At 69.3% G+C, this 93,209-nt stretch carries 104 protein-coding genes, 1 tRNA gene and 1 pseudogene; 59 read left to right on the forward strand and 47 right to left on the reverse strand.

Features of this window, described 5'->3' with window-relative positions; genetic code table 11:
• Positions 1 to 477, forward strand: a 477-nt coding sequence (locus Q8L83_RS02295; protein ID WP_305284531.1) for an elongation factor P, incomplete at its 5' end; no start/stop codon positions are given.
• Positions 478 to 482: 5 nt separating this feature from the next.
• On the opposite strand, the gene Q8L83_RS02300 is transcribed toward Q8L83_RS02295, so the two are convergent.
• Together Q8L83_RS02300 and Q8L83_RS02305 are read right to left on the reverse strand one after the other, a co-directional pair.
• A complete protein-coding gene (locus Q8L83_RS02300; RefSeq protein WP_305284532.1) occupies positions 483 to 1,340 on the reverse strand; it encodes a Ku protein in 858 nt (285 codons plus the stop codon).
• 214 nt (positions 1,341 to 1,554) lie between these two features.
• On the reverse strand, positions 1,555 to 3,075 hold the full coding sequence (locus Q8L83_RS02305) for a carboxylesterase/lipase family protein (protein ID WP_305284533.1): 1,521 nt from the start codon (positions 3,073 to 3,075) through the stop codon (positions 1,555 to 1,557).
• 240 nt (positions 3,076 to 3,315) lie between these two features.
• Here Q8L83_RS02305 and Q8L83_RS02310 point away from each other — a divergent pair, with 240 nt between their 5' ends.
• From Q8L83_RS02310 to Q8L83_RS02325, 4 genes are all read left to right on the forward strand, one after another.
• On the forward strand, positions 3,316 to 4,143 hold the full coding sequence (locus Q8L83_RS02310) for an outer membrane protein (protein WP_305284534.1): 828 nt from the start codon (positions 3,316 to 3,318) through the stop codon (positions 4,141 to 4,143).
• Positions 4,144 to 4,553: 410 nt separating this feature from the next.
• Positions 4,554 to 5,120, forward strand: coding sequence for a shikimate kinase (locus Q8L83_RS02315; RefSeq protein ID WP_305284535.1), 567 nt, complete (start codon positions 4,554 to 4,556; stop codon positions 5,118 to 5,120).
• A 124-nt stretch (positions 5,121 to 5,244) separates the two neighbouring features.
• A complete protein-coding gene (locus tag Q8L83_RS02320; protein WP_305284536.1) occupies positions 5,245 to 5,592 on the forward strand; it encodes a hypothetical protein in 348 nt (115 codons plus the stop codon).
• 62 nt (positions 5,593 to 5,654) lie between these two features.
• Positions 5,655 to 6,251 (forward strand): hypothetical protein, encoded by a 597-nt coding sequence (locus Q8L83_RS02325; RefSeq protein WP_305284537.1) that lies wholly within the window; start codon positions 5,655 to 5,657, stop codon positions 6,249 to 6,251.
• A gap of 74 nt (positions 6,252 to 6,325) precedes the next feature.
• On the opposite strand, the gene recQ is transcribed toward Q8L83_RS02325, so the two are convergent.
• From recQ to Q8L83_RS02340, 3 genes are read right to left on the reverse strand one after another with little or no spacing between them, the layout of a single operon-like run.
• Positions 6,326 to 8,152, reverse strand: a complete 1,827-nt coding sequence (gene recQ / locus Q8L83_RS02330; RefSeq protein WP_305284538.1) for a DNA helicase RecQ — start codon at positions 8,150 to 8,152, stop codon at positions 6,326 to 6,328.
• Positions 8,153 to 8,208: 56 nt separating this feature from the next.
• Positions 8,209 to 8,697 carry a BLUF domain-containing protein gene (locus Q8L83_RS02335; protein ID WP_305284539.1) on the reverse strand — a complete coding sequence of 163 codons (489 nt, stop codon included), beginning with the start codon at positions 8,695 to 8,697 and terminating at the stop codon, positions 8,209 to 8,211.
• A gap of 57 nt (positions 8,698 to 8,754) precedes the next feature.
• Entirely contained in the window at positions 8,755 to 10,494 is a 1,740-nt protein-coding gene (locus Q8L83_RS02340; RefSeq protein WP_305284540.1) for an amidohydrolase family protein, read from the reverse strand.
• Between the two features lie 153 nt (positions 10,495 to 10,647).
• Here Q8L83_RS02340 and modA point away from each other — a divergent pair, with 153 nt between their 5' ends.
• From modA to Q8L83_RS02355, 3 genes are read left to right on the forward strand one after another with little or no spacing between them, the layout of a single operon-like run.
• Positions 10,648 to 11,457, forward strand: a complete 810-nt coding sequence (gene modA / locus Q8L83_RS02345) for a molybdate ABC transporter substrate-binding protein (protein WP_305284541.1) — start codon at positions 10,648 to 10,650, stop codon at positions 11,455 to 11,457.
• Entirely contained in the window at positions 11,457 to 12,125 is a 669-nt protein-coding gene (gene modB / locus Q8L83_RS02350; protein WP_305284542.1) for a molybdate ABC transporter permease subunit, read from the forward strand. Before modA ends, modB begins: the two co-directional genes overlap by 1 nt.
• The gene (locus Q8L83_RS02355) at positions 12,118 to 12,861 is read left to right on the forward strand and encodes an ABC transporter ATP-binding protein (RefSeq protein WP_305284543.1); all 744 of its coding nucleotides are present in this window, start codon (positions 12,118 to 12,120) and stop codon (positions 12,859 to 12,861) included. Before modB ends, Q8L83_RS02355 begins: the two co-directional genes overlap by 8 nt.
• A gap of 3 nt (positions 12,862 to 12,864) precedes the next feature.
• On the opposite strand, the gene Q8L83_RS02360 is transcribed toward Q8L83_RS02355, so the two are convergent.
• Together Q8L83_RS02360 and Q8L83_RS02365 are read right to left on the reverse strand one after the other, a co-directional pair.
• Positions 12,865 to 13,212, reverse strand: coding sequence for a winged helix-turn-helix domain-containing protein (locus Q8L83_RS02360; RefSeq protein ID WP_305284544.1), 348 nt, complete (start codon positions 13,210 to 13,212; stop codon positions 12,865 to 12,867).
• A gap of 22 nt (positions 13,213 to 13,234) precedes the next feature.
• A complete protein-coding gene (locus tag Q8L83_RS02365; protein ID WP_305284545.1) occupies positions 13,235 to 13,732 on the reverse strand; it encodes a hypothetical protein in 498 nt (165 codons plus the stop codon).
• Positions 13,733 to 13,779: 47 nt separating this feature from the next.
• On the opposite strand from Q8L83_RS02365, the gene Q8L83_RS02370 reads away from it, so the two are divergent.
• The 4 genes from Q8L83_RS02370 (at position 13,780) to Q8L83_RS02385 (ending at position 16,815) form a co-directional block, all read left to right on the forward strand.
• Positions 13,780 to 14,922, forward strand: a complete 1,143-nt coding sequence (locus tag Q8L83_RS02370; protein ID WP_305284546.1) for a DNA cytosine methyltransferase — start codon at positions 13,780 to 13,782, stop codon at positions 14,920 to 14,922.
• Between the two features lie 75 nt (positions 14,923 to 14,997).
• Positions 14,998 to 15,987 carry a cysteine synthase A gene (gene cysK, locus Q8L83_RS02375; protein ID WP_305284547.1) on the forward strand — a complete coding sequence of 330 codons (990 nt, stop codon included), beginning with the start codon at positions 14,998 to 15,000 and terminating at the stop codon, positions 15,985 to 15,987.
• Positions 15,988 to 16,023: 36 nt separating this feature from the next.
• Positions 16,024 to 16,449, forward strand: coding sequence for a very short patch repair endonuclease (locus Q8L83_RS02380; RefSeq protein ID WP_305284548.1), 426 nt, complete (start codon positions 16,024 to 16,026; stop codon positions 16,447 to 16,449).
• 75 nt (positions 16,450 to 16,524) lie between these two features.
• Positions 16,525 to 16,815: a hypothetical protein gene (locus Q8L83_RS02385; protein ID WP_305284549.1), complete on the forward strand. Its 291-nt coding sequence runs from the start codon at positions 16,525 to 16,527 to the stop codon at positions 16,813 to 16,815.
• Here the strand turns inward: Q8L83_RS02385 and Q8L83_RS02390 are convergent.
• Entirely contained in the window at positions 16,812 to 17,285 is a 474-nt protein-coding gene (locus tag Q8L83_RS02390; protein ID WP_305284550.1) for a DUF2244 domain-containing protein, read from the reverse strand. The genes Q8L83_RS02385 and Q8L83_RS02390 overlap by 4 nt on opposite strands.
• 65 nt (positions 17,286 to 17,350) lie before the next feature.
• Here Q8L83_RS02390 and nth point away from each other — a divergent pair.
• A pseudogene (gene nth / locus Q8L83_RS02395) lies at positions 17,351 to 18,051 on the forward strand (endonuclease III).
• 307 nt (positions 18,052 to 18,358) lie between these two features.
• Here nth and Q8L83_RS02400 read toward each other — a convergent pair.
• Together Q8L83_RS02400 and Q8L83_RS02405 are read right to left on the reverse strand one after the other, a co-directional pair.
• Positions 18,359 to 19,171 (reverse strand): peptidylprolyl isomerase, encoded by an 813-nt coding sequence (locus tag Q8L83_RS02400; protein WP_305284551.1) that lies wholly within the window; start codon positions 19,169 to 19,171, stop codon positions 18,359 to 18,361.
• The gene (locus tag Q8L83_RS02405) at positions 19,168 to 19,725 is read right to left on the reverse strand and encodes a DUF6886 family protein (RefSeq protein WP_305284552.1); all 558 of its coding nucleotides are present in this window, start codon (positions 19,723 to 19,725) and stop codon (positions 19,168 to 19,170) included. Before Q8L83_RS02405 ends, Q8L83_RS02400 begins: the two co-directional genes overlap by 4 nt.
• Before the next feature lie 140 nt (positions 19,726 to 19,865).
• Between Q8L83_RS02405 and Q8L83_RS02410 the strand changes: the two genes are divergently transcribed.
• From Q8L83_RS02410 to Q8L83_RS02435, 6 genes are read left to right on the forward strand one after another with little or no spacing between them, the layout of a single operon-like run.
• Positions 19,866 to 20,855 (forward strand): adenosine kinase, encoded by a 990-nt coding sequence (locus tag Q8L83_RS02410; protein ID WP_305284553.1) that lies wholly within the window; start codon positions 19,866 to 19,868, stop codon positions 20,853 to 20,855.
• Between the two features lie 5 nt (positions 20,856 to 20,860).
• A complete protein-coding gene (gene hisB / locus Q8L83_RS02415) occupies positions 20,861 to 21,451 on the forward strand; it encodes an imidazoleglycerol-phosphate dehydratase HisB (protein ID WP_305284554.1) in 591 nt (196 codons plus the stop codon).
• 27 nt (positions 21,452 to 21,478) lie between these two features.
• Positions 21,479 to 22,123 (forward strand): imidazole glycerol phosphate synthase subunit HisH, encoded by a 645-nt coding sequence (hisH, locus tag Q8L83_RS02420; protein WP_305284555.1) that lies wholly within the window; start codon positions 21,479 to 21,481, stop codon positions 22,121 to 22,123.
• Entirely contained in the window at positions 22,120 to 22,842 is a 723-nt protein-coding gene (hisA, locus tag Q8L83_RS02425) for a 1-(5-phosphoribosyl)-5-[(5-phosphoribosylamino)methylideneamino]imidazole-4-carboxamide isomerase (protein WP_305284556.1), read from the forward strand. Before hisH ends, hisA begins: the two co-directional genes overlap by 4 nt.
• Positions 22,842 to 23,642, forward strand: coding sequence for an imidazole glycerol phosphate synthase subunit HisF (gene hisF / locus Q8L83_RS02430; protein WP_305284557.1), 801 nt, complete (start codon positions 22,842 to 22,844; stop codon positions 23,640 to 23,642). Before hisA ends, hisF begins: the two co-directional genes overlap by 1 nt.
• A complete protein-coding gene (locus Q8L83_RS02435; RefSeq protein ID WP_305284558.1) occupies positions 23,639 to 23,962 on the forward strand; it encodes a phosphoribosyl-ATP diphosphatase in 324 nt (107 codons plus the stop codon). Before hisF ends, Q8L83_RS02435 begins: the two co-directional genes overlap by 4 nt.
• Here Q8L83_RS02435 and Q8L83_RS02440 read toward each other — a convergent pair.
• From Q8L83_RS02440 to timA, 4 genes are read right to left on the reverse strand one after another with little or no spacing between them, the layout of a single operon-like run.
• The gene (locus Q8L83_RS02440) at positions 23,959 to 24,282 is read right to left on the reverse strand and encodes a polyhydroxyalkanoic acid system family protein (RefSeq protein WP_305284559.1); all 324 of its coding nucleotides are present in this window, start codon (positions 24,280 to 24,282) and stop codon (positions 23,959 to 23,961) included. The genes Q8L83_RS02435 and Q8L83_RS02440 overlap by 4 nt on opposite strands.
• Before the next feature lie 52 nt (positions 24,283 to 24,334).
• Positions 24,335 to 24,886 (reverse strand): Smr/MutS family protein, encoded by a 552-nt coding sequence (locus Q8L83_RS02445; RefSeq protein ID WP_305284560.1) that lies wholly within the window; start codon positions 24,884 to 24,886, stop codon positions 24,335 to 24,337.
• Complete coding sequence (locus Q8L83_RS02450) at positions 24,883 to 25,980, reverse strand: MltA domain-containing protein (RefSeq protein WP_370868344.1); 1,098 nt, start codon at positions 25,978 to 25,980, stop codon at positions 24,883 to 24,885. The genes Q8L83_RS02445 and Q8L83_RS02450 overlap by 4 nt, the downstream gene beginning before the upstream one ends.
• Before the next feature lie 8 nt (positions 25,981 to 25,988).
• Complete coding sequence (gene timA, locus Q8L83_RS02455; RefSeq protein WP_305284562.1) at positions 25,989 to 26,609, reverse strand: TIM44-related membrane protein TimA; 621 nt, start codon at positions 26,607 to 26,609, stop codon at positions 25,989 to 25,991.
• Between the two features lie 210 nt (positions 26,610 to 26,819).
• On the opposite strand from timA, the gene secB reads away from it, so the two are divergent.
• Complete coding sequence (gene secB / locus Q8L83_RS02460; RefSeq protein WP_305284563.1) at positions 26,820 to 27,335, forward strand: protein-export chaperone SecB; 516 nt, start codon at positions 26,820 to 26,822, stop codon at positions 27,333 to 27,335.
• 31 nt (positions 27,336 to 27,366) lie between these two features.
• On the opposite strand, the gene dnaQ is transcribed toward secB, so the two are convergent.
• Genes dnaQ through Q8L83_RS02485 form a run of 5 tightly spaced genes read right to left on the reverse strand, consistent with a single transcriptional unit; the run spans position 27,367 to position 31,030 of the window.
• Complete coding sequence (gene dnaQ, locus Q8L83_RS02465; RefSeq protein WP_305284564.1) at positions 27,367 to 28,071, reverse strand: DNA polymerase III subunit epsilon; 705 nt, start codon at positions 28,069 to 28,071, stop codon at positions 27,367 to 27,369.
• 6 nt (positions 28,072 to 28,077) lie between these two features.
• Positions 28,078 to 28,728: a dephospho-CoA kinase gene (gene coaE, locus Q8L83_RS02470; protein ID WP_305284565.1), complete on the reverse strand. Its 651-nt coding sequence runs from the start codon at positions 28,726 to 28,728 to the stop codon at positions 28,078 to 28,080.
• Between the two features lie 6 nt (positions 28,729 to 28,734).
• Positions 28,735 to 29,601, reverse strand: a complete 867-nt coding sequence (gene aroE, locus Q8L83_RS02475; protein ID WP_305284566.1) for a shikimate dehydrogenase — start codon at positions 29,599 to 29,601, stop codon at positions 28,735 to 28,737.
• Complete coding sequence (locus Q8L83_RS02480; protein WP_305284567.1) at positions 29,598 to 30,191, reverse strand: nucleoside triphosphate pyrophosphatase; 594 nt, start codon at positions 30,189 to 30,191, stop codon at positions 29,598 to 29,600. The genes aroE and Q8L83_RS02480 overlap by 4 nt, the downstream gene beginning before the upstream one ends.
• A complete protein-coding gene (locus Q8L83_RS02485) occupies positions 30,188 to 31,030 on the reverse strand; it encodes a pyruvate, water dikinase regulatory protein (RefSeq protein ID WP_305284568.1) in 843 nt (280 codons plus the stop codon). The genes Q8L83_RS02480 and Q8L83_RS02485 overlap by 4 nt, the downstream gene beginning before the upstream one ends.
• Before the next feature lie 536 nt (positions 31,031 to 31,566).
• Between Q8L83_RS02485 and hemE the strand changes: the two genes are divergently transcribed.
• From hemE to rho, 4 genes are all read left to right on the forward strand, one after another.
• The gene (hemE, locus tag Q8L83_RS02490) at positions 31,567 to 32,598 is read left to right on the forward strand and encodes a uroporphyrinogen decarboxylase (protein ID WP_305284569.1); all 1,032 of its coding nucleotides are present in this window, start codon (positions 31,567 to 31,569) and stop codon (positions 32,596 to 32,598) included.
• On the forward strand, positions 32,595 to 33,635 hold the full coding sequence (hemH, locus tag Q8L83_RS02495) for a ferrochelatase (protein ID WP_305284629.1): 1,041 nt from the start codon (positions 32,595 to 32,597) through the stop codon (positions 33,633 to 33,635). Before hemE ends, hemH begins: the two co-directional genes overlap by 4 nt.
• The gene (locus Q8L83_RS02500; protein ID WP_305284570.1) at positions 33,632 to 34,093 is read left to right on the forward strand and encodes a CopD family protein; all 462 of its coding nucleotides are present in this window, start codon (positions 33,632 to 33,634) and stop codon (positions 34,091 to 34,093) included. Before hemH ends, Q8L83_RS02500 begins: the two co-directional genes overlap by 4 nt.
• A 242-nt stretch (positions 34,094 to 34,335) precedes the next feature.
• On the forward strand, positions 34,336 to 35,712 hold the full coding sequence (gene rho, locus Q8L83_RS02505) for a transcription termination factor Rho (RefSeq protein ID WP_305284571.1): 1,377 nt from the start codon (positions 34,336 to 34,338) through the stop codon (positions 35,710 to 35,712).
• Positions 35,713 to 36,042: 330 nt separating this feature from the next.
• On the opposite strand, the gene Q8L83_RS02510 is transcribed toward rho, so the two are convergent.
• The 3 genes from Q8L83_RS02510 to Q8L83_RS02520 are packed head-to-tail and all read right to left on the reverse strand — an operon-like array spanning position 36,043 to position 37,940.
• Positions 36,043 to 36,246 (reverse strand): hypothetical protein, encoded by a 204-nt coding sequence (locus Q8L83_RS02510; RefSeq protein WP_305284572.1) that lies wholly within the window; start codon positions 36,244 to 36,246, stop codon positions 36,043 to 36,045.
• Positions 36,247 to 36,270: 24 nt separating this feature from the next.
• The gene (locus Q8L83_RS02515; RefSeq protein WP_305284573.1) at positions 36,271 to 37,242 is read right to left on the reverse strand and encodes a quinone oxidoreductase; all 972 of its coding nucleotides are present in this window, start codon (positions 37,240 to 37,242) and stop codon (positions 36,271 to 36,273) included.
• Positions 37,242 to 37,940, reverse strand: a complete 699-nt coding sequence (locus tag Q8L83_RS02520; RefSeq protein WP_305284574.1) for a dienelactone hydrolase family protein — start codon at positions 37,938 to 37,940, stop codon at positions 37,242 to 37,244. The genes Q8L83_RS02515 and Q8L83_RS02520 overlap by 1 nt, the downstream gene beginning before the upstream one ends.
• A gap of 171 nt (positions 37,941 to 38,111) precedes the next feature.
• Here Q8L83_RS02520 and Q8L83_RS02525 point away from each other — a divergent pair, with 171 nt between their 5' ends.
• The 6 genes from Q8L83_RS02525 (at position 38,112) to Q8L83_RS02550 (ending at position 44,228) form a co-directional block, all read left to right on the forward strand.
• Entirely contained in the window at positions 38,112 to 38,366 is a 255-nt protein-coding gene (locus Q8L83_RS02525; protein WP_305284575.1) for a DUF6489 family protein, read from the forward strand.
• On the forward strand, positions 38,363 to 39,664 hold the full coding sequence (gene mnmE / locus Q8L83_RS02530; protein WP_305284576.1) for a tRNA uridine-5-carboxymethylaminomethyl(34) synthesis GTPase MnmE: 1,302 nt from the start codon (positions 38,363 to 38,365) through the stop codon (positions 39,662 to 39,664). The genes Q8L83_RS02525 and mnmE overlap by 4 nt, the downstream gene beginning before the upstream one ends.
• Positions 39,665 to 39,800: 136 nt before the next feature.
• Positions 39,801 to 41,750 (forward strand): tRNA uridine-5-carboxymethylaminomethyl(34) synthesis enzyme MnmG, encoded by a 1,950-nt coding sequence (gene mnmG, locus Q8L83_RS02535; RefSeq protein ID WP_370868341.1) that lies wholly within the window; start codon positions 39,801 to 39,803, stop codon positions 41,748 to 41,750.
• A gap of 65 nt (positions 41,751 to 41,815) precedes the next feature.
• Positions 41,816 to 42,460: a 16S rRNA (guanine(527)-N(7))-methyltransferase RsmG gene (rsmG, locus tag Q8L83_RS02540; protein ID WP_370868345.1), complete on the forward strand. Its 645-nt coding sequence runs from the start codon at positions 41,816 to 41,818 to the stop codon at positions 42,458 to 42,460.
• Complete coding sequence (locus Q8L83_RS02545; protein ID WP_305284577.1) at positions 42,444 to 43,295, forward strand: ParA family protein; 852 nt, start codon at positions 42,444 to 42,446, stop codon at positions 43,293 to 43,295. The genes rsmG and Q8L83_RS02545 overlap by 17 nt, the downstream gene beginning before the upstream one ends.
• An 18-nt stretch (positions 43,296 to 43,313) precedes the next feature.
• Complete coding sequence (locus tag Q8L83_RS02550; RefSeq protein WP_305284578.1) at positions 43,314 to 44,228, forward strand: ParB/RepB/Spo0J family partition protein; 915 nt, start codon at positions 43,314 to 43,316, stop codon at positions 44,226 to 44,228.
• A 270-nt stretch (positions 44,229 to 44,498) separates the two neighbouring features.
• On the opposite strand, the gene holA is transcribed toward Q8L83_RS02550, so the two are convergent.
• The 4 genes from holA to Q8L83_RS02570 all read right to left on the reverse strand — a co-directional run bounded on the left by holA (position 44,499) and on the right by Q8L83_RS02570 (position 49,249).
• Complete coding sequence (holA, locus tag Q8L83_RS02555) at positions 44,499 to 45,551, reverse strand: DNA polymerase III subunit delta (protein ID WP_305284579.1); 1,053 nt, start codon at positions 45,549 to 45,551, stop codon at positions 44,499 to 44,501.
• A gap of 12 nt (positions 45,552 to 45,563) precedes the next feature.
• Positions 45,564 to 46,067, reverse strand: a complete 504-nt coding sequence (gene lptE, locus Q8L83_RS02560) for an LPS assembly lipoprotein LptE (protein ID WP_305284580.1) — start codon at positions 46,065 to 46,067, stop codon at positions 45,564 to 45,566.
• A gap of 3 nt (positions 46,068 to 46,070) precedes the next feature.
• On the reverse strand, positions 46,071 to 48,650 hold the full coding sequence (gene leuS, locus Q8L83_RS02565; protein WP_305284581.1) for a leucine--tRNA ligase: 2,580 nt from the start codon (positions 48,648 to 48,650) through the stop codon (positions 46,071 to 46,073).
• A gap of 116 nt (positions 48,651 to 48,766) precedes the next feature.
• The gene (locus Q8L83_RS02570; protein WP_305284582.1) at positions 48,767 to 49,249 is read right to left on the reverse strand and encodes a DUF3576 domain-containing protein; all 483 of its coding nucleotides are present in this window, start codon (positions 49,247 to 49,249) and stop codon (positions 48,767 to 48,769) included.
• A gap of 327 nt (positions 49,250 to 49,576) precedes the next feature.
• Here Q8L83_RS02570 and Q8L83_RS02575 point away from each other — a divergent pair, with 327 nt between their 5' ends.
• Positions 49,577 to 49,891 carry an NtrZ family periplasmic regulatory protein gene (locus Q8L83_RS02575; RefSeq protein WP_305284583.1) on the forward strand — a complete coding sequence of 105 codons (315 nt, stop codon included), beginning with the start codon at positions 49,577 to 49,579 and terminating at the stop codon, positions 49,889 to 49,891.
• Between the two features lie 13 nt (positions 49,892 to 49,904).
• Here the strand turns inward: Q8L83_RS02575 and Q8L83_RS02580 are convergent, their stop codons facing one another.
• Positions 49,905 to 50,528, reverse strand: coding sequence for a thiamine phosphate synthase (locus Q8L83_RS02580; protein WP_305284584.1), 624 nt, complete (start codon positions 50,526 to 50,528; stop codon positions 49,905 to 49,907).
• On the opposite strand from Q8L83_RS02580, the gene Q8L83_RS02585 reads away from it, so the two are divergent.
• Positions 50,527 to 51,198, forward strand: coding sequence for a YggS family pyridoxal phosphate-dependent enzyme (locus Q8L83_RS02585; RefSeq protein WP_305284585.1), 672 nt, complete (start codon positions 50,527 to 50,529; stop codon positions 51,196 to 51,198). The genes Q8L83_RS02580 and Q8L83_RS02585 overlap by 2 nt on opposite strands.
• Before the next feature lie 156 nt (positions 51,199 to 51,354).
• Here Q8L83_RS02585 and Q8L83_RS02590 read toward each other — a convergent pair whose 3' ends face one another.
• A complete protein-coding gene (locus tag Q8L83_RS02590; RefSeq protein ID WP_305284586.1) occupies positions 51,355 to 51,858 on the reverse strand; it encodes a L,D-transpeptidase in 504 nt (167 codons plus the stop codon).
• 58 nt (positions 51,859 to 51,916) lie between these two features.
• Between Q8L83_RS02590 and Q8L83_RS02595 the strand changes: the two genes are divergently transcribed.
• Positions 51,917 to 52,603 carry a response regulator transcription factor gene (locus Q8L83_RS02595; protein ID WP_304714222.1) on the forward strand — a complete coding sequence of 229 codons (687 nt, stop codon included), beginning with the start codon at positions 51,917 to 51,919 and terminating at the stop codon, positions 52,601 to 52,603.
• A gap of 161 nt (positions 52,604 to 52,764) precedes the next feature.
• Here Q8L83_RS02595 and xth read toward each other — a convergent pair whose 3' ends face one another.
• Both xth and Q8L83_RS02605 read right to left on the reverse strand, forming a co-directional pair.
• Positions 52,765 to 53,571, reverse strand: coding sequence for an exodeoxyribonuclease III (gene xth / locus Q8L83_RS02600; RefSeq protein WP_305284587.1), 807 nt, complete (start codon positions 53,569 to 53,571; stop codon positions 52,765 to 52,767).
• 304 nt (positions 53,572 to 53,875) lie between these two features.
• Positions 53,876 to 54,532: an outer-membrane lipoprotein carrier protein LolA gene (locus Q8L83_RS02605; protein WP_305284588.1), complete on the reverse strand. Its 657-nt coding sequence runs from the start codon at positions 54,530 to 54,532 to the stop codon at positions 53,876 to 53,878.
• Positions 54,533 to 54,776: 244 nt separating this feature from the next.
• On the opposite strand from Q8L83_RS02605, the gene Q8L83_RS02610 reads away from it, so the two are divergent.
• Positions 54,777 to 55,850: a PLP-dependent cysteine synthase family protein gene (locus Q8L83_RS02610; RefSeq protein ID WP_305284589.1), complete on the forward strand. Its 1,074-nt coding sequence runs from the start codon at positions 54,777 to 54,779 to the stop codon at positions 55,848 to 55,850.
• Here the strand turns inward: Q8L83_RS02610 and Q8L83_RS02615 are convergent.
• Together Q8L83_RS02615 and Q8L83_RS02620 are read right to left on the reverse strand one after the other, a co-directional pair.
• Entirely contained in the window at positions 55,847 to 57,193 is a 1,347-nt protein-coding gene (locus tag Q8L83_RS02615; RefSeq protein ID WP_305284590.1) for an amidohydrolase family protein, read from the reverse strand. The genes Q8L83_RS02610 and Q8L83_RS02615 overlap by 4 nt on opposite strands.
• A 94-nt stretch (positions 57,194 to 57,287) precedes the next feature.
• Positions 57,288 to 57,938, reverse strand: a complete 651-nt coding sequence (locus Q8L83_RS02620) for a DUF6655 family protein (RefSeq protein ID WP_305284591.1) — start codon at positions 57,936 to 57,938, stop codon at positions 57,288 to 57,290.
• A gap of 208 nt (positions 57,939 to 58,146) precedes the next feature.
• Here Q8L83_RS02620 and Q8L83_RS02625 point away from each other — a divergent pair, with 208 nt between their 5' ends.
• Complete coding sequence (locus Q8L83_RS02625; RefSeq protein WP_305284592.1) at positions 58,147 to 58,620, forward strand: hypothetical protein; 474 nt, start codon at positions 58,147 to 58,149, stop codon at positions 58,618 to 58,620.
• Here the strand turns inward: Q8L83_RS02625 and Q8L83_RS02630 are convergent.
• Entirely contained in the window at positions 58,613 to 59,383 is a 771-nt protein-coding gene (locus Q8L83_RS02630; protein ID WP_305284593.1) for a TylF/MycF/NovP-related O-methyltransferase, read from the reverse strand. The genes Q8L83_RS02625 and Q8L83_RS02630 overlap by 8 nt on opposite strands.
• A 79-nt stretch (positions 59,384 to 59,462) precedes the next feature.
• Entirely contained in the window at positions 59,463 to 59,792 is a 330-nt protein-coding gene (locus Q8L83_RS02635; RefSeq protein WP_305284594.1) for a hypothetical protein, read from the reverse strand.
• A gap of 344 nt (positions 59,793 to 60,136) precedes the next feature.
• Between Q8L83_RS02635 and Q8L83_RS02640 the strand changes: the two genes are divergently transcribed.
• The 3 genes from Q8L83_RS02640 (at position 60,137) to Q8L83_RS02650 (ending at position 61,501) form a co-directional block, all read left to right on the forward strand.
• Complete coding sequence (locus Q8L83_RS02640; RefSeq protein ID WP_305284595.1) at positions 60,137 to 60,265, forward strand: hypothetical protein; 129 nt, start codon at positions 60,137 to 60,139, stop codon at positions 60,263 to 60,265.
• A 17-nt stretch (positions 60,266 to 60,282) separates the two neighbouring features.
• Entirely contained in the window at positions 60,283 to 61,140 is an 858-nt protein-coding gene (locus Q8L83_RS02645; RefSeq protein WP_305284596.1) for a transglutaminase family protein, read from the forward strand.
• 70 nt (positions 61,141 to 61,210) lie between these two features.
• The gene (locus Q8L83_RS02650; protein WP_305284597.1) at positions 61,211 to 61,501 is read left to right on the forward strand and encodes a hypothetical protein; all 291 of its coding nucleotides are present in this window, start codon (positions 61,211 to 61,213) and stop codon (positions 61,499 to 61,501) included.
• Here the strand turns inward: Q8L83_RS02650 and Q8L83_RS02655 are convergent.
• Both Q8L83_RS02655 and Q8L83_RS02660 read right to left on the reverse strand, forming a co-directional pair.
• Positions 61,482 to 62,591 (reverse strand): serine hydrolase, encoded by a 1,110-nt coding sequence (locus Q8L83_RS02655; RefSeq protein ID WP_305284598.1) that lies wholly within the window; start codon positions 62,589 to 62,591, stop codon positions 61,482 to 61,484. The genes Q8L83_RS02650 and Q8L83_RS02655 overlap by 20 nt on opposite strands.
• Before the next feature lie 213 nt (positions 62,592 to 62,804).
• Positions 62,805 to 63,188: a DUF805 domain-containing protein gene (locus Q8L83_RS02660; RefSeq protein ID WP_305284599.1), complete on the reverse strand. Its 384-nt coding sequence runs from the start codon at positions 63,186 to 63,188 to the stop codon at positions 62,805 to 62,807.
• A 180-nt stretch (positions 63,189 to 63,368) separates the two neighbouring features.
• On the opposite strand from Q8L83_RS02660, the gene Q8L83_RS02665 reads away from it, so the two are divergent.
• On the forward strand, positions 63,369 to 63,932 hold the full coding sequence (locus Q8L83_RS02665; RefSeq protein ID WP_305284600.1) for a DUF1003 domain-containing protein: 564 nt from the start codon (positions 63,369 to 63,371) through the stop codon (positions 63,930 to 63,932).
• A gap of 31 nt (positions 63,933 to 63,963) precedes the next feature.
• Here the strand turns inward: Q8L83_RS02665 and Q8L83_RS02670 are convergent, their stop codons facing one another.
• Positions 63,964 to 65,787 carry a PAS domain-containing sensor histidine kinase gene (locus Q8L83_RS02670; protein ID WP_305284601.1) on the reverse strand — a complete coding sequence of 608 codons (1,824 nt, stop codon included), beginning with the start codon at positions 65,785 to 65,787 and terminating at the stop codon, positions 63,964 to 63,966.
• A 244-nt stretch (positions 65,788 to 66,031) separates the two neighbouring features.
• On the opposite strand from Q8L83_RS02670, the gene Q8L83_RS02675 reads away from it, so the two are divergent.
• The 8 genes from Q8L83_RS02675 to Q8L83_RS02710 are packed head-to-tail and all read left to right on the forward strand — an operon-like array spanning position 66,032 to position 73,504.
• Positions 66,032 to 66,337, forward strand: a complete 306-nt coding sequence (locus Q8L83_RS02675) for an STAS domain-containing protein (protein WP_305284602.1) — start codon at positions 66,032 to 66,034, stop codon at positions 66,335 to 66,337.
• On the forward strand, positions 66,334 to 66,702 hold the full coding sequence (locus Q8L83_RS02680; RefSeq protein ID WP_305284603.1) for a response regulator: 369 nt from the start codon (positions 66,334 to 66,336) through the stop codon (positions 66,700 to 66,702). The genes Q8L83_RS02675 and Q8L83_RS02680 overlap by 4 nt, the downstream gene beginning before the upstream one ends.
• A complete protein-coding gene (locus tag Q8L83_RS02685; RefSeq protein ID WP_305284604.1) occupies positions 66,699 to 68,696 on the forward strand; it encodes a chemotaxis protein CheA in 1,998 nt (665 codons plus the stop codon). Before Q8L83_RS02680 ends, Q8L83_RS02685 begins: the two co-directional genes overlap by 4 nt.
• Positions 68,693 to 69,223 (forward strand): chemotaxis protein CheW, encoded by a 531-nt coding sequence (locus Q8L83_RS02690; RefSeq protein ID WP_305284605.1) that lies wholly within the window; start codon positions 68,693 to 68,695, stop codon positions 69,221 to 69,223. Before Q8L83_RS02685 ends, Q8L83_RS02690 begins: the two co-directional genes overlap by 4 nt.
• A gap of 20 nt (positions 69,224 to 69,243) precedes the next feature.
• Positions 69,244 to 71,049, forward strand: a complete 1,806-nt coding sequence (locus Q8L83_RS02695) for a methyl-accepting chemotaxis protein (RefSeq protein ID WP_305284606.1) — start codon at positions 69,244 to 69,246, stop codon at positions 71,047 to 71,049.
• The gene (locus Q8L83_RS02700) at positions 71,049 to 71,534 is read left to right on the forward strand and encodes a chemotaxis protein CheW (RefSeq protein ID WP_305284607.1); all 486 of its coding nucleotides are present in this window, start codon (positions 71,049 to 71,051) and stop codon (positions 71,532 to 71,534) included. Before Q8L83_RS02695 ends, Q8L83_RS02700 begins: the two co-directional genes overlap by 1 nt.
• Positions 71,535 to 71,588: 54 nt before the next feature.
• Positions 71,589 to 72,419 carry a protein-glutamate O-methyltransferase CheR gene (locus Q8L83_RS02705; protein WP_305284608.1) on the forward strand — a complete coding sequence of 277 codons (831 nt, stop codon included), beginning with the start codon at positions 71,589 to 71,591 and terminating at the stop codon, positions 72,417 to 72,419.
• A gap of 8 nt (positions 72,420 to 72,427) precedes the next feature.
• Positions 72,428 to 73,504, forward strand: coding sequence for a chemotaxis response regulator protein-glutamate methylesterase (locus Q8L83_RS02710; RefSeq protein ID WP_305284609.1), 1,077 nt, complete (start codon positions 72,428 to 72,430; stop codon positions 73,502 to 73,504).
• A gap of 69 nt (positions 73,505 to 73,573) precedes the next feature.
• On the opposite strand, the gene Q8L83_RS02715 is transcribed toward Q8L83_RS02710, so the two are convergent.
• The 4 genes from Q8L83_RS02715 to Q8L83_RS02730 form a co-directional block, all read right to left on the reverse strand.
• Positions 73,574 to 75,304 (reverse strand): hypothetical protein, encoded by a 1,731-nt coding sequence (locus tag Q8L83_RS02715; protein ID WP_305284610.1) that lies wholly within the window; start codon positions 75,302 to 75,304, stop codon positions 73,574 to 73,576.
• A gap of 172 nt (positions 75,305 to 75,476) precedes the next feature.
• Positions 75,477 to 76,007: a dihydrofolate reductase family protein gene (locus tag Q8L83_RS02720; RefSeq protein WP_305284611.1), complete on the reverse strand. Its 531-nt coding sequence runs from the start codon at positions 76,005 to 76,007 to the stop codon at positions 75,477 to 75,479.
• 357 nt (positions 76,008 to 76,364) lie between these two features.
• Positions 76,365 to 76,454: transfer RNA gene (locus Q8L83_RS02725), tRNA-Ser, on the reverse strand.
• 92 nt (positions 76,455 to 76,546) lie between these two features.
• Positions 76,547 to 78,664, reverse strand: coding sequence for a prolyl oligopeptidase family protein (locus Q8L83_RS02730; RefSeq protein ID WP_305284612.1), 2,118 nt, complete (start codon positions 78,662 to 78,664; stop codon positions 76,547 to 76,549).
• 94 nt (positions 78,665 to 78,758) lie between these two features.
• Here Q8L83_RS02730 and dapF point away from each other — a divergent pair, with 94 nt between their 5' ends.
• Positions 78,759 to 79,589 carry a diaminopimelate epimerase gene (dapF, locus tag Q8L83_RS02735; RefSeq protein ID WP_305284632.1) on the forward strand — a complete coding sequence of 277 codons (831 nt, stop codon included), beginning with the start codon at positions 78,759 to 78,761 and terminating at the stop codon, positions 79,587 to 79,589.
• A complete protein-coding gene (gene mtaB, locus Q8L83_RS02740; protein WP_370868342.1) occupies positions 79,586 to 80,866 on the forward strand; it encodes a tRNA (N(6)-L-threonylcarbamoyladenosine(37)-C(2))-methylthiotransferase MtaB in 1,281 nt (426 codons plus the stop codon). Before dapF ends, mtaB begins: the two co-directional genes overlap by 4 nt.
• 451 nt (positions 80,867 to 81,317) lie before the next feature.
• On the opposite strand, the gene Q8L83_RS02745 is transcribed toward mtaB, so the two are convergent.
• Positions 81,318 to 81,950, reverse strand: a complete 633-nt coding sequence (locus Q8L83_RS02745; protein WP_305284613.1) for a trimeric intracellular cation channel family protein — start codon at positions 81,948 to 81,950, stop codon at positions 81,318 to 81,320.
• Between the two features lie 95 nt (positions 81,951 to 82,045).
• Between Q8L83_RS02745 and ftsY the strand changes: the two genes are divergently transcribed.
• The 3 genes from ftsY to Q8L83_RS02760 all read left to right on the forward strand — a co-directional run bounded on the left by ftsY (position 82,046) and on the right by Q8L83_RS02760 (position 84,270).
• Entirely contained in the window at positions 82,046 to 82,981 is a 936-nt protein-coding gene (gene ftsY, locus Q8L83_RS02750; RefSeq protein ID WP_305284614.1) for a signal recognition particle-docking protein FtsY, read from the forward strand.
• Positions 82,978 to 83,568 carry an inner membrane-spanning protein YciB gene (locus tag Q8L83_RS02755; RefSeq protein ID WP_305284615.1) on the forward strand — a complete coding sequence of 197 codons (591 nt, stop codon included), beginning with the start codon at positions 82,978 to 82,980 and terminating at the stop codon, positions 83,566 to 83,568. Before ftsY ends, Q8L83_RS02755 begins: the two co-directional genes overlap by 4 nt.
• A 108-nt stretch (positions 83,569 to 83,676) precedes the next feature.
• Positions 83,677 to 84,270 carry a MarR family winged helix-turn-helix transcriptional regulator gene (locus Q8L83_RS02760; protein ID WP_305284616.1) on the forward strand — a complete coding sequence of 198 codons (594 nt, stop codon included), beginning with the start codon at positions 83,677 to 83,679 and terminating at the stop codon, positions 84,268 to 84,270.
• Between the two features lie 97 nt (positions 84,271 to 84,367).
• Here the strand turns inward: Q8L83_RS02760 and Q8L83_RS02765 are convergent, their stop codons facing one another.
• Positions 84,368 to 85,120, reverse strand: a complete 753-nt coding sequence (locus tag Q8L83_RS02765; protein ID WP_305284617.1) for a Bax inhibitor-1/YccA family protein — start codon at positions 85,118 to 85,120, stop codon at positions 84,368 to 84,370.
• 177 nt (positions 85,121 to 85,297) lie between these two features.
• On the opposite strand from Q8L83_RS02765, the gene thpR reads away from it, so the two are divergent.
• The gene (gene thpR / locus Q8L83_RS02770) at positions 85,298 to 85,834 is read left to right on the forward strand and encodes an RNA 2',3'-cyclic phosphodiesterase (RefSeq protein ID WP_305284618.1); all 537 of its coding nucleotides are present in this window, start codon (positions 85,298 to 85,300) and stop codon (positions 85,832 to 85,834) included.
• A 6-nt stretch (positions 85,835 to 85,840) separates the two neighbouring features.
• Here the strand turns inward: thpR and Q8L83_RS02775 are convergent, their stop codons facing one another.
• On the reverse strand, positions 85,841 to 86,224 hold the full coding sequence (locus Q8L83_RS02775; protein ID WP_305284619.1) for a DUF2237 family protein: 384 nt from the start codon (positions 86,222 to 86,224) through the stop codon (positions 85,841 to 85,843).
• A gap of 51 nt (positions 86,225 to 86,275) precedes the next feature.
• Between Q8L83_RS02775 and Q8L83_RS02780 the strand changes: the two genes are divergently transcribed.
• Together Q8L83_RS02780 and Q8L83_RS02785 are read left to right on the forward strand one after the other, a co-directional pair.
• Positions 86,276 to 87,196, forward strand: coding sequence for a CoA ester lyase (locus tag Q8L83_RS02780; RefSeq protein ID WP_305284620.1), 921 nt, complete (start codon positions 86,276 to 86,278; stop codon positions 87,194 to 87,196).
• Between the two features lie 46 nt (positions 87,197 to 87,242).
• Positions 87,243 to 88,004 (forward strand): hypothetical protein, encoded by a 762-nt coding sequence (locus tag Q8L83_RS02785; RefSeq protein WP_305284621.1) that lies wholly within the window; start codon positions 87,243 to 87,245, stop codon positions 88,002 to 88,004.
• On the opposite strand, the gene Q8L83_RS02790 is transcribed toward Q8L83_RS02785, so the two are convergent.
• A complete protein-coding gene (locus Q8L83_RS02790) occupies positions 88,001 to 88,423 on the reverse strand; it encodes an HIT domain-containing protein (RefSeq protein ID WP_305284622.1) in 423 nt (140 codons plus the stop codon). The two genes, Q8L83_RS02785 and Q8L83_RS02790, sit on opposite strands and share 4 nt — an antisense overlap.
• Before the next feature lie 110 nt (positions 88,424 to 88,533).
• Between Q8L83_RS02790 and Q8L83_RS02795 the strand changes: the two genes are divergently transcribed.
• Positions 88,534 to 89,523: a malate dehydrogenase gene (locus Q8L83_RS02795; RefSeq protein WP_305284623.1), complete on the forward strand. Its 990-nt coding sequence runs from the start codon at positions 88,534 to 88,536 to the stop codon at positions 89,521 to 89,523.
• A gap of 173 nt (positions 89,524 to 89,696) precedes the next feature.
• Here the strand turns inward: Q8L83_RS02795 and Q8L83_RS02800 are convergent, their stop codons facing one another.
• Positions 89,697 to 90,431: a lysozyme inhibitor LprI family protein gene (locus tag Q8L83_RS02800; RefSeq protein ID WP_305284624.1), complete on the reverse strand. Its 735-nt coding sequence runs from the start codon at positions 90,429 to 90,431 to the stop codon at positions 89,697 to 89,699.
• A gap of 94 nt (positions 90,432 to 90,525) precedes the next feature.
• Between Q8L83_RS02800 and Q8L83_RS02805 the strand changes: the two genes are divergently transcribed.
• A complete protein-coding gene (locus tag Q8L83_RS02805; RefSeq protein ID WP_370868343.1) occupies positions 90,526 to 91,086 on the forward strand; it encodes a GNAT family N-acetyltransferase in 561 nt (186 codons plus the stop codon).
• A gap of 6 nt (positions 91,087 to 91,092) precedes the next feature.
• On the opposite strand, the gene Q8L83_RS02810 is transcribed toward Q8L83_RS02805, so the two are convergent.
• Positions 91,093 to 91,956 carry a LytTR family DNA-binding domain-containing protein gene (locus tag Q8L83_RS02810; protein ID WP_305284626.1) on the reverse strand — a complete coding sequence of 288 codons (864 nt, stop codon included), beginning with the start codon at positions 91,954 to 91,956 and terminating at the stop codon, positions 91,093 to 91,095.
• A gap of 64 nt (positions 91,957 to 92,020) precedes the next feature.
• On the opposite strand from Q8L83_RS02810, the gene Q8L83_RS02815 reads away from it, so the two are divergent.
• Together Q8L83_RS02815 and Q8L83_RS02820 are read left to right on the forward strand one after the other, a co-directional pair.
• Positions 92,021 to 92,578: a DUF2306 domain-containing protein gene (locus Q8L83_RS02815; RefSeq protein ID WP_305284627.1), complete on the forward strand. Its 558-nt coding sequence runs from the start codon at positions 92,021 to 92,023 to the stop codon at positions 92,576 to 92,578.
• 127 nt (positions 92,579 to 92,705) lie between these two features.
• Positions 92,706 to 93,209, forward strand: a 504-nt coding sequence (locus tag Q8L83_RS02820; RefSeq protein WP_305284628.1) for an ATP-grasp domain-containing protein, incomplete at its 3' end; no start/stop codon positions are given.

Genomic DNA, 93,209 nt, shown 5'->3' on the forward strand with positions numbered 1-93,209 from the left:
CCCGGCAAGGGCACGCCCGTGACCCAGCTGAACATGCGCCGCATCTCCGACGGGGTGAAGGTGTCGGAACGCTACCGCACCACCGAGCAGGTGGAGCGGGCCTTCGTCGAGGAGCGGGAGCACACCTTCCTGTACCAGGACGGTGAGGGCTATCACTTCATGAACCCGGAAAACTTCGACCAGCTGGTCGCCCCGGAAGACGTGATCGGCGACGCCAAGGTCTATCTGCAGGACGGCATGGCCGTGCAACTGTCGACCCATGAGGGCGTGCCCATCGCCATCTCCCTGCCCTCGCGGGTGACCGTCGAGATCACCGAGACCGAGCCGGCCATGAAGGGCCAGACGGCCTCGTCCTCCTACAAGCCGGCCATGACCGATGCAGGCCTGCGGGTGATGATCCCGCCCTACATTACCGTCGGCACCCGCATCGTCGTCCTCACCGAGGACGGCACCTATGTGGAACGCGCCAAGGACTGAGCGTCTTAGGCGCTCTTCTTCCGGGTTGATTTGGCCGGGCCGCGCCCCGCCTTGGCGCCGGCGCGGCTGGCGGGCTTGCGCCGGGCGCCGCCGGTGTCGCCCAGGCTTCGCTTGAGCTGCTCCATCAGGTCGCTGACCTCCAGGTCCTTGGGCGCCTCGGGGGCCTCGATGGTGTGGCCCTCCTCCTTTTCGGCGATCAGGGCGCGTAGGGCCTCTTCATAGCGGTCGGCGAACATGGCCGGGTCGAAGTCGCCCTCCTGCTGCTCGATGATCTTGGTGGCGATCTCGACCATCTTCTTGTCCGGCTTGACGTCGGGAATGTCCTCGAAGGCGTCGTCGGCGCTGCGCACCTCGTCGGCCGAGCGCAGGGTGTAGGCGAGGATGCCCAGGCCGCGGGGTTCGAGCGCCATGACCCGCTCGCGCTGGTGCATGGCCAGCCGCCCCAGCGCCACCTTGCCCGAGGCCTCCATGGCCGAGCGGATCACCGTATAGGCCTCCACCGCCATGTCCCCGTCGGGCACCAGGAAGTAGGGGGCGTTCCAGTAGAGCCGGTCGATATCGGTCTCGTCGACGAACCGCTCGATATCCAGGCTGCGGGTGGTCTCCAGCTTGACGTTGTTGATCTCGTCCTGGGTCAGGACGACATAGCGCCCCTTCTCGATCTCATAGCCCTTGACGATATCGGCCCGGTCCACCGGCCCGCTGTCGGGGTCGGTGGGGATCATGCGGATGCGGTTGTGGGTGTCCTTGTGCAGCATGTTGAAGCTGACATCGCCCGACCGGCTGGTGGCCGTATAGAGCGCCACCGGGCAGCTCACGAGGGACAGGCGCAGATAACCCTGCCAGGTGGGACGGGCGGCCATGGGGTCGTTCTCCGGCGTTTTCTTGAGTCTCCTCAACGCCTTGGCCGGTGATTCGTTCGGAGACCCTGGAGTCTAAAGAGGGGACACAAAGAACACGAAGACAGCCAAGGACACGAAGGGGTCGGCGGCCGGGTCTTTGTGTCCTTCGCGCCTCCTTTGTGTCCTTCGTGTCACCCTCTTTTAAAGCGCCTGCGGCGCGCAGAGTGGAGATCGCCTAAGGCGCCGGCAGGGCCAGGGTCGGCAGGGCGAACTGTTCGACGGCGTCCAGTTGGCGGCGGCCGAAGCCCTGGCGCAGGCCGGTGTCCGCGCCGAACTCCAGGAGCTGGTCGGAGACCGGATCATAGGCCGGCCAGGCCTGGTCCTCGCAGGCCGGCGCGCCCGAGCGGGCGAAGCTCACCCAGCAGCCGTGCATCAGGCTCGCCATGGCCCGGTCCTCGTCGCTGACCACGCTGTCGGGGGTCCGCCGGCCCCAGTATTCGAAGACGTACTGGATCTCGGCCGCATGGTGGGCGCGGTCCAGCACCTGTCGGTAGCGGTCGCCCACATAGGAGAAGTGGTAGAGGAAGGTCGGCGCCCCGTCGGCGGCCTGGCCGGCGATCCAGCGGGCCGGCGCGCCGAACACCCGGTCGGTGAAGACCGCCCGGCCCAGGGCCTCGTCGCCTTCGGCGGCGGCGTCTTCATAGAAGGCCTTGGCCATGGGCGGCAGGCTGGCGGCGAACCGCGCCCCGCCGCCGGGACCGCCCAGCAGGCTGTCCTCCCCATTGTTCCAGCCGACGATCATCGGCACGTCGATCTCGGCGCCCGCGGCGAAGGCCTGGCTGGCGGTGCGCGGCAGGAGCCGGCCGTCGGAAAAGGGGCCGAACTCGCCGTCCACCGTCTCGATCAGCGTGTCGACGGGCACGGCGCGCAGCTGGGCGACCGTGGCCTTGGCCGGCAGGCGGAGCTTCTCGGCGGCGGCGACCCCGGCCTGTTCCTGGTCTTTCAGGCTGTCGGGCGGAAACCAGCCGCCGCCCGACTGGACGATGGCCTTGTGGAACAGCCCCTTGGCGTCGGGCGTGGCCAGCAGGGCGAGCGTGCTCATGCCCCCGGCCGATTCCCCGAACACCGTCACATTGTTCGGATCGCCGCCGAAGACGGCGATATTGCGCTGAACCCATTTCAGCGCCGCCACCTGATCCATCAGCCCATAGGAGCCGAGCGGCCCCTTGGCACCGGCCGCCTTGGTCAAGGCCGGATGGGCGAAATAGCCCAGCGGACCCAGGCGATAATTGATCGACACCAGCACCACCCCGTCGCGGGCGAAGTTCTGGCCGTCATAGACCCAGCCGGCGCCGGTGCGGTGCGAGCCGCCGTGGATCCAGACCATCACCGGGGCCGGCTTCGCGCCCGGCTGCGCAAGGGGGGCGAAGACATTGAGCTGCAGGCAATCCTCGCTCATCGGCCCGTTGGCGCCGCCGGCGTTGGGGGCGCCGTCCTCGCGCATGGGCTGGGGACAGGAGGGACCGGCCTCCACCGCCGACCGCGCGCCTGTCCAGGGCAGGGCCGGCTGGGGCGGCGCCCAGCGCAGGGCCCCCACCGGCGGCGCGGCATAGGGGATGTTGCGGAAGATGCGCGCCCGGTCGGTGGCCTCGCCGGTCAGGGTTCCGGACTCCACGCGGAGGGTGGCGGGCGCGGCGAAGGCGGTGGTGGCGAACAGGCCGCAGGCCGCGGCGATCAGGCTGATCCAGGGCTTCATGGTCCCCTCCCTTTTTTGTCTGCTGCGAGCAGAGGCCAAGGCGCTCGGAGCGGTCAAGCCAAGGTTTGGCGACGGGCCGGCGCCTGCGCTCTGGCCGCACACACCCCTGTCACCCAAGAGCCACACATCGTCCGCCATCGGAAGCTTGACCGGGGTTGGGGCGCATCCGCCGGGGTCGCGACCGCGTTGCTGCTATCCGAGGCCTGAGGGGGCTCTCGCAGTACGACAAGGATTAACAGTATGAAGACTATGCTTTGCGCCGCCGCCGCCATTGGCGCCCTGACCGCGGCCTCCGCCGCCCAGGCCCAGACCGTCGGCGACTGGAGCGGCGCCTATATCGGCGGCGTCGCCGGTTACGGCTGGCAGGCCGAGAACGACGACGAGTCCATCGTCTTCGACACCAATCTTGACGGGACCTTTGGCGACACCGTCCGCACCGGAACCGGCGCCGACGCCTTCGCGGCCGGCTTCTGCGACGGCCGCACCTACAACCCGACCCGCGCCAGCGCCTGTGGCGGCGATGAGGGCGGTCCGGAATTCGGCGTCCGCGCCGGCTATGACTGGCAGTTCGGCAATATCGTCGTCGGCGTCCTGGGCGAAGCCGTCCGCACCGATGTGAAGGACAGCGTCACCGCCTTCTCCGGCACGCCCGCCTCCTACACCATGGCCCGTGAGCTCGACGGCCTGCTCGCCGCCCGCGCCCGCGTCGGTTATGCGGTCGGGAACACCCTGCCCTATGTCACCGGCGGCTACGCCATGGGCGACATCCAGCACAGCTTCTCCACCACCAACGCCGCCAACACCTTCACCGACGTCTCGGAAGACGACGACAAGGCTCATGGCTGGCAACTGGGCGGCGGCGTCGAGCACAAGATCACCAACGATGTGAGCCTTGGCCTGGAATATCTCTACACCCGCCTGGATGACGACAACTACGCCATCCGCGCCAGCGGCGGCCCGGCCGGCGGCCCCTTCACCTCGGTGAATGGCTCGGGCACGGACTTCCGGCGCACCAGCGACGAGTTCAACATCCACTCGGTGCGGTTCACCGCCGCCTACCGCTTCTGATTGATCGCGTAGTCTGAAACGACGGCCCGAGCCTCTCGCAGGTTCGGGCCGTTTTTAGTTGGGGGTGGGCGCTCCAGGCGCGCACGCCTCCGCCCCGGCCTGGCCCGGCTTGACCGGACCATCCATGAACGCCGTCGTCCGGCCGTGCGCATGGGCCCTCGGATCAAGTCCAGGAATTTCACCACGACGATCACGAAGGACACAAAGGCGCCGCACCTCCCTTAGTGATCTTCGTGGTCTTCGTGGTTTCTCTAAAATGGCCCCTGCGCTTCAACCCGTCCTGGCCCGGCTTGACCGGGCCATCCATGAACACCTTCATCTGGCCGTGCGCATGGCCCTCGGATCAAGTCCGAGGGCGACGGCGTATGGGGTGGGCGCATAGACTCGGCCGCGCCAGAACGGAGGGCGTCATGAAGCTGATCTTTCTCTATGGGCCGGCGGCCTGCGGCAAGCTGACGGTGGCCAAGGCCCTGGCGGCCCTGACCAACTATCCCCTGTTCCCCAACCATCTGGCGCTGGACGCCGTGACCGCGGTCTTCCCGTTCGGCAGCGCGCCCGCCATCCGGCTTCGCAGCCTCTACTGGCTCTCGATGTTCGAAGAGGCCGCCCGCCAGGACCGCCCGCTGATCTTCACCTTCGCCCCGGAACGCACCGTGCCCGAGAGCTTCATCGCCGAGACCCGCGCCGCGGTCGAAGCCCATGGCGGCGAGGTCGTCTTCGTCGAACTCGCCGTCTCGCCCGAGGAACAGATGCGCCGGGTCGAAAACCCCGACCGCAAGGCCTCAAAGAAGATCCATTCCCGCGAGGTCCTCCAGAAGTTCCGCGACGGCGGCGGCGCGGCCTACCCGCCCATCCCCGCCGACCTGGTCATCGACACCGAGGCCCTGAGCCCAGAGGCGGCGGCGCGACGGATTGTGGAAGCCCTGGCCCTGGAGCCCCTGCCCGAACCGCACGTGATGTATCCGGATCCGGCGTGAGGCCCTTGGCTGCCGCGGACGGCCCTTGGTCGCTGGGTGGCCCGGCAGTGTCCAAACTCGGCCAAGAAGGCAGCTTCCGCTCCCGACCCGTAGCGATCTTTGGGAATGTCGGTAATCTGGACCCATGGATGGTGCAGCCTTCAACGTCGTTTGGTTCGGTTGGGCTTTCGCCTGTGCGCTCGGTGTGCGTCTGGGTTTCACCCATCTGTTCAGGCCAAGACTGGGGCATTCGGCGCAGTTTGCCGCCTACGGAATGTGGTTCGTTCTTGTGCTGGTCGGCTTGGCGGTTGTGAGCATCAGCGGGATGCAAATGTATGGCATCGACGGCAACGACCCGCGCCAAATGGCGGGTTACATCACCCTGCTATACTCGCCCCTTGGGTTGCCGACTGCATTTGGGGCGCCTGCGGTTCTCGCGCTCGACCTACTAGTGGTGGCGGCGACATTGATGAAGAAACGTCGGGCGGTCTGAGTCCGCTTCCCACCCTGAACTAGAAGGTCTTGCCGTCATCCGGTTCGGGCTAGGTTGTGTGAATGATCGATCTTGAGGAACGGATAGAGATGATGACGCGCAACGTCATCATGGCCGCCATCCATCACGATCTCTGGTCCCTCCACATCCATAAGAGTGCGTGGGACATCACAGAGGTCTATCGCGAAACAATGATGGATCTTTGGGCGGCTAACAGCTTGGCTCACCGCTATTCATTCTATGTGAGGACAGCGGCGGCCTACGCGCAAGGGCCTAAGGTCAACGGCATCCCTAGGCTTATGCGGGAGTGCTCGGAAAAGCTGACCCGCGAAGGTGCAGCCCGGCTGACAGCGCTGTTCAATGAAGCCAAGCCGCTCGCCGACAAAATCGAAAGACTGAGGAACACTGTCTATGCCCATCAATCAGCGCGTATGCGAGTTGAAGATGCGTATACCGACGCGAAGATCAACTTGGATATGGCTCAACGGCTGATGGTGATTTCCATCGACATCATAAACGAGCTGCGAGCCGCTGTGGGCCTGGGCGCAACCGAGATCAGCAGGTTGCACATCGATCAGTTCGAGCGGACGATGACGGCCATCGGCCAATCTCATCAGGACTGCTCACCACCCTTCGGTGGTGCCTTTCTTGGCGCTTAAGCGTCCGCTTTCTACGTCAGCGCCAGTATCCCTCCCCACCCTTCGCTGATCTTATCGATGTCTGCTTTTCCACCTCACCCCTCAAACCCTCGCACCACCGCGAGCACCGCCTCGCCGTAGCGGGCGAGTTTGCCTTCGCCGACGCCGGAGATGGCGCCGAGCGCCCGCTGGGCGGCGGGTCTGGCCTGGGCGATCTCGGCCAGGGTGCGGTCGTGGAAGATGACATAGGGGGGCACGTGCTGGCGGGCGGCTTCCTCGCGGCGCCAGGCGCGCAGGGCTTCGAACAGGCCCTGGTCGGCCGGCGGCAGGGCCAGGTCGCTCGCGCCGCCACGGCGACGGCCCGCGGTCTTGCGCTCGGCGCCGGGGGCGACCTTGCGCATCCGCACCTGCCGCTCGCCCCGATAGACGGCGCGCACGCCCTCGGCCTCGCCCAGCGCGATCAGCGGGCGGTTGTCGTTGGGGTCCTCCCGCAGCAGGCCCTCGAACAGCAGCTGGTCGATCAGGTCCCGCCAGCCCGGCGCGGCCAGCTCCTGGCCGACCCCGAAGGTGGAGAGGCCGGCCTCGAAGTCGGACGGGTCCTTGGTCTTGCCCAGCAGGTGGTCGACCAGCCGGCCCCGGCCGAACCGGCCGCCCATCCGGTGGACCGCCGAGAGCGCCTTCTGGGCGGCCTGGGTCGCGTCCTGGGTCTCCGGCGGGCTTAGGCAGACGTCGCACTGGCCGCAGGGCTCCACGCCCTCCTCGCCGAAATAGCGGCGGACGGCGGCGGCCCGGCAGCCGGCGCCCTCCAGCATGGCGTAGAGCTGGCGAACTTTTCGCACCTGCACCTGCTTGACGCTGTCGTCCATCTCGCGGCTGTCGATGCGCCGCAGGGCCCAGGCGAGGTCCGAGGCGCCATAGAGGGTGATGCCCTCGGCCGGGTCGCCGTCGCGGCCGGCCCGGCCGATCTCCTGCCAATAGGCCTCGATGGAGCCCGGCGGATCGGCGTGGATGACGAAGCGGACGTCGGGCTTGTCCACCCCCATGCCAAAGGCGATGGTCGCCACCATCACCGCATCCTCGGCCTCGAGAAAGGCCTCCAGCCGGTTGGCGCGCACATGCTTGTCCAGGCCCGCATGATAGGCCTGGGCGTCGACGCCGGCCTGGCGCAGGGCCTCGGCGATCCGCTCGGTCCCGTCGCGGGAGCCGGCATAGACCACGCCTGACCTGCCCCGCCGCTCGGCCACCAGCTCCAGCACCCGCTTCTGGGCGGGGCCGGACTTGCGCTCGGCGAACAGGGCGAGCTCGGGCCGGGCGAAGCTGGCGACGAACTCAAGCGCGTCTTCCAGGCGCAGTTCGGCGCGGATGTCGTCCCGGGTCCGGGCATCGGCGGTGGCGGTCACCGCCAGGCGCGGCACGTCGGGGAAGAGGTCGGCGAGGCGGCCGAGCGTGCGGTAGTCGGGGCGGAAGTCGTGGCCCCACTGGCTGACGCAGTGGGCCTCGTCGATGGCGATGAGGGCCAGCGGCGTGCGCCGCAGCCGCTCCATCATATGCGGCGCCATCAGCCCCTCGGGCGACACATAGAGCAGGTCGAGCTCGCCGGCCTCGACCCGCCGCCAGGTCTGCGCCCGCTCCTCCGGCTCGATGGCCGAATCCAGGCGGGCGGCCGCCACGCCCGACTGCTGCAGGGCGGCGACCTGGTCGGTCATCAGCGCGATCAGCGGCGAGACCACGAGGCCGAGGCCTGGCCGCAGCATGCTGGGGATCTGGTAGCAGAGGCTCTTGCCGCCGCCGGTGGGCAGGACGGCCAGGGCGCTGCGCCCGGCCAGGGCCTCAGTGATCACCTCGCCCTGAAGGCCCCGGAAATCTGTGTGTCCGAAGGTGCGGCGCAGGACCTCCCGCGCCTCGGCGAGCGAAGCGGTCATGGGCCGCCTTATGGGCTGTATCGGCGGCGCGGTTGAAGGAAAAACTGAGTTGATCCTCAGCCGAATCCGGCGCGGCCCTGGATATCGCGCACCGCCTTCAGCAGGCGCAGGGCGGAGCGGGCGTCCAGGCGGTCGGGGGAAAAGGCCTGCCGCTGTTCAAGCTCGTCCAGCAGGGCCTCATCGGCGTCCGACAGGGTGCGGGCGCACATGTTCCAGTCGCCGAAGGCCCGCCCGCTGGCCGGCTCGATCTCCAGCACCTTGGGATCGGCGTGGCGCGGGTCGCCGGCGATGCGCTCGAAACGTTCCTGCACGGCGGCGGCGGGTCCCTCCAGGGCCTGGACGAACCAGCCCCCGTGGACCAGCAGCAGGCCGGTGATCGACTGCTCGCGGTTGTTGCGGATCGAGGCCCGGATGATGTCGCTCACCACCTCATCGAGGGGCGCGCCATCGGGCAGGTTCTGGCGGCTGGCGTAGATCAGCCGTTGAAGGCCCCCGGGACGAGGATTGGAACGGGCGGGTGCGGGGCTGGGGTCGGGAGATGTCATGCCCTCGCCCAAATGGCGAAACCGCCGGAAGGTTCAACCAAATCGGCCGCCCAAACCCTATTCTGCGGCCATCGCCATCGGACTGGGCTGGGCGCCGCGCAGCAGGCGGCCAGGCAGGGCGCCGGTGGGCTCGCCGTCCCTCTGGGTCACCTGGCCCGCCACCAGGGTGGCGACATAGCCGTGCGCCCGCTGGATCAGCCGCCGACCGCCGGCCGGCAGGTCATAGGCGACCTTGGGCGCCTCCAGCCGCAGATTGGGGTAGTCGATCAGGTTGAGGTCGGCCCGGTAGCCGGGTGCGAGGACGCCGCGATCGTACAGGCCCACGGCGCGGGCGGTGTCGCGGGTCTGCATCCGCACCATGGCCTCCAGGTCGAACCGCGGCCCCCGGCTGCGGTCCCGGGTCCAGTGGGTGAGGTTCGATGTGGGAAACGACCCGTCGCAGATCATGCCCACATGGGCGCCGCCGTCCGACAGGCCGGGCACCGCGTCGGGATGGCCCAGCATCTCATAGCTGGGGGCCAGCGAACCCTCGGCATAGTTGAGGAAGGGCAGGTAGAGCATGCCCCGGCCGTCGTTCGACAACAGGTGGTCCAGGGCCACCACCTCGGGCTTCACCCCGCGGGCCAGCGCCAGGGCGGCGATGGTCTGGCGGGGGCCGGGCTCATAGTCCGGGGTCTCGCCCATCAGATACATGTTGGCCCAGTTGCGCGGCGTCGAGGCCGCAAAGCCCTGCTCGGCGGTGGTCGCTTCAGTCAGCAGGGCCTCGCGCACCAGGGGATCGCGCAGCCGCGCGACCCGCTCAAGCAAGGGCAGCCCCGCCATGGCCCGATAGGTCGGGTGATGGGAGAAGGGGTTCAGGGTCAGCTCGAAACCGAACAGGATGCCCACCGGCCGGCCGCAGACCTGGGCCTTCATGGGCAGGCCAGCGTCGGTGGCCTCGGTCAGGGCGTCCAGCAGCAGGCGCCAGGCCTGGGGCGCCTTGGGGGCTTGAGTCAGGGAAAACGACAGGGGCCGACCCGAGGCCTCGACGATCCGCCGCAGCATGGCGAACTCGGCCTCCGGATCGGCGAAGTCCGACACCACCTGCAACACCCCGGCGCCGGCCCGGGCCAAGCCCATGGCGATGCCGGTCAGCTCGTCCTCGCCCGCCGTCAGGGTCGGCGTCGGCTGGCCGTCGCTGGTGCGGTGATTGAGCGTGCGGGAGGTGGAGAAGCCGAGCGCGCCGGCGGCCACCGCCTGCTGCGCCAGGGTCGCCATGGCGGCGATATCGGCGGCCGTCGCCGGCTCGCGATTGGCCCCGCGCTCGCCCATGACGAAGACCCGCAGGGCCGCATGCGGCAGCTGGGCGGCGATATCGACGTCGAAGGCCCGGCTGGCGAGGGCGTCCAGATAGTCGGGGAAGCTCTCCCAGTTCCAGGCCAGGCCCTGGGTCAGGACGGGGAAGGGAATGTCCTCCACCCCTTCCATCAGGCGGATCAGCCGGTCGTGGTCGGCGGGCCGGCAAGGGGCGAAGCCGACCCCGCAATTGCCCATGACCACGCTGGTCACCCCGTGCCAGGACGAGGGCTGCATGTGGGTGTCCCAGGTGGCCTGGCCGTCATAATGGGTGTGGATGTCGACAAAGCCCGGGGTGACCAGCAGCCCCTTGGCGTCGATCTCCTCGGCGCCGCGGCCCCGGACCTCGCCGACGGCGGCGATCCGTCCGTTCTTGATCGCCACATCGGCCTCATAGGTGGCCGCGCCCGTGCCATCGGCCAGGGTCCCGCCGCGCACGACGAGGTCATATGCCCGTTCCAAATTCGCCGCCTCCCTGGCGTCAGCAGGTCTTGATCGCCTGCCGTTTTCCCAATTAGCGCCCCGCGACAGCCCTTGCGTCAAGCGCGCTGTCGAGTCGTGACAGGACCTGCGCCTGCGCTATATCTGGCCAGATATTGCGGATGGAGCCCGGCCTTGCCCCAAGGCGTGACCCGATCGGAGCTGCTGCGGGGCCTCGCCGCCGTCGTTGGCGCAAGCGCTGCGGCCAGTTGCGCCCCAGCCGCAGACCGCGGGGGTCCGGCGGTGGCCGCCGCCGCCGACCTGCAGTTCGCCCTGCCCCAGGTTCTTGCGGCGTTCCAGGCCCAGGGCGGCGGGCCCCTGCGCCTGGTGTTCGGCTCGTCCGGCGCCTTCACCCGCCAGATCGAGCAGGGCGCGCCGTTCGAGATCTTTATGTCCGCCGACCGGGCCTATGTGCGGCGCCTGGCCGAGGGCGGCCTGACCGAGGGCGACGGCCAGCCCTATGCCCGCGGGCGGATCGTCCTGTTCGCGCCTCACGGCTCGGCCCTGGCGGTCGATGCCGATCTGGCCGATCTGGCCGCGGCCCTGTCCGATGGCCGCGTGAGCCGGTTGGCCATGGCCAATCCCGATCACGCCCCCTATGGCCGCGCCGCCCGCGAGGCCCTGATCCACGCGGGCCTCTGGGACCTCGCCCAACCCCGGCTGGTGCTCGGCGAGAACGCCGCCCAGGCCGCCCAGTTCGCCGCCAGCGGCTCGGCCCAGGGCGGACTGATCGCCTATGCGCTGGCTCTGGCGCCGGAATTCGCAGGGCGAGGCGCCTTCGCCCTCGTCCCGGAGTCCTTCCACCAACCGCTGGACCAGCAGATGACGCTGCTGAAGGGCGCCGGCGCCCCGGCCCGGGCCTTCTACGGCTTCCTGCAAGGCGCCGCGGCCCGTGACATCCTGGCGCGCCACGGCTTTGTCCTGCCGCAGGCGGCGTCCAGCTGATGGACTGGCCCGCGCTCATCCTGTCGCTGAAGCTCGCCGGGGCCACGACCCTGGTCCTGCTGCCCGTGGGCGTCATCCTGGGGCGCCTGCTGGCCTTCCATGCGTTTCGCGGCAAGCGCTGGGTCGAAGCCGCCATCACCCTGCCCCTGGTCCTGCCCCCGACCGTGCTCGGCTATTACCTGCTGATCGCGCTCGGCGTCGCCAGCCCGATCGGCCAGGCCTGGCAGGCCCTGACCGGCCAGACCCTGGTGTTCAGCTTTTCGGGCCTGCTGATCGCCTCGGTGGTGTTCAACCTGCCCTTCGCCATCCAGCCCCTGCAGCGGGCCTTCGAGGGCGTCGGCCAGGACCTGCGCCACGCCGCCTGGGTCGGCGGGCTGTCGCCCTTGGCCACCTTCCGCAAGGTGGAGCTGCCGCTCGCCTGGCCGGGCCTGCTCAGCGCCCTGGTGCTGACCTTCACCCATACGCTGGGCGAATTCGGCGTGGTGCTGATGGTCGGCGGCGCCATCCCCGGCGAGACCCGCACCATCGCCATCAGCATCTATGACCGGGTGCAGGCCTTCGACACCGCGGCGGCCGGCATCATGTCGGCCTTCCTGCTGCTTTCGGCCTTCCTGGCCATCGCCGTGGTCTATGGGGTCGGCGCCCGAGCGGTTCGCCTGCGTGGCTGAGATCGCGGAAACCTTGGGCGCAGGCCTGCGGGTGCGGCTGGCCCAGGCAGGACCGATCCCCCTGGATGTGGACCTCGCCTGCCCGCCCGGCCAACTCCACGCCATTGTCGGGCCATCGGGGGCCGGCAAGACCACTCTGCTCAAGGCCATCGCCGGCCTCTATCGGCCGCAGGCGGGCCAGATCACATCCGACGGGATGGTCTGGTTCGATTCAGCCGCCGGAACCTGGCTCGCCCCCCAGGCCCGCCGCGTGGGTCTGGTCTTCCAGGCCTATGCCCTGTTCCCGCATATGAGCGCCCAGGCCAATGTGGAGACCAGCCTGGCCGCCCAGCCTCGGGCCGCGCGCGCCGCCCGGGCGCTCGCCCTGCTGACCCAAGTGGGGCTGGCCGACAAGGCCCATCGTCGCCCCGCCGACCTGTCCGGCGGCGAGCAGCAGCGGGTGGCCCTGGCCCGCGCCCTGGCGCGGTCGCCCGACGTCCTGCTGCTGGACGAGCCCTTCGCCGCCGTGGATCGGCGCACCCGAAGGCGGCTGCAACAGGATCTCGCCACCCTGCGGGAGAGCCTGAAAATCCCGATCCTGCTGGTCACCCACGACCTGGACGAGGCCTGCGCCCTGGCCGACCAGATGAGCGTGCTGCACGAGGGCCGGGTGCTTCAGACCGGCGCGCCGGATCAGGTGATGGCCCGCCCCGCCAGCCCCCTGGTGGCCGAGCTTCTCGATCTGAACCCCGGCTGAGCCTCAATCGTCCGCCGGGCGAAGCGCGGCCTCGAGCGCCGCCAGGTCCTCGGCGGCGGCTGCGGCGGTCTTGGCCTGCAGGGCGCGATAATGGCGCACGAGGGTTTCGCCGAAGGGGGTGAGGGTGGCGGCCCCGCCGCCGCGGCCGCCCATCTGGGTCACCACGGCGGGCTCGACGAACATATGGTTGACCCGGTCGATCAACAGCCAGGCCCGCCGATAGCTCATGCCCATGGCCCGACCCGCCGCGGCGATGGAGCCCTGCGCGCGCACCTGTTCCAGCAGGTCCACCTTGCCCGGCCCCAGGCGCTCGCCATTGGCGAAGTCGAATTTCAGGCTGATCCGGGTCACCGGGAAGGGTCCGCCGCGCGCCTCATCCCCCTTCACGGGGCATGGCGTCGGCCTTGCCGGCGCAGCCGGACAGGGTCTTGTCCCCCAGCTGGACCCGCGCCTGATAGGCGTAGGCCAGGTCCGACATGCCGTCGGAGCAGGCCTCCTCCCACAGGGTCACCACGAGCGCGTCGCCCCCGGCGGTGGTGGTGCGCCAGATGGTCTGCGCCCCGCTCTCCTCAGAGCCTTGATTGGGACCCTTGGCGGAGGGCTCGCCCAACTGTTCCAGGGTGATTTCGGTCTCGTGGATCCGCAGGCCCCAGAAGGGCTCGGTTCCCACGGCCATGATCTCGCCGGCGAAGGCGGCGGCGGACGCCGGGATGTCCTCCGACGCGTCGGCCGGAGGCGGCGCTTCGGCCCCGTCGGGCGCCTGCGGCTGGCAGGCGATCAGCCCCAAGGCGAGGACGGGCGCGAGGACGGGCGCAGCCAGCCCCAACAGGCGGCGGCCGCCGAAAAGTCGGCCCGGGACAATGGCGCGCATGGCATGGGTCCTTCCCGTTGAGCCGGGACAGGCTAGACTCATCGGCCATGAGTCGAAATCCCCGCCCCACCTTCTATGAGTTCTTCGCCGGCGGCGGCATGGCCAGGCTTGGCCTGGGCGAGGCCTGGGAATGCGCCTTCGCCAACGATTTCGACCCGGTCAAGGCCCGCGCCTACCGGGCCAACTTCCCCGACGCCGAGGCCCATTTCCACGAGGGCGATGTCTGGAAGCTGTCGGCCGACGCCCTGCCCGGCCAGGCCGACCTCGCCTGGGCCTCATCCCCCTGCCAGGACTTCAGCCTGGCCGGCGCCCGGGCGGGTCTGGCCGGCGGACGCTCCTCGGCCTTCTTCGGCTTCTGGAAGCTGGTCCAGGACCTGAACGCCCAGGGCCGTGCGCCCCGCACCATCGTCATCGAGAATGTGGTCGGCCTGCTGACCTCGCACGGGGGCGCCGATTTTCAGGCGCTCTGCCAGGCCCTGGCGGACGAGGGCTATCACTTCGGCGCCCTGGAGATCGACGCCGCCCGCTTCGTGCCCCAGTCTCGGCCCCGGGTGTTCGTGGTGGCTACCAGGGCTGCGCCGCCAGCGTCCCTGGTGGGCGAGAGCGCCTTCCACAGCCGCGCCCTGACTGAGGCCCACGGCCGCCTGCCGGCCGAGCTGGCGGCCCGCTGGGTCTGGTGGCGCCTGCCCGCGCCGCCCGCGCGCAACACCGAGCTTTCCAGCCTGCTGGAGGATGACGGCGAGGTCGTCTGGCGAACGCCTGCCCAGACGCAGCTGCTGCTGGACCAGATGTCGCCCCTGCACCGGCGCCGGTTCGAGGCCGAGCGGGCCGCCAAGGGCCGGGCGGTGGGCGCCGCCTACCGGCGGATCCGCACCGAGAATGGTGTTCGGGTGCAGCGGGCCGAGGTGCGGCTGGATGGCTTGGCCGGGTGCCTGCGCACGCCCACCGGCGGCTCCTCGCGCCAGATGCTGCTGATCGCCGACGAGGGGGGCCTGCGCTCGCGCCTGGTCTCGCCGCGGGAATCGGCCCGGCTGATGGGCCTGCCGGAGACCTACGCCCTGCCGGCCTCGGCCAATGGCGCCCTGCATGTGACCGGCGACGGGGTAGCGGTTCCGGTGGTGGCCTGGCTGGCGGAAAACCTGCTCGGCGCCCTGGTGGAGTCCGAGCCCCGGCCCATCGCCGCCGAATGACCGGCTTACATTTGGCGCCTGAACCCCTAAGTTTGCGTTCAAAGGGCACGACACGCGAATTTTGAAGGCAGGTCCATGGACGCCAATTCCGACAAGACCTACGACGCCGAAGGCCTCCGCCGGGCGGGCCGGGGCCGGGTATTCGACTCGATCATCGACACCATGGGCGACACCCCCCTGGTGCGCCTGCCGCGGCTGACCGCAGCGCTGAAGCCCAAGGGCGAGGTGCTGGCCAAGCTGGAATTCTTCAATCCGATCGCCTCGGTGAAGGACCGGATCGGCGTGGCCATGATCGAGGCCCTGGAGGCCCAGGGCATCCTCAAGCCCGGCTCCACCATCGTCGAACCCACCAGCGGCAACACCGGCATTGCGCTGGCCTTCGTGGCCGCGGCCAAGGGCTATCCCCTGACCCTGGTCATGCCCGAGAGCATGTCCATCGAGCGCCGCAAGATGCTGGCCCTGATGGGCGCCAAGCTTGAGCTCACGCCAGCCGAGCGCGGCATGGCCGGCGCGGTGGCCCGTGCCCGTGAGATCGTCGAGGCGACGCCGGGCGCCGTCATGCCCCAGCAGTTCGACAATGGGGCCAACCCCCTGGTCCACCGGGTCTCCACCGCCGAGGAGATCTGGAACGACACCGACGGCAAGGTCGATGCGGTGATTTCCGGCGTCGGCACCGGCGGCACCATCACCGGGGTCGGCCAGGTGCTGAAGGCCCGCAAGGCGTCGGTGAAGATGATCGCCGTCGAGCCCGAGGCCTCCCCGATCCTGTCCGGCGGCCAGCCCGGTCCGCACAAGATCCAGGGCATCGGGGCGGGCTTCGTGCCCTCCATCCTCGACCGCAGCGTCATCGACGAGGTGGTCCAGGTCTCCAATGACGACAGCTTCGCCATGGCCCGTCGGGTGGCCCGGGAAGAAGGCATTCCGGTGGGGATTTCGTCCGGCGCGGCCCTGACGGCGGCCTTCCATGTGGCGGCCCGCGACGAGATGGCCGGCAAGACCATCGTCGTCATCATCCCGAGCTTCGCCGAGCGCTACCTGTCGACCGCCCTGTTCGAAGGGCTTTAGGCGCCAGAGGCGGCCGGGCCTCGGTGTTGGGACGTCATGACCGACGTCTATGACGCGGAAAAGCGCTCGGCCGTCATGCGGCAGGTCAAGGGCTCCGGCACGGGCCCTGAGCGCACCCTGCGCCGCCTGCTGACCAGGCTGGGCGCCCGCTACCGCCTGAACCGCAAGGACCTGCCGGGCTCGCCGGACATCGTCCTGCCCGGCCGCCGGCTGGTCATCTTTGCGCATGGGTGCTTCTGGCACGGCCATGACTGCGCCCGAGGGGCCCGCGTGCCCAAGACCAACCGCGACTACTGGCTGGCCAAGGTCGGGCGCAATCGCGCGCGGGACGCCACCACCGCCCAGGCCCTGTCGGCGGCCGGCTGGCGCGTCGAGGTGGTCTGGGAATGCGAGATGAAGGACGAGGCCGCCCTGACCGCTCGCCTCGCCGCCCTGCTGGCTGTGAAGACCCCTGGCCTTTAGACGTCGTTAACCATAAATTCAGCGCAAGAGCCCCATTTTGGGGTCGATTTCAGCCCCTAAACGCCGGTTTTCGCCTTGAGCGCGATTCGACCTCCTTTCCCGAACGCTCTGCCGGCGGCCCCGCAGGGGGTCACGCCCCAGCCGCGTAGCGCCGCCCAGAAGGCCTTCTTCGAAGCCGCCCTCGGCCGCGCTGCGCCGACCCAGGCCCCGGCCCCGGCTCAGGTCCCGACGAAGGCCGCAGCGCCGTCCGCGTCGATCCAGCCGCACGCCACGGCGGTTCGCGAGGTTCCACTTCAGGTCCGCGCTGGCGACGAGCCGCCGCAGAAGATCCTGCGGCCCGGCTCCCTGCTGGATATTCGCGTCTAGAACCGGTTAGAGCGGGCCTGCCAGATGGCGGTCTGCAGGGCGCGGGCGAAATCGGCCCGTTCGCCGGGCGACAGCGCCGCGGCCACCTGGGCGAACTTGCCCGACAGCCTCAGCTTCACGCCCACCGTGCGCTCGTCCTCCACCTCCACATCGACCCGGGTGAAGGCGGTGGGCGAGGTCCAGACCAGGGCCTGGGCCTGGGGCGTCTGGCGCAGCACGCGCACCTCCCGGGCGGTGACCTGCACCCGCTCCACCTGGCGGGCGGCCTGGAAGCTGACCAGGAAGGCCAGCGCAATGGCGCCCACATCCATGGCCAGGAAGATCGGCACCAGGGTCGCGCCCATCGACATGAAGACCGCCGCCGAGGCGCAGTTCAAAACCGTGACGATGGATATAAGGATCACGAACCCTCGCTGGGACAGCGAGCGGTTGGGGGTGATGACCGCATCCATGTAATAGGGGCCGTCCATCGTGGGGCGATATTAGCCGCCCGCGCGGACTTGGCGAGGGCCTTTGCGCAGGGCATCAAGCCCCCATGGTCGCGCCGCCCAAACCCCCGCCCCGCAAGCCTGCTGCGAAAAAGTCCCCCCGGCGGCTCTCGCCGGCCGAGCGGGCGCGCATCGCCACCCTGTTCGAGCGGTTCGAGGACGCGGAGTCCGACCCCCGCACCGAGCTCAACTATGACAGCCCCTATACCCTGGTGACGGCGGTCGCCCTGTCGGCCCAGGCCACCGATGTCTCGGTCAACAAGGCTACGGCCCGACTGTTCGAGGTGGCCGACACCCCGGAGAAGATGCTGGCGCTGGGGGAGGAAGGGCTGATCCCCTACATCGCCTCCATCGGCCTGTTCCGCACCAAGGCGAAGAACGTCATCGCCGCGGCCCGCATCCTGATCGAGCAGCACGGCGGCGAGGTGCCCCTGGAACGCGAGGCCCTCCAGGCCCTGCCCGGCGTCGGGCGCAAGACCGCCAGCGTGGTGCTGAACGAGCTGCGCGTGGAGCCGGCCATCGCCGTCGACACCCACGTCTTCCGCGTCGCCCATCGGCTGAAGCTCGCCTTCGGCAAGACGCCCGACCAGGTGGAGGCCGAGCTGATGGCGGTGATCCCGAGCCCTACCTGGTCCGCGCCCACCACTGGCTGATCCTGCATGGCCGCTATGTGTGCGTGGCCCGCAAGCCCAAATGCGACGAATGCCCCGTCGCCGACCTCTGCCCCTCCCGCGCGCTGTTCACCTAGGCGCGCACCCCCACCAGCGTCACCCTGGGCCCTGTGCCCAGGGTCCCTCTCGACGCTTGCGCCCGCCCTCGACAGGGACCCTCGGGACGAGCCCGAGGGTGACGGGAACGAGAGGCCTTGCGTCCTTCGAGGCTCGCTTCGCTCGCACCTCAGGATGAGGGAGGAGGGTGCGGGCGTCTGCAGTCCGTCCTCATCCTGAGGCGCCCTGCGCTAGCAGGGCCTCGAAGGACGAGGACGGCGCGCAGTCCATCCACCCCACCGCCGTCACTCTCGGGACAAGCCCCAAGGGTGACGGCTTGCTTGGGTGTCAGCGCACCAGGATCTCCACATCGCAGAGGGTGAAGTCGGCGCCTTTTTCGGCGCGCAGGGCGGCCACCTTGGCCTGGAAGGCCGCGCCCCTCGGATCGGCGACCTCGAGCTGCGGGCGCTCGTCCTGCGGCAGGTCGGCGGCGAGCGTGACGCGGACCATCTGGTCGGGCGCGGCCGGCGGCTCGCCCACCGCCAGGGACCGGGCCACATCCAGGCCGGCGATCACCCGACCGAACGGGGTGTAGTCGCGATCCAGCCTGCGGGCGGCCTCCAGCATGACGAAGATTTCGCTGTTGGCGCTGCCGGGATGGGCCTGGCGGCCCATGCCGAAGACGCCGGGGCAATAGGCGCCCCAGGCCCGGGGCCGGCCGCTGCGGCTCGCTTCGCCGGCCGAGACCGCCGCGAGCGGCATGGACCGCAGGAAACCGGTGCGCCCATCGCTGGCCTGGGTGACCATCACCACCTCGGCCGCCAGGTCCGGCGTCAGAAGAAGGCTGAACTCCGGCTCAAGGTCCGGATGCTCGGAGGTTCCGCCGTCCCGATTGTTCGGATTGCCGGTCTGGGCGACGAAGCCTGCGATCACCCGGTGAAACTGCAGGCCGTCATAGACGCCTTCCCGGGCCAGCTGCTTGACCCGGGCCACCGCCAGGGGCGCGACCTCGGGCGCCAGCTCCACCACCATGCGGCCCCGGGTGGTGTCGATCACCAGGGTCTGCGCCGGGTCAGGCGTGCGCCAGTCGCCAGGCTCGGCGGCCACAGCGGCCAGGGGCAGGAGGGCGGCGATCAGGCTCGCCACGAGAGGGCTCTTCATGTCCAGTCCTTGGCGTTGCGCAGCCGGACGCCGCTGGCGTGCAGGGTGGTGTCCCAGACCGGCCGCAGGTGGGTCAGGGTCTCGGTGAGGCGCAGCTCGACCCCGGCCGCGCGCAGGGCGGCGGGCAGGTCGGTCAGCACATCCCGGCTGACCGGCGTCACGGTGTCGCGCGACACCCACATGCCGGCGTCGTCCAGGCTTTCGAAGGGTTCGGCCGGCAACACGTAGCGATAGAGGGTCTCGGCCCGCAGCCGCTCGAACCAGTCCCGCTCCATATAGGCGATGGCCTGGGCCGGACTGTCGCCGAACCAGGCCGCGCGATCGGCCGCGGCGCTGTCGTCCTTCGCCCAGACCACGATCCGCGGGCAGTCGCGGGGGAACAGGTACATGGCCTGGCGGGCCTCTTCGATGGCCCAGACCAGGGGCCCGTTCAGCCAGTCACGGCCCGGCCCTCGCTCGGAGGGGACGCGGACGGGGCGGGGCTCGAACACCGCGATGCCCGGATCGTCGCTGAAGTGGTAGAGCTGCATATCGCCGGGATAGCGCCCGATCATGACGGCCTGTGCAAGGCCGGGGCGCCGTCATCTTTGGCCCGGCCGCGGCCTTGCTTCACATTGCCCCGACTGTGCTTTCCCTGTAATCGGCGCCCGTTCCCCAATCATCGCCGCCCAACGAGAAGAGAAAACCTCCCGCAATGACCGAGCTTTACGACGTCGCCGCCATCGGCAACGCCATTGTCGACGTGATCGCCCCGGCCGCCGAGGAGTTCCTTGGCGCCGAAGGCCTGTCCAAGGGCGCGATGATGCTGATCGACGAAGCCCGCGGGGTCGATCTCTACAGCCGCATGGCGCCGGGCGTCGAAACCTCCGGCGGTTCGGCTGGCAACACCGTGGCCGGCGTGGCCAGCTTCGGCGGCCGGGCGGCCTATCTGGGCAAGGTGGCCAAGGACCAGCTGGGCGACGTCTTCGCCCACGACATGCGCGCCCAAGGGGTCCGGTTCGACGTGACGCCGCTGGCGGCCGGCCCCGCCACCGCCCGCTGCCTGATCAATGTGACGCCGGACGGCCAGCGAACCATGTGCACCTATCTGGGCGCCTCGACCGAGCTGACCGCCGACGATGTCGACCCGGCGATCATCGAGGCCTCCAAGATCGTCTATCTCGAAGGCTATCTGTTCGACCCCCATGAGGCCCGCCGCGCCTTCGCCAAGGCCGCAGGGCTGGCCCGGGCCAACGGGCGCAAGATCGCGCTGACCCTGTCGGACGCCTTTGTGGTCGAGCGCCATCGCGGCGCCCTGATGGAGTTCATCGACACCCAGGTGGACATCGTCTTCGCCAACGAAGCCGAGGTCTGCGCTCTGTTCGAAACGCCGGACTTCGACGCCGCCGTCAGCGCCCTGGCCGCCCGCACCGCCATGGCTGCGGTGACCCGCAGCGAAAAGGGCTCGGTGATCGCCGCTGGCGAGGCCCGCCACGAAATCTGGGCCGCGGCTGTGGACAAGGTGGTCGACACCACCGGCGCGGGGGATCAATACGCCGCCGGCTTCCTATATGGATTGGCGCATGACCGCTCGCTTCCGGTCTGCGGTCAGCTTGGCGCCCTGGCGGCGGCCGAGGTGATCTCCCATTACGGCCCGCGGCCGCAGGTCTCGCTCAAGGACCTGGCCGCTTCGAGAGGACTTTGAAGACCATGGCGCGCACGGCCGAGGTGGTCCGCAACACCAAGGAAACCCAGATCAGCGTCAGCGTCGATCTGGACGGGACCGGCGTGTCCGACGTCGAGACCGGCGTCGGCTTCTTCGACCACATGCTCGACGCCTTCGCCCGCCACGGCGGCATCGACCTGAAGGTCCGCACCAAGGGCGACCTGCACATCGACTTCCACCACACGGTGGAAGACACCGGCATCGTGCTGGGCCAGGCCATCCATAAGGCGCTGGACGGGTTCAAGGGCATCCGCCGGTTCGGCGACGCCTATATCCCCATGGACGAGACCCTGACCCGCTGCGCGCTCGATCTGTCCAACCGGCCCTATCTGATCTGGAAGGTGGCCTTCCGCACGCCGAAGATCGGCGAGATGGACACCGAGCTGTTCAAGGAATTCCACCACGCCTTCGCCATGAATTGCGGCGCCTGCGTGCACCTGGAGACCCTGTACGGCGAGAACAGCCACCATATCGCCGAGAGCGGGTTCAAGGCCTTGGCCCGCGCCCTGCGCACGGCCATTGAGATCGACCCCAAGACGGGCGGCCAGGCCCCCTCCACAAAGGGCGTGCTCTAGGGCGCCCCAAGGGTCTAAGGAACCGCTATGCAGACCGTCGCCCTGATCGACTACGGGTCGGGCAATCTCCGTTCGGCGCAGAACGCCCTCGAAAAGGCCGCCGGCTCCGCGCCCGGGGCTGCGGAGATTCGCGTCACCTCCGACCCCGAGACGGTGGCCGCCGCCGATCGCATCGTCCTGCCCGGCGTCGGCGCCTTCGCCGCCTGCCGCCAGGCGCTGATGGCGCGGGCCGGTCTCGTCGAAGCGATCACCGAGGCGGTGCAGGGCCGGGGCGTTCCGTTCCTGGGCGTCTGCGTGGGCATGCAGCTGCTGGCCAGCCGCGGCCTGGAGTTCGGCGAGACCCCCGGTCTCGACTGGATTCCCGGCGAGGTTCGGCGTCTCGCCCCTGACAGCCCGGCCTGCAAGGTGCCGCACATGGGCTGGAACAGTCTGGACGACATCAGCCCCGCAGGTCAGGCCCTGGGCCTCGCCGCCGACGGCGCCATGTATTTCACCCACTCCTTCGCCTTCCACGCGGCCGATCCCGCCGACGTGGCCGCCTTCACCGATCACGGGGGCCGGTTCGCCGCCGCCGTGGCGCGGGGCAATGTGGCGGGGGTTCAATTTCACCCGGAGAAATCGCAGTCTGCCGGGCTTTCTCTCCTCGCGCGCTTTCTGGAGTGGCGACCTTGATCCTCTACCCGGCCATCGACCTCAAGGACGGCCAGTGCGTGCGCGTGCTGCACGGCGTCCTCGACACCGCCACCGTGTTCAACACCTCGCCGGCCGACCAGGCCCAGCAATGGGCTAATGCCGGCTTCCCCTGGATCCATGTGGTGGACCTGAACGGGGCGGTGGAAGGCAAGGCGGTGAACGCCAACGCCGTCCAGGCCATCCTGGAGTCGGTCTCGGTGCCGGTGCAACTGGGCGGCGGCATCCGCAGCCTGGCCGATATCGAGGGCTGGATCGAGGCTGGCGTCAGCCGGGTGATCCTCGGCACGCTCGCCGTACGTGAGCCGCAAGTGGTGGTGGAAGCCGCCCGCCTCTGGCCCGAACAGATCGCCGTCAGCGTCGATGTCCGCGGCGGCAAGGTGGCCGTCCAGGGGTGGACCGAGGATTCCGATCTCGACGCCGTCACCGTCGCCAGGCGGTTCGAGGACGCCGGGGTCAGCGCCCTGATCATCACCGACATCGACCGCGACGGCGCCCTGACCGGCTTCAATGTGGACGTGTTCGGGGCCATGGCCGATGCGGTGGACATTCCGGTCATCGCCGCCGGCGGCCTGGCCAGCGTCGAGGACATCCATCGCCTGCGCGCCCGCAAGGGCCGTCCGATCGCCGGCGCCGTCCTGGGCCGCGCCCTCTATACCGGGGCCATCAAGGCGCCCGAAGCCATCAAGGCGGCGGCCTGATGCTGAACCTGCGCGTCATTCCCTGCCTGGACGTCAAGGACGGCCGCGTGGTCAAGGGCGTGCAGTTCCTCTCCCTGCGCGACGCCGGCGATCCGGTGGAGCAGGCCAGCGCCTATGACGCGGCCGGCGCCGACGAGCTGATGTTCCTGGACATCACCGCCAGCCACGAGGGCCGCGGCGCCATCCTCGACGTCATCGCCCGCACCGCCGATGTCTGCTTCATGCCGCTCAGCGTCGGCGGCGGCATCCGTGCTGTCGAGGATGCGCGACGCCTGCTGCTGGCCGGGGCCGACAAGATCAGCGTCAACACCGCGGCGGTGGAGAACCCCGACCTGATCAGCGCCTGCGCCGACGCCTTCGGCTCCCAGGCCGTGGTCGCCGCCATCGACGCCAAGCGGACCGAGGACGGCGCCTGGCGGGTGTTCATCTATGGCGGCCGCAAGGACACCGGCCTGGACGTCATCGACTATGCCCGCCTGGCGGTGGAGAAGGGGGCCGGCGAAATCCTGCTGACCTCCATGGATCGCGACGGCGCCAAGTCCGGCTATGACATCGAACTGCTGCGCGCCATCACCTCGGCCGTCAGCGTGCCGGTGATCGCTTCGGGCGGCGCAGGCTCGGCCGCCCACATCGTCGAGGCCGCCACCCAAGGGGGCGCCGATGCGGTGCTGGCCGCCTCCATCTTCCACTTCGGCGAGGTCTCCATCGGCGAGGTCAAGCAGGCCATGGTGGCCGCCGGCCTGCCCGCGCGCCTGACCGGGGCGGAGATGCGCCGCGACGCCGCCGAGGCCTTCTCATGAGCCGCCTGGCCGAGGTTCTGACCCGTCTCTCTGCGGTGATCGAAAGCCGCAAGGGCGGAGATCCGGCCGCCTCCTATACCGCCCGCCTGCTGGCCGATCCCGACCTGTCGGCCAAGAAGCTCGGCGAGGAGGCCGTCGAGACGGTGATCGCCGCGGTGAAGGGCGATCAGGGCGCCCTGGCCGCCGAAAGCGCGGACCTGCTCTATCACTGGCTGGTGACCCTGGCCGGCGCCGGGGTGTCCCTGGACGATGTGGCCGCCCGGCTCGAGGCCCGCGAGGGCGTGTCCGGCCACGACGAGAAGGCCAGCCGTCCGCGCTAAGCCTTGGGCGGCGGCGTCTTGTTCTCCAGCAGGATCTGACCCTGCTTCTGCACCCGACCCTTGATCTTGCCGGCCATCAGGGCGAGCACATTGGGCAGGTTGATCTTCATCCGCACCGCGTCGGGCAGCACCTCCAGGTCGCCGGTGATGGTCTGGCCCATGACGGTGGCCGAAAAGGCCATCACGTCGCCGGTCCATTGGCGGGTCAGCTTGGCGCTCCCCCCGAACTGGCTGACGATCTTGTCGAAGCCCTCTTCCAGGCGCCGGCGGGCCTCGATCGGACCCAGGCTGTGGGGGAGGTCGATGGTGATCGGTTTCATGGGCGATCCTCGCTGATCAGGGTCCCTTTAACGCACGAACGGCGCAGGTCGGTCATCCCCGCGGCTTGCGCTTCAGCGCCACATAGAGCGCGCCGCCGCCGCCGTGGCGGCGATGGGCCTCGGAGATCCCCGCCACCATCGCGCGCAGGTGTGGCGCGGCCAGCCATTCCGGCGCGGCCCGGCGCAGGGCGCCGTCGCCGCGGTTTCCCTTGCCAGTGATCACCAGCACCGAGCGGTGGCCCTCGTCCCAGGCCCGATGCAGAAACGCCTCCAGGGCGCTGCGGGCGGTGTCATAGGTCAGGCCGTGCAGGTCCAGGCGCGCGGCGATGGGGTCGCGCTCGCGCACGATCCGGTGGTGACGATTGGGCTCGATCAGTTCCGGCCCCGGCCAGGGGGTCGGCGCCTTGGGCTTCGCCGGAACGGCAGGCGCCTGGGCCGGGGCCTGCCGCGCGCGGGTCTTGGCGATCGGCATGTCTTCGGCCGGTAAGGTCTCCGGGGGCGGCTTGTCCGCAGGCCGCGGCGTCGCCCGGCCGGGCAGGGGATGCACCGTGGCCGCCACCACCGACCAGAGCTTCTGCTCGTCAGGTCGGAGCGGCCGCTTCATGGGGTCGGGTCGGGGCCTATCCGAGGGACGAGGCGCACCATTCGCAGGGTGTGGCGCACCCGGCCGGCCTCGACGCCGGCCTCAGGGCCTGAACCCAGATAGAGGTCGGCCCGCACCTCGCCCTTGATCGCGCCGCCGGTGTCCAGGGCCATGGCCAGGTTGCGATAGGTGGGGAATGCGCCGGTCAGGATCGGAGCCTCGGCGTCGATCCAGAACAGCTGGCCCAGCCTGTGGCGGGTCAGGTCCACGGCGATGGCGTGGTCCGGGGGCAGGGGCACGCCGGCCGCGCCCACCGGATGCAGGCCGTCGTCGGCCTCGAAACGGAACCAGACATAGCGGCGGTTGAGCCGCATGATGGCGTCGGCCTCGGGGCCGCGATGGTCGGCCAGCCAGGCGCGGATCGCCTCGCCCGAGGTGTTGTCGGCCCGCAGCAGGCCTCGGTCGCGCATGGGATTGGCGATCCCCGAGAACGGCAGGTCGTTATGGGCGGCGAACAGCGCCTTGACTCGCGCCCCATCGGGAAAGGTCAGGACGCCCGAGCCCTGGATCTGCAGGAAGAACAGCTCCTCGGGCCGCATCCAGGCCAGCACCTCGGTAGCCGGGGCGCTTTCGATGCTCGCCCGATCTACGCGGCCGGACAATTCGGCATGGTTGGCGGGCTTGGGCCGGACCGGAGCGCTGTACTCGGCGTCGCGGGTCAGGCGAGCGGTGTATTCCGGCGCATAATAGGCGGTGAGCACGCCTTCGCCCGGAACGGGCTCCAGGCGGAAGTTGGCCTCGAAGAAGGCCTTGGCGACCGAAGCGTCCAACTGCTCGTAGGTTCGCGCGCGGCGGCAGATCTCGGCCTCGGCCGGGGTCTTGGCCACGCCGCAGGTCGCCCGATAGGCGGCGAAGGCGGCGGCATGGTCAGCCTGCGCCCAGCCCCGGAGCTCGGAAAAATTACCCGGCGCATAGGCCCCGGGCGAAGGGGTCGCCGGCTGGGACGGCCCGGAGGACGAGGGCGGTCCGCCCGGACCAGGAGTCTCCTGCGGCGCGCGCGCGGTGGCGCAGGCCGACAGAAGGAGGGCGCCGCACAGGGCGCCGACCAGACGCATATTCACGACTAGGCCTCCGCGGCGTCGACGTGAACGAGGGTCCAGTTGGGATCGCGGCTCTTGAGGTTGCGCTCGAAGGTCCACAGCTCGGCCGTGCGGCGGTCGTCCACCGCTTCGCCCAGGGCGTCCTTGGTGCGGCTGCGGATCTCGGCCAGGAAGCGGACCGTGACGCGGGCGTGGTCGCCGGCCATTTCGGCCTTGTCCATATCGGCCCGGGGTCCGTGCAGGAACTCCACCGTTTCGGTGCGATCCTCGGCCTCGCGGCCGGTGATCGCCGCCTCGAACGAGGCGTAGACATCGTCGGACAACAGATTGCGCAGGGTGTCGCGATCGCCCTTGGCGAAGGCGTTGACCGTCAGCTCGTAAGCCGACTTGGCCCCCTGCAGGAAGTGGTTCAGGTCAAAGGACGGGTCGCGGGCGCGGATGGCGGCCAGGCCCGACAGGGCGACGCCATCGGGTTCGTCCACCGGCTCGAGGGCGCGCTCCGGCGCGCGGTGGGCGGGATTGGCGGCTTCGGCCTGGGCCTGGTCCTCGGGCTGTCGTCCGACACGCCGTCCCAGCACAGAATAGAGCTGGTAGAGGACAATGGCCGCCAGGGCGGCGAAGATGATCAGCTCCAATAGGGGCAACGCGGCTCTCGTAGGCTTCAATGGGTCGGCAGGCCGGAAATCTGGCCCCTTGATCTCTATATAGTCTGCCTGAACGCCCGCGTCAGGAGCGACGTTGCATCAGGCAGGGGGCCATGTTAGCAGCCCGCGCCAGGAACGGGCGGTTATTCCGGCCTCTTGATGGGCCTGCGCATGCGTCGGCCCGGCAATTCCAGAACGGACAGATTTTTCATGACCGACACTGACGCGGCCGACACCGCCGGCCAGCCGAACGGCGCCGAAGCTTTTGTGCCCGGCGTTCGCATCCTGGCCCAGTTCATCCGCGACCTGTCGTTTGAAAACCCGCGGGCGCCCGACGCCCTGCGCGCAGCCGGCCCCCAGCCTCAGATCGACCTCGGGGTGGAAATGAACGCCCGCGGCCGCGAAGATGGCCTGTTCGAGGTGGACCTGAAGCTCTCGGCCCGGGCGGCCCGCGAAGACGGTCCCGTCTTCCATGTGGAGCTGGTCTATGGCGGCGTCTTCCAGATCAACGGCGTGGCGCCGGACGATCTGGAGCCGGTGCTGCTGGTGGAATGCCCGCGCTTCCTGTTCCCGTTCGCCCGCCGGGTGATCGCCGACGTGACCTCGGACGGCGGCTTCCCGCCCTTCCTGCTGGACCCCATCGACTTCGCCGGCGTCTATGCGACGCGCAAGGCGCAGGCCCAGGGCGCTGAACTTTCCGAAGGTCCGGTCGTCGGCAACGCCTGATCACGGACGGCTCTGAGGCGCCTGGGCGGCCTCAGAGTCCGTGCTTGCGCCACAGGTCCTCGGACTTCACCACCTCGCGCACGAAGGCGGCGTGCCGGTCGCGCTCATCGGCCGTCGAGCGCGCGGCCAGGGGCCGGGGCCTTGCGCCATAGCTTGCCTGGCGCGCCGCGCCGACCGCCTGGGCGATAACCGCCGGGGTCAGCTCCAGCCGGCGCTCGCGGCCGCCCTTCAGCTCCAGATAGACATCGGCCAGCAGCCGGGCGTCGATCAGCGCCCCGTGCTTCTCCCGGTCGGCCAGGGAGATCTTGAAGCGCCGGCACAGGGCGTCGAGGGAATTGGCCATGCCGGGGAACCGCGCCCGGGCCAGCACCAGGGTGTCGACCCAGCGGTGCTCGATGATCTCCACCCGCCCGCACAGGCCAAGCTCGTGATTGACGAAGGTGCGGTCGAAGGCGGCGTTGTGGGCGACGATCGGCGCATCGCCGACGAAGTCGAGGAAGGCGTCCACCACCTCCGGCGCCTGGAACTTGGGCTTGCCCCGCAGGAAGTCGGCCGACAGGCCGTGAACCTTCTGGGCCTCGGGCGGCATGTCCCGCTCAGGGTCGATATAGCAGTGGAAGGTGCGCCCGGTCGGGATGAAGTCCTCGATCTCCAGGCAGGCCAGCTCCACCAGCCGGTGGCCTTCCCGGGGTTCGAAGCCGGTGGTTTCGGTATCGAGAACAATCTCACGCGCCATGGGGGTTCAATGCCCCGGTTTGGCGCCGTCTTCAACCGGGGCGGCGCCCGCCGGGACCTCTCGTCGCGGCGCGTCCCGCAGGGCCTTGACGATGTCGGCCACCTGGGCGCGGGCGTGGTCCAGCCCCTGGCCGGTATCGACCACATAGTGGGCGCGGGCGCGTTTTTCGGCGTCGGCCATCTGCTGGGCGAGGATGGCGTCGAAGCGGTCGGGCGTCATGCCGGGCCTGGCCAGCACCCGCTCGCGCTGCATCCGGGCCGGCGCGCTGACCACCACCACGGCGTCCATTCGCGCATCGCCGCCGGTCTCATAGAGCAGGGGAATGTCCAGCACGACGAGGTCGGCCCCCTTGGCCTGCGCTTCGGCGAAGAAGCCCAGCCGGTCCTGGCCCACCAGGGGATGGACGATGGCGTTCAGCCGCTTCAGCGCCTCGGGGTCGCCCAGCACGCGCTGGCGGAGCAGTTCGCGGTCCACCGCGCCCCCCTGGACCACGCCGGGAAAGGCCTCGCCCACGGGACCGACGGCGGCGCCGCCCACATCATAGAGGTCGTGCACCGCCGCGTCGGCGTCATAGACCGGGACGCCGTGCTCGCGGAACATGGCCGCGGTGGTGGATTTTCCCATGCCGATGGAGCCGGTCAGGCCGATGAGCCGCATGTCGCCTCAAATCCTCTCGCTGAGGCCCAGAGTCTTCAGCGCCAGGGCGCGGACGTCCACCCCTGACGGCGGGGAAATCCCGAAGAAGGCCGTGAATGACGGGACCGCCTGGCCGATCAACATGGCCAGGCCATCGACGATGCGCCGGCCCTCGGTCTCGGCCTCCACCAGGAAGGGCGTGCGAAGCGGCTTGTAGACCATGTCCATGACCACGCAGTCGGCGGGCGTCGCGGCCAGCGGCACATCGAGCACACCCTCGCCCGACAGACCCGCCGAGGTGGCGTTGATCACCGCACCGGCGCCGGCGAAGGCCGCTTCGGCCTGGTCGAGGCCAAGGGCGGTCACCCGATCGCCCAGACGCGCGGCGATGGCCTCGGCCCGGGCCACGGTGCGGTTCAGGATCCGCACCTGCGGCGCGCCGGCCGCCAGAAAGGCTGCGGCCGCGCCCCGGGCCGCCCCACCGGCCCCCAGTATGACCACCGGGGCGACGGCGGGATCGAAGCCCGGCGCCTGCTGGGCAAAGGCCGCCAACAGGCCTGCGCCATCGGTGTTGTCGGCGACGATGCGGCCATCTTCATTGAACAGCAGCAGATTGGCTGCGCCGGCGGCTTGCGCTGCGGCGCTGGGGGCGTCGGCCAGGGCCAGGGCCTCTTCCTTGAAGGGCAGGGTGACGTTGAGGCCGCAGATGGCCCCGCCGCGAAAACCCTCCACGAGGGCCTTGAACCCGGTCTCCGAAGGACTGAACGGCACATAGGCCGCATCGAGGCCCGCGGCCGAAATCCAGGCGTTGTGGATCAGCGGGCTGAGCGAATGGCGAACCGGCGCGCCGACCACGCCCGCCACCCGCCCGGCGCCCGTCAGACTCTGGCTCATGGGACAAGGGCTCCGCGTTGGCGAAGTTGATCGAGCAGGCCGATGAGCGGCAGGCCCAGTATGGCGAAGTAGTCCCCCTCGATGGCGGCGAACAGCTGGGCGCCGGGGCCTTCCAGCCGGTAGCAGCCCACCGAGCCCAGCAGGTCGTCACCCTCCAGGTCGAGATAGTGGTCCAGGAAGGCGTCGGAAAAGTCGCGCAGGGTGAGCGTGGCGCAGGCGATCTCCGACCACAGGACCTCGCCGTCCTGAGCCAGCGCCACGGCCGAATGCAGGAAGTGCGGCTTGCCGCGCAGGGCCAGCAGGCGCGACCGGGCCTCAGCGCGGTCGACCGCCTTGTCATAGAGCGCGCCTTCGAACTCCAGGGTCTGGTCGGCGCCGATGACGAGGCCAGGCTCCGCGGCCGACACCGTCACCGCCTTGATCTCGGCCAGGGCCTGGGCCACGGCCCGGGGACTGCCGCCGTCGGTCTGGATGCGCGTCTTGACCAGATCCTCATCCACCCCGGACACGATCTTGTCGAAGGTCACGCCGGCCCCGGCCAGGACCTGACTGCGGGCGGCGCTCTGCGAGGCGAGGATGACCCGGCTCATCCGAGGATATCCACCTGGCGGCCGGCGGTGAGCAGGTTCATCACCGCCGCGGCCGTCTCCTCCACCGAGCGGCGGGTGACGTCGATCACCGGCCAGCCCTGACGCTCATAGAGCCTTCGGGCCTGCACGATCTCCTCGCGCACATTGTCCACATCGATATAGGCCGAGGTGCGGTTCTCCTTCAGGCTCAGCAGCCGGTTGCGACGGATCTGGATCAGCCGGTCGGGCGAGATGGTCAGCCCCACCACCAGGGTGTTCTTGAGCTGCAACAGCTTGTCGGGGATCGGCCGCGACGGGACCAGGGGGACGTTGGCCGCCCGCACGCCCCGGTGGGCCAGATAGATGCAGGTCGGCGTCTTGGAGGTCCGCGACACGCCCACCAGCACCACGTCGGCCTGTTCGAGATCCTGGCCGCCCTGGCCGTCGTCATGGCCGATGGCGTAGTTGAGCGCGTCCATCCGGTTGAAATAGTCGTGGTCCAGGGCGTGCTGGGCGCCGACCCTTGTGGTGGTGTTGACCCCCAGATAGCGCGACACCGCCGAGACCAGCGGGTCCAGCGCAGGGATGCAGGCCATTTCCAGCCGCCGGCAGCCCTCCTCCAGGGCTGCGCGCAGTTCGGCGTCGACGATGGTGTGAATGACCAGGCCGGGCGCGGACTCGATATCCGACAGGGCGCGGTCCAGCTGCCGCTGGGAGCGGACCAGGGCGTAGATGTGTTCGATCGGCAGGACGTCGTCGAACCGGGCGCAGACCGCGCGCGCCATGGCGTTCAGGGTCTCGCCGGTGGAGTCCGACACCAGGTGGACATGGAAATAGGTTGCGATGCGCGGGTTAGTCATTCCGAGGGGGGCGCCTGCGACAAAATGCTCTTGGGGACCAAGGAGTCGATAAGTCTCTTAAAGGAGGCCGGCGAACTTGGGGATAGGCCTCGACTTATCCGCCGCCGCCGATCGCGAGACGGGCCAGGCTGTAAGGATCGGACATTGGGGGTCCAGGCGTCCACCGGTTCAGCCGATGGGGAAAGTCTTAACGAAAGGTAAACACAGGGCCTGCGCCAGAGCGCGGGTCATCCTCAGGCCCGGCGCCCGTGAGCCTCGGCGCGGCCGGCTCCGGTTCTTAAGGTTTCGTTAAGGAATGTGGCGACGCTCAGCCCCCGGCGCCCGCAATTCACAGGGGCTCTTCCTGCCTTGGGACAAGCCAGGCGCCGGCTGTGGGCGAAGGCGGTATGGCGTCGGCAAGGGCCGGTTTTCCCCGGGTCTGACCGGCCCTACCTCAACCTCATCCTCAAACAGATCTTTCTTTCAGGAAGAGGGGTGGGGACCTGTGTCCACCTCGCCCCTTGAGCAGGCGGGCCGGAGCGGCTTTAAGGCTTGGCATGAACGACACGACCCAGCCCCGCCTCCTTCGCGCCCTGGCCGGCGAAACCCTCGACCGCCCGCCGGTCTGGTTCATGCGTCAGGCGGGCCGGTCCCTGCCGGAATATCGCGAGCTGCGCACCAAGGCGCCGGACTTCATCGCCTTCTGCCACAATCCGCAGATGGCGGCCGAGGCGACCCTGCAGCCCATGCGCCGCTTCCCCCTGGATGCGGCCATCGTATTCGCCGACATCCTGCTGCTGCCCAAGGCGCTGGGCCAGAAGGTCTGGTTCGAGACGGGCGAAGGTCCCAGGCTTGGCGAACTGCCGGCGCTTTCGGCCATGGAGGCCGAGATCGAGGCCTCGACCGGCAGGCTTTCCGAGATCGGCGAAACCCTGACCCGGGTGCGCGCTGAACTGGAGCCGGAGCGGGCCCTGATCGGGTTCGCCGGCGCCCCCTGGACCGTGGCCACCTATATGATCGAGGGCCGCGGCTCCGATCGCTCCGGCGCGCGGACCTACGCCTATCAGAACCCCGAGGATCTGGACCGGCTGCTGGACATCCTGGTGGAGTCCACCGCCCGCTACCTGGTGATGCAGGCCAAGGCCGGCGCCCAGGCGCTGAAGCTGTTCGAGAGCTGGGCCGAGGGCCTGGCCGAGGACGTGTTCGAACGCATCGTCATCCGCCCCCATGCCGCGATCATCGAGAAGGTCCGCGCCGCCGGGATCGACACCCCCTTCATCGGCTTCCCCCGCGGCGCCGGCGCCCTGGTGGAAAACTACGCCGCCGCCGTGCCGGTCCAGGCTGTGGCCCTCGACACCCAGGCCAGCGCCGCCATGGGCCGCAAGATCCAGTCGGGCGGCAAGGCGATCCAGGGCGCGCTCGACAACCTGCTGCTGCGGGCCGGCGGCCCGGCCATGGACGCCCGCATCGACGCCCTGATCGACCAGTGGGGGCAGGGGCCCTACATCTTCAATCTGGGCCACGGGGTTCTGCCCGACACCCCGGTGGAAAACATCGAGCGCGCGGTTCGCCGCGTGACGGGGACCTGATGAAAAAGCTCGCGGTCGTCCTCTTCAACCTGGGGGGACCCGACGACCAGGATTCGGTCCAGCCCTTCCTGTTCAACCTGTTCCGCGACCCGGCGATCATCGGCCTGCCGGCCCCGTTCCGCTATGCCCTGGCCGCCCTGATCTCCACCACCCGCAAGAAGACCGCCCAGGCCAACTACGCCATCATGGGCGGCGGCTCGCCCCTGCTGCCGGAGACGAAGGCTCAGGCTAACGCGCTCGAGGCTGAGCTGGCCAAGGCCGCGCCGGAGCTGGAGACCAGGGTCTTCATCGCCATGCGCTACTGGAAGCCCCGTGCCGAGGCGACGGCGGCGGAGGTGGCGGCCTTTGCTCCCGACGAGATCGTGCTGCTGCCGCTCTATCCGCAGTTTTCCACCACCACGACGGGCTCGTCCCTCAAAGACTGGACCAAGGCCTATAGGGGCTCGGGTGTTGTTCGCACGGTCTGCTGCTATCCCACCCAGGCGAAGCTGATCGCGGCCCATGCCGACCAGATCGCCGCCACCTGGGCCGCCGCAGGCAAGCCTGAGGGCTTGCGCCTACTGTTCTCAGCCCATGGCCTGCCCAAATCGGTGATCGAACGCGGCGATCCCTACCAGGCCCAGATCGAGGCCACCGCCGCGGCCGTGGCCGCCCGCCTGCCCGAGCTTTCCGACTGGCAGGTCTGCTACCAGAGCCGGGTGGGTCCGATGGAATGGATTGGTCCGTCCACGGAGGTTGCCTTGCGCCAGGCTCAGGCCGACGGCAAGGGCGTGATCCTGACCCCCATCGCCTTTGTCTCCGAGCATGTGGAGACCCTGGTCGAGCTCGATCACGAATATGCCGAGATCGCCAAGACCATCGGCTGCGCCCCCTATCTGCGGGTTCCGGCCCTGGGGATCACGCCGGGATTCATCGCAGGGCTCACCGGCGTCGTGCTGAACGCCCTGGACGATGCGCCGAGGATCGCCCCGGCCGGCGGCTGGACCTGCCCGGCCGACTATGGAAAATGCGCCTGCAGGACGGGGAGGGCGGCATGAACTGGTTTGATCTGCTTCGGGGGCTGCACATCATCGCGGTCATCGCCTGGATGGCCGGCATGATGTATCTGCCCAGGCTCTACGCCTATCACACCGAAACCGCGCCGCCCGGCAGCGAGTTCGACGCCCACTTCAAGGTGTGGGAGGCCAAGCTCCTCAAGATCATCATCAACCCGTCCATGGTGCTGACCTGGATCCTGGGCCTGAGCCTGATCATGTATCACGTGCACGCCATGGGGCAGGGCTGGGCCTTCCTGCTGCAGCCCTGGATGATGCTGAAGCTGGCGCTGGTGATCTTCCTGTCGGGCTGGCACGGCATGCTGGCCGGGGCACGCAAGCAGATCGCGGCGGGCGAGCGGCCCCGTAGCGCCAAGTTCTGGCGGGCCACCAATGAGATCCCCTTCCTGATCGCCATCGCCGCGGTCCTGGCCGTCACCCTGGAATTCGGCGCCCGCTGACCCCATCTGGTGTGAGACGGCCCTTGACCTCGGCCCCCCGGCTGTGGTTTTGCGTTAGCCACGCGGGAGAAATCCCGCGCCCCCGCCTTTTCCCGGCGCCGCGCGTTCATCGCCGACGGCCCGGTCCTCGAGACAACATAGCCGGCGCCGTTCGATCTGCGCCCCACCTCTCGTCCCCGCCCGCCCGGAGTCCATCCGGCGGTGCGCGGCCCGACACACCCTCTCAGAGCTTCAAAGACCCGATGAGCGAAGACACCCAGAACGAAGTCCTCGAGTCCCAGACCGACGACGACGCCGGCATGGACGCCGAAGACGAACCGTCCCTGGCCTCCCAGGCGATCGCCGCCATGGGCCTGACCAAGATGTCGCTTCAGGAGTTGAAGGAGAAATCCTCCTCCGACCTGCTGGCCTTCGCCGAGCAGATGGACATCGAGAACGCCAACTCGATGCGCAAGCAGGACATGATGTTCGGCATCCTGAAGACCCTCGCCGAAGAAGGCGTGGAGATTTCAGGCTCGGGCACCATGGAGGTGCTGCCCGACGGCTTCGGCTTCCTGCGCAGCCCCGAGGCCAACTATCTGCCCGGCCCGGACGACATCTATGTGAGCCCCTCGCAGATCCGGAAGTTCGGCCTGCGCACCGGCGACTCCGTGGTCGGCGCCATCCGCGCGCCCCGTGAAGGCGAGCGCTATTTCGCCCTGGTCAAGGTCGACCAGATCAATTTCGAAGACCCCGAAAACGTCCGCCACAAGGTCCACTTCGACAACCTGACGCCGCTCTATCCCGAAGAGCGCCTGAAGATGGAGATCGACGATCCGACCCTGAAGGATCGCTCCGGCCGGGTGATCGACATCGTCGCGCCTCTGGGCAAGGGCCAGCGCTGCCTGATCGTCGCCCCGCCGCGGGTCGGCAAGACGGTGATGCTGCAGAACATCGCCAAGTCTATCGAGGCCAACCATCCGGAAATCTATCTGATCGTCCTGCTGATCGACGAGCGGCCGGAAGAGGTGACCGACATGCAGCGCACCGTGCGCGGCGAGGTCATCGCGTCCACCTTCGACGAGCCGGCCACCCGCCACGTGCAGGTCGCCGAGATGGTCATCGAAAAGGCCAAGCGCCTGGTCGAGCACAAGCGCGACGTGGTCATCCTGCTGGACTCCGTCACCCGCCTGGGCCGCGCCTACAACACCGTGGTGCCGTCCTCAGGCAAGGTGCTGACCGGCGGTGTGGACGCCAACGCCCTGCAGCGGCCCAAGCGCTTCTTCGGCGCGGCGCGGAATGTGGAGGAGGGCGGCTCGCTGTCCATCATCGCCACCGCCCTGATCGACACCGGCAGCCGGATGGACGAGGTCATCTTCGAAGAGTTCAAGGGCACCGGTAACTCGGAAATCGTCCTGGACCGCAAGGTCGCTGACAAGCGCATCTTCCCGGCCATCGACGTGCTGAAGTCCGGCACCCGTAAGGAAGAGCTGATCACGCCGAAGGATCAGCTGCAGAAGACCTATGTGCTGCGCCGCATCCTCAACCCCATGGGGGCGCAGGACGCCATCGAGTTCCTGCTCGACAAGCTGCGCAACGCCAAGAACAACGACGACTTCTTCCAGTCGATGAACACCTGAGTCTAAGCGGCGCGCCCAGGTTGCGCGCCTCGACGGTTCGATTGCGCCGCAGGCGCCCTAAAGGGCGACACGAAGAACACGAAGGGTCGCAAAGGACACAAAGCCGAGGCCGCGGAGGCCTTCGTGTCCTTGGCTATCTTTCTGTTCTTTGTGTCCCCCTTTTTTATTTAGGGCGGTGCGACCGCCCTCGTCATTCGAGACCCTTTGGGCGCCTCAGGATGAGGACGGAATGAAACGCCTCAGCCCGCAACCCCCGCCCTCAGCCTGAGGTGCGAGCGAGAGCGAGCCTCGAAGGACGCAGTGCGCCCCCGCCCTGTTTCACGTGAAACATCAGCCCTGAGGCGGGACGTGGTCCCTCGGCCATTTGATGAAGGCCACGATCCACAGCATCACCAGGTTCACGCCCGGCACCACCATCAGGAAGGCGACGGCCCAGGGAATGCCCAGGCGGCTGAAAATCTTGCCGATCGGGAAGACGATCAGGAAGACCCAGGCGACCAGGATCAGCCAGTGCCAGACCGAAAAACTGCCCATCTCTATGTCCTCTTCGGTCTTCGACTATGGGACCAGCAGGGAGGCGCCGACCGTCTCGCGGCCCTCCAGCGCCTCATGAGCGGCCTTCGCCTTGGCCAGCGGGAAGGTCTGGCCGATGTCGATCCGCACCTGGCCGCTGGCGATCACGTCGAACAGGGCCGCGGCGCTGGCGTCGAGTTCCTCGGTGGTGGCCACGTAGTCGAACAGGGTCGGGCGGGTGAGGAACAGCGAGCCGAGCTGCGACAGCCGTCCGGGCAGGATGGCGGGCGCCGGGCCTGAGGCATTGCCGTAGGAGACGAACAGACCCCGCCGCGCGAGGCTGTTCAGGGTGGCCTCGAAGGTGGCCGCGCCCACGGAGTCATAGGCGACCGGCACGCCGGCCCCATCGGTGATCCGACGCACCTCGGCCGCCACATCCTGGTCCCGGTAGAGGATGACGTGGTCGGCGCCCAGTTCGCGGACCCGCTCGGCCTTGGCCTCTGACCCCACTGTGCCGATCACGGTGGCGCCGATCGCCTTGGCCCACTGGACCAGGATCGAGCCGACGCCGCCCGCCGCGGCATGGACCAGGATGGTCTGACCGGCCTGGACGGGGAAGCAGCGACGCAGCAGGAACTCCGCCGTCATGCCCTTGAGGAGGGCCGCGGCCGCCACATCGGCCCCGACGCCGGGCGGCGGCTTCACCGCCCGCGCGGCCTTGACCACGTGAAACTCCGCATAGGCCCCGATGGGGCCGGACGCATAGGCCGCCAGGTCGCCGACGGCGAAACGGTCGACCCCCTCGCCGATCTCCACCACCTCACCGGCGCCCTCCATGCCCAGGCCGGACGGCAGCTTTACGGGATAGAGGCCGGTGCGGTGATAGGTGTCGATGAAGTTCAGGCCGATGGCCTGGTTGCGCACGAGGATCTCGCCGGGGCCGGGCGAGGGGCGTTCGACCTCGACCAGCTCCAGGACTTCGGGCCCGCCGGTGCGGGCGATCTGGACGGCGCGCATCAGCGGAGGTTCGCTTCGAAGAAGGCGGCGGTCCGCGCATTGGCGGCTTCGGCGGCCTGCGCGTTGTAGTGCTCGCCGCCCTTGCGGGCGAAGGCGTGGTCGCAGCCGGGATAGGTATGGATCTGGACCTGCGGGTGGTTCTTCAGGGCGCCGAGGATCAGCTCCTGGGCGGCCTTGGGCACGAACTGGTCTTCCTCGGCGATGTGCATCATCAGCGGTTGGGCCAGGCGCTCGGCCTCGCCGGTGCGCTGCTCGATGCCCACGCCGTAATAGGCGACGCTGGCGTCGGCGTCGGTGCGGGTGGCGGTGGTGAAGGCCAGCAGGCCGCCCAGGCAATAGCCGACAGCGCCGACCTTGCCGGTGCAGTCCTCATGGCTGCGGATGGTGTCGATGACCACGCGGATGTCGCGCACCCCTTGGTCAGCGTCGAAAGCGTTCATCAACTCGAAGGCCTTCTTCCACTCGGCCTCGCTCTGGTCGGTGATGTCGACGCCGGGCTCGATGCGCCAGAACAGGTCCGGACAGATGGCCAGATAGCCCTGGGCGGCGTAGTCGTCGCAGATGTCGCGCATCACCTTGTTGACGCCGAAGATCTCCTGGAGGACCACAATGGCCGGCGCCGGGGTCTGGGCCGGCTTGGCCACATAGGCCGAGAAGGCGCCGTCGGGGGTTTTGATTTCGAGGGTCTGGCCGGCCATATGCTGCTCCCGTGCGTTTGAAGTCATCGGGCGGCGCGAGGGCTCGCCTCGACCGCCAGGTTTCGCCGACCTAGGATGTGGTGTCGCTGGTCCCAGGGGCGAGCCCATACCTAACAAGCGATCACAACAATGTCGCCACCGCGCCCGGTTCCGGCGCTATCGGAGGTTCCCATGAAGATGACCGTCGAGATCGACTGCTCCCCCACTGAGGCCCGCGCCTTCCTTGGCCTGCCGGACGTCACCGAACTCAATGAGCGGCTGGTCAAGGAGATGCAGAACCGGCTGGAGCAGAACATGGCCATGGCCTCGCCCGACGAACTGGTGAAAGCCTGGACAGCCTTCGGCGCCGGCGCCCAGGAGCAGTTTCGCAAGTTGATGACCGCCGCGGCCGAGGGCGCCATGGGCGCCGGCGCCCGACCTAAATGAAAGACACCATCTATGCCGCAGCCACGGCCCCGGGGCGGGCGGCGGTCGCGGTCGTGCGGATCTCCGGGCCGCAGGCCGGGCCAACGCTCAAGAAGGTTGCCGGCCGACTGCCGGCTCCGCGGATGGCCAGCCTCCGCCGCCTGGCGGGGCAGGACGGCGGGATCCTCGATGAGGCCCTGGTGCTCTGGTTGCCGGGACCGGCCAGTTACACCGGCGAAGACAGCGCCGAACTGCACCTGCATGGCGGCCCCGCCGTGGTCGAAGGCGTGCTGGACGCCCTGGCCGGGATGGGCCTTCGTTTAGCGGAGGCCGGCGAATTCACCCGACGGGCCTTCGAGCACGGCAAGCTCGACCTGGCCCAGGCGGAGGGCGTCGGCGACCTGATCGAGGCCGAAACCCAGGCCCAGCGGCGCCAGGCCCTGGACCAGCTGGGCGGCCGGCTGAGCGGCGCCCAGGCGCGCTGGCGGGAATCGCTGGTGGAGGCCCTGGCGGTGCTCGAGGCCGCGGTGGATTTCCCCGACGAGGAGGTTCCGGCCGATGTGGCCGCGCGCGCTGCGCCGGTGCTCCAAGCTCTCCTCAGCGAGCTGAAGGCGGCGACGGAGGCGGCCGAGCGCGGCGCGCGGGTGCGCGAGGGCTATCGCATCGCCCTGATGGGCCAGCCCAACGCCGGCAAGAGCACGCTGCTCAACGCGCTGGCCCGTCGCGAGGCGGCGATCGTCACGGCCACGGCCGGGACCACCCGGGACATCATCGAGGTTCCCATGGTGCTGGCGGGCTACAAGGTGATCCTGGCCGATACGGCGGGCCTCCGGGAGACGGAGGACGAGATCGAGGCCGAGGGCGTACGCCGGGCGCGGACCTGGGGGCAGGGGGCCGACCTGCGGATCTGGCTGCTCGACGGCCGCGCCGATGACAGCGATCAGGTCCCGGCAGGCGCAGAACCCAACGATCTGATCCTGGCCACCAAACGGGACCTCGGAGAGCCGGTGACACGCCTGGGGACGCCCTTCACGGTGCGCAGCCCCAACGACTTGGCCTGGCTGGAGGCGGCCCTGGCGGAGCGGGTGGCTAGCGACCTCGGCGGGGCTGAACCGCCGGCGGCCACGCGGCTGCGGCATCGGGAGCTGCTGGCCGAGGCGACAGCCCGGCTCGAGCGGGCTCTGGCCGAAACCGACCATCCGGAGCTCGCCGCAGAGGACGTCAGGCTCGCCTCCCGGGCCCTGGATCGCATCACCGGGCGCATTGGCGCCGAGGATGTCCTGGACCGGGTGTTCTCCAGCTTTTGTATCGGAAAATGATGTTTCACGTGAAACGGTCATGCCGTTACGCGCACGGTGTTTCACGTGAAACAGCCGATATCCTGCCGGCCCCACCCCGTCAAACCGGAGGTGTGACCGCGGCGCCCGTCGACCTGGAGCCCCGCGTCGCCTATATATGAGGGCCGCCCTGCGCTCGCAGCGGCGACCGGAATTCCAAGGTCACGGCGTGAACACCCAGTCCATCCTGCAACCCAAAGACGCCTCAGCTGACGCCCGCGCATGGGACGTCATCGTCATCGGTGGCGGCCATGCCGGGTGCGAGGCCGCGAGCGCGGCGGCGCGGGTCGGCGCCCGCACCCTGCTGTTGACCCACAAGCTTGAGACCATCGGCGAGATGTCCTGCAACCCGGCCATTGGCGGCCTGGGCAAGGGGCATCTGGTGCGCGAGATCGACGCCCTGGACGGCGTCATGGCGCGGATGGGCGACAAGGCCGGCATCCAGTACCGCCTTCTGAACCGCTCCAAGGGCGCCGCCGTCCGCGGCCCGCGTTCGCAGATCGACCGCAAGCTCTATCGGCAAGCGATGCAGGCTGAGCTGGCCACGACCGCCAACCTGACCCTCATGGCCGAGGCGGTGGAGGACCTGATCGTCCAGGATGGTCGCGTGGTCGGCGTGATCGGCGCCAGCGGCGTGAGCTTCCACGCCGGGCGCGTGGTGCTGACCACGGGCACCTTCCTCAAGGGCCTGATCCATCTGGGCGACCGCCGCATTCCGGCCGGCCGCGCTGGCGAGGCGCCCGCGATCGGTCTGGCCGACCGGCTCTATGACAGCGGCCTGGCCATGGGGCGCCTAAAGACCGGCACGCCAGCGCGTCTGGACGGCTCGACCATCGCCTGGGACCGGCTGGAGATGCAGGCGGCCGATGATCCGCCGACGCCCTTCTCCTTCCTGACGCGGGCGATCACCACGCCGCAGATCGCCTGCGGCATCACCCACACGACCGAGGCGACGCACAGGATCATCGCTGAGCGGCTATCGGAATCGGCGGTCTATGGGGGTCGGATCAGTGGCCGGGGGCCGCGTTATTGTCCCTCCATCGAGGACAAGGTGGTCCGCTTCGCCGACAAGACCAGTCACCAGATCTTCCTGGAGCCGGAAGGCCTGGACGACGACACCGTCTATCCCAACGGCATCTCGACCTCGGTCTCCGAAGAGACCCAGGACCTGTTCCTGCGCACGATCCCTGGCCTCGAAGAGGTGCTGGTGCGCCGGTATGGCTACGCCATCGAGTATGACTATGTGGACCCCCGGGAGCTTTATCCGACGCTGGAGGTCAAGCGCCTGCCGGGCCTCTATCTGGCCGGCCAGATCAATGGCACCACAGGCTATGAGGAGGCCGGCGCGCAGGGGCTGGTGGCCGGGATGAATGCGGCGAGGGCGGCAGGCGGCGGCGAGCCGCACATCTTCGCCCGGGACGAAGCCTATATCGGCGTGCTGATCGACGACCTGGTCACCCGCGGTGTGACCGAGCCCTACCGCATGTTCACCAGCCGGGCGGAGTTCCGCCTGATCCTGCGGGCCGACAACGCCGACCAGCGACTGACCGCCCAGGGCGTGGCGCTGGGCGTGGTGGGGTCCGAGCGGGCCACCGCCTTCGGGGCCAAGGCCGAGGCTCTGCGCGAGGCGCGGGAGACCGCCGCCCGCCTGACCCTGTCGCCGGCCAAGGCGGCCCAGGCTGGCCTGCCGGTCAAGGCCGACGGGGTGGTGCGCAATGTGGTCGAGCTGCTGGCCTATCCGACCATCGCCTTCGAAGACCTCGCCACGATCTGGCCCGAGCTGAACGCCTGGGCGCCGGAGGTCCGCGAGCAGGTGGAGATCGACGCCGCCTATGCCGGCTACCTTGACCGACAGCAGGCCGACGTCGCCGCCTTCCGCCGCGACGAGGATCTGCGCCTGCCGCCCGAGCTGGACTATGGGGTGGTGGGCGGCCTCTCCAATGAGGTGCGCGAAAAGCTCGCCGCCATCCGACCGCTGACGCTCGGCCAGGCCGCCCGCATCGAAGGCGTGACGCCCGGCGCGCTCACCGCCCTGCTGGCCCACGTCCGGCGCAAGGTGGCGGCATGAGCTCGACGCCATCGGCCCTTGAGCCCCCTGAAATCGCCGAAAACGGCCCTGAAAAAATCGCCTCTGTGGCGCACAGCGCCGCACCCCACATCGACGAGGCTGAATTTGTGCGGCTGAGCGGGGCCTCGGAGGCTCAGATTTCGGCCCTTCGGACCTATCGAGACCTGCTAACTGACTGGAATCAAAGGATGAATCTGGTCGGCCCCGCGACCTTGCCCGACTTCTGGGGAAGGCATGCCTGGGACTCCGCTCAGCTCATTTTGTTGGCGCCCGAGGCCCGCACCTGGGCGGATCTGGGCGCCGGCGCCGGCCTGCCCGGAATCGTCCTGGCCATTCTCGGCCAGGGGCGCGAAGGCTTCCACGTTCACCTGGTGGAGAGCATGGCCAAGCGTTGCCGCTTCCTGGAGGAGGTGGTCGGCGCCCTGGACCTGCCGGCGACGATTCATAACGACCGTGCGGAAAACCTGTCGCGGGATGTGGATATCGTGACGGCCCGGGCTTGCGCCCCCATGACGCGCCTGCTGGGCTATGCCAAGCCTTGGCTGGACGGGAACAACACCGCCCTCTTCCTCAAGGGCCAGGACGTGGCCTCCGAGATCGAGGAGGCGCGGTCGGCCTGGCGGTTCGAGGCGGAGCTTCTGCCCAGCGCCAGCGATCCCCGCGGCCGTATCGTTCGCCTGAGGAACAAGATCCATGCCCGCCGAAGCTGAGCTCCAGGACGCCAAGCCCGCCGCCGGCGCGGCTGGGACATCCCGCGCCCGCGTCCTGGTGATCGCCAACCAGAAGGGCGGGGTGGGCAAGACCACCACGGCCATCAACCTCGGCACGGCGCTGGCCGCCGTCGGCGAGAAGGTGCTGCTGATCGACTCCGATCCTCAGGGCAACGCTTCGACCGGGCTCGGTGTCGGCCGGGCCAAGCGCAAGACCACCCTCTATGACGTGCTGATGGGGGAGAAGCCGGCCGTGGAGGCCGTGGTCCCCACCGACCTGCCGGGGCTCTACATCATTCCGGCCGATCCGGACCTGTCCGGCGTCGAGCTGGAGATCGGCTCGCAGAGCCGACGCTCCTTCAAGCTGCGGGACGCCTTGGAGCAGATCCGCCGGGACGGCGACTTCACCTATGTCCTGATCGACTGCCCGCCGTCGCTGAACCTGCTGACGGTCAACGCCATGACGGCGGCCGACGCCGTCCTGGTGCCCCTGCAGTGCGAGTTCTTCGCGCTCGAAGGCCTGACCCAGCTGATGCGCACCGTCGAGCTGGTGCGGGGGAGCCTCAATCCGGCCCTGGAGATCCAGGGCGTGGTCCTGACCATGTACGATCGCCGCAACAGCCTGTCCGAACAGGTGGCCAGCGACGTGCGCGAGCACTTCGGCAAGAAGGTCTACGACACCGTCATCCCGCGCAATGTGCGGGTGTCGGAGGCGCCGTCCTTTGGCAAGCCGGTGCTGGTCTATGATCTGAAATGCGCCGGCAGCCAGGCCTATCTGAAGCTGGCCCGCGAAGTCGTGGTCCGCGAGCGCCAGCGGCGCGCCAAGGCCGCTTAAGAGTTTAGGAATGTGAGCATGGCGGAAAACCGCAGGGGCCTGGGCCGGGGCTTGTCGGCCCTGTTGGGCGAGGCCGAAGACGAAAACGCCGACGGCGCGGCCGCCGCCGCCACCGCCCCTGAGGACGGGACGGCGCCGGCCCTGTCGCCCATGCGCGACCTGCCCATCGATCTGCTGGATCCCAACGCCTCGCAGCCGCGCTCGATCTTCCGCGACGAGGACATGGAGGAGCTGACCAACTCCATTCGCGAGCGCGGGGTGCTGCAACCGATCCTTGTGCGGCCCATGCCCAATGGCCGGTTCGAGATCGTCGCCGGCGAGCGGCGCTGGCGGGCGAGCCAGCGGGTCGGCCTGCACACCGTGCCGGCGGTGGTCCGCGAGCTGGACGACCTGAAGGTGATGGAAATCGCCATCGTCGAGAACGTCCAGCGGGCCGACCTGACCGCCATCGAAGAGGCCCGCGGCTATGAGGTGCTGATCGCCCGGTTCGGCCGCACCCAGGAGATGGTCGCCGAGGTGGTGGGCAAGAGCCGCAGCCATGTGGCCAACATGCTGCGCCTGCTGACCCTGCCGGGCTCGGTCCAGAACCTGGTGGTGGAGGGCAAGCTTTCGGCCGGCCACGCCCGGGCCCTGATCACCTCCGATAACGCCGAGGCCCTGGCCCACCAGGTGATCGCGCGCGGCCTGTCGGTGCGAGACACCGAGGCCCTGGCGCGCAAGGGCGCCGAACCCGCGGCCCGCGGCGGTGGCGGCGCACGCAGCGGCGGCGGCGACAAGGACACCGACACCCTGGCCCTGGAGAACGACCTGGCCGAGGTGCTGGGCCTCTCGGTCCAGATCGCCGACCGTGGCGGCGCGGGCGAGCTGAAGATCAGCTACAAGACGTTGGAGCAGCTGGACGACCTCTGCCGCAGGCTGTCCCGCACGGGGTGATCTGGCGTGGCTCGGGCCGCAAGAAGATCAACCACGAAGGACACAAAGACCACGAAGGCGCGCGGCGTCTTGGTGATCTTTGTGCGCTTTGTGGTTCTTCTCTTTCTACGCTTGGCGCGCACGACGCGGCGGTCTCGAAACCCTCAACCCAACGCCGTCACCCTGGGCCCTGTGCCCAGGGTCCCTCGTGACGCTTGCGCCCGCCCTCGACAGGGACCCTCGGGACGAGCCCGAGGGTGACGCGTGTGGGGGAAGGGCGCGAAGGTGGGCCTACAACCCCATCCGCCTCGCGCGGGCGGCGATGGCCAGGGCCAGGCGTTCGGCGATGAGGCGGTCGGGGCTGCCGGTGGTCTTGCAGGCGCGGTCGGCGGCCAGAACCTCCGGTTGGACCGCGTCCAGGGTCTCCAGGCTCCAGGCGCGGGCCTGACGCAGGAATTCCCGCTCATTCTTCCAGAATATGCCAGAGGCCTTGGCGGCTTCAGGGAGGCCGGCGCCGCTTTTCACCAGGGTCAGGGTGCGGCGCAGGCGAGCCAGGTGCTGGCTGATGGCGCGGACGGCGGCTGGCCCGCTTTCGCCCTCGGCGGCGGCCCGGCGCAGGCCGCTCTGGGCCTCGGCGATGCGGCCGCCAAAGGCGTCCGACGCCGCATCGGCCAGGGAGGCCTCGGGCTCTACGCCTAAGAAGTCGTCCAGGTCCTTGGGCGTGGCGGTGACGCCGCTGCGAGGGCCGAGATAGAGGATGAGCCGCTCAATCTCCTGGCGGGCCACGCCGCGATCCTTGGGCAGGCGGCCGACAAACAGGGTGAGCGCCTCGGTGTTCAGCCCCACGCCCTCGGCGTTCAGGGCCTCGCGGACCAGGCGGGCCATGTCGCCGGGCTCGTCCTCGTAACAGGGGATGACGGCGCAGGCCGGGGCCTTCTCGGCGATCTTGCGCAGGGTGGAGTCGCGGCCGAGCGCCCCGGCCTCGATCAGGAAGAAGGCCTCGGGATTGAAGGCCCCGTCCAGGTGGCCCTTCATGGCCTCAGCGGCCATCTTGTCGAGGCTGGCCTTTTCGCTGGAGAGCTTCAGCCGCACCAGGCGCCGACCGCCCATCAGGGACTGGGAGGCCAGCTCGTTGTCCAGCCGCCCGGCGTCGCCGTCGATATCCCCGTCGGTGAGCAGGGCGACGTCGAAGGGATCATCGGGATTGGGGACGACCTTGCCGGCCAGCTGGGTGGCCCGCTCGCGGACCACGCCGATGTCGCGGCCATAGATCACCGCCCCGCGCATGGCGGCGTCGGGCTTGGCCAGGAAGCGTTCGACGTCTGGCCGGCGGCTGAGGATCATGCCGGCCGGCCCTTAGGATCCGGCCTGTTCAGCAAACCAGGCGGCGAGCTCCAGCTGGATGCGCCGGGCGGCCTCGGTGGCGGCCCGCTCCTGGGCGTCCTGCTGGGCGGTGATCGAGGCATAGGGCTGGTCGGCGGAATCGTAGGTCAGCTCGACCCGGACGCTGCCGGTCTTGGCCGGTTCGCCCGTGGCGCCCGCCCGCAGGGTATAGGCTGCGGTCAGGACGTATTCGTAGCGGGTGGCCACATTGTCCACCCGAAGGCCGCGGGGGAACCGCTGCTCGGCGAGATCCAGATCGAGGCGCCAGGCCGAGGCGCCGGGGCGGGCGGCCAGGGCGTCGTTCAGGGCCGCGGTGACCAGATAGCCGGCCCGGCCGCGGGGGCTGGCCACATCGATGTCCGACAGGCCCAGGGCGACGCCCGGATCGGCATAGAGGGGCCGGAAGCCGCAGGCCGACAGGGCGAGCGTCGCGAGGCTGAGCGCCAGGACGCCGGTGAGGCGGAGGGGTCTGGTCATCACCTAGTTGGCCACGATGTTGACGATACGATCCTTGACCACGATCACCTTGCGGATGGTCAGGCCCTCAAGGCGCCGTGCGATCTCCGGGTCGTCAAGCACCATCTTCTCCACATCGGCCGGTTCGGCGCCGGCGGGCGCGCTGATCTCGCCGCGACGCTTGCCGTTGACCTGCACGGGCAGGACCTTGACGGAGTCCTCCGCCAGGGCCGGATCATAGTCGGGCCAGGGCGCTGTGGCGACCAGACCCTGGCCTCCCAGGCTGGCCCAGCATTCCTCGGCCAGGTGGGGGGTGAAGGGGGCGACCAGGCGGGCGAAGACCGACAGGGCTTCGTGGCGGGCGTAGAGCACCGCGGGGCTGGCGCCCTGGGCCGGGTTAGCCTTGAGAACATTGAGGAATTCGTACAGCCGCGCGATGCCGGAATTGAACCGGAAATCATCCACCGCCTCGGTCATGGCCTTGATCAGCCGGTGGCTGGCCCGGGTCAGGGCCAGCGCCGCCTCGTCCGGCTCGGCGGCGGGTGGGCTGGCCGGCTGGCTCTCGAACTCGGCCCAGACCCGGTTGACGAAGCGCCAGGCGCCCTCGACCCCGGAATTGGACCACTGGGTGTCGCGCTCGGGCGGGCTGTCGGACAGGACGAACAGACGCGCGGCGTCCACGCCGTAGACCTCGAAGATCTCCTCCGGGGCCACGGTGTTCTTCTTGGACTTCGACATCTTCTCGACGTCGCCGATCACCACCTGTTCGCCGGTGGAGGTCAGGACGGCGCGGCGGGTGTTCCCGGTGGTTTCGATCTCCACATCGCCGGGCTCCAGCCATTCGCCCGACTGGCGGCGATAGGTCTCGTGGGTGACCATGCCCTGGGTGAACAGGCCGGCGAAGGGCTCGCGCACCGACAGCATGCCCTCATCGGCCAGGGCCTTGGTGACGAAGCGGGCATAGAGCAGGTGCAGGACGGCGTGCTCGATGCCGCCCACATACTGGTCCACCGGCAGCCAGTAGTCGGCCGCGGCCTTGTCGATCGGCGCCTCGGCGGTCGTGTCGGTGAAGCGGGCGAAGTACCAGGAAGAGTCGACGAAGGTGTCGAGCGTGTCGGTCTCCCGCGTGGCCGGGCCGCCGCAGTCCGGGCAGTCCACATGCTTCCAGGTGGGATGGCGGTCCAGCGCATTGCCGGGCTTGCCGAACTCCAGGTCGGCGGGCAGGGCGACGGGCAGCTGGTCCTTGGGCACGGGGACCACGCCGCATTTGTCGCAGTGGATCACCGGCACCGGGCAGCCCCAGCCCCGCTGGCGGGCCACGCCCCAGTCGCGCAGGCGATAGACGGTGGCGCCTTCGCCGAGGCCGAGCTCTTCGATGCGGGCGATGGCGGCGGCCTTGGCGGCCTCGATGTCCAGGCCGTCCAGGAAGCCCGAATTGAAGATCACGCCGGGGCCGGTATAGGCCTCGGTCTCGACGCGGACGGTCTCGGCCGCCTCACCCGGCGGCAACACCACCGGCTTGACGGGCAGGTCGTACTTGCGGGCGAAGTCCAGGTCGCGCTGGTCGTGGGCCGGGCAGGCGAAGATGGCGCCCGTGCCGTAGTCCATCAGGATGAAGTTGGCGATCCAGACCGGCAGCTTCCAGTCGGGGTCGAAGGGATGGGCGACCATGAGGCCGGTCTCGTAGCCGATCTTCTCGGCCGTCTCGATCTCGGCGGCGCTGGCCCCGCCCTTGCGGCACTCGGCGATGAAGGCGGCGACCTTGGGATCGGCGGCGGCCAGCTGTTCGGCCAGCGGGTGGTCCGGCGCAATGCCGACGAAGCTCGCCCCATAGAGGGTGTCGGGCCGCGTGGTGTAGACGTTCAGGCCGTCCTCGAAGCCGGCTGGGGCTGCGCCCGCCCAGGGGAAGGCGAACTTCAGGCCCTTGGAGCGGCCGATCCAGTTCTCCTGCATCAGCCGGACCTTGTCGGGCCAGCGGTCCAGGGTCTTCAGGTCGTCGATCAGCTCGTCGGCATAGTCGGTGATGCGCATGAACCACTGGTTCAGCTTGCGCTTCTCCACCACCGCGCCCGAGCGCCAGCCGCGCCCGTCCACCACCTGCTCATTGGCCAGCACGGTCTGGTCCACGGGGTCCCAGTTGACCACGCCTTCGCGGCGATAGACCAGGCCGCGGGCCAGCAGATCCAGGAACCAGGACTGCTGCTTGCCGTAATATTCCACGTCGCAGGTGGCGAATTCCCGGCTCCAGTCGATGGAGAGGCCCAGCTGCTTCAGCTCGTCCTGCATCCGGGCGATATTCTGGTAGGTCCAGCCGCGGGGATCGACGCCGCGCTCGATGGCCGCGTTCTCGGCCGGCAGGCCAAAGGCGTCCCAGCCCATGGGGTGCAGCACATTGAAGCCCCGGGCGCGCTTGAAGCGCGCGACCACGTCGCCCAGCGCATAGTTGCGCACATGGCCCATGTGCAGACGCCCCGAGGGATAGGGGAACATCTCCAGCACATAGTATTTGGGCTGGTCCGGCTTGATCTCGGCCTTGAAGACCTCGGCGTCGGTCCAGGCCTTGCGCCACTTGGGCTCGACGTCCTTGGGATTGTAGCGCGCCATCTCAGGCAGCCTTCACGATCTTGTCTGGGAACGAAGACCGGCGTGCCTTTTTGGGGCGCGCCGGCCACGGCAGGGACGGCGCGTTCGATCTGGCAGGCTGAACGCGCCCTGGGGCGTCAGCCCCGGATGTTCGAAAGTCGAAGCTGGCGGGCCCGGGTCAGGATGGCGTTCTCCAGGTCGACCTCGGTCTGGGCCGAGGGCGGAGCGTCGGTCCACTGGCCGTCGGCGCCGCGGACCTGCTTGAACAGGACGACGTTCAGGCCATCGGCCCGCAGGCGGGCGTCCAGGATATAGACCGTCGCCTTGAACCGCTCATTGGGCAGTTCCTGGCTGGAATACCAGTCGGTGATGATCAGGCCGCCATAGGGGTCGGCCGACACCAGGGGCATGAAGGACAGGGTGTCGAGGCTGGCGCGCCACAGATAGCCATTGACCGAGATGGAGGCGGCCGGGGCGGTGTCGGCGGCGTCGCCGCGGCCGAACAGGCGGAAACCGCCATCGTTATTCCCGCGCGAGGCGCAGGCCGACAGCGACACCAGGCTGATCGCCAGGACGCCGGCAGAGATCTTAGAAAGGCGAGCTCCGCGCACAAACGGCATGTTCGTCCGTCTCCAGTGATAATTTCCGCGTCGTGATCACGCCGCAGCGCCGCCCCCGCGTCCGCGCCCTCTATAACAACCAGACTGCGGGCGCCAAACAGGAATCACGTGGCCTTGGCGCCACATGAACGGGCCATTGTGCAGGCGGGACCCGGAGTCGCGCATCGCCCGGTTGACCGGCGCGTTCTGGGACCTCTAATCGAAAAGACGGCGCGGATCGGACCACCTGATCGGCGCCTGCGGGGCGCAGGGGGCCCTTCGACGGTGAAAATGTCCTTCCGGACGACGGTTTTGTTGGCGAGCGTCATAACCCTTATGGGGTCGACGATGGCGCACGCCCAGGCCGCCAAGCCGAAAGGCGTCGATTTCACCGTCCGCAGCGAAGCTCTGCCTCAGGGGGGAAAGACCCTGAAGTGGGGCGTACAGAACGGCCGCTGGGGCGTGTCCCTCGATCTGGACCAGCCCACCGGCCGTGACGTGCAGCTGAACGACGTGCAGGCCGGCGCCTACTTCAGTGTGACGCCGAGCCTCCGCGTCGGCGGCGCCCTGGCTCTGGGCGAGAAGGAAGAGCCGGCCTTCAAGAAGACCCAGCCCACCGACGCCGCCCCGCGGGTGCGCCTCGAGACGGCCCTGAAGTTCTAGGCTTCAGGCCGGGCTATCCGGGCGAAAGCCCCTCCACCGCCGCCAGACCGACCACGCCCGAGGCCAGCAGCCGCCGGGCGTTTTTCGTATTGATTCCGCCCAGACCATAGACCGGGCCGCCGGCCGCGCGGGCCAGGACGGCGAGGCCGCGCGCGCCCATGGGGCGGCCGGCGCTGGGGCTGCGGCTGGGAAACACCACCGAAACCACCACGGCCTGGGCGCCCAGGGCGAGGCCCCGGCGGGCGGCGGGCAGGCTGTGGGCCGCGGCCGTCACGATCCATTGCGGATGGGCCAGGCGCAGGGCGCGCGCCCTGTGGGCCTGGCGCTCGGGCAGGTGGACCCCGTCGGCGCCCACCGCCAAGGCCAGGGCGATGTCGGCGCCGATCATCAGCTTGATCCTGCGCGCCCGGGTCACGCGGCGCAGGTCGCGCGCCACCGCAGGGGCCTGTGGGTCGCCAAAGGGCCGGTAGATCACCGCCGCGCCAGGCGGCAGGGCGGCGGCGGCGGCCACCGGATCGGGGGTTCGCGCCGGGTCGGTGAACATCAGAAGCGGCGGCAGGGGGTTTTGCGTCCGCGCCCGGCGGCTTAAGGACCAGGCGGTCCGCCGCAGGTCCCAGAAGCAGAAGTCCTCCGCCATGTCCGACGCCTCCTTCGATTGTGCCGCCGCCCGCACCGATGTGCTGGCCAGGATCGCCCGCGCCGCGCAAGGCGCCGGCCGCAACCCGGCCGATGTGACCCTGGTGGCCGTCTCCAAGCAACAGCCGTGGGAGCCTGTGGCCCAGGCCTTGGCGGCGGGCCAGACCATATTCGGCGAAAACCGGGTGCAGGAGGCGCAGGCGCGCTGGGCCGAACACCGCCAGGGCGTGGAGCTTCGGCTGATCGGGCCGCTGCAGACCAACAAGGCCAAGGACGCCGTGGCCTTTTTCGACGTAATCGAAACCCTGGACCGCGAGCGTCTGGCCAAGGTGCTGGCCGACGAGATCCAGGCCCAGGGCATGGCCCTGCGCCTCTATGTGCAGGTCAATACCGGCGAGGAGCCGCAGAAGGCCGGCGTCCTGCCGCCAGAGGCCGACGCCTTCATTGCTCAGTGCCGGGCGACCTATGGCCTGGCGATCGAGGGGCTGATGTGCATTCCGCCGCCCGACGAGCCGCCCGGCCCGCACTTCGCCCTGCTGGCCAAGATCGCCGCGCGCAACGGCCTTACGCGGCTCTCCATGGGCATGAGCGGGGATTTCGAGACCGCCGTGCGCTTCGGCGCCACCAGCGTGCGAGTGGGCTCGGCCCTGTTCGGGGCGCGGACGGGCTGAAGGCCTAGCCGGCTTCTGCTTCCGTCACCCTCGGGCTTGACCCGAGGGTCCATGCACACGGCCTCTCGCCGGTGTGCATGGATGGCCCGGTCAAGCCGGGCCATGACGGTTGGGAGGACGTGGGCGCGGCCGCCAGTTGGCGATAGCGCTGGCCCCTCAGGCCTCGATGGCCAGGGCGTCCCCTGGCGCAGCTCGGGCCAGCACCGCTTCGAGATCAGGCCGCGAGAGGGCGATGCAGCCCTCGGTGGGCGCATAGTCCGGCTTGGCCAGGTGCAGGAAGATGGCCGAGCCCAGGGGGGCGACCGGTGGATCGTCATTGTGGCCCAGCACCACCACCAAGTCGTAGAGCCCGTCCTCGCGCCACAGGGCCTCGTGGCTGGCGGCGAAGGGGCGCTTCACCAGCCGGTTGTAGTCGGGATGGGCCGGATCATCGCACCAGCCGTCGTCCGGCGCGATCGGCCGCACGGGTAGGGCGGTGGTCGGCGCCGGTCCCCGGTCGGGGCGATAGAGGACGTAGCGCAGCGGCCAGACCCCGATGGGCGAGACCCCGTCGCCCTCGCGCTTGTCGGCCGCCGGCGCCATGCCGCCTCGGCCGATGGCGCAGGCCATCAGATCGTCGCCGGATCGGAAGCGGCCGCGGGAATCGGCGTGGAAGATCAAGGCGCGGCCTCCCAAAAATCTTTGCCCGCAGGCCGCGACACGGTGCATGTTCTGGCCCATGGCGCAAAGAAAGACTCTGCTGATCATCGACGACGACGACGACCTGCGCGGCGCCGTCGCCGAACAACTCCAACTGAACGACGAGTTCATCGCTGTCGAGGCCGCCACCGGCGCCGAGGGCGTTCGTCTGGCCCAGGAGAGCCGGCCCGACCTGGTGCTGCTGGACGTCGACCTGCCCGACATGAACGGCCGCGAGGTCTGCAAGGCCCTGCGCGACCAGGGGCTGGCCGCGCCGGTGATCATGCTGACGGCGGCCTCTTCGGACGAGGACACCGTCCAGGGGCTGGAGGCTGGGGCCAACGACTATGTCACCAAGCCCTATCGTTTCGCCGTGCTGCTGGCCCGCATCCGCGCCCAGCTGCGCAGCCACGAACAGTCCGAAGGCGCGGTGTTCCAGCTCGGCGGCTACGAGTTCCGACCCTCGGCCAAGATTCTGGTGGACGAGAACGAGCGCAAGATCCGGCTCACCGAGAAGGAGACCAACATCCTGAAGTACCTCTACCGGGCCGGCGACAAGTCGGTCTCCCGCGAGGAGCTTCTGGCCGAGGTCTGGGGCTACAACGCCGGCGTCACCACCCACACCCTGGAAACCCACGTCTATCGCCTGCGCCAGAAGATCGAGCCGGACCCGGGGAACGCCCGCCTGCTGCTGACTGAGGCCGGCGGCTATCGGCTGGCGCCTTAGGTCGAGGCCGGGTTTCGAAGAGGGGACACAAAGGACACGAAGATAGCCAAGGACACGAAGGGGTCGGCGGCCCCGCCTTTGTGTCCTTTGCGATCCTTAGTGTTCTTCGTGTCCCGTCTTGAAGGCGCCTACGGCGCGCAGGATGTGTGGAGGTCGGCGTTCTAGAGCGCCAGGTCGGCGGTGACCGGGGCGTGGTCGCTGGGGCGTTCCCATTCGCGGACGTCGTCGTGGACGCGGGATGACGCGGCGCCAGTGCGGAAGGCCGCTTCGCGCAGGCCGGGCGAGACCCAGATGTGGTCCAGGCGCAGGCCGCGGTTGGACTTGCGGAAGTCCGCCGAGCGATAGCTCCACCAGGAAAACAGCTTCTCCGGTTCCGGCGTCGCGGCCCGGGGCAGGTCGATGAAGCCCAGGGACTTCTGCAGGGCGTCCATGGCCGCCACCTCGACCGGGGTGTGGCTGACGATGCGCGACATCTGCCGGTGGCTCCAGACGTCGAACTCGCCGGGCGCCACGTTCAGGTCGCCGACAATGGCCAGGGGCGCCTGGGGATCGCGGCGGCCCATCTCGGCGGTCAGGCTCTCGAAGAAGTCGAGCTTGTGGTCGAACTTGGGGTTCAGGGCGCGGTCGGGGACGTCGCCGCCGGCCGGCACATAGAAGTTCTGGATCTCGACGCCCGCCACCTTGGCCGAGACGCAGCGGGCATGGCCTTCGCGGCAGACGTTGAGGATCGGGGCGTCCTCGATCGGCAGGCGCGAGGCGATGGCCACCCCGTGCCAGCCCTTCTGGCCGGCGATCTTCACATGCGGCAGACCCATGGCGGCGAAGGCCTCGCGGGGAAACTCGGCCTCCTGGCACTTGATCTCCTGCAGGCACAGGACATCGGGCGCCTGCTCGTCGACGAAGCGGGCGACCTGCTCGGCGCGCAGGCGGACGGAGTTGATATTCCAGGAGGCGATACGGAGGCGCATGGCGGTGGTTTAGGCCACAGAGCGCGTTCCGATAAGTGGGAACCGGTTATCGGATCAGAACGCGCTCAGGTCGGAATTGGAGCCTGATCACATCAGGCTCTGGGACGATAAGAAAACGCCCGGGGACTGGAGAACCCCGGGCGCCAAGTCATTCGTCTCTCATGCCGCCGCCGGGAGGGGATAGGTTCCGGCACGGCGCTGATATCGGGCCAGCGGCCCTGCCTCAGCGATGCGTGTCATATTTGCCACGAGGCCGATAAAAGTCAAGCGAGAATCAGGATGATTCTTGCGTGTTGTGAGATTGTCACATTCGTCCCTGGCCGGGACGCAGGTTCCGCGGGTCCTTGAGGACGAACAGGCTGTCATCCAGGCTGGCCACCTTGTCGAGGCGGGTCAGGCGCACCCGGGTGGCCTGGCCCTGGGCGTCGCTGATCGTCCAGCTCACCAGCTTCATCGGGGAATCGGAGAAGGTCAGCGTAATCTGGCCCTCGGCCTCCTTCTTGCCGTCGCGGGCGGTGATGGAGAAGCCGTCGGCCAGGCGGGAGACCCGGGTCACCTGCACGCCGCGATCCAGGCGGATCTGCCGGGCCAGGAACAGCGACAGGGGCGTGGCGCCCAGGGGATAGGACTCGAAGGTCTTGAGCTTGGAATTGGCCACCGAGACCAGGTTGCCGTCCGACACCACCAGCAGGCCCGAGGGCGCGGCATAGGCGAAGCGGGCCTTGCCCGGACGCTTCAGAAAGATTTCGCCCTGGGTGGTGACGCCCCGGGGGTCGGTCTGCACGAAGGTCCCCTTGGCCTGGCTCAGACCTTCCAGATAGGCCACGGCGCGGTCCACCAGCGCCTGATCGGCCGACGACAGGGCCGCGGCGGCGGGGCTGGCCGACAGCAGGCCGACGAAGGGCGCAGCGGCCAGGCCGAAGGCCAGAGTCCGGCGGGACAGGGCGGGCGTGCGGATCATGAAATCGGCTCCTTGGTCGGGGCGGGCAGCCTGACAGGCGCCCGCGGCGTCAATAGGGCGGCGCGCCACCTTTCCGGGATGGCCTAACGGCCACGCTTTGGCTTCGTTCCCCGTGGCGAATGCGCCTTCAGGCCGCAAGTTCTAGCCGAGCGTCGATGAATGGGTCATGTCCAGAGCATTCAGCGCCGCAGCGGGTAACCCCATGACCTCGCCATCCTCCGCCCAGCCTCAGGACACTCCGCCCATGACGACCCTGTGCCGCGACCGCGCCTGGATTGACCAAGCGGTGAAGACCATCGAGGCCGATTTCAACCGTTCGGCCGACACCCACCTGCTGCGCGCGCCCCTGGCCGGGGACGTCCATCTCTATTTCAAGGACGAGTCCACGCACCCGACGGGCAGCCTCAAGCATCGCCTGGCCCGCTCGCTGTTCCTCTACGCCCTTTGCAATGGCTGGATCGGGCCGCGGACGCCGATCATCGAGGCCTCCAGCGGCTCGACGGCGGTGTCGGAGGCCTATTTCGCCCGGCTGCTGGGTTTGCGGTTCATCGCGGTGATGCCCCGGTCCACCTCGGCCGAGAAGGTGGCGCAGATCGCATTCCACGGGGGCGAGACCCACTTTGTCGAGGCGGCGCCCGACGTCTATGCGCAGAGCGCCCGTCTCGCCGCCGAGCTGGGCGGCCATTACATGGACCAGTTCACCTATGCCGAGCGGGCCACCGACTGGCGGGGCAACAACAATATCGCCGAGTCGATCTTCAGCCAGATGGCCCAGGAGCCTCATCCTGAGCCCGCCTGGATCGTCGCCGGCGCCGGCACCGGCGGCACCACGGCGACGCTGGGCCGCTTCATCCGCTACAACCGCGCCCAGACCTGCCTGTGCCTGGCCGATCCGGAGGCCTCGGTCTTTCACCGCCATGTGGCCGATCGGAGGGTGAGCGCCAGCGCCGACCGCGGCTCGATCATCGAGGGCATCGGCCGGGCCCGCTGCGAGCCGTCCTTCAATCCCGAGCTGATCGACCGGGCCATCGCCGTGCCCGACGCCGCCAGCATCGCCGGCGCCCGGGTGGCCAGCCGCCGCCTGGGCCGTTCCTGCGGCGGCTCGACGGGCACCAACCTCTGGGCCAGCGCCCAGGTCATCGAGGCCATGGCCGCCAAGGGCCAGGCCGGCTCGGTCGTGACCTTGCTCTGCGATTCCGGCGAGCGTTACGCCAGCACGCTGTCGAATTCCGACTGGCTGGCCGCCGCCGGCATCGACACCGCCCCTTACGAAGCGGCGCTGGAGGCCTTCTTCGACACCGGCCGTTTCAGGATCTAGTCGGCCGGCCAGGGCTGGCGGGCGCCGTCCAGCTTGTGGACCACGCCCCGGCGCATCACGAAGGTGACCCGCTCCAGCTCGGTGACGTCGGCGAGCGGGCTTGCCGACACAGCCACGATATCGGCCGACTTGCCCACCTCCAGCGTGCCCAGGCTGGCTGAGAGGCCCAGCAGGTCGGCGGCGTCCACCGTGGCGCTGCGGATCGCCCGGTCGGGCGTCATGCCGGCGTCGACCATCATCTTGAACTCGGTGGCGTTGTCCCCGTGGGCCGAGACGCCGGTGTCGGTGCCAAAGGCGATCTTCACCCCGGGCGCCGCATACTGCGCGATGTGCCCTTCGAAGGCGATGCGGGCGGCCTCCTCGGCCTTGGCCAGCACCGCAGGCGGGCGCTCGCCGGCCCGCGCCTGGGCGACGGCGGCTTCGGGGGCGATCATGGTCGGCACCAGATAGGCGCCGGTCTGGCGGAACAGGGCGAGTGTCTCGGCGTCGGTGAAGGTGGCGTGCTCGATGGAGTCGACGCCGGCGCGCAGGGCCGCCTCGATGCCGTCCTTGCCGTGGGCGTGGGCGGTGACCTTGCGGCCAAAAGCGTGGGCGGTGTCGACGATGGCCTTCATCTCGTCGTCGAACATCTGCCGGCCCAGCCCGCCGGCCACATTGGAGAGCACCCCGCCGGTGGCTGCGAACTTGATCACCTGGGCGCCCTGCGACACCTGGATCCGAACCGCCCGACGGCAATCCTCGGGGCCGTCGCAGGTGTTGACCGCGTGGTCTCGGACGAGTTCCGCATAGGGTTCGGCCAGACCGTTGGCGCCGTCGCCATGGCCACCGCTGATGGAGATCATGCGGCCGGCGTTGACGATGGTCGGACCCTCGATCAGCCCCTTCTCGATCCCGTCGCGCAGGGCGGTGATGGCGGTGGGCTCCGAGCCCAGGTCGCGCACGGTGGTGAAGCCGGCGTCCAGGGTGCGCCGGGCGTTGTCCAGCCCGACCACGAACCGGGTCTCGGCTCCCCGCGTCATGGCCTCGAGCCGGGCGGCGGTCTTGTCGTCGTCGGAGAAGATGTGGACGTGGGAATCGATCAGGCCGGGCAGGACGAACTGGTCCGACAGGTCGATCAGCCGCGCGCCGGCCGGGGCGGGCAGCAGGCCGTCGGCCACCTGCACGATACGGCCATCCTGCACCACCAGGGTGGAGGCGCCCCGCGGCGCCTGGCCCGGCCGGTCGAGGAGGGCGCCGGCATGGATATAGGTCTGGCTCGGCGGCGGGCCCGCGGGCGCCTGGGCCTGGACGGGCTGGGCGACGAGGGCGCCGGCGAGGACGGCGGCGGCGATGTGGCGCAACATGAGCTTGGAACTTTCCCCTCCAAAGGCCCGGTCAGGCCCCAAGGGGGTCAGTCTAGCGGCCGTCCTCGGCTCGTCCAGGCGTCAAAGGGGCAGGCTACCAGGGTTTCCACCAGGGTTCGGCGTCCAGGGTCGGGTCGCCGGGCTTCACCTCCTGCTTGCCCCAGGTCATGACCATCAGGAACTTGTGGCTGCGCATCTGGGTCTCGCCGGAGATGCGATGGGCTACGGGCACGGCCGCGCCGGTGCGGGCGTCGTAGGCGAAGATCGAAAACTCGGCGACGCCGGACCGTTCGGCCTGGCTGTAGAGGGAGAGTTCGGGGACCGTGAAGGTGGAATAGTTGTTGCCCGTGGGCAGGGTCAGGGCCGGCACCCCCAGAACCCGGCTCATCTGGTCGATGGACAGGGCGCCCATGCGGACCTCGACGATGACGTCGGCCTCGGTCCGGTTGGGCGACAGGCGAAGGCCGCTGTTCAGAATCCGCTGGCGCAGGGCGCTGGCGGCATAGGGCGCCCACTCGCCGGTGAAGTTCACCGTGTCGAGGAAGACCAGGCTGCCGTCAGGCGCCTCGATCCGGAAGTCCGACGCCGCCCGCTCTGCGGCGTGCGCCACCAGCAGCTGCTCGGTGGCCGTCCGGCCAGGGCGTGTCTGCACCGCCGTGGCGCAGGCCGAGACGCCCCCCAGGACGAGGGTCATGGACAGGATGAGGGCGGCGCGCACGCCCCTGCGGTGACTGAACAATCTCATCATACGACTCGTGGCCGGCCGCCCCCGGCTCTCCGAGGGGTTAAGCCTGATCCGCCGTCGGCCGCAACCTGAGCCCTGCGCATTCTGGGAGTTTCAGCGCGCGCGCCTGTGGGCGCCTGCTGGGCGGGCGTGGGCGCCTGCGGGGATCGCCCCCCTTGCCGGCCCCGCCTCTGGCGGCCAAGCTGGGATCGCCTCAGGGGGGAAAACCATGCCGTTTGTGCCGTCGGACTTCGAGATTCCCCGCAGGCTGGAGCATGCCGAGTTCCGGCTGCGGCCCCTGACCATCCATGACGTCGTCAAGGACTATGCGGCGGTGATGACCAGTCTCGACCGCCTGGCCGGGGTGTTTGGTCCCGGCAATGACTGGCCCCGCGCCGACATGACGCTGGAGGAGGATCTGGTCGATCTCGGCTGGCATCAGGGCGAGTTCGAGCGGCGGACCTCGTTCGCCTTCACCATGATGTCGCCGGACGAGAGCCAGTGCCTGGGCTGCGCCTACATCTATCCCGCCAGCCGGCCCGGCTATGACGCCAAGGCCTATTGCTGGGTCCGGGCTTCGGCGGCGCATCTGGACGCGCCCCTCTATGAGGCTTTCAGGGCCTGGCTGGCCAGCGACTGGCCCTTCGAGCGGACGGCCTTTCCTGGGCGCGACGTCTCCTGGGCCGACTGGGGCGCTACTTGATCACCATGCCCTGGCCGGTGGGCAGCTCCAGGATGTGATAGCCCCGCTCGGCCATCCAGGCGACCTCGGCCACCTGCTGGGCGCGATAGGCGACCCAGCCGAAGTCATCGAGGATCAGCACCCCGCCGGGCGAGATGCGGTCGAACAGCACCTCCAGGGCGCCGATCTCGGCCTCGGCGTTGTTCAGGTCCAGGTGCATGAAGGCGATCTTTTCCGGCGCGGCCTGGGCCAGGCTGTCGGGCACCCGGCCCTTCGTGATCGTCACATTGGACATGTCGGAGAACCGCTCGCGCACCTGATCGACCAGGGTCGCGCTGTGCTCCAGCATCGAGTGGTGGGGCATCGACTCGTCGTGTTCGAACAGGTCGTAGAGATAGTAGTGGCGGGGCAGGTCGGCGAAGCCCACCACCTCGGAAATGATCCGGGCCGACACGCCCTTGTAGCAACCGCACTCGACGAAATCCCCCTCGGCCCGCAAGGCCGTCCGTGCGGCCCAGGCCAGGGTCGCCAGGCGCCAGATGGCGCCCCGTTCTGGCGGTGTGGCGGCGTGGCGCTGAAAGGCGGCCATCAGCACCTTGTCGTCCAGGAAGCCCAGGGACTTGCCCAGGGTGATCAGGTTGTCCCCGGCGAAGACGCCGCGGGGAATGTTCATGTTATCGACCAGCTGGTCGAGGGCGCCGACCACCGCCGCATGGTCCTTCAGCCCGTAGAAGGCGTGCGTTATGACCGCGCTGGGAGGCAGGATGTCTTTGATGCTGGTCACGGGTGTTTGGCCTCCTGACAGTGCGCCGCCCTGATCTAGCACGGCCCAGCCAGGACGCCAGTCCGCCGGGCCGGCCCCGTCAGGTCAGCCAGCGGCGGGGCCGCCGCTCGCCCAGGTCACGGCGCTCGCCCGGCGCCAGGCCGAGCGCCCGCATCCGAACCGGCGGCAGCGGCGCCAGGGCCTCCACCGGCTCCTGTCCGCCGGCCGGGCTGGCGGCGACACGCAGGCCCAGACTGATGGCCATGTCGACGGCGACCCACTCGGCCTGGGCCCGGTCGGCGCGGCCGATGGCGAAGTAGCGGCGGGCCTGTTCGGCCTCGCGGCCGGGCTCCAGCAGCACGGCCACGACCCAGCCGGCGGGCGCCCGGGATTCGGCGGCTGCGCGGGGATCTGGGGGCGGCGGGGTCATGGCTCCTTTCGGATCACGAATGGCGCGCCAAGCCAAGACCTCGCGGCGCCCCTGGCTATTTCGCCCCCGAGGCCCCATCTAGGGATATGCGTCATCGGGCGTGTGCCGTGTCTCAAGCGGTCGAACCCCTCCGATGCGGCGCGATCCTGGTTATCCCATGTCTCCCCTTCTGATTGTCTCGGCGGTCTGTGTCCTGACCGCGATCCTCGCCCCCGTGGCGTTTTCCCTGCTGGGCCTGCGGCCGCGCTGAGCCGCGCGGCTTGTGCGCTCTTCGGCTCGCGTGAACCTCTGCTGAGCCTGACCATTTCCTGATGTCGGCGGCGCCGCCGCCCCGGAGACCTCCCATGGCCAAGGGCCAGAAAAAGTCCAACAAAGAAGTCCGCAAGCCCAAGCAGGCGCCGGCCGCCAAGCCCGAGGCCGCCGCCCGCTCCTTCCTGGACGCCGCCGGCGCCATGCCGGGCAAGAAGCGCTGATCGGCGCTGCGGCCAGGGTGACGGCTTCGACCTTCGAGATCGTCCACCGGACCGCCTATCGGTTTGCGCGGCCCGTGGTCTTGCATCCGCACCGGCTGATGCTGCGGCCCCGGGACAGCCACGAGCTGAGCGTGCTCGACTTTCAGCTTTCCTGTTCGCCGGCCGCCGACATCACCTGGAGCCAGGATGTGTTCGGCAATCTCTGCGCGGTGGCGAGCTTTCGCCAGACCGCCGAGGCCCTGGTCATCGAGAGCCGCCTGAAGGTGGCCTCCCGCGCCCAGGCCTGGCCGATCTTTCCGATCACGCCCGCCGCCCAGGCCTATCCCTTCGCCTATGACGACGACGAGGCCGCAGATCTGGGCCGCTTGCGCCTGCCCAATCCCGATCCGGACGCGGCGCGCTGGGCCCACGGCTTCGTCGCCGGTCCCGGGACCGACACCCTGTCTCTGCTCAAGGATCTCAACGCCGGCGTGCTCGGCGCGGCGGTCTATCGGGTGCGGGACGAGGAGGGGGTGCAGAGCGCCGGCGAGACCCTGCGCCTGGCCAGCGGCTCCTGCCGCGACCTGGCGGCCCTGTTCATCGAAGCCGCCCGCCAGCTGGGCCTCGGCGCCCGGGCGGTCAGCGGCTACCTGTTCGACCCCGATCAGGCCGATCGTCAGGCCGACACCACCCATGCCTGGGCCGAGGTCTATCTGCCCGGCGCCGGCTGGATCACCTTCGACCCGACCCATAATCGCACCGGCGCCGCAGGGCTGATCCCCTTGGCGGTCGGGCGGGCCAATGCGCAGATCATGCCGGTGGTCGGCAGTTTCGCCGGCTCTGCGGCCGACGCCCTGGGCATGGATGTGTCGGTTCGGATCACGCCGGTCGGCTAACGCCTTGATTGCGCCGCGCGCCTTTGGCAGCGTGCACGCCACAGAACGCCTCTGACCCCAAGGACCCCCCATGACCCGCCATAGCCTCCGCGCCGTGCTGGCCGCCACCCTGGCGGTCGCCAGCCTCAGCGCCGCCCCCGCCCTGGCCAACCCCGCCGCCGACAAGTGCGCCGCCGGCCTCTCCCCGGAGGGCAAGCTGATGCACAAGACCGTGGCCCCGCACGTGAAGGCCGATTCCGACATCGAGCAGCTGATGCGCAAGCATCTGCGCGGCCTGGTCATGGGCGGCAAGCTCAAGCTGAAGACCGCCGAGGCCAATGGCCAGGCGGTCGGTCGCTGCCTCAGCCTCCTGAAGGGCTAGGCGGCCTCCGCTCGCCGGCGATCGCGGCGGGGATGATCCCTGCGTCCAGCAGGGCGTGGAGCTGGCTCACATGGCTCTCCTCCCGCGGTCGCGGGGAGGGATCGGAGATCATCACGACGGTGAGGTCGAGGCTGGGGACTACGAACAGCATCTGGCCCCCATAGCCCCAGGCGAAATGCACGGGGTGGCCGGCCGCCTGCTTGGTGAACCAGCCATAGCCATAGTCGTGGCCGCTCCAGGGGGAGCGGGTGCGCGGCGTCCAGCTCGCCTCGATCCATTCGGCCGAGACGATGCGCCGCCCGTCGATCTCGCCGCCGAGCCGGTAAAGCTCGCCGAACCTGAGCAGGTCGCGGGGCGACATCATCATGTCGTTTCCGCCGAAATAGATCCCCTGCGGGTCCCGCAGCCAGGGCGGGATGGCCACGCCCAGGGGCTGCGCCAGCCAATCGCGGGCCAGGGTGTGGGTGCTGGCGCCGGCGGCCCGGGTGAGGGCCGCCGACATCAGGTGCGAGGTTCCGGTTGAATAGATCATCCGGCCCCCCGGATCGTCGTCGAAGGGTCGGGCGAGCGCATGGCGCACCCAGTTGGGACTGGTCACCCAGGCCCCGTAATACTGGCCCGAGGTGCGGCCCAGGCCCGCCTGCATCGACAGCAGGTGGCCGACCTCGATCTCCTGCAGCCGCGGGTCGCCGCCCGAGGGCAGGTTGGCCGCCAGAAGGGGGGCGATCTTCTGGTCGGGTCCAGTCAGCACGCCGCGGTCGATGGCGATGCCCACCAGGGCCGACAGCACGGTCTTGGAGGCCGACTTGATGTTGACCGGCTGGTCGAGACCGGCGCCCCGCAGACGATGCTCGGCCAGCACCTCTCCGTCCCGGGCGACGATCACCGCGTGCAGGTTGGGCAGGGCGCGGGCCTGCTCGACCACTCTGGCCATGGCGACGGGATCGAGGCCCTGGCTCTGGACGGCGGCGGGCGCGGGGGCGTCGGTTGTCTGAGCCTGGGCGCGATCGGGCGCCGGCGCCGGCGAGCAGGCGCCCAGCAGCCCAAGGGCTAGGGCGCCGGCGATCTGGCGGGACGGCGTGAATCTCATCGGGAAGAGATAGGCGCCCCGGCGCCCAGGTCCAGCTTGGCCTTGGGCGCCGACCTTGGTCGCGGCGCGAAGCGCGAGAGAAAGGGGGGGACACAAAGACCACGAAGATAGCCACGGACACGAAGGGGTTGGCGGCCTCAGCCTTCGTGTCCTTCGCGCCCCCCTTTGTGTCCTTCGTGTCCCGTCCTTTCAGAGCGCCTGTGGCGCGTTCGTTCAGCTAGCCGAGGGCGGCTCCGGCGGCATGGGCGCAGGGCCAGCCGCGTCGAACTTCTCGCCAGCCGGATTGCTGGGCTGCACATAGAAGAAGATCAGCACCAGCATGCCGATCAGGGGGATCAGCACGATCAGGAGCCACCAGCCGGAGCGCCCCGTATCGTGCAGCCGCCGCACGGCCATGGCGAGGTGCGGCAGGAAGGTCCCCAGGACCAGCAGAAGGCCAAAGGGTTCGATGCCGCCCGCCCCGAGAGCTTCGTCCAGGATGCCGGCCACGACGGCCGCGAGGAACACCGCCAGGGTCCACCACCAGAAGGTGGCGCGCCCGGTGCGGCCCTCGAAGTTCACATAGTTGGCCAGACCGTATTTGACCGCTTCGATCATGTTCGCCCCTCCACTGAGCCGCGCGTCCGACAGGGCCGACCCGCGCGACGTACAGGCTTCACCTTACGCCCAGAGTGGGCCCGAGTTCGACCCCTACGTCCTTGGTCAGGATCAAACCCCTGGCGCCCAGGGCGCGGGACCCGCGATGATGCCGGCCACACTCATCTGGAGATCATTGCCATGAGCGAGCAAGGCGGCCGTCTGGGCGAGGCGGCGAAACGGTGGCTGGACAAGCCGGCCAGCGCCCTGGACGAGGCCGAGCGGCGGGTTCTGGCGACCACCATGGACCGCAGCCCGGTGACGCGGGACGCCAATGAAAGCTTCGAGGGCGGCCAGACCTTCGCCCAGCGGCTGGCCGATCAGGTGGCGGCCGGGGTCGGGTCGTGGGTCTTCATCATCGGCTTCTGCCTGGCCCTGGGCGTCTGGGCCCTGCTGAACCTCGCCCTGGGGCGCGGGGCGTTCGATCCCTATCCGTTCATCTTCCTCAACCTGCTGCTCTCGATGCTGGCGGCGATCCAGGCGCCCTTCATCATGATGAGCCAGAACCGGCAGGCGGCGAAGGACCGGCTGACCGCCGCCCACGACTACGAGGTCAACCTCAAGGCCGAGATCGAGATCATGGCCCTGCACGACAAGCTCGATCAGATGCGCGTGGGGCAGATCGAGACCCTCCTGGCCGCCCAGCAGGAACAGCTCGACCTGATACGGAAGCTGCTGGCCTCGAACGCCAGGCCGCAGGACTGAGGCCTGGTCCCGGGCAGGCGGTCGGGCGCCCTCAGGGGGCCAGCACGCCTTCGATGGCGCGGAACAGGATGTCGGCGGTGAATGGCTTGCCGATGTGCCGATCGGCGCCGGCCGCCCGGCTCGCGCTCACATAGGGCTCGTGAACATTGGCCGTGAGCATGATGATCGGCGTCCGCCCGGTGGCCCGCTCGGCCTCGACGGCCCGGATGCGCGAGACCGCCGTGACGCCGTCCATCACCGGCATCTGGATGTCCATGAGCACCACGTCGAAGCTGCCGGCTTCGACCGCTTCGACCGCGGCCTTTCCGTCATTGACGCTGACGACCTCGGCCACCCCCGCCAGCATCAGCTCGAGCACCCGGCGGTTGGTGGGGTGGTCGTCGGCGACCAGGACGCGGAGCAGGCGCTCGCCCTGGCCGGGCTCCGCCTCGGCGACGTCGGTCCGCGTCGGCGCGGCGGGCAAGGGCAGGTCCGCCCAGAAGACCGAGCCGCCGGCGGGGCGCGGCGCGGCGTCGAGTTCGCCGCCCATGAGCTCCACCAGGCGCCGGGCTATGGTCAGGCCCAGGCCCAGCCCGCCGAAGCGGCGCGTCAGCCCGGACTCCTGCTGTCCGAAACCGCTGAACAGACGCGCCTTCTGGGCGGGATCGAAGCCGATCCCCGTATCGACGAAGCCAAAGCGCACCTGGTCGTCGGGCCGGCGCGAGACCGACACGGTGACGCCGCCGGCGTCGGTGAACTTGACGGCGTTGTCGATCAGGGGGGCGAAGGCCTGGCGCAGGCGGCCCACATCGCCGAGCAGCTGTGGCTCGAGGGCAGGATCGATCTCGACCTGAAGGTCGATCCCCCGGGCCTGGATCTGCGGGCCGAAATCCTGGGCGAGGCCACGGATCAGGGCCGCAACCTCGAACGGCTCCGACCGCAGCGGAATGGCGGCCGCGTCGATCTGCGAGGCGGCGAGCAGTTCCTCGAAGCGCTGCTCCAGGGCGCGGGCCGAGGCGCTGATCATGTCCAGGAGTTCGTCCTGGCTCGAATCACCCCGCTGGGCGGCCAGCAGACCGACGCTGGCCATCAAGCCGTTCAACGGGGTGCGGAGTTCGTGGCTGAGATTGGTCAGCAGCGCCGACTTGGTGCGGCTGGCGTGTTCAGTCTCCTCAAGCGCCTGGCGCAGGGCTTCGGCGTCGAGATTCTGCTGGGTGACGTCGTTCGTTAGGCTGATGATGTGACGGGCGCCTTCGTCGTCATAGGTCGCCACGCGACGTTCCGCCAGGAAGCGCACCCCCTCGGCGGTCTCCACGCGATGGGTGGCGGCGGTTCGGCCGCCGGCCGCCTCGTCCGCGGTGAGGTATGCCGGTAGAGCCTCCTCAGGACGCAGTCCTACCAGGCCGTCGGGCCGGTCAAACAGGTCCTCCGCGGCGCGATTGCCGAGCACGATACGGCCGGTGCGCACGTCCTTCACCGTCAGGGCCAGGGGCAGGACGTCGATGACGGTGTTGAGGAAGGCCGAGGACTCAACCTGGGCGGTCACGTCCTCGGCGACGGCCAGGAGACGCAGGACCTCGCCTCGCTCGCCCCTTACCGGGGTTACGGTTGCGTTCAGATAGCGCCCCGAGGAGCCCGCCTCGGGAAGACGGATGCGGAACTGGAACGCCTCGCCCCGGCGGGCCGCGACCAGGGCGCGGTCGACCGCGATGTGCAGGTCCTCTGGCCATACGTCCCGCCAGGGCCGCCCGGTCTGGTCCCCATCGAAAAGGCCCCGCGCAGGTCGGTTGAGGATCAAGGTCCGACCGTCGATATCGAGGAGCCATACGAAGTAAAGCCAGGCCTCTACCAGTTTAGAGAAGGGAATATCGCTCAACTTCGCCTCGCTCTGCGCCGAACCAAAGACCACAGCCGCATTCAATACCAACGGTATCCGAACTGCATTTGCTTCAACAACAAAACTCGCCCGGCGATTGAGTAAGGCACATTGTCGCATAAGCATTTATTTCCGATAGACCGCCGTATCGTTACCTTCCTGTTAGGCACTTTCAGAAGATCGTCGTCTCGGGGCCGAACTCGGTTGTGTTTATCGCCGTGTTCAAACGGGGCATTGAAGATAGATGATTGAGCAACTGGTGCTCGAAGGCGTTGTCGTGAAGAACGTAGCGGCTTTGCGCGAAACAATACTTTCAGCATTTCAAAGAGGCGATGAGCTCCGCCTTGATATCGTGGACGGAACGCCTGTCGATCTCTGCGGCGTTCAGCTGATCGAATCGGCAAGACGCTTTGCTGAAATCAGCGGGAAGACGCTTCTTCTGGAGCGCCCCGCCACGGGCTTCCGACAAGTCCTCAGCGACGGCGGGTTCATCACTGACGCCTCCGCAGAAGACCTTCGCTTCTGGTTTCATCAGGAAAACATGCCGTGACAGCTTCAATCCTGACGGTCGACGACTCGCCCAGCATTCGCGTCGCAATCAAGATCGCCTTGAGCAACGCCGGCTACACCGTAACCGAGGCCGCAAACGGCGCCGAAGGCATTGAAAAGGCCCAGGCGGCCACCTTCGACATGATCATCACCGATCTCAACATGCCGGTGATGGACGGCCTGACCATGATCGAAGAGATGCGCAAGCTGCCCGATCTCATGGGCGTCCCCATCGTCTTCCTGACCACCGAGTCCGACGCCAGCATGAAGGAACGGGCCAAGGCCGCCGGCGCCACGGGGTGGCTGACCAAGCCCTTCGACCCGGAAACCCTCGTCAGAATCGCCAAGAAGGTGCTTGGAAGATGAGCCAGCAAGACGCCATCGCCGTCTTCCAGGTCGAAGCGCGCGAAACCCTGGAGATCATCGAGCAGGGCCTGCTCGACCTGATGGCGTCGCCCGGCGACCGCGCCCTGGTCGACGCCGTGTTCCGCGGCCTTCACACCCTGAAGGGGTCAGGGGCCATGTTCGGCTTCGACGCCCTGGCGGCCTTCACGCACCACTGCGAAACGGCGTTCGACCGGGTCCGCAAGGGCGAGGTCGCCGCCACGCGGGACCTGGTTTCGGCCGTGCTTGCGGCCCGCGACCACATGCGCCGGCTAATGGAAGAGCCCAACGGCGATCACGGGCCGGCCGGCGATATCCTGCTGGCCGATCTCGAACGGGCGGTCAGCGCGGCCGACGGCGTGGCCGGTCCCGCCGATGAGGCCCCCGCCATGACCGCCTGGCGCATCACCTTCGATCTGCCGGAAAACGCCTTCCGCAATGGCTCCAACCCGCTGGCCCTGCTGGCCGAGCTGCGGGAGCTCGGCGAGGCTCATGTGGTGGCCGACGCCAGCCGGATCCCGCCGCTGGACATTCTTGAGCCCACCAACTGCCATCTCCGCTGGACGGTGGCGCTGACTACCGACCAGCCGCGGCAGGCGATCGAGGACGTCTTCATCTTCGTGATGGACGACATGAGCCTCGAGATCGAGGCGATCGAGGGCCACGCCGCAGCCGAAGCCCCCGCCATCGAGGATCCGATCGTCGAGGACCCGCATCCGCAGACGCCGGCCGCCCCGGCGCTGGGGATCGCCCCGCCGGCCGTGGCCGTGGCGGAGAGCACAGAAGGCGTGCGCACGCGCTCGGTGGAAAGCGTCCGCGTGCCGGCCGACCGGCTGGACGAGCTGATGGACCGCGTGGGCGAGCTGGTCATCGCCCAGTCGCGCCTGAGCCAGATCGCCAACAGCGGGGCCGATCCGATCCTGCGGGCGGTGTCCGAGGAGATCGAGCGCCTCTCCGGCGAGCTGCGCGACACCATGATGGTGCTGCGCATGGTGCCGGTGTCCACCCTCTTTGGCCGCTTCCGCCGCCTGGTGCACGATCTGGCGCGGGATACGGGCAAGCTCATCGAGCTGACGATGGACGGTGAAGCCACCGAGATCGACAAGACGGTGATCGAGCGCCTGGCCGATCCCCTGGTCCATCTGGTGCGCAACGCCGCCGACCATGGTCTGGAAGACCCGGCCGCGCGCCTTGCGGCCGGCAAGCCCGAGGTCGGCCGCATCCGTCTGTCGGCCCATCAGGCCGGGGGCGAGGTGGTCATCACCATCCGCGACGACGGCCGCGGCATCGACCGCGACCGGGTCCGCGCCCGGGCCGAGGCCCAGGGGCTTCTCGAGCCCGGCGCCGTCATCAGCGACCACGACCTGATGCTGATGATCTTCCAGCCGGGATTCTCGACGGCCGCCCAGGTGACCAACCTGTCGGGCCGCGGCGTCGGCATGGACGTGGTCAAGCGCACCATCGAAGAGCTGCGCGGCTCCATCGACATCTCCAGCCGGCCGGGGGAGGGATCGGAGGTTTCGCTCCGCATTCCGCTCACCCTGGCGATCATCGACGGGCTTCTGGTCCGGGTCGGCCAGGGCCGTTACGTCATCCCACTGGCGGCGGTCGAGGAATGCCTCGAGCTGTCCCTCGACGAGGACATGCGCTCCCGCGGCCGCAGCTTCATCTCGCTTCGCAACAGTCTGGTCCCGTACCTGCGGCTGCGCGAGGCCTTCCAGACCGGCACCCAGCCCGAGCTGCACCAGAAGGTCGTGGTGGTGGCCAACGGGGCCGAACGGGTCGGCCTGGTGGTCGATCAGATCATCGGCGACCACCAGACGGTCATCAAGTCGATGTCCCGGCTGCACGCCAGCCTCGCGACCTTCTCGGGCGCGACCATCCTCGGCGACGGCAGCGTCGCCCTCATCCTGGACGTGGGGCACCTAGTCGCCGCCGGCCAGCAGCAGGAGGCGCAGATGCGAGCCGCCGTATGAACGAGGTTCAGACCCAGCCCGCGACCAACGACGCCTGGGGCGGCGCCGACGAGGTGGAGGTCCTGACCTTCGCCCTCGACGGCGAGGTCTTCGCCCTGGAGGCGGTCCTGGTCCAGGAGATCATGGACCTGACCACCGAGACGGCGGTGCCCGGCGCCCCGGCCTTCGTCGGCAGCGTCATCAACTTCCGCGGCAAGGTCATTCCGCTGGCGGACCTCCGGGCCGCCTTCGGCCTGGCCGCCGCCGAGGCGACCATCGACAGCCGCATCGTCGTCATCGAGACGACGGTGGGCGGCGAGGCGGTGCTGGTCGGCCTTCGCACCGACAAGGTGCATGAGGTTACGGCCCTGATCCGCGCCGACCGCGAGGCGCCGCCCAGCGTCGGCATGCGCTGGCGGCCCGAGTTCATCCGCTGCCTGGTCAAGCGGGGAGGCGAGTTCATCGTCGTGCCCGACCTCCAGGCGATCTTTTCTCACCAACACGATGGACGGAGCGCGACCGGCGCGCCGTCTTCAACCCATCACTAGCCTGCAGTCGGGGGACGGCAATGCGCTTCACGATCAAAATGAAACTGGCCTTAGCCTTCGGGGTGATGATCACCCTGCTGGCGGCCACCGCCGGCTACGGCATATTCAGCCTTGGCCAACTGAACCAGGCGATCACCGATGTGATCGCCGGCCCGGCCAAGCGGCTGGAAGCATCTCAGCAGGCCAATGTCAGGATGCTGGAGGCTATCCGCGCGGAGAAAAACCTCGTCCTGTCCACGACGGTCGACGAGATGAACCGCTATGACGCCACCGCCGACGAGGCGCGGGAAAGCATGGCCGAACTGCTGGGCGAAGGCGAAGCCCTGGCCTCGGCCGAAGGCAAGGCCGACTGGCGCAAGCTGATCACCTCGCTGAACACCATGGAGCAGAACCAGGAGCGGATCAGCGCCCTGGTGCGTGCGGGCCAGACCGCGGAGGCGGCGACCTTCTCCGCCACCGAAGGCCGCCAGGTGGCCAACGAGATGACAGAGATCCTGGTGGACATCGTCGAGCGCAACCAGCAGCGCATGGTCCAGGCCGATCAGGACACCAACAAGCAGTATGCCGATACGCGGAACATGGTGATCGCGATCACGGTCGCCGCCCTGGTCATCGCCATCGGTTTCGCGCTCTGGATCGCCCTGGGGATCAGCCGTGGCCTCAGCCGCCTGATGCACGTGGCCAACGCCGTGGCGATCGGCGACCTGGATCAGCGGATCGAGATCAAGTCCAACGACGAGATCAAGGACCTGGTCAATGTCTTCAACGGCATGACCGACAACCTCAAGACCACGGCCGCCATCGCCGACGAGGTGGCCAACGGCGACCTCACCGTCCAGCCCAAGCCGCTGTCGGACAAGGACACCCTGGGCCTGGCCCTGGAACGCATGGTCGAGCGCCTGCGCGGCGTCGTCGCCGACGCGCTGTCGGCCTCGGAGAATGTGTCTTCGGGCAGCCAGGAGCTCTCGGCGACGTCGGAGCAGATGAGCCAGGGGGCCACCGAGCAGGCCGCCTCGGCCGAGGAAGCGTCCGCCTCGATGGAAGAGATGGCCGCCAACATCAAGCAGAACGCCGACAACGCCGCCCAAACGGAGAAGATCGCCCGCCAGTCGTCCAAGGACGCCGAGGCGAGCGGCGACGCCGTCAACCGGGCCGTGGACGCCATGCGCACCATCGCCGAGAAGATCGGCATCGTGCAGGAGATCGCCCGCCAGACCGATCTGCTGGCCCTCAACGCGGCGGTGGAAGCCGCCCGGGCCGGCGAGCATGGCAAGGGCTTCGCCGTCGTCGCTTCGGAAGTCCGCAAGCTGGCGGAGCGCAGCCAGACGGCGGCGGCCGAAATCGGCGCCGTCTCCGGCGACACGGTGAAGGCCGCTCAGGAAGCGGGCGAGATGCTGCAACGCCTGGTGCCGGACATCCGCAAGACCGCAGAGCTGGTGTCCGAGATCAGCGCCGCCTGCCGCGAGCAGGACATCGGCGCCTCGCAGATCAACGAGGCCATCCAGCAGCTCGACAAGGTGACGCAGCAGAACGCCGGCGCGTCCGAACAGATGTCGGCCACCTCCGAGGAACTGGCCGCCCAGGCCGAGGAGCTGCAGACCTCCATCGCCTTCTTCCGGACGAACGCCACCGGCGAGCGCCCGCAGGCCCGCGCCGCAGCCAAGCCGGCCAAGGTCAGCTTCGCGCCCGCCAAGTCCAAGGCCAAGGCGCCGCCGGCCCGCAAGCCCGACGTCCTGCAGCAGCAGGCCCGGGCCAAGGGCTTCGCCTTGGACATGGCGGTCGGCGGTCAGGACGCCGAGGACCTCGACTTCCGGGAGTCCGCCTGATGGCCGCCGACGAGGCCCAGTACGTCACCTTCAGCCTGGGCGACGAGGTCTTCGCCGCCCCGGTGACCCTGGTGCGGGAAATCCTGAACTATCAGGCGCCCTTCAAGATCCCCAACGGACCGGCCTATCTCCTGGGTCTGACCGATGTGCGGGGCCGCGGCGTGCCGACGATGGATCTTCGGATGCGTCTGGGCATGACCCCGGCCAAGCCGACGGACAACACCCGCATCCTGGTGGTGGACATTCCGCTGGAGGATCGCGTGCTGAGCCTCGGCCTGGTCACCGATCGTGTGTTTGAGGTCGCGCCCTTCGGGCGCGACCAGATCGAGACCGCGCCGGACATCGGCGTCCGGTGGCGATCGGAATACATCTCCGGCGTGGTGCGTCGCGAGGACGGCTTCGTGGTGCTGATCGATCTCGGCCGGCTCCTGTCGTCCAACGAAGCCGCCGCCCTCGCCTCCGCCGACATCGACCACGCGGCCTGAGCCGCGCGGCCCCAAGGAAGAATTCCAGTGCCCGCCGTCGCCCGACAAGAAAGCTTGTCCTTCGAAGACCATCTCAGCGCCCGGCATTTCGAACGCCTGGCCAGCTTCATCTACGACTACAGCGGCATCAAGATGCCGTCCTCCAAGCGCACCATGCTGGAAGGACGGCTTCGCCGGCGCCTTCGCATGACGGGGCGGACCACCTTCGACAGCTATTGCGACTACCTGTTCAATGACGGCGGTCTCGAGGCCGAGACGATCCATCTGATCGACGTCGTCACCACCAACAAGACCGACTTCTTCCGCGAGCCGCGCCACTTCGACTTCATGGCCCAGACGGTCCTGCCCGAACTGGCCGGGGCCGGTCGGCGAACGATCCGCGCCTGGAGCGCCGCCTGCTCGACGGGCGCCGAGCCCTACACCATGGCCATGGTCATGCAGGACCATGCCGACAGGACCGGCGGCCCCGACTACGCCATCCTCGGGACAGACCTCAGCACCGAAGTGCTGGCGACCGCCCAGCGCGGCGTCTATCCCGCCGAAATGGTCGCGCCCGTGCCGGCCGACCTGCGTCGACGCTTCGTGATGACGCCGAACGATCCCCGGCGCCGCGACGTCCGCATCCATCCCAGCCTGCGGGGCCGGTTGACCCTGGGGCGGCTGAACCTGATGGACGAGACCTATGCCGTGGGCGAGCCCTTCGACATCATCATGTGCCGCAACGTCATGATCTATTTCGACAAACCGACCCAGGCCAAGGTTCTGAAGCGCCTGTGCAAGCACCTGCGCCCGGGGGGCTATCTCTTTATCGGCCACTCCGAGAGCATCACCGGCGTCGACCTGCCGGTGGCCGTCGTGGCCAACACCGTCTTCCGGAAGCACTGAAGCGCCCCATGTCCAAGGTCCGGGTTCTCGTCATCGACGACTCCGCCAGCGTGCGCCAGACGCTGGTCTCCATCCTTTCGGCCGATCCGGACATCGAGGTGATCGGCGTCGCCTCCGACCCCTTCGTCGCCGCGCGCCGCATCCAGGAGGAGATTCCCGACGTCATCACCCTGGACGTCGAGATGCCGCGGATGGACGGCATCACCTTCCTGCGCAAGCTCATGTCCCAGCGGCCGATCCCGGTGGTGATGTGCTCGTCCCTGACCGAGGCCGGCTCCGAAACCCTCATGCAGGCCCTCGACGCCGGGGCGGTCGACGTCATCCTGAAGCCGCGGATCGGCGCCGCCGACTCCCTGGCCGAGGAGGCCGACCGGATCCGCGACGTGGTCAAGGCTGCGGCCAAGGCCAGGCTGGGCGCCCGGCGCTCAGGCCGGTCCTCCAGCGAACCGGCCAAGAAGCTGACGGCCGACGCCATGCTGCCGCCGCCCCGGCCGCGGGCCATGGCCCACACCACCGAGATGGTCGCCTGTCTGGGCGCCTCCACCGGCGGGACCGAGGCGCTACGGGCCGTGCTTGAGGTGCTGCCGGCCAATGCGCCGGGCATCATCGTGGTGCAGCACATGCCCGAAAGCTTCACCGCCGCCTTCGCCAAGCGCCTGAACACCCTGTGCGAGGTGGAGGTCAAGGAGGCCCAGGACGGCGATCCGGTGCTCCGCGGCCATGTCCTGATCGCCCCTGGGGACCGGCACATGCTGCTGGAGCGCCAGGGCGCCCGCTACTACGTGTCGGTGCGCACGGGCCCGCCCGTGTCGCGCCACCGGCCCTCGGTGGACGTGCTGTTCCGCTCAGCCGCCCGGGCGGCCGGGGCCAACGCCATGGGCGTGATCATGACCGGCATGGGCGATGACGGCGCCCGCGGCCTGCTGGAGATGAAAGAGGTCGGCGCGGTCACGGTGGCCCAGGATGAGGCCAGCTCGATCGTCTTCGGCATGCCCAAGGAGGCCATCGGCCGTGGCGCCGCCCAGAAGGTTCTGGCCCTGGATCAGATCGCCCGGGAGATCATGGCCGTCGACGCCGCCCGCTGAACAGGCGCGACCGGCTCGTCCCGACGAGCGTCCCGAAGAAACCCGCGTCCCGCAGAGAACCGCGCGCCCTCAGAAGAAGGCGGCCTCCAGCAGGGCGTCGTCATTGACCGGCGGCGGCGCGTCGGCAAGGGCGCCCTCCATAGCCTGCGGCGCGTGCAGGGCGTGGATGGTCCGTTCCCGGGCCATGGTGTAGCGGGCGCTGATGGTCGCCATGGCTGCAGCCACCTGATCGTGAATGTCGTCGATGTCCTCGACGCTCGGCCCAGCGGCCTCGGCCAGGGCCGCAGCCGTCGCCTGGACGGCGTCGCCCAGGGCGCCCTGCCGGCCGAGGTGATCGGCGGCCGCGCCGAGGCTGCGGGCCGCCAGCTCGCTCTGCTGCGACATCCCCGCCAGGTCGCGTTCGACGATGTCGGCGGCGGCGCGCAGCTGGCCCGCCGCCCCGTCCAGACGGGCGGCCATGGCGTCACCGCCGCCCTCGTCGGCGCCATTCGGCTCCATGCCCGCCGCAACGCCGGCCAGGGCGTCGAGGGATTTCAGCGTGCGGTCGGCGGCGTCTTCCAGGTGGCCGGCGTGGTTGGTCAGCTCCAGGGCGATGACGTTCAGCGGCTTGCCGATCTCCCCCAGGCGCCCGCATCGCAGGCTCGAGTTGATCGCCATCTGCTGGATGTCGCGCTTGACCAGATGGATGACGTCCACCCGCTGCTCGAGGATGGCGATGGTCTCCACCGTATCGCTGGCGATCTTGCTGGCGTTGGCGGTCGCCGCCTGCACGTCGCCCACCAGGCCGCGGGCCTGGCTGACGCTGACCTCCAGGTCACGCAGGCCCTCGCCATCGCCGCCGGCGTTCATCAGGGCGTGGAAGACGGTGATCTTGTCGGTGTCGTTGGCGAGGCCAGCCAGATTCTGGGCGACCTTCTGGGCCTCGGCCTGGAAGTCGGCGGCGGTGTCGGCGGCCTGGTCGGCCAGCATGTGCAGGAGGCGGCGCTCCAGCCGGTCGCGGGCGTCGGCCGAAAGCCCGCCGGCGTCGAGATCGCGCAGGACGCCCAGGCCGAACTGAACATGCTCGATCCGCTGGCGGGTGATGTCGCCGATCTGCAGGGCGATGAGGGCGCCGGCCACCTTGTTCTGGATGTCGCGGGCGACGGCGGTGACCGAGGCGGCGACCTCGGCGATCTTGGCGTGATGCACGCCGATGGCCGAGGCGTTGGTGGCCAGGCGATGGGGCACGGCCGGCAGCAGGGTGTGGTACTGCGCCGTCAGCTCGTGTTCGAACTCGAGGGCTCCGCCGAGCTGGGCCGTCAGGATGTCGAGGGTCGCGGCGAAGTCCTTCAGCAGGCCGCCGCCCATGTCGATCTGGTCGCACATGGCCTCGGCGAAGCCGGCGAATTCCTGCCAGCTGTTGGTGGTGGTGCTGGCGGTGATCTTCACATTGAGGGCGAAGACCCGCAGGTATCGCAGGAGCTGGCGCATGTCATCGACATGGCTGCGCAGGAGGCCGCTGGCCTGCTGCAGCTGGTCGAGCTGGTTCAGGCGCTCGGCCTGGACGACGGGCAGCCCGTTCAGGGCCTCGGCGGTCTGCTGCAGGTCCTCGGTGGTGCGCGAGACGGAGTCCGAACTCAGCGCCTGGCGCAGGGTGTCCAGGCCGCCGATCAGGCTGCTGACCACCTCCAGGGACTGGGCCAGCTGCTCGCCGGCGCCTGCGAACCGCGTCTCGATCTGCGCGCGCGCCTGCTCGAGCTGAGCGATGAAGAGGTCGGGCTCCGACCCGGCGGGCACGGCGGAAAGGACAGCTGCTGGCACGCGAGAGACCCCGACAATCAAGACCGCGATCATGGGCCGGTAAGTCCGAATCTACGGTTAAGCCGGAAGACTTCCGCAATGCTGCTGGCCCGATTACAGATCTGCGCGCGCCTCAGCCAGAAGAGGCCGCGTCCAATTCCACGCCCAGGTCGCGGAGGGCGATAGGCGCCGATCAGGCCGGGACGTAGGCCAGGCGGACCACGTCCTCGCCGATCCGGTCATGGCTCACCAGGCGCAGCGGCGGCCTGGGGCCGGCGAAATAGGGCGCGCCCTGGCCCAGCACCACCGGGTGCAGATAGATGCGGTATTCGTCGATCAGGCCAAGTTCGGTGAGGCTGCGCGCCAGGACCGGGCCGGCCACCTCGATCTCGCCCTCCCGTTCGGCCTTGAGCGCGCCGATCGCGGCTTTGAGATCAGGTCCCAGCAGGGTGGCGTTGGGACCGACCGAGGTCAGGGTGCGCGAGGCGACCCATTTCGGCTGCCTTCGCCAGGCCGCGGCGAAGGCCTGCTCGTCGGCGCTCCACTCGGGATGGTCGTCATCCCAATAGCGCATGATCTCATACATCTCCCGGCCATAGACGCTGCCGGCCTGGCCCTGCGCCTCGACGACGAAGTGGCGGAACAGGACGGGGTCCGGCGCGAACTTCATGTGGTCCACATAGCCGTCCAGCGACTGGTTCATCCCGAATACGAGCCTGGCCATGGGCTGGATTCCTTTCCTTGCGCCTGTTGCAAGCATGCAAGGGGGCTGGCGTGGGCGCTACCGGAAAGTGGGCCACGAAGAACGGCGGCCGGGCTCCGGGCCTCCTGTCACCACAGGCGAAACTCTTGCACCGTCATCCTGGGCCCTGCGCCCAGGATCCCTCGTGAAGCTCGCGCCCGCCCTCGACAGGGATGCTCGGCACAAGGCCGAGCATGACGCGCGCTGGGGGAGGCGAGGGGCGACCGGAGGCGCCCGGCCCCCGATACCGCCATAGGCCATCGCTGCTACCTACCGATCAGCCTATGTCTGGCCTTGCGGTCGTTCCCGGTCAGGTGCGGATGGCTGGGGACGGGCCGCTGGCGGAGAGGGTGGGATTCGAACCCACGGTGCCCGTAAAGGCACGCCGCATTTCGAGTGCGGTGCTTTCGACCACTCAGCCACCTCTCCTAGGGCCAGTCGGGGGCCTGGGTTTTGAGCAGGCCCGCTGAGCGAGGCGCGGAACCTACTCAGGTCGCGCGGGCTGCGCAAGCGGCCGATGATCAGTCCATCAGCCGCTGCATCAGATAGACATAGTGCCGCGCCCAGCGGGCGGCGTTGAGCTGGGGGTCGGCGTCGTTGGCGTGGCCGCCGGCGGCGGGCTCGTAATAGATGTAGGGGACGTCCAGGGCCTCCAGGGCCGCGGCGAACTTGCGGGCGTGGCCGGGGTGGACGCGGTCGTCGCGGGTGTTGGTGGTGATGTAGGCCTCAGGATACGCGGTCCCGGCCTTGAGGTTTTGATAGGCCGAGTAGCGGGCGATGAAGGCGCGGTCTTCAGGGACTTCCGGGTCGCCATATTCGCCAACCCACGAAGCCCCGGCCGGCAGCTTGTGATAGCGCAGCATGTCGATCAGCGGGCTTTCGATCACCACGGCGTTCCACAGGTCCGGATGCTGGGTCATGGCGACGCTGGTCAGCACCCCGCCATTGGAGCGGCCATAGATGCCGAGGCGTCGGGGGGAGGTGATCTGGCGGGCGGTGAGGTCGCGGGCCACGGCTGCGAAGTCGTCGAAGGCCAGCTGGCGGTTTTCCCGCAGCACCGATTGGTGCCAGGCGGGGCCAAACTCGCCGCCGCCGCGGATGTTGGCGATCACATAGGCGCCGCCTCTCGCCATCCACAGCTTGCCGGCCTCGGGCATGTAGATCGGCGGCTTGGCCACCTCGAAGCCCCCATAGCCGTACATCAGGGTGGGAATCTGGCCATCCAGGGCTGCTGCTCTGGGGCGGACCACGAAATAGGGGATCTGCGCGCCGTCGCTGGAGGTCGCCCAGTGCTGCTCCACCAGATGGGTCGTGGGATCGAAGCGGTCGGGCAGGGCGGCGACCTGGCGGGCCGTTCCCGCCGCGGCGTCGGCCAGCCACAGGCTGGTGGGCTCAAGGAAGCCCTCGACCTTGGCGAACAGGGCGTCGGTGGTCGAGGCGAGGTCGGTGAGAGTGATGTTGGCGTCGACGGGCAGGGGCAGGCGGGTGGAGGTCCAGGCGCCGTCTTCGAAGGCCCACACATCCACCGCGCCCTTGACGTCCTCCAGCAGGGCGACGACCAGGCGGGCGTCGGTGGCGCCCACCTGCTGGACCGCCTGGCGGGGACCGGGCGCGAAGATCAGCTGGGCCTGGGCGGCGGCCGGATCGGCCTTCAGCTTGGCGAGGTCGAAGGCCACCAGAGCGCCCTGGGGCAGGTCGCCATAGGCCTCCTGCAGGGAGAAGACCGCCTGGCCCCGCACATAGGCCTCGTACTCGGCCTTCTTCGGCAGGTTCAGGCGGACGGGCGCGGCCTCGCCCAGCAGCATGAAGTCGCTTTCGTAGAAGGTGATCCCGCGACGGGCGATCACCGCCTCGGCGCGGCCGCCCTCGCCCCGCAGGACGATGGGGAAGACCGACACGTCGGTGGGCTGGCCGCGATAGAGCTCGGTGGCGGTTCCGTCGCGGGCCAGCGACTTCAGCACATAGGCGTAGCCGGACTCGGTGACTTCGCCGGGAACCCATTCGCGGGCGACCAGCAGGGTGTCGGGATCGAGCCAGGCGACGTTCTGCTTGCCCTCCGGCGAGGTGAAGCCGCCGGGGACGAAGGCCTTGGCGGCGGTGTCGAACTCGCGGATCTCGACGGCGTCGCCGCCGCCGTCCGACAGCTCCACCAGGCAGAGAACCTCGGCGGGCTTGAGGCAGTCGGCGCCGTGGAAGAACCAGTTGCGGGCCTCGGTCTTCGCCAGGGCGTCCATGTCCAGGGCGGTCGTCCAGACGGGCGTTCCGGCGGCGTAGGACTCCAGGCTCGCATGGCGCCACAGCCCATGGGGATTGGCGTCGTCCTGCCAGAGATTGTCCACCCCGCCCGCCCGGAAGCGCGGGGTGGCGATGCGGTCCTGGGCGGTGAAAATCGCCCGGGCTTCGGCCAGCAGGGTTTCGTAGCGGGGATCGCCTTCGAGCCGGGCCTTGGCCTTGGCGTTCTGACCCTCGACCCAGGTCATGGCCCGGGCGCCGTCCACCTCTTCCAGCCACAGGAAGGGGTCGGGGGCGTCTGCCCGGGGCGGGCCTGCCGGCCCCGCCGGCGTCTGGGCCAGGGCGGCGGCGGGGAGAAGCAGGGCGGCGACTAGGGCGGCGGGCAGGGCGGGGCGCAGGGCGTTCATGCCCCTTTTCTAAAAGGCTCGGGGCGGATCTGTCTTCCCCTGCCGTGTCAGGCGGGATGATTTGGTGAGGCTTCTATCCTATATGTCGCGCGAGATGAGCCGTCCGTTCCTGAAGATGAACGGGCTCGGCAACGACTTCGTCGTGGTCGAGGCCCGTGAGACCCCCTTCGCGCCCAGCGCCGAAGAGGTGCGCGCGATCGCCGATCGCGAGCGCGGGATCGGCTGCGACCAGCTGATCTCCATCGAGCCCACCGGCGGCGAGGCCGATGTGCGGGTGCGGTTCTGGAACGCCGATGGGGAAGAGATCGGCGCCTGCGGCAACGGCTCGCGCTGCGTCGGCTGGCTGGTCATGGAGGCCGCGGGCCGCGACACCGCCGTGCTGGAGGTGGGCGGCCGCCTGCTGCGCACCCGCCGGGCCGGCGATGGTCTGGTCAGCGTCGACATGGGCGAGCCCGGCCTCGACTGGACCGACATCCCCCTGGACGAGCCGATGGACACCAAGGGCATCGAGCTGCAGGTCGGCCCCATCGATGCGCCCCTGCTGCATACGCCGGGCGCCGTCTCCATGGGCAATCCCCACGTGGTCTTCTTCGTGGACGATATCGAGACCGCCCCGGTGCGCGAGGTCGGCCCGATGATCGAGCATCACCGGCTGTTCCCCGAAGGCGTCAATGTGGGCTTCGCCCAGGTCAAGGCCCGCGACCATATCCGCCTGCGGGTCTGGGAGCGCGGGGCGGGGCTGACGCAGGCCTGCGGCACCGGCGCCTGTGCGGCGCTGGTGGCCTGCGCCCGGCGGGGCTTCACCGACCGGACCGCGCGGCTGGAGCTGGACGGCGGCGACCTGACCATCGAATGGCGGGCGGCCGATAACCACGTGATCATGACCGGACCGGCCAGCCTCGACTTCACCGGAACCCTGCCGTGAGTGGGCAGACCACCCCTGGCGTGGACATCGTCACCTTCGGCTGCCGGCTGAACGCCTATGAGAGCGAGGTCATCCGCGCCCGGGCCGGCGAGGACGGGCTGAGCGACGCCATCGTCTTCAACACCTGCGCGGTGACGGGCGAGGCCGTGCGCCAGGCCCGCCAGGCGATCCGCAAGGCCCGGCGCGAGCGGCCGGGCGCCAAGCTGATCGTGACCGGCTGCGCGGCCCAGATCGATCCGGCCGCCTTCGCGGCCATGGACGAGGTCGACCTCGTCCTGGGCAATGCGGAGAAGAGCGCGGCCGGCGCCTATCTCGACCGACCGGCCGAAGGCCGGGTGCGGGTCAACGACATCATGAGCGTGCGCGAGACCGCCGGCCATCTGATCGACGGGCTGAAGGACCGGGCGCGGGCCTATGTCGAGGTCCAGAACGGCTGCGACCACCGCTGCACCTTCTGCATCATCCCGTTCGGCCGCGGCAATTCCCGCTCCGCGCCGGCCGGCGAGGTGGTGGAGCAGGTCCGCCGCCTGGCGGCCGAGGGTTATGCCGAGGTGGTGCTGACCGGGGTGGACGTAACCAGCTGGGGCGCCGACCTGCCGGGCCAGCCCAGCCTTGGTCAGCTGGTCGGGCGGATCCTGCGGCTGGTTCCGGAGCTTGCGCGCCTGCGGCTGTCGTCCATCGATGCGGCCGAGATCGACGCCGACCTGCTGGCCCTGTTTGCCAGCGAGCCGCGTCTGGCGCCCTATCTGCACCTGTCGCTGCAGGCGGGCGATGACATGATCCTCAAGCGCATGAAGCGCCGCCACAGCCGCGCCGACGCCCTGCGCCTGGTGGCCGAGGTGCGCGCCGTGCGCCCCGATGTGGCCTTCGGCGCCGACCTGATCGCGGGCTTCCCCACCGAGACGGACGCCATGTTCGCCAATACGCTGAAGCTGGTGGAGGAGGCGGGGCTTTCGTACCTGCACGTCTTCCCGTTCAGCCCGCGGCCCGGCACGCCGGCCGCCCGGATGCCGCAGGTGCCGAGGGCTGAGATCAAGGCCCGCGCTGCGGCCCTGCGGGCGGCCGGCGCGGCGGCGCTTGAGCGTCACCTTGACCGCCAGGTGGGCCGCACGGTGGACGCCCTGATCGAGCGCCCTGGCGTCGCCCGCGCCCCGGACTTCACCGAGATCCATTACGAGGGCGAGGCCGCCGTCGGCCAGATCGTCCCCTTGCGCCTCATCGGCCACGCCGACGGCAAGGCTCTGGCAGTCGTCCCCGTCCTGGCCGCGGCGGAATAGGCGCACAGCGCCAAGGATCAACCACGAAGAGCACGAAGGACACAAAGGCGCCCGCGGGACCTTGGTGAGCTTCGTGCTCTTCGTGGTTCTTCTTCGTAGCGCCTGCGGCGCGTAAGGCGGCAGTCGCCACGCCCTCACCCCCACTACTGTCATCCTGGGCCCTGTGCCCAGGATCCCTCTCTCCGCTTGCGCCCGCCCCGACGAGGGACCCTCGGGACAGGCCCGAGGGTGACGACAGTGGGGTCGTGGGGCGGCGCTCAAGCGTGTCGGTTCGCCTCGCGTCCTGGCGGCGGCGGAGTAGGCGCGCAGCGCGACAAAAAAGACGGGACACCAAGGACACGAAGACAGCCAAGGACACGAAGGTGTCAGCGGCCTCTTCTTGTGTCCTTTGCGCCCCTTTGTGTCCTTCGTGTCCCGATCTTGAAAACGCCTGAGGCGCGTAGGGCGGCGCCTACTCGTCCGGCGTCGCGCGGCCGGGGAAGCCGGGGAGGGACCAGCGGAACAGGATGGCGCCGGCGCGGATGGCCAGGCCGACGGCGAAGCCGGCCAGGGCGGCGGGCATCTGGGGGACGCCGATGACGCTCAGAACCACGAAGACGCCGGCCCCCACCAGGGCGGCCGAGACATAGATCTCGCGCTTGAGCAGCACCGAGGGCTCCTCGGCCAGGACGTCGCGGAGCACCCCGCCAAAGGTTGCGGTCAGCACCCCCATGACCACGGCGGCGCCGGCGGGAACGCCGAAGGCCAGCGCCTTGGCCGCGCCGACCACGGCATAGGCGCAGAGGCCCAGCGCATCGAGCCAGGTGAGGATGAACAGCCGCGCCCGGCCGGCTCCGAACAGCCAGACCGCCAGGGCCGCAGCCAGCGGGGCGATCAGATATTCCGGGCGCACGACCCAGAAGACCGGGGCGTCGATCAGCAGGTCGCGCAGGGTGCCGCCGCCGACGCCGGTGACCGCGGCGAAGAAGGTGAAGGTGACGATGTCGTGCTTGCGCCGGGCCGCAGCCAGGGCGCCCGAGGCGCCGAACACGAACACGGCGGCATAGTCCAACCAGACAAGGGCCGCCCCCAGGCCTTCCTCCATGATCAGCTCCTCGGAATTCGCGTCGATGCTAGCCCGCGGGCGGCGATCCTGCGAGGGCGCGTGACGAGGCGGGCGGCCAGCGCTAGAAGCGGCCCATGACGCAGGAAAAGAAAGGCTGGCTTCAGCGGCTGACCACCGGCCTGTCGCGCTCGTCGCGGCAGATGTCGGAGACCGTGGTGGCGAGCTTCGTCAAGCAGCCCCTCGACCAGGCCAAGCTGGACGAGCTGGAGGAGATGCTGATCGAGGCCGATCTCGGCCCCCATTCAGCGGCCCGGATCACCGCCCGTTTCGCCGAAGCCCGCTTCGGCAAGAGCGCCGACGAGACCGAGATCAAGGAAGCCCTGGCCCAGGCCATCGGCGACGAGCTGGCCGCCCGCCGCGGGACGTTCGATCCCTTGGGCGGCCCCAAGCCCTATGTGGTGATGTTCATCGGGGTCAACGGCTCGGGCAAGACCACGACGCTGGGCAAGATCGCCACCGACCTGACCCGCCAGGGCGCCAAGGTGCTGGTGGTGGCCGGCGACACCTTCCGCGCTGCGGCCGTCGAACAGCTGGCGGTCTGGGCGCAGCGGGCGGGAGCGGATTTCATGTCGCGGCCCACGGGCTCGGACGCCGCGGGCCTGGCCTATGACGCCCTGGAGCGGGCGCGGGCCGAGAATTACGACGTCCTGCTGATCGACACCGCCGGCCGGCTGCAGAACAAGCAGGGCCTGATGGACGAGCTCCTGAAGATCAACCGGGTGCTGAAGAAGGTCGATCCTGAGGCCCCGCACGAGACCCTGCTGGTGCTGGACGCCACGGTGGGCCGCAATGCGCTCAACCAGGAAAACATCTTCGGCAACCAGATCGGCGTGTCGGGCATCGTCATGACCAAGCTGGACGGCACGGCCCGCGGCGGGGTGCTGGTGCCCGTGGCCCAGGCGTCGGACTCGCCCATCAAGCTGATCGGGGTTGGCGAAGGGGTGGATGATCTGCAACCCTTCGAGCCCCGCGCCTTCGCCCGCTCCCTGGTGGGACTGGAGACCCAATGACCCTGTCGCCCGGCGCCCACAAGATGGTGCGCTTCGTCGTCGATTACGGCGGCCTGCTGGCCTTCCTGGCCGGCTTCTTCCTGACCGGCCGCGACCTGATCGAGGCCACCTGGTGGCTGGTGGCCGGCTCGGCGATCGCCCTGGTGATCGGCCTGGTGTTCGAGCGGCGGATCGCGCCCATCCCGGCCATTTCCGGCGGCGCGGCGCTGTTCTTCGGCGGCCTGACCCTGATCTTCCAGGACGAGATGTTCGTGAAGATCAAGCCGACCATCATGAACCTGATCTTCGGGGCCGGCCTGCTGGGCGGCCTGGCGCTCGGCAAGAACCCGCTGAAGATGATGCTGGGCACGGCGCTCCAGTTGCCGGATGTGGCCTGGCGCAAGCTGACCCTGAACTACGGCCTCTATTTCATCGCCATCGCGGTGCTGAACGAGGTGGTCTGGCGCACCCAGACCAATGAGGTGTGGGTCTTGTTCCGCATGCCGGGACTGATGATCCTGGGCCTGGTCTTCTCGTTCAGCCAAGTGCCGCTGATGATGAAGCACGCCAGGACCGAAGAACCGCCGCCGCCCCCCAGCCCAGGTTAGGCCCTCTGAGGCTGGTCATCGGCCGACTACGGACGTTCCGTCGTCAAAGCGACGCAGAAGGCCTATAGTCTTTGCGCAATCGGGATGATCGCAAAGGGGAGCGGGCCGATGGCGAAGGACAAGACCCAGGACGACGGCGCAGCCGAGGCCGACGGGGTTCCAGCCCTCGACCGCTCGCCCAGTCATCTCCTGCATCGGGCCTTGCAGGTCTCTCTCGACATCTATGCCGAGACGTTCGGCGACAGCGACCTGACCCAGCGTCAATATGCGGTGCTCTCGGCCGTGGAGGCCCAGGAGGGTCTGACCCAGACCGACCTGGTGCGGGCCACCGGCATCGACCGCTCGACGCTCGCCGACATGGCCGCCCGGATGATCGCCAAGGGCCTGCTGGCCCGTGAGCGGTCCCAGGCCGACGCCCGGGCCAACGCCGTGCACCTGACGCCCGAGGGCCGCGCGGTGCTGGCCCAGGCCCAGCCGCTGATGGCCCAGGCCGACGCCCGGCTGATGCGGCTGATCGGCGCCTCCAAGCGGGACACCTTCCTGGCCCAGCTCCGCCAGATGGTCGCCGCGGGCGAGGCCTCCGCCGAAGCCCCCGAAAAGCCGGCCAAGACCCCCAAAGCCGCCAAGCCGGCCAAGGCCAAGAAGGACAAGTCGGCCAAGGCCGAGGGCAAGAAGAAGAAAAAGTCCAAGAAGGCCGCCTGAACCGTCAGGCCTCAAGACGCCCCCACGAACCATCGCCCAAACAAAAAGCCCCGGCGGGTGAGCGCCGGGGCTTCGTCGTTTGCGGTGTCTGCTGGGCCTAGCGGCGGTCGCCGAAGATGGCCAGCAGGAATTGGAACAGATTGATGAAGTTGATGTACAGGCTCAGCGCACCATAGTTGGTCGCCACGCCCATGGCCGCCTGGTCGCCGCCCAGCTGGTAGTAGGTCATTTTCAGACGCTGGGTGTCGAAGGCGATCAGGCCCGCAAAGATCAGCACGCCCAGGACGCTGATGATGAAGCTCATCATCGAGCTCTGCAGGAACATGTTGACCACCATGGCGATCACCAGACCGATCACGCCGACGATCAGGAAGCTGCCGAAGGCCGTCAGGTCCTTCTTGGTGGTGTAGCCGAACAGCGACAGGGCGCCGAAGGCCGCGGCCGTGATCAGGAAGGTCGAGGCGATGGAAGCGCCGGTGTAGACGAGGGTCAGCACGCCCATGCCCGCCCCGATCAGGGCGACGATGGTCCAGTAGAGCATCCCGGAGGATTTCGGCGTCGCATTCTTCAGGGCGAAGGCCCCAAACAGCATCACACCCAGCGGCGCGAAGGCCACAATCATCCCAAGGACGGTCATTCCGGCCAGGCGTCCGTCCGGCGTCACCGTATACATCAGGTCGCGGACAGGCGGATATTGACCGGTCACGAAGGCCAGAGCGGCCGACAGGACGAGGCCAAGCGCCACCTTGTTGTAGACGCCAAGCATGAAAGCGCGAAGACCCGCATCCACCGACATGTCGGCGCGATCCGCGGGGATCGAGCGCGCGTGGGCACGGTTGAAGTCGCTCATCGAGGCAAAGCCCTTTCTTGTGCGCGTCCATGATCGGACGCTGTTCTAATATCGGGACCCGAAGGCCTCCTGACAAGGATAACCGGTAAGCGGCCAGGGGAAATCGTTGGTTCCACTGGCGAATTGGCCGGTCGTCGGGGTTGGACGTGACGCCCTCGCGCGGGCTAAAAGCCGACCATGCTCCGTCTGTTCGCCGCCCTGGCCGTGCCTGAGGATGTCGCCGTGGCCCTGGGGGGCCGCCAGCACGACCTGCCCGGCGCCCGCTGGCGCCCGCCCGAGGCGCTCCACGTCACTCTGCGCTTCTTTGGCGAGATCCCGGAAAACCAGGCCGACGACCTGGACGCCGAGCTGGGCTGCGTCATCGGCCGGCCCTTGCAGCTGGAGCTTGAGGGCGTCGGAGCCTTTGGCGAAGGCCGCGAGATCCACGCCATCTGGGCCGGGGTGGCCGAGAACGCCGAGCTGCGACAGCTGGCTGGACGCTGCGAGGCGGCCGCCCGGCGGGCCGGGCTGAAGCCTGACCGGCGGGTCTACCGGCCCCATGTCACGCTCGCCTATCTGTCACGGCCCGATCCGGACGAGGTGGCGGCCTGGATCCAGCGGCACAACCTGCTCAAGTCCCCGCCCTTCGGCGTGGCGAGCTTTGGCCTCTATTCCAGCCGGCGCGGGGCGTCCGGGCCGGCCTACCGCCTGGAGAAGGACTATCCCCTGGTCTGAGGCGGCTCAGACCGCCGCGGCGTGGTCGCGCAGGACGCCTAAGGGAACGATGGCCAGGGTTTCCTCGTGGGTCGCCTCCAGCACCACCTGCGGCGCGCAGCCGGCGTCCAGCGCCTCCTTCCAGCGGGGCGCGCACAGGCACCAGCGGTCGCCGGGGCGAAGCCCTGGAAAGCCGCTCTCTGGCACAGGCGTCGAGAGGTCGTTGCCCACGGAGCGCGAATAGGCCAGGAACTCCGCCGTCATCACCGCGCAGACCGTATGCAGCCCCAGGTCATGGGGGCCGGTCTCGCAACAGCCGTTGCGGAAGAAGCCCGTCACCGGGTCCATCGAGCAGCGTTGCAGCTCGCCCCCCAGGACGTTCAAGGCGTCGGCGTCGTATCGGATGGTCATGGCGCCATTCTAGACGCTAAGACGGAGGCTGCGCCAAGGGAGTCCCGCATCATGAGACCGCCTTCCGCCTCTGAGCCCCAAGGGGCCGCCGGTTCGGCCGCCCGGCCGCGCCGCAGCGCCCTCTACATGCCCGCCGCCAACGCCCGGGCCATGGACAAGGCGCGGACCTTGCCTTGCGATGTGGTGATCCTCGACCTGGAGGACGCCGTCGCCCCGGACGCCAAGGGCGAGGCCCGCGCAGCGGCCTGCGCCGTGGTCGCCGCTGGCGGCTTTGGCCCTCGGGAAGTGGTGATCCGCATCAACGGGCTTTCGACCGAATGGGGCCAGGCCGACCTGGCCGCAGCGGCCGCCGCGGCGCCCGACGCCATCCTGGTCCCCAAGATCGATGGGCCGCAGGACCTGGCGGCCTATGCGCAAGGGCTGCCGCCGGGCGTGGCGCTGTGGGCCATGGTCGAGACCTGCGCGTCGCTGTTTCGCCTGGAGCCCCTGGCCGCGGCGGCGGCCGAACACCGCCTGACCACCCTGGTGGTCGGGACCAATGACCTGGCCAAGGAGATGCGCTGCCGCCCCGACGTGGACCGCGCGCCCCTGCTGGGGCCGCTGTCGCTGATGGTGGCGGCGGCCCGGGCGCACGGACTTGTGATCCTGGACGGGGTCTATAACGCCATCGACGACGATCCGGGCCTGGCCCGCCAGTGCGCGCAAGGGTCGGCCTTCGGTTTCGACGGCAAGACCCTGATTCACCCCCGCCAGATCGAGACCGCCAACCGCGCCTTCACGCCAGATCCGCAAGCCGTGGACTGGGCGCGCAAGGTGGCGGAGGCCTTTGATTTGCCTGAAAATACGTCTAGGGGCGTGATCCGGGTGGAGGGCCGCATGGTCGAGCGGTTGCACCTGGACGAAGCGTTGCGTCTGATCGCGGTGGCCAAGGCCATCGAGGACGTTTCGCGGGGGCCGGGCGACGTCGCCTAATCTGAACGCCAGGGCCAGACCGCCGGCCGCACAGGGAGCCACGCCAATGGGACGGATCACCGTGACGTTTCGCCAGCCCGTCCTGGTCGGTTGTCTGCTGGCCGGCTTCGTGGCGACGCCGGCCCTGGCCCAGAATCCTGATCCGATCGGCGATCTGCTGAGCGGGGAGGCCCCGGTGAGCACCGCGCCGCCGGCCGCCGAGGTCGCGCCCCAGCCGGCGCCTGCGCCTGCGCCGACCCCAACGCCTCCACCGACGCCCACGCCCACGCCCATGCCAACGCCCGCTCCGGCGCCGACGGCGGCCCCGGCGCCCCGCCCGGCGCCTGCGCCCGTCCCGACGGTGATCCCCCGGGCCGCGCCTCAGCGACCCAGCGAGACCATCGCCTCCCAGCCCGTCTTCCTGGACGAACGCCGGGCGGTGGCGGGCGAGCTTACGGCCGAGGAGCGCAGCTATGAGGCGCGGCTGCGGGCCTCCTTCAATTCGGCCCAAGGGCTGCAGGGGCCGCTGGACGGCGGCTGGATGCTGTCCATGGCCAGCGGCGCCGACCTCTACGCTCTGCGGTTCGTGGATCGGGGCTCCGGCGCCCTGGAAGGCGCCTGGCGCGACGCGCGGCGCCCGGGCGCCCTGGACGGCTTCGGCTTCCTGGAGAATATCGAGCGCAGCGGCGGCCGGGTGACCCTGCGTTTCTCGCCGCGTCCCGGCGCGCCGCCGACGGTGATCACCCTGTCCTCGTCCGGCCAGGACCAGTGGTCCGGCGAGATGATCGAGAGCGGAACCCCCCGCAGCGTCACCCTGCGTCGTCGCTAGAGGGTTCTGAGCGCGCCTGTCGCGGCTTGGGTCGCCATGGCCAGCATTTCGGCGTCATAGGGCAGGGCCGCGCTGTGGCCCCAGACCGGGCCAGGCCAGGCGGGATCGTCGGCCCGGCGCCCCACCACATGGACATGGAGCTGCGGCGTCACATTGCCGAGCGCGCCGATGTTCAGCTTCTCCACCGGCCGTCCCAGGGCTGCGCCGACCGCCCGCACAGCCCGGCCGGCGGCCAGGATCTCGGCCATCAGACGGGCCTGGTCGTCGGCTGACAGGTCTTCCAGCTCCCGGACGGCGGGCACCCTGGGGATCAGCACGACCCAGCCATAGCGGGCGTCGTCCTGCAGCCGGGCCTCGCACAGGGCAAGCTCGAGCAGGGGGTGAGAGGTGGCGGCGAAGGCGGGGTCCAGGGCGAACATGGCCCCAGACTGAAGCCAGAGCGCCGGGGCCACAAGCAGCGGCCTTGCCGCCGGGGCGCCGCTTGGGTTAGGGACCGCCAACAAAGTCGGCCAAAGCCAGGAGATACCCCATGACCAGCAAGACCCCGATCCGCGTCGCGGTCACCGGCGCGGCCGGCAATATCGGCTACGCCCTGCTCTTCCGCATCGCCTCGGGCGAAATGCTCGGCAAGGACCAGCCGGTCATCCTGCAGATGCTGGAAATCCCCACCGAGGGCGCCCAGAAGGCCCTGAAGGGCGTCGCCATGGAGCTCGACGACTGCGCCTTCCCGCTGCTGGCCGACATGGTGCTGACCGACGACCCGAAGGTGGCCTTCAAGGACGCCAACTGGAGCCTGCTGGTGGGCTCCAAGCCCCGCGGCCCCGGCATGGAGCGCGCCGACTTGCTGAAGGACAACGGCAAGATCTTCATCGCCCAGGGCCAGGCCATCGACGCCGTCGCCGCCGATGACGCCCGCGTCGCGGTGGTGGGCAATCCCTGCAACACCAACGTCATGATCGCCGCCAGCCAGGCCAAGCGCCTGACGCCCGACCGCTTCACCGCCATGGTGCGCCTGGACGAAAACCGCGGCCGCGCTCAGCTGGCCAAGAAGGCCGGCGTCTCGATCAACGACGTCAGCGACCTCTATATCTACGGCAACCACAGCCCGACCATGTTCGCCGACTTCACCCACGCCAAGATCGGCGGCAAGGCGGCGGCCGATGTCATCGGCGACGAAGCCTGGCTGAAGAACGACTACCTGCCCACCGTGGGCAAGCGCGGCGCGGCCATCATCGAGGCCCGCGGCCAGAGCTCGGCGGCCTCGGCGGCCAACGCCCTGATCGACCACGTCCGCGACCTGGTCACGCCGGGCAAGATCCACTCCGTCGCCGTCAATTCGGAAGGCCGCTACGGCTTCGCCGAGGGCGTCTGGGCCGGCATGCCGGTGAAGACCACCGCGCCCGGCGCCTATGAGGTCGTCACCTCCTACGAGATGGACGACTTCGCCAAGTCGAAGATCGCCATCACCAACGACGAACTGGTCGGCGAGCGCGACACCGTGAAGGACATGCTCGGCTGATCGTTTAGGCGACGCAGCCAATCCATTCCGTCATGGCCCGGCTTGACCGGGCCATCCATGAACTCCGTCGAGGGGTGGTGTTCATGGACCCTCGGGTCAAGCCCGAGGGTGACGGACAGGGGGTGGTCGTGAGGGCGGTCCCGGCAAACGGGCCGCCCTTTTCTATTTGGCGGCTACCAGGAGGACGGCCAGGGCGGGGTCTCCGGGGGCGCCACGTCGGCCTGGGCCTCGAGCTCGGCGATGCGCGCCTCATAGACCTCGGCCACGGCCTGCGGCGCGGCGAAGGCGGCGTCCTCGCGGGCCCGCAGCCAGCGGCGCTGCTGTCGCTCCAGCCGCCAGTCGGGCACGCCGGCGGCCAGGGCCTGCTGGTAGGCCGCGTTCAGCCGCTGATCGGCCTCGGCCAGGGCGGGATCGGCGCAGACCACCCGCTCGCCCTGGCTGCGGGCGCGGCGGCAGTCGAAGCTGGGGGAAAGGGTCAGGTTGGCCGGCTGGCGCAGGGCCGGCCGCGCCGGGGGGCCGGGCTCCGGCGGCGCCTCGGCCAGGGCGATCTCCGGCGGCGGCTCATAGACGGGCGGCGGATTGTGCGGGGCGGCCTGGGCCATGTCCTCGGGCAGGACGTCCAGGGGCGCCCCGGGCGCCACCGCGCCGGCCGGCGGCGGGGCGGGCTGGTCGGCCACCTCTATGTCCAGGGTCTGCGCCCCCTCCGGCGCCATGTCCGGCAGCTCGTCGGAAACGGTGAGCCCAAGGGCCGCGACGCCAACCAGCGCCACGAGGAGCCCGCCCGAAATCCACAGGCCTCGGCGCCGCGGCGCCGGGGGCGGCGGGGCGAGGGGCTCGATCCGCAGGTCGGCGGCCGGTGAGCCGGCGTCGGGCTTGCGGGGGGCGGGATCGAAGGAGTCGAGGTTCATGGGCCTATCGGGCTCAGTATCTGGCGGACCTGCATCGACAAGTCTCGCCCCATACGCCTGAATTGCGGCTGAACGATGCGATCAGGGCGGGAGAATGATCATGACCATGACCGACGGCGCGGCGCTGGGGCCGACCCTGGAGACCGAGCGGCTGATCCTGCGCCCGCCGGTGATGGCTGACTTCGAGCCCTGGTGCGCCTTTTCCGCCGACGAGGAGGCGGCCCGCTACATCGGCGGGGTGATGGGGCCGGCCCAGGTGTGGCGCTCGATGATGACCATCGCCGGCTCCTGGGCGCTGGAGGGCTTCTCCATGTTCTCGGTGATCGAGAAGGCGAGCGGCCGCTGGATCGGCCGGCTGGGACCGTGGCGGCCCCACGGCTGGCCGGGGACCGAGGTCGGCTGGGGGATCATTCGCGACTGCTGGGGTCGGGGTTATGCGCCCGAGGGCGCGACAGCGGCCATGGACTGGGCTTTCGACCATCTGGGCTGGGACGAGGTGATCCACACCATCGAGGCCGCCAACGTCAATTCCCAGTCGGTGGCGAGGCGGCTGGGCTCGGACATCCTGCGCCAGGCCCGCCTGCCCCTGCCGATGGATGTGGAGGTCGACGTCTGGGGCCAGAGCCGCGAAGCCTGGCGCAGCCAGCGGGGCTAGAGCGCCCTAGTACCAGCCGGCCGCCCGCAGCTTGCGCGAATGGGTGCGGCTGACGGGAACCTCGATCCCGTCCTTGAGGGTCAGGATGGCCCGGCCATCGCCGCGCCGCACATCGGCGATGGCGGCCCTGGCCACCCACCAGGAGCGGTGGACCTGGGCGCCCTCCAGCCCCTCCAGCTCGTCCACCGCATCGCCCAGGCGCATGAGGATCAGGTCCTGGCCCTTGGAAGTGTGCAGGCGCAGATAGTGGTCCTCGGCTTCGATCGCGTGCAGGTCGGCGCCGCGCAGGCGCGGGGGCAGGCGCTCCAGAAATCGCACGGGCCGGGGCGGCGCCTCGGCGGCGCCCAGCCGGCGCAGGGCCTGCCGACGGCTCTCGACCAGGGTGTTCAGCACCGTCATGGCCAGGGCCAGACTGAAGACGCTGCCGAACAGATAGGGCAGGCCGCGCCAGCTAATCTGGTGGCCGAACACCAGCCAGGTGACGGCCCAGACCAGGCCGGTGAACGGCGCCCCCATGGCCAGGGCCGCCAGGATCGAGCGCAGCCAGAGCCGCGGCGCCGCGCCGTCGGCGATCTCGTCATGGGGAAAGATGGCGCGGGCGACGAAGCCGCCCCACAGGGCGCCGATCGCCATCATCGGCAGCCAGTAGGCCAGCCGCAGGCCCATGGGGGCGTCCTCGTCCACGAAGGCGCCCGACAGGGCGAGGAAGCCGCCCACCGCCAGCGCGATGGCGAGCCCCCGCGCCCAGCCGGTCAGATCCTCATAGGGACCCCAGGCCAGCGGGCGCCGCGCCGCCGACGTCGCGCCAGTCGCAGGGGGCGGCGCTTCACGACGGCGGGACGTCCATTGGCGAAACCGCGCTGGCCCCATCGTCGTCCCCACCCCTGTCTGGCGCCCAGATCGCGGCTCAGCCGCAAGACCCAGGAGATACCCGATGTCGCTCGCCCCGCAAGACGCCGCCCCCGCCCGCCGCCCGGCCTGGACCTTCGGCCGCGGCTTTGCGCTGAGCATGGTCGTGGTGATGGCCATCCTGGCCGCAGCCCTGTGGCGGACATGGCCGGGGATCTGGGGGGAGCTTGCAGCGGTGCGGCCGCATGGGCCGGACCTGGCCCTGCTGGCGGGTCTGTCGCCGGTCATCCGGCTGCACCTCTATACCGCCCTGGCCGCCCTGGTTCTGGGGGCTGGCCTGATGGCGGCGCGCAAAGGCCGGCGGTTTCATCGGACCGCGGGCTGGATCTGGGTGGCCCTGGTGATGACGACGGCGCTCTCCACCCTGTTCATCACCAGCCTGACCCCCGGACGCTGGTCGCTGATCCACCTGTTCACCGGCTGGACCCTGATCATCCTGCCGCTGGCGGTGATCTGGGCCAGACGCCACAAGGTGGCGCGCCACCGGCGGGCGATGATGGGCCTGTTCTATGGCGCCTTTGCGATCAATCTGATCATCGCCTTCATTCCCGGCCGCACCATGTGGAGCCTATTCTTTGGCTAGGGAGGACTCGTCACTTTGGTGAGGGCGTTACGTCGGGTTAGCGGGTTGCCACGCTCGGAGGCGGCGCCTATAAGCCCGAGAACTCGCCGGTCCGGGCGAGACGATTTCAGCGACATATCGCGGCCTCATGAACATTCACGAGCATCAAGCCAAAGCCGTCCTCGCAGAGTTCGGCGTGGCGGTCCCGCGCGGCTACGCCGCCCACACGGTTGAAGAGGCCGCCCAGGCCGCCGAGAAGCTGGGAGGCCCGGTCTGGGTCGTCAAATCCCAGATTCACGCCGGCGGCCGCGGCAAGGGCCGGTTCGAAGGCCTTGGCCCCGACGCCAAGGGCGGCGTCCGGGTGGTCAAGTCCGCCGCCGACGTGAAGGCCAGCGCCGAAGAAATGCTCGGCCGGGTTCTGGTGACGCACCAGACGGGGCCGAAGGGCAAGCAGGTCAACCGCCTCTATATCGAAGAAGGCGCGGCCATCGCCCAGGAGCTCTACCTCTCTCTGCTGGTCGACCGCGACACCAGCCGCGTCTCGGTGGTCGCCTCCACCGAAGGCGGCATGGACATCGAAGAGGTCGCCGCCTCGACCCCCGAAAAGATCATCAGCTTCTCCATCGACCCGGCCACCGGCGTCTTCCCGCAT

Origin of the sequence: Phenylobacterium sp., assembly GCF_030680185.1 — a bacterium.
Lineage (GTDB): Bacteria > Pseudomonadota > Alphaproteobacteria > Caulobacterales > Caulobacteraceae > Phenylobacterium.

Excerpts from the sequence above, each read along its gene's own strand:
- Q8L83_RS02300 (WP_305284532.1), bottom strand. The coding sequence starts at position 1,340 with ATGGCCGCCCGTCCCACCTGGCAGGGTTATCTGCGCCTGTCCCTCGTG.
- Q8L83_RS02305 (WP_305284533.1), bottom strand. The coding sequence starts at position 3,075 with ATGAAGCCCTGGATCAGCCTGATCGCCGCGGCCTGCGGCCTGTTCGCC.
- Q8L83_RS02310 (WP_305284534.1), top strand. The coding sequence starts at position 3,316 with ATGAAGACTATGCTTTGCGCCGCCGCCGCCATTGGCGCCCTGACCGCG.
- Q8L83_RS02315 (WP_305284535.1), top strand. The coding sequence starts at position 4,554 with ATGAAGCTGATCTTTCTCTATGGGCCGGCGGCCTGCGGCAAGCTGACG.
- Q8L83_RS02320 (WP_305284536.1), top strand. The coding sequence starts at position 5,245 with ATGGATGGTGCAGCCTTCAACGTCGTTTGGTTCGGTTGGGCTTTCGCC.
- Q8L83_RS02325 (WP_305284537.1), top strand. The coding sequence starts at position 5,655 with ATGATCGATCTTGAGGAACGGATAGAGATGATGACGCGCAACGTCATC.
- recQ (WP_305284538.1), bottom strand. The coding sequence starts at position 8,152 with ATGACCGCTTCGCTCGCCGAGGCGCGGGAGGTCCTGCGCCGCACCTTC.
- Q8L83_RS02335 (WP_305284539.1), bottom strand. The coding sequence starts at position 8,697 with ATGACATCTCCCGACCCCAGCCCCGCACCCGCCCGTTCCAATCCTCGT.
- modB (WP_305284542.1), top strand. The coding sequence starts at position 11,457 with ATGGACTGGCCCGCGCTCATCCTGTCGCTGAAGCTCGCCGGGGCCACG.
- Q8L83_RS02365 (WP_305284545.1), bottom strand. The coding sequence starts at position 13,732 with ATGCGCGCCATTGTCCCGGGCCGACTTTTCGGCGGCCGCCGCCTGTTG.
- Q8L83_RS02370 (WP_305284546.1), top strand. The coding sequence starts at position 13,780 with ATGAGTCGAAATCCCCGCCCCACCTTCTATGAGTTCTTCGCCGGCGGC.
- cysK (WP_305284547.1), top strand. The coding sequence starts at position 14,998 with ATGGACGCCAATTCCGACAAGACCTACGACGCCGAAGGCCTCCGCCGG.
- Q8L83_RS02380 (WP_305284548.1), top strand. The coding sequence starts at position 16,024 with ATGACCGACGTCTATGACGCGGAAAAGCGCTCGGCCGTCATGCGGCAG.
- Q8L83_RS02390 (WP_305284550.1), bottom strand. The coding sequence starts at position 17,285 with ATGGACGGCCCCTATTACATGGATGCGGTCATCACCCCCAACCGCTCG.
- Q8L83_RS02400 (WP_305284551.1), bottom strand. The coding sequence starts at position 19,171 with ATGAAGAGCCCTCTCGTGGCGAGCCTGATCGCCGCCCTCCTGCCCCTG.
- Q8L83_RS02405 (WP_305284552.1), bottom strand. The coding sequence starts at position 19,725 with ATGATCGGGCGCTATCCCGGCGATATGCAGCTCTACCACTTCAGCGAC.
- Q8L83_RS02410 (WP_305284553.1), top strand. The coding sequence starts at position 19,866 with ATGACCGAGCTTTACGACGTCGCCGCCATCGGCAACGCCATTGTCGAC.
- hisB (WP_305284554.1), top strand. The coding sequence starts at position 20,861 with ATGGCGCGCACGGCCGAGGTGGTCCGCAACACCAAGGAAACCCAGATC.
- hisH (WP_305284555.1), top strand. The coding sequence starts at position 21,479 with ATGCAGACCGTCGCCCTGATCGACTACGGGTCGGGCAATCTCCGTTCG.
- hisF (WP_305284557.1), top strand. The coding sequence starts at position 22,842 with ATGCTGAACCTGCGCGTCATTCCCTGCCTGGACGTCAAGGACGGCCGC.
- Q8L83_RS02435 (WP_305284558.1), top strand. The coding sequence starts at position 23,639 with ATGAGCCGCCTGGCCGAGGTTCTGACCCGTCTCTCTGCGGTGATCGAA.
- Q8L83_RS02440 (WP_305284559.1), bottom strand. The coding sequence starts at position 24,282 with ATGAAACCGATCACCATCGACCTCCCCCACAGCCTGGGTCCGATCGAG.
- Q8L83_RS02445 (WP_305284560.1), bottom strand. The coding sequence starts at position 24,886 with ATGAAGCGGCCGCTCCGACCTGACGAGCAGAAGCTCTGGTCGGTGGTG.
- Q8L83_RS02450 (WP_370868344.1), bottom strand. The coding sequence starts at position 25,980 with ATGCGTCTGGTCGGCGCCCTGTGCGGCGCCCTCCTTCTGTCGGCCTGC.
- secB (WP_305284563.1), top strand. The coding sequence starts at position 26,820 with ATGACCGACACTGACGCGGCCGACACCGCCGGCCAGCCGAACGGCGCC.
- dnaQ (WP_305284564.1), bottom strand. The coding sequence starts at position 28,071 with ATGGCGCGTGAGATTGTTCTCGATACCGAAACCACCGGCTTCGAACCC.
- coaE (WP_305284565.1), bottom strand. The coding sequence starts at position 28,728 with ATGCGGCTCATCGGCCTGACCGGCTCCATCGGCATGGGAAAATCCACC.
- aroE (WP_305284566.1), bottom strand. The coding sequence starts at position 29,601 with ATGAGCCAGAGTCTGACGGGCGCCGGGCGGGTGGCGGGCGTGGTCGGC.
- Q8L83_RS02480 (WP_305284567.1), bottom strand. The coding sequence starts at position 30,191 with ATGAGCCGGGTCATCCTCGCCTCGCAGAGCGCCGCCCGCAGTCAGGTC.
- Q8L83_RS02485 (WP_305284568.1), bottom strand. The coding sequence starts at position 31,030 with ATGACTAACCCGCGCATCGCAACCTATTTCCATGTCCACCTGGTGTCG.
- hemE (WP_305284569.1), top strand. The coding sequence starts at position 31,567 with ATGAACGACACGACCCAGCCCCGCCTCCTTCGCGCCCTGGCCGGCGAA.
- Q8L83_RS02500 (WP_305284570.1), top strand. The coding sequence starts at position 33,632 with ATGAACTGGTTTGATCTGCTTCGGGGGCTGCACATCATCGCGGTCATC.
- rho (WP_305284571.1), top strand. The coding sequence starts at position 34,336 with ATGAGCGAAGACACCCAGAACGAAGTCCTCGAGTCCCAGACCGACGAC.
- Q8L83_RS02510 (WP_305284572.1), bottom strand. The coding sequence starts at position 36,246 with ATGGGCAGTTTTTCGGTCTGGCACTGGCTGATCCTGGTCGCCTGGGTC.
- Q8L83_RS02515 (WP_305284573.1), bottom strand. The coding sequence starts at position 37,242 with ATGCGCGCCGTCCAGATCGCCCGCACCGGCGGGCCCGAAGTCCTGGAG.
- Q8L83_RS02520 (WP_305284574.1), bottom strand. The coding sequence starts at position 37,940 with ATGGCCGGCCAGACCCTCGAAATCAAAACCCCCGACGGCGCCTTCTCG.
- Q8L83_RS02525 (WP_305284575.1), top strand. The coding sequence starts at position 38,112 with ATGAAGATGACCGTCGAGATCGACTGCTCCCCCACTGAGGCCCGCGCC.
- mnmE (WP_305284576.1), top strand. The coding sequence starts at position 38,363 with ATGAAAGACACCATCTATGCCGCAGCCACGGCCCCGGGGCGGGCGGCG.
- mnmG (WP_370868341.1), top strand. The coding sequence starts at position 39,801 with ATGAGGGCCGCCCTGCGCTCGCAGCGGCGACCGGAATTCCAAGGTCAC.
- Q8L83_RS02545 (WP_305284577.1), top strand. The coding sequence starts at position 42,444 with ATGCCCGCCGAAGCTGAGCTCCAGGACGCCAAGCCCGCCGCCGGCGCG.
- Q8L83_RS02550 (WP_305284578.1), top strand. The coding sequence starts at position 43,314 with ATGGCGGAAAACCGCAGGGGCCTGGGCCGGGGCTTGTCGGCCCTGTTG.
- holA (WP_305284579.1), bottom strand. The coding sequence starts at position 45,551 with ATGATCCTCAGCCGCCGGCCAGACGTCGAACGCTTCCTGGCCAAGCCC.
- lptE (WP_305284580.1), bottom strand. The coding sequence starts at position 46,067 with ATGACCAGACCCCTCCGCCTCACCGGCGTCCTGGCGCTCAGCCTCGCG.
- leuS (WP_305284581.1), bottom strand. The coding sequence starts at position 48,650 with ATGGCGCGCTACAATCCCAAGGACGTCGAGCCCAAGTGGCGCAAGGCC.
- Q8L83_RS02570 (WP_305284582.1), bottom strand. The coding sequence starts at position 49,249 with ATGCCGTTTGTGCGCGGAGCTCGCCTTTCTAAGATCTCTGCCGGCGTC.
- Q8L83_RS02575 (WP_305284583.1), top strand. The coding sequence starts at position 49,577 with ATGGCGCACGCCCAGGCCGCCAAGCCGAAAGGCGTCGATTTCACCGTC.
- Q8L83_RS02585 (WP_305284585.1), top strand. The coding sequence starts at position 50,527 with ATGTCCGACGCCTCCTTCGATTGTGCCGCCGCCCGCACCGATGTGCTG.
- Q8L83_RS02580 (WP_305284584.1), bottom strand. The coding sequence starts at position 50,528 with ATGGCGGAGGACTTCTGCTTCTGGGACCTGCGGCGGACCGCCTGGTCC.
- Q8L83_RS02595 (WP_304714222.1), top strand. The coding sequence starts at position 51,917 with ATGGCGCAAAGAAAGACTCTGCTGATCATCGACGACGACGACGACCTG.
- xth (WP_305284587.1), bottom strand. The coding sequence starts at position 53,571 with ATGCGCCTCCGTATCGCCTCCTGGAATATCAACTCCGTCCGCCTGCGC.
- Q8L83_RS02605 (WP_305284588.1), bottom strand. The coding sequence starts at position 54,532 with ATGATCCGCACGCCCGCCCTGTCCCGCCGGACTCTGGCCTTCGGCCTG.
- Q8L83_RS02610 (WP_305284589.1), top strand. The coding sequence starts at position 54,777 with ATGACGACCCTGTGCCGCGACCGCGCCTGGATTGACCAAGCGGTGAAG.
- Q8L83_RS02615 (WP_305284590.1), bottom strand. The coding sequence starts at position 57,193 with ATGTTGCGCCACATCGCCGCCGCCGTCCTCGCCGGCGCCCTCGTCGCC.
- Q8L83_RS02620 (WP_305284591.1), bottom strand. The coding sequence starts at position 57,938 with ATGAGATTGTTCAGTCACCGCAGGGGCGTGCGCGCCGCCCTCATCCTG.
- Q8L83_RS02625 (WP_305284592.1), top strand. The coding sequence starts at position 58,147 with ATGCCGTTTGTGCCGTCGGACTTCGAGATTCCCCGCAGGCTGGAGCAT.
- Q8L83_RS02635 (WP_305284594.1), bottom strand. The coding sequence starts at position 59,792 with ATGACCCCGCCGCCCCCAGATCCCCGCGCAGCCGCCGAATCCCGGGCG.
- Q8L83_RS02640 (WP_305284595.1), top strand. The coding sequence starts at position 60,137 with ATGGCCAAGGGCCAGAAAAAGTCCAACAAAGAAGTCCGCAAGCCCAAG.
- Q8L83_RS02650 (WP_305284597.1), top strand. The coding sequence starts at position 61,211 with ATGACCCGCCATAGCCTCCGCGCCGTGCTGGCCGCCACCCTGGCGGTC.
- Q8L83_RS02655 (WP_305284598.1), bottom strand. The coding sequence starts at position 62,591 with ATGAGATTCACGCCGTCCCGCCAGATCGCCGGCGCCCTAGCCCTTGGG.
- Q8L83_RS02660 (WP_305284599.1), bottom strand. The coding sequence starts at position 63,188 with ATGATCGAAGCGGTCAAATACGGTCTGGCCAACTATGTGAACTTCGAG.
- Q8L83_RS02665 (WP_305284600.1), top strand. The coding sequence starts at position 63,369 with ATGAGCGAGCAAGGCGGCCGTCTGGGCGAGGCGGCGAAACGGTGGCTG.
- Q8L83_RS02675 (WP_305284602.1), top strand. The coding sequence starts at position 66,032 with ATGATTGAGCAACTGGTGCTCGAAGGCGTTGTCGTGAAGAACGTAGCG.
- Q8L83_RS02685 (WP_305284604.1), top strand. The coding sequence starts at position 66,699 with ATGAGCCAGCAAGACGCCATCGCCGTCTTCCAGGTCGAAGCGCGCGAA.
- Q8L83_RS02690 (WP_305284605.1), top strand. The coding sequence starts at position 68,693 with ATGAACGAGGTTCAGACCCAGCCCGCGACCAACGACGCCTGGGGCGGC.
- Q8L83_RS02695 (WP_305284606.1), top strand. The coding sequence starts at position 69,244 with ATGCGCTTCACGATCAAAATGAAACTGGCCTTAGCCTTCGGGGTGATG.
- Q8L83_RS02700 (WP_305284607.1), top strand. The coding sequence starts at position 71,049 with ATGGCCGCCGACGAGGCCCAGTACGTCACCTTCAGCCTGGGCGACGAG.
- Q8L83_RS02710 (WP_305284609.1), top strand. The coding sequence starts at position 72,428 with ATGTCCAAGGTCCGGGTTCTCGTCATCGACGACTCCGCCAGCGTGCGC.
- Q8L83_RS02720 (WP_305284611.1), bottom strand. The coding sequence starts at position 76,007 with ATGGCCAGGCTCGTATTCGGGATGAACCAGTCGCTGGACGGCTATGTG.
- Q8L83_RS02730 (WP_305284612.1), bottom strand. The coding sequence starts at position 78,664 with ATGAACGCCCTGCGCCCCGCCCTGCCCGCCGCCCTAGTCGCCGCCCTG.
- dapF (WP_305284632.1), top strand. The coding sequence starts at position 78,759 with ATGAGCCGTCCGTTCCTGAAGATGAACGGGCTCGGCAACGACTTCGTC.
- Q8L83_RS02745 (WP_305284613.1), bottom strand. The coding sequence starts at position 81,950 with ATGGAGGAAGGCCTGGGGGCGGCCCTTGTCTGGTTGGACTATGCCGCC.
- ftsY (WP_305284614.1), top strand. The coding sequence starts at position 82,046 with ATGACGCAGGAAAAGAAAGGCTGGCTTCAGCGGCTGACCACCGGCCTG.
- Q8L83_RS02755 (WP_305284615.1), top strand. The coding sequence starts at position 82,978 with ATGACCCTGTCGCCCGGCGCCCACAAGATGGTGCGCTTCGTCGTCGAT.
- Q8L83_RS02760 (WP_305284616.1), top strand. The coding sequence starts at position 83,677 with ATGGCGAAGGACAAGACCCAGGACGACGGCGCAGCCGAGGCCGACGGG.
- Q8L83_RS02765 (WP_305284617.1), bottom strand. The coding sequence starts at position 85,120 with ATGAGCGACTTCAACCGTGCCCACGCGCGCTCGATCCCCGCGGATCGC.
- thpR (WP_305284618.1), top strand. The coding sequence starts at position 85,298 with ATGCTCCGTCTGTTCGCCGCCCTGGCCGTGCCTGAGGATGTCGCCGTG.
- Q8L83_RS02775 (WP_305284619.1), bottom strand. The coding sequence starts at position 86,224 with ATGACCATCCGATACGACGCCGACGCCTTGAACGTCCTGGGGGGCGAG.
- Q8L83_RS02780 (WP_305284620.1), top strand. The coding sequence starts at position 86,276 with ATGAGACCGCCTTCCGCCTCTGAGCCCCAAGGGGCCGCCGGTTCGGCC.
- Q8L83_RS02785 (WP_305284621.1), top strand. The coding sequence starts at position 87,243 with ATGGGACGGATCACCGTGACGTTTCGCCAGCCCGTCCTGGTCGGTTGT.
- Q8L83_RS02790 (WP_305284622.1), bottom strand. The coding sequence starts at position 88,423 with ATGTTCGCCCTGGACCCCGCCTTCGCCGCCACCTCTCACCCCCTGCTC.
- Q8L83_RS02795 (WP_305284623.1), top strand. The coding sequence starts at position 88,534 with ATGACCAGCAAGACCCCGATCCGCGTCGCGGTCACCGGCGCGGCCGGC.
- Q8L83_RS02800 (WP_305284624.1), bottom strand. The coding sequence starts at position 90,431 with ATGAACCTCGACTCCTTCGATCCCGCCCCCCGCAAGCCCGACGCCGGC.
- Q8L83_RS02805 (WP_370868343.1), top strand. The coding sequence starts at position 90,526 with ATGATCATGACCATGACCGACGGCGCGGCGCTGGGGCCGACCCTGGAG.
- Q8L83_RS02810 (WP_305284626.1), bottom strand. The coding sequence starts at position 91,956 with ATGGGGCCAGCGCGGTTTCGCCAATGGACGTCCCGCCGTCGTGAAGCG.
- Q8L83_RS02815 (WP_305284627.1), top strand. The coding sequence starts at position 92,021 with ATGTCGCTCGCCCCGCAAGACGCCGCCCCCGCCCGCCGCCCGGCCTGG.